This is a genomic window from Mycolicibacterium sp. HS_4_1 (assembly GCF_054515875.1).
This window is the reverse complement of sequence record NZ_CM137261.1, coordinates 2,857,072-2,972,414: the sequence shown is the minus strand read 5'-3', so window position 1 is coordinate 2,972,414 and position 115,343 is coordinate 2,857,072. Positions and strand designations below refer to the sequence as shown.

Sequence of the window (115,343 nt, the reverse complement as noted above, 5' to 3'; positions counted from 1 at the left end):
GGTGTGAATTTCAGGCCGCGGTTGCGACTGGCGTGTGGAGCAGTTCGAACTCTATCGGGGTGAGTTTGCCGAGGGTGCGCTGGCGTCGGCGTCGGTGGTAGGTCCGCTCGATCCACGACACGATCGCCAGGCGCAGTTCGGTGCGAGTGGTCCAGCGTTTCCGGTCGAGGACGTTGCGTTGCAGCAGGGCGAAGAACGACTCCATGGCGGCATTGTCACCGCATGCACCGACACGGCCCATTGATCCGTGTAATCCGTTGTGCGACAGTGCATGGACAAATTTCCGCGATCGGAATTGGCTGCCTCTGTCGGAGTGGACGATCGTCGCCACCGGTGATCGGAGTGCTACCGCATTGGTCAGGGCGGCCACCGCCAGTGAGGACTTCATCCGGGAGTCGATCGAGTAGCCGACGATCCGGTTGGAGTAGAGGTCTTTGATGGCGCAAAGGTCGAGCTTGCCTTCATCGGTCCGGTGTTCGGTGATGTCTGTCAGCCAGACGTGGTTGGGGCCGGCTGCGCTGAACTGGCGCTGCACGAGGTCGTCATGGACCGGCGGCCCGGATCGACGGTTCAGTCCACGTCTCTTGGCGAAGATCGACCAGATGCGCTCCTGGGAGCACAGTCGCGCGACACGGTTTTCGCCGGCAGTGATCCCGCGTCCGGGCAACTCGTCGGCGATGAATCGGTAGCCGAATGCGGGGTCGTCTGCGTGGATGTCGCGGGCGGTGTCGATCAGGTGCGCATCGTCCCAATCTCGCTGCGACACGGGTGCTTTGCGCCATTTGTAGAACCCTTGGGTTGAGAACCCGAGAACCCGGCAGGTCACCGTGACGGGCACACCGTCATCGGCAAGGTCGAGGACCAGCGGGTACATCATTTTGGGTTGGCGTCCCGGGACAGGTAGCCCACGGCGCGGCGCATCACCTCGGCTTCCTGCTCGAGGAGTTTGATGCGCTTGCGTGCTTCGCGCAGCTGCGCGGCAACGTCCTCCGCCGCTGGCGCAGGCCCGGGCTGGTCGACGCCGTCTTGGCGGTCGGCGATCTTGAGCCAGCGATGCAGGCAGGCCTCCGAGATGCCGAAGTCCTTCGCGATCTGGCGCAATGGCGCCTCGCCCTTGCGGGCCACGGCAATGACGTCAGCGCGGAACTCGGCAGGAAACGGTGTCGGCACGAGATTGATCCTTCCAGCAAGGACGAATCCTCACAGGTCAGGAGTCAACCAAACTGGGGGCAGTCCCTTCGTAGTGCAGTTGGCCGTGTCCGGCGCTCTCACCTGCTTCTGGATTCTGTCTTGCACTCTCAGATCGTTGTGGACAAGTGGCCTAGATTGGGTCCACGACTTGTTGAGAGTGCCGAGCTCAGCGCGCTCCCCGACTGTCAACTAGTCCTGGATCGGACACCCGCTTCGCCTTCCGCCGGAGTCGGTCCAGGAAGCGTCCGTGCCCAAACGTTCCTCGCGCTCGTGGCGTGGCTGTGCACTATGCAAACCGTGCAAGCGTCGTAGCGCCGGCCGCAGCCGCGCCGCCAACACCGCTCACTTGTCCGTTCTCATTTGATCTGACACAGGACCAGTGAGCTGAACTGCGGTGTATCAGATCGGATGAGAATTCCACTTGACCAGCTTTATCAGCCGATCTGATGCACGACCGAATTCGTCTGCGACGCTCGCCGCGACCGGGAGCAGCTCCGAGAATGGCTGTCACGAATGCGCCCCTTTCGCTAAATCGGCTTCGATGGTTATCATCGTTGTGTGACGATGAATAAGCGGGACACCTGCCTGGCCGGCAACACGTCCGACCTCGATGCCGCGGTGGCACTGTTCCACAGTCTCTCCGATGCGACGCGGTTGACGATCGTGCGCCGCCTGGCTGACGGGGAGGCGCGAGTTGTCGATCTGATCGGTGAGCTGGGGTTGGCGCAATCCACCGTCTCCGCGCACGTGGCGTGCCTGCGGGACTGTGGGCTGGTCACCGGCCGCCCAGAAGGCCGTCAGGTGTTCTATTCCTTGTCTCGCCCCGAGCTGCTGGACGTGCTCGCTGCGGCGGAAACGCTGCTGGCGGCCACCGGCAACGCGGTGGCGTTGTGTCCCACCTATGGAACCGGCGCCCGGGGTGCGGCGATCGACACCGAGGAGACGCGGCAATGAGCGATGCCTGTGGCTGCGGCAGCGACGAACCCCGCAGCGCCGAGGAGCAGGAGCGTGAACCCGAACGGCTCTGGCAGATCACAGAATTGCAGTTCGCCGCGCTCTCCGGGGTACTGCTGCTGGCGGCGTTGATCGCCAACCTGGTCGGCGCCGCCGACCCGGTGGTGCTCACGTTGGAGGCAGCGGCGCTGCTGGCCGGCGCCTATACCTTCGTGCCGTCCACCCTGGGGCGGCTGGCCAAGGGCAAGATCGGGGTCGGCACGCTGATGACCATCGCCGCCGTGGGCGCGGTGCTGCTCGGCGAGGTCGGTGAGGCCGCGATGCTGGCGTTCCTGTTCTCCATCAGCGAAGGCCTGGAGGAATACTCGCTGGCCCGCACCCGCCGCGGACTGCGCGCACTACTGTCGCTGGTGCCCGATGAGGCCACCGTTCGCCGCGACGGCACCGAAACAACCATCGCGCCAACAGAATTGCGCATCGGTGACCTCATGGTCGTCAAACCCGGAGAACGAGTCGCCACTGACGGCATCATCACCCGGGGCCGCACCGCCCTGGACCTCTCGGCCATCACCGGCGAATCAGTGCCCGTTGAAGCCGGCCCCGGTGATGAGGTGTTCGCCGGGTCGATCAACGGAGCCGGCGCCCTCGAAGTAGAAGTCAGCACCACCGCCGAGGACAATTCCCTGGCCCGCATCGTGCGCATCGTGGAAGCCGAGCAGTCCCGCAAGGGCGCCGCCCAACGTTTGGCTGACCGCATCGCCAAACCCCTGGTCCCCGCCGTGATGATCGCCGCCGCCCTGATCGCCGTCGCGGGGAGCCTGCTCGGTGACCCCGCCACCTGGATCGAACGCGCTCTGGTGGTGCTGGTCGCCGCCTCGCCCTGTGCTCTGGCGATTTCGGTACCGGTCACGGTCGTCGCCGCCATCGGCGCCGCCAGCAAGCTGGGCGCCCTGGTCAAAGGTGGCGCCGCGCTGGAAGCGCTGGGCAGGATCCGTGGGGTCGCCCTGGATAAGACCGGTACCCTCACCGCCAACCGGCCCACCGTCATCGAGGTGGCCACCACCCCCGACGTCACCCCCGAGCACGTCCTGGACCTCGCGGCCGCCGTAGAGGCCCGCAGTGAACACCCCCTGGCCGCGGCGATCCTGGCCGCCGCCGGCACCGTCACCCCCGCCGCCGACGTCGAGGCAGTCACCGGCGCCGGACTCACCGGCCACCGCGACGGGCACCGCATCCGGCTGGGCCGCCCCGGCTGGCTCGACCGAGGTCCGCTCACCGCCGAGGTCACCCGGATGCAGCAGGCCGGAGCCACCGCCGTCCTGGTCGAAGACAACGGACAGGTGATCGGTGCCATCGCCGTGCGTGACGAATTGCGGCCCGAGGCAACCGAAGTCATCACCCAGCTGCGCCGCGACGGCTACCAGGTGGCGATGCTCACCGGCGACAACCACGCCACCGCGGCCGCCCTGGCCCGCGAAGTCGGCATCGACACCGTGCACGCCGATCTGCGCCCCGAAGACAAAGCCCGACTGATCGAACAGCTCCGCACCCAGCGCCCCACCGCGATGGTCGGCGATGGCGTCAACGACGCCCCCGCACTGGCTACCGCCGACCTCGGCATCGCGATGGGCGCCATGGGCACCGACGTCGCCATCGAAACCGCCGACGTCGCACTCATGGGTGAAGACCTACGCCACCTGCCACAAACATTCACCCATGCCCGCCGCGCCCGACGGATCATGCTGCAAAACGTCGGCCTATCCCTCGGACTGATCATTGTGCTGATGCCGCTGGCTTTGTTCGGGGTGCTCGGGTTGGCCGCCGTCGTGCTCGTCCATGAACTCGCCGAAATCGTGGTCATCGCCAACGGTGTGCGCGCCGGCCGCACCACAGCACTGACCGCACTCACCGCACAGCGGTCAACCAACCTAGCCACCGCGACCGCAGTGGGTGCCCCGTCGTGACCACCGATGGCACACACCCATGATCCTGTCGTCGGTTCTGCCCGCGATCGGGCTGTTCATCGTCACCAACATCGACGACATCATCGTGCTTTCACTGTTCTTCGCCCGCGGCGCAGGACAACGCGGGACCACCTCCCGGATCACCGCCGGCCAATACCTGGGATTCGCTGGAATTCTCGGCGCCGCCGTCCTCGTGACCCTAGGTGCGGGCGCATTCCTGCCGCCCGACGTCATCCCGTTCTTCGGACTCATCCCCCTCGCCCTGGGACTGAAGGCGGCTTGGCAAGCCTGGCGCGGAAACGGTGACGATGATGGTGACGCGAAGGTTGCGGGCAAGACCGTCAGCGTCTGGGCGGTCGCTGGCGTGACCTTCGCCAACGGCGGCGACAACGTCGGCGTCTACGTCCCGGTCTTCCTCAGCGTCGGACACGCAGCCGTCGTGGCCTACTGCGTCGTCTTCCTTCTTCTCGTCGGGGTGCTGGTGGTCATCGCCAGATATGTTGCCACCCGCCGCCCGATCGCGGAGATCCTCGAACGATGGGAACACATCCTGTTCCCGATTGTTCTGATCGGACTGGGTATTGTCATCCTGATCGGCGGCCTAGCTTTCTAGCTCGTCTAGTATTTCCATCTACGTATGCCTCACGGTCGGCTGGCAATGGGTTTTCCTACGAATATGGTTGCAAGATAAAGACTTTTGCATCAGGTATGAACGATCATTGATTTATCGCGGGACTTCCGGATGATCTGCTGGTTGTTCAGCCAGCCGTCGAGGGCCGCGGTGGTCGCCGTCTCATCCTCGGCGCCGAACACTGCGTTCGCGGCTGCCAAGAGAGCTACGCGGGCGACACTGGGATCGCCGGTGCGGTTCAACAATGCTGGCCGCTGGTCAATGATGACTGCGGCCATCCGGACTGTTTCGACGTAGGTGGCGATGTGCAGGTTGACCGTTGAGATGCTGGCCCATCGCCCCCGTAATGCGATACCGGTGGCCGCGCTATCACCGAGACCGTCATCCCGTCGGAATCGGCGCTGCCGCAGCACTATACGTGATGCGTCGTTGATCGCTAGCTCAACGATGTCGGGGGCATTGCGCTTGGCCAGGGCATGATGTGCCCTGGCAGATCGGGCAACAGCTGGATGGTGTTTCAGTGACATCTGATCGTCCCATCGCTGGGCGGAGGGGCCAATCCAGCGGCCGTGGCGATGACAGACGGTGAGGTGGTCGGGCAACCAGCAATGGACCGGCTGGGGCACCCCTCGCCGTGCTGTGCAGTACCGGCAAATCGGGCGGGCACGTGCCCGCTGGCGGGTGAGATCACGTTCATCAGCGGTCAGGCCCCGCAGTCGGGCGCAGAGGACATGTCGTGGGTAGCCGCTGAGGCGGGCGAGGCGCTCAGGGTCGACGTAATGGCTCTCGCGTGCGGCGTAGTCGCGCAGGCTTTGGGGTGGGATTCTGTTGGCGTGGGCGAGTCGGGTGGTGAAGGAGTACACGGTCTCATCGCGAAATGCGGTGACTGACTGCGGAAGTGGTCGTGGTGGGAGTCGGGGCCAGTCGGTGATCACTGCTATCCGGCGCTGCGTTGGGCTGAGGCCTGAGCCGCGTAGTCGATGAGGACGCTGTCCAAGCCCTCGCGGTCGATGTGTTCGGTGTGGTCCAGCATTGCCCGGATGGCTGCCGAGCGGATGAGGTGGGCGAGGCTTCCGATCATTCCGCCGGTGCGCTGGTGCAGGTGTTTCGTCTGGCGCACGAGCGTGCCCGGCTCGTGTCGGTGCAGTCGCAGGGTTCCCTCCATCGCGGCGACCAGAGCCCGCCACTCCTGCCCATACGGGAAGGCCGCTGTGTTGATGACACCGCAGCGCCCGGCAAGCTGGCGGCCGCGAGTACCGGTAAACACTCCGGAGCGTTCGACGTCAATGCCGGCGTAGACGAAGGTCGCGGGCAGGTGTTCGGTGAAGTACTTGAGGTGATCGGAAAGTTCTTCTCCGGCACGGGTATCGAGATTGAGGTTATGGATCTCGTCGACGACCACTATGTCGGTACGCGCATCGATGAGCACTTGGCACACCGCGTCGGCGATATCGGTGACGTTCATCCGTCGTACCGGTGGAAGCCCGAGGAAGCGGGCGAATTCCATTGCGAGCTTGCGTGCTGAGCCCTTCGGTGGAGCGGTCACGTAGACGACAGGGATGCGGGTTTTGTCCGAGTAACGGGTGCGGATCCGAAGTTCGTGGAACCGGCCGAGTTGTTTGATGGCCGTGGTCTTTCCGGTGGCTGCGCCACCGGAGACGATCAGCCCTCGCCGGGCGCCGATCTCGCGTTGATTCAGCAAAGTGAGCAGCTGACCCTCGTTGGTGATCTTCTGGATCGCCGAGGTGGTCACCACGACGAGCTCGGAATGGTGGGCCACCCTGGCCTCGTTGTAGGCGATCCGATCAGCATCGTCGAGATCGGACCAGTCTTGGTCGGGCAGCAAGGTGAATTCAGGCCGGTCAGCGTCAATGAACCGTCGCCACCCTTCCAGGGTTGTCGTCGGCTGCCGGCGCTCCTCGAGTTGACTGATCGGACTCACCAATGCCACTGCTCGGCCTCCTTACGTGCGTCGAACACCGGCAACGGGATGACATCAGCAAGATCGTCATCGTCGGAGTTCGCTGGCCTGTCGGTGCTCACCTCAGACGGTTCCTGGTTCTGGTTGGTGCCCTCGACACTGGGGTGTGGCCAGGACGGCTCGGGGATGGATCGGGCCCTGGCGGCTGCGCGTCGAGCTGCTGGCGGGTCCTGCTGGGTGTCGGGGCCGCGTTCGGCACGGTCCAGCAGGGCGTCGGCCGCCGCCGCGATCTCGGCTTCGGTCACCGGATCTGCGCCCCTTTCGGCGACGATCGCTTGGGCCTGTTTCCACACGGTGTCCCCGAACGGCACTGCAGCGGTGCGCATGTGGGTCCAGGTCGCGGTGATCCAACCGTCGTCGTGGTGATTGCGAACCCAAATCTGAGAGACGTCATAGGGGTCGTAATGAACCTCCCACCGGCCGTTGCGGGAACGAACCCCAGAGTCGACTCGCCGGTACGGGTTCAATGCCCGGGCATCGTAGGTCCGGTGATTGACCCGGATACCCGCTGAGCCGATGGTGCGCCACGTCGCGGGCAACAACTCGATGTAAGCATCAGCGCTCAGAGGCACCGGGACGTAACCAGCGACTTCGACCAGGGCCGCGAACTTCTCGTTCGGCGTCAGCGCTTTGCCCGGGGTCACCGGGTCACGTAGTCCGTCGTGGGGACGGTTCTGCCACACCGCGACGAGCCACTCATCGAGCAACGCCTGCAGTTCCACCAGCGACCACACTGCGTCCTGGTCGGCGTTCTTGCCGCGACGTTCCACGCTGGAACCGACATACCCGGCGACATACTGGGCGAACAATGTACCCACCGACTGCAGGGTGCGTTCCACCTTCGGTTTGTCGGTGGGCTGATCCGGATGAGCGGGTTGCAGGTTGATGCCCAGTGAGCAGCACGCCTGCTCAAATGTCTTGGAGAGAAACGCTTTCCCGTGATCACAGACGATGGTCTCGGGAGCGATCACCGGGCGAGCCGCGGCATCGGCGAGCCGTTGATCGATATCGGTCAAACGCCGATGCGGCAACACCGAGCGTGACAACCGCAACGCATCGGACCAACCCGGGCGCATCGGCTCTGGGGTCAGCGCCTTGGCCAACAGCAGCGCGGCATCGACGGCCTTGGTGGTGGGCCGCAGAACTGCCGCCGGGATCGAGCGGGTGACGTTGTCGACCATGGCGGTCAGCTCCACCCGATCGACTACACCGTCGTCAAGGACCACCCGCACGTCCAGCGGGGTGGAGTCGATTTCCACCATTTCACCGGGACGGGCCGCGGTTACCGTGCCGAAGGGGCCGTCGGGTTGCTTGGCCAATGACCTGCGAGTACGGGCGGAACCGAAGGTGTGTTTGCCTTCCTCCAGGCGTTTGACGAGCCGGTAGAAGGTCGCCTGTGACGGGGCCTTCGGGGCGTCGTCGGGACCGTATTCGGCCAACAGCGCCTTCTCCAGCTTGCGCTGAAGTCTGCTCACCGTGCCGGTTGATAGCTCAGTTTCGTTGTCGATCAGACGCCGGACCACGGCAACGACACGCTCATCGACACGGCCCAACACTGGACGTTTGGCGAGATAGCGGCCGTCCACCAATCCCAGAAGACCTTTGGCCTCGTAGCGAGATCGCTGACGCTGCAGGGTGATCAACGCCAGATCGTGACCGGCTGCTCGAAGCTCCTCAAGCTTGGTCAGCTCCCTCTGGCGAAGGGATCGGACCGCCGGATCGAACTCTGGCCGGATTGGCTGCCCAGGCGGACTTTCGGGTCGGCGCCCGGTCAATACCTCAACGATGTGCTGCTCCCACCATCGTGCGCGATCAGCGACCTCCTCGGGGACACCTTCGAGCGCCTCAACAGACCACAGCACCGGTCGTGACCCCGCCAGAACCTCCAGAGTCGAATCGGCCAATACCATCGACAGGGGAACGGTTGTGCGTTCACCAACAGCGTCGACAAGCCGTACCGATCCTCCGGCCAGACTTGCGACCGTGAAAACCCGTGAACCTAGACGGATTTCATCGCCTTCACGGATCACACCGCCTCGAAGCGAACTCATAACGCTGCCGCGCTCACTGCCGTCCGATCGTCGAGGACCGTCCGGGACAGATCGACCACCAAGCGTCGATGCCAGAGCAGATGGAACAGCACAGGCAGCACCACCAGCGGGTCGCCCACCGCCGTCGCGCCCTCCAGAAGGGGCTGCTCGCGGGCGAAACAGCTCAACAGTTCTGCCGCCACGCCAGGTCGCAACGCTCTCGGATGCCGGTACCCAGACAGCCACCGCAGGTTCGCCGCCAGCACAGGGTCCAATACACCGACGCGCCGGTACTGCCAGCCGGCCGCAATGCACACGACCTCCGAGCGGGCGAACAACTCCGCATCAGACTCAGGAATCCGGTCATCGGGACGAACATCGACGATCACGACCGTGCCGTCGGATCTGCGAGCGTAGTAGTCGGGCACATGATGACGGCCATCGGGCCATCGCAGCCGAAAAGGTTGGGAGGCAACGCCAACGGTTTCAGGATTAGCATCCAATGCCATCAGCTGATCCCGCTCAACCCACGATTCATAACCGATGTGCCGGCGCGTCGTCGCGAACCACCACAGCCCAGGAAAATTCCGTTGCCCACGAAACGACGGAAACGACCGCACCGGCTCGCAATCGACATCGAACCGGATCCCATGAGCCAACTCCAATGGAAGACGGGAAGTCCCATCCACGTCGGCTACCTCAAACACCGCATCGCACCGGCCCGCGGCAACAGCATCACCGGCCAGCATCGACATGCCCAGAACGGTACCGGCTGTATCAGATCAAATGAGAAAGGCGCGCCGATGTGTCACATCAAATGAGAATGCTTCAGATCGGATGAGAACTGACATCACTCAATCGCAACGACCCCGCTCAACGGTCGGGAGTGCGCGGGCTACGAGTCACCAAATACGTCACAGTGACGATTTAGTGGAATGGGCCTGGGCGTATGGACGCGCCTGTACCGCAGCACTTTTCGTTGCATCATCCTCGCGTTGGCTGGCCGGCATCCCGTGGCTGGGGTTGGCCTCACTTGCGAGTTGACGGCGCGCGCGACTCGCATTGGATAGCTCACCGATGCCTGCCCGATCTTGCCCGATCCCCCAGGACGCTCGATGCGCAGCGCACTACTAATCGTCATGGTGACGAATCGGGCAAGTGAACCGCGTCCGCACCGCCGTACGGTAGCGCCGCTATCTGACCGCCCTAGCGCGCAGCCATTGCTGCTGGAGCCGAACGAAGTGGGCATCCACAACTGCTCCGTGGCCCGGCACCAGAAGCGCGTCCAGCCCGGCCGCCGCGAGCAGCACGTCCAGCGTCGCCGGCCACGCCGTGACGTCCGAATGCGCATCGACGGCTGGATCGCCGGATTCCTCGACCAGGTCTCCGCCGAAGACCACAGCGCGTCGACCGGGAACCACGACGATGAGGTCATGGTTGGTATGCCCAGGTCCGGGCCGACTACGGCGCACAGGCCGGACTACGGCATCACTTGTTGAACATTGGTCGGCCAGTGGCCAAAATTTGGTTGACTCGCGGAGAAATTCCTCTGCGAGCTCGTACGCTGGACCCCCGTGCGGACGGTCTTTTATGAGCGGATCGACGATTTGAGTGGTGGTATTGCTGTCGTTTGCGACCGTACTGCCACGATGATGCAGGTTGCCACCGAGGCCCTCCTCAACACCGACGTCGATGCCGCTGAACGTGTCATCGACCGCGGGCCCACAATCCTCGACCAGTGTGCCGCCCTGGAAGCAGACACGTTCGCCATCCTGGCCCGTCAACCGCCGCTCGGGCCCGATCTGCGCACAGCAATCGGCTGCCTCAAGAGCCTGGCCGATCTACGGCGCATGACGGCCCTGGCCGCCCATGTCGCTCGAATCAGTCACCGACGCCATCCTCTGAGCGCCGTGCCCGCCGACGTTGGCAGATACTTCGCCGAAATGGGATACATCGCATTTCGGATAGCTAATGATGCGAAGACCGCGGTGCTCGAACAGAATCCAGACAAAGCACCGCAGCTGTCCATCGCTGACGACGCGATGGACAGCATTCATCGGCAACTCTTCGCAGTCGTGATGGACCCAGACTGGCCTTACGGCATCACCACAGCGATCGACGTCACTCTGCTCAGCCGCTACTACGAACGATTCGCCGACCACGCAGTCGACATCGCGCACCGTGTCCCTTACCGGGCCCGTCAGGTTATCGGCCAAGGCTCTTGGACATCGGGGCCAGGCGCGAGGTACGAGTAACGCACGCTCTCGTGTGGTCAGCACGATGAGAAGTGTTGAGCCTCAATAACTTCATGGGCCAAGATCACCGATACCTAGGGGCAGTCGCTGTTCACATTTCGTCGAGCACAGGCAACACCAGTTCGGCCACCAACAGCTGTATAACCGCGGCGACCGGGACGGCGACCAGTGCGCCGACAACCCCCAACCACGCCGCCCCCAACAACACCGCGACAACGGTCACTCCTGCAGGGATCTGCACTGCCCGACCGATGATCTTGGGGGTCAGCAGATAGTCCTCGGCCAAGCGGAACACCACGTAGAACACGACGCTGGCCGCGCAGACCGGGATCGATACCGTCAGGGCGAGGGCCGCGACGAAGAACCCGCCGACGCTGGAACCGTAGGGAAACAGGTCCAGTATCGCCACGACGACACCGAGCAACACTGCGTAGGGAATGTCGAACGCCAGGCACCACACAAATGTCGCCACTCCTGCGATGAGCGAAGTCGCGACATTGCCAAGGAGATAGTCGCCCAACTTGGCCACCACCTCATCGCCGATCAGGATCGCGCGAGGGCGCCGCGAGTTGGGCAGGCACCGGTAAAAGCCAGCCCGGATGCGACGCATGTCGGCCAGAAAATACACCATCATCACCAAGACCACGGCCGCGTGGGACAGCGCGCCGAACACCTCGGTGCTGGTCTTGACGACTCCGGCAACGGTGAAACGCCCTGACCCGCTGATCATCTCGGTGACGCGCTGCTGAACGCGAAACCGCTCGCTGAACCTTCCGATCGCCGAGGAGTGGTCGTTGACCATTTGGATGTAGTGCGGTAGCTGCGCGCTGAACTGGTGCGCCTCGGCTACCAGTGCAGGTACCGCCGCCGCCACGACTCCGCCGACGATACCAACCACACAAGCCACCACAACAGTGACGGCCAGCCAGCGCGGTAACCTCCGGTTCACCAGCATGGATACGGCCGGATCGAGCCCGAGAGCGAAAAACATTGCTACGCCGATCAATAGCAGCACTGATGCCATTAAGGCCAGCGCCCGCACCGCGCCATAGGTCACCGCGACACCCGCAGACGCAGCTAACCCGACGAAGAACGGAGAGCTCCAATCGAACCGCTGCCCGCGCTGCCCCAGTCGATGGCCCGCAGAGCGCTGTTGTGAGGCCCGGAGTTCGGCGTGCGTGATTGGCCCTTCATCCTCACCGTGGGGTTGAGCTACCCGACGGTGATGACCTGTATCCGCGGCATGGCCGGCGGAATCTGCAGAGCCGGTCATGGCACGCTACATTCGCCTTGGCGCTCAAGCCGCCGACTGGCTCGTCAACCCTTGAAATTGGCGGTAGGTGCGGTTGATCTCGCTGCGCGCCCGCAGCGCCCACACGATCTGTGCGATGCCGATGACGACTAGCCAGGCACCGGTGACAATAGCCACCACCAAGATCGACGCAAACGGTGAGGCAAGCACGACCATGCCGGCAATCACGCTGATCACGCCAAGGAACACGTGCCAGCCGCGGTAGGGCAACTCCGAATAGCTCATCGCCACCGCTACCTCGGCAACCCCTTGGAAGATGAAGCCGATGCCTATCCAGATGGCTAGAAAGAGAATTGGGTAGCCCTGGTCGAGATGACGAAACGCCAACACTCCCAACACCAATGACAGTGCACCACTGATGAACCACAGCACGCGCACACTCGCCGACCGATGAAGGCTGAAGGCCACAACTATCTGCGCGATGCCCGCAGCCAGCAGGTAAACGCCGAACAGTATCGCGACGGCGTCGACGGTTGGTCCCGGCCACGCCAGCACTACAGCACCCGCGATTAGCGTGAGCCCGCCCCACACCAAGACCGACTTCCACAGATTGCCAAGCAGCCTCGGGGTTTGCACCGTAGTCACCATGCTTCTCTCTTTCCCGGATCCATCGTCAGACAACGCGAACTCTTCGCGCCACGAAACGCCGGCCGTAGGGTAAAACGTCCCAACCCCGTGGGTATGTTGGTCTGCAACTCGAGAAGCTCCCCAAGCTGCTCTGCATTCAGCCCGCGTCTGGGTGCCACGAGTGCAGCTGTCGCAGTAGTGCATTCTTTTTGTAATGATGCTCGGCCATTCGACGTAGGATGTTGTCAAGCACCGTTACGGCTGCATCGATGTGCGGGCCTTTGTTGAGCATGACGCACTCGGCCCGCTCACCCATTGCGGCATCACTGATTTCGGCGCGCGACGGCTGTCCACTCGTGGCGAGCTGTTCGAGCACTTGGGTCGCCCAGATCACCGGCAGATGGGCTGATTCGCACAGCCACAGGATTTCCTCCTGCAGTTCGGCCAGCCGTTCGTAGCCCACCTCGACAGCGAGGTCACCGCGCGCGATCATCACCCCGATCCGCGGCCGCCGCATCGCCGTCAAGAGTAGTTGTGGCAGGTACTCGAACGCACGGCCCGTCTCGATCTTGAGTACGACGCCAAGATGGTCGCCACCGAGTTTGGCCAGTTCCTCGTGGAGTTGCACGACATCGCGGGGATCTTTGACGAACGACATTTCGACGAGATCGGCGATCTGCACCACGGTCTCCAGGTCAGCGACGTCTTTGGCAGTTAACGCCAGCACAGGCAAATACGTGTCGGGCACGTTGATGCCTTTCGCCGCGCGCAGTTTTGAACCGCCAACTGCGGCGTGGTCAATGCGCACCTGTAGTACTCCGGGGTCCACCGATGTGATTTCCCCGCCGATTCGGCCATCGTCGAAATAGATCGTTTCGCCGACCCGAGCGTTGTCGAAAACGTCGGGCAACGTGCAACCGATCTGCGCCACGCTCTCGCTACCGATGTCCGCGGGTGTGCAGTCCCGCGTGACGTTCAGCAGGTCGCCGGGCCGCAGTAACAGGTTCTGCTCGCGTTCGGGCAGCAGTCCGAGCTCGGTTGGGTCGTCGGTGTTCTCCACACGCAGAACGGTGCCGGTAGCGAGATACGTCGTCTTGGAAGTGATTACCAGGAATCCGTCGACGTGCGACGACGCGCTTGTCAGCTGGAGGTGACGGGTCGCGCCGCGAGTGTCGTGCACTGTGATCACATCGCCCGCATGCCGACGGGCCAGCCACTGTGCGGGCACCGGCAGCGTCGCCATGTCGGCTTCTGGCGCTGCGGTGGGGTTTTCCGCCGCTGTCAACCAGGCTCGCGCCGGGGCGAGAACGCGGCCCAGCGCATCGCGACTGGGCCGAAGCTTGACACAACGCGGCCCTGGCTCGATCGGTCCGGTGCGCAGCTTCGGCCCGGCGAGATCCATCGCGATCAGGCAGCTCCGTCCGGAGAGCTGGCTCGCGTGCCGAACGTGACCGGCCATGGCACGCCAAGCGTCAGGGTCGTCGTGGGCACAGTTGATGCGAGCAAGATTCATGCCGCGTTCGATCAACCGGCGAATCAGATCTGGGTCCGTCGCGGCGGACGACGGCAAGGTGACCATGATGCGAGCCTCATGGTCGGCCGGTGCGGGTCCCAGCAGATCGACGGCGCGGTTGCGTAGCAGTTGCCTCCCCTGGTTGGCGTGCACGATTGCCGGTGCGGGTGGTTGCCACGAGTCTTCGAGCATCGCCAGTACCGCCGCTCGCACGAGTAGCAGTGTGGCCTGTACGTGTGGTTCGCTGCGTCCCAGAGAGGACAGTCCGAAGGCGGCCAGCCGACTTTGCAGCTCTCGTAGGTCACACTGCCGGATCGCCCAGTAGTGCACGAGATTTCGAGCGCTCAACCGGTAGTTGGCAGCGACGTTGGCGAGCCAGTGCTGCCACGCTGATTCAGCGGACTCAAGGCTGCCGAGCAGGTCGTCGAGTTGACCGAGTAAACGTACCAGTTCGCGATCAGTGGCAGGCGCGTCGCGCACGACGGCAGAGGTCTCATGAAATGACGACATCAGCGGGCTCCTGATTCGTTAACTCTTTGGCGGGTAAGTTGAAATGCCACAGCCGTGTGCGGCTGGTCCGTCCGTACCGGTACTCGGAAGATTCACCGAGGGAGCCGTGGACCATCGCCAGCACGGTCGTTGGAATCAACGGCTGGCTGCGATGCTCGCGCATCGCGGCTCTGGTACATCTTGTTCCGGACAATGTGTTCGACGAGGATGGGGACGAAGCTCTGGATTCGTGCCTCGTCGAACTGGACGGCGGCGTCCTCACACCAGCGCATGATCTCGGCCTTTCGCCGAGCATCGTGTCGCCCTTCATGGCGTGCCAGTTTGTCCGCGACGTCAACCACGGATCGTGCTGCGGCGGCTGCCGTGCCGGTCCCGGCGCGGCTTCGTTCCGGTACGGCGGCCAAGGCCTGTTGCGCATCCCGTTCACCGGTTTGCGGCGAGATGACGCGCAGCGTGAGGTGATGACCATCGTGCCCGACGAGAATGACGCTGGCCGGCTCGGCACTGTCAAAGGCCAGCAGTTCTATTGTCTGCCCGGCGATTTCGACTTCAGGTGGCGTGGGAGTCCAGCCGTTGCGGACATAGCCCACCATCACGACCTGGCCCAGCCGCCGCGACAGCGTGGCCAGCAGTGCGGGCAGCTCGGCGACCAAGTCCGTTGAGCAAGGCCACCAGGCACCGTCGATGTGTTCCGACGGAAGTCGGTTGGTGATTCGTAGACGGAGACCGGCAACGTCATCCACATTCAGTTGATCGGGACCCGATGTTGCGCGCTGAGCTTGCTGGCTTGTTTGCGACATGCCGAAAGGATGCGCGAGCCACGTCGAAGGCACTAAGGCCATTAGGCCCTGATGTTTAGAGGCCAAGGGACGGTGCCTGATTCACCTTGTGCCAGTAGTGAACCCGGGGGCGACGGACGGTAAACGCCAAGTATCCGAACGACGTCTACGCAATGTCATTGCCGCGCACCTCTCGACCCGATGATGACGGTTCGCATCTCGCCGAACACAGGCGAGGACAGCTTCCCCGCTTGGATATTGCACAGTTGCAACTGCACAGTCTAGACTGTGCATATGGGTCAGGTGAGCGAATCCGCATTGACGGCGGCGCGCGATGTGCGTGTGACATTCGGCCGACTGCGGAGGCGGCTGCGGCAATTCGCCGCCGCCGACGACCTGACGCCATCGCAGACCGCCGTGCTCTTGCGCCTGGCCAAGGACGGCGCGGCCTCGACCAGCCAGCTCGCGGGTGCGGAACGCGTCCGCCCGCAATCCATGGCGGCCACCGTGTCCAGCCTGGACCAACAGGGTCTCGTCGCTCGGGCCCCTGACCCCACCGACGGGCGCCGGCAGCTCATCACTCTCACCTCGCAGGGTCTCCACCGTGCGGAGATCGATCGCAAGGCCCGAGAGGGGTGGCTCGTGCGCGCTTTCGAAGACCGCTACACCGAGGCTGAGCGTCGCACTGTCATCGAGGCGCTGACGCTGCTCGATCGACTATTCGACGACGAAAGGAACTAGAGGACAATGAAACTGGGCATTCACTACATCGATTTCCTTCCCGGGGAAGCCAGCCAACTCCAGCCGACGTTAGCCGCAACTGCGACGGCCGCGGAGGACGCCGGCTTTGCGTTGCTCACACTGGCCGATCACTTCTTCCAAATGGAGAACATCGGCCGTGCCGAAGACCCATTCCTCGAGTGCTACACGACACTGGGCTATCTCGCCGGGATCACCAACCGAATCGAGCTCTCCACGATGGTGACCGGCGTGACCTACCGCCACCCCGGCGTGCTTGCCAAGACGATGACGACCCTGGACGTGCTGTCCCAGGGCCGGTCGATGTTCGGCCTTGGCGCAGCCTGGTACGACCGCGAACACCGCGGCCTCGGCATCCCCTACCCCAGGCTGTCCGAGCGATTCGAGATGCTGGAGGAGACGCTGCAGATCTGCCTGCAGATGTGGAGCGATGACGACGGCCCCTTCGAGGGCAAGCACTTCCAGCTGGACGAGACCCTGTGCTCTCCGCAACCGGTGCGGCGTCCGCCCATCATCATCGGCGGTTCCGGCGAGCGTAAGACACTTCGTCTCGTCGCGCAGTACGCCGACGTTTGGAACAGCACGGGATCACTGGAGGAGATGCCTCACAAACTCGAGGTGCTGCACCGCCACTGCGACGACGTTGGCCGCGACGCGTCCGAGATCCAGCTGACCGCGGGAGCATTCGACGATCCGCTCGCAGACGTCGATGAGTACCTCCGCACGCTCGATCAGTGGGCCGAACTTGGTTTCGACCTCATCATGACCGGGCCGTTGCCCGGCAACCCCGACCCTGCCGGCTGGGTGCGACGACTCGGCGACGAGGTGATCCCCCGCCTCGCAGGTTAGCGGCCTAGGCCGTCGGCCGTCACGGCATAGGAATCCGTGGCGGCGCCGGGATGGGCGGCGGTGACGGGATGGCCGGGGGCGACGGAATCGCCGGCGGGGCGGGAATCGCCGGCGGCGCTGGCATCATCGGGCCTCCCGGCTCGGTCGCGGGCATCTGCGGTGCGGGCGATTCGGTGACTGGCGCCGACGAGTACACCGTCGGCGCCGATGATGTTGGAACTGCTGTGGACGTGGATGTTTCGGTACTCGATGTCGTCGTCGTGACCGATGTCGTCGTCTTGTCGTTCGACGCCTTGTCGCCACAACCGGCCAGACTGGACACGGCCAGCGCCAGCGCGCCAACGCACACGGGCAGGCGACCTGCAAACAGTGGATTCGAGTTGGTACGCATGGTGAAATCACTTTCTTTCGGCAGTGTCGTGGCCGCAGATACCCGTTATCCAGCAAGCCCAAACTCATAGATTGGCGATCGTCATTCGACATGGTGCCCTAGCCGGTGACCGATACTTACCCGGGGCGGACAAACTGCATGCCGGAATCCACCTGTTGCCGCAGCGATGAGAGCGAGAAGGTTCGTGGACGGTCAGACCGACGCTATGTAGTTGCTGCCGTAGAAATCTCGCGGGATCTGCGAATCGATGGCCGGTAGATCGACGGCTGGCCGCACGCCGGTCACTCCGGCTGAAGCAGGCGTTTGCACGCACCGAATCCGTAGTTCAGGACCCGCACTTAGCTAGCGGCACCTCAAATAGCGCAGATCTGGAAAAATGCCAGTTCGCGTTAAATCCAAGCGAACGATAGATAGACTGCCGCTGAATTACACGATTGGGAGGGTCTGTATGGCGAAAAGCCGTTTGGTTTCGACGATCGTGGCTGCAGGCGTCGTCTTGGCAGGTGGCGCGGCAGCTACAGCTTGGGCAGGAGGTCCACCGGGTTTCGTAGAACCATCAGACAACGTGTCGGTGGCAGTCGGCACAGGCGAATTCGAAGGCGCGCTGGTTGGCTTCACCGCGACCGGCGGCACCAACGATCAGGCGTCGGCGGCAGTCATCGCAGCATGCACCGCGGCGGGCGGTGTTGAGTGCACCAGCGATGAGGTGACCAACGACCGCCTCTGCATCGTGTCTGTGGGCGATGGCGTGAGCCATGTCGTCAGTGGCGGCGCCGGTGCCACCGTCGAAGCCGCCCGGGACGACGCCTTCAACCGCGCCGCAGCCGCGGGCACACCCCTCGGGGCAGACGCCATCACCGTCGTATCGGCGTGCCCCTGATGAGCGCGCCCATGACCGAGGGAAATGGACCCATGCCAAAACGACGCGGAGCGGCATTACTGATGGTGAGTTTGGCTGTGGCGGCGGGCATTTCGGCGCCTGTCGCCAACGCTCGGCCGACGTGTCAAGACACCTCCACCAAAACCATCTGTTCGACGAATGGCAGCACGTCGATCAAAGCTCGGCCGGGCACGGTCGCGCCCCCCGCCAACCAGCCCATGATGCCGTGGTTCGGCATGCCGGGGCGGCGACGCTGACAGCCGACGACGCCCCCATCTGACGGCCTCGTCAGTGCGGCGCGCTTGCGGCGCTCCGCCCGCGAACCGCGAAAGAGGACGCCGCGATCACGATGCCCAGAATCGCCACGGGGATCGACCACGCCCGCCGGTTGGACAGTTCGGATTCGCACTGTGCCACGTAATCGGTATGCGGGACAATCTGATTGAGGATGGGGACGCCTGCCACGCTGGACGCGTTAGCCGAGCGCGCCTGGTCCAGATTCTGGAACAGTGCGTTACCGCAACCCACGTCCTTGCCGTCGCTGCTCGATGTCGAAACGGGTACCAGCAGCCCTATGACGCCGGCCAGCAGCAGAATTGCGCCGCCCAGCAAAATCATTCGTCGAACCGACATTTTTGCTCCTTCATCGCCGTTCCTCCAATGGTGCTGATGCACCAAATGCCAGTTGGCTCAAGATTTCTTCGAGGGGATGACGATCACGACGATCAGTGTCACGATCGAGAAGAACAGACCGAGAATGCCCCAGCCCAAAGAGCTTCGGCCCTTCATGCCGGCGATCACCGCGCAGACGATGGCGGCAATGACGCTGCCGATGGCGACAAAGATTCCTTTGATACCCCGCAGGATGAATCCAGCTGCCTCGGGCTGACTCTGCAAGGCGAACAGCGCTTCGTGAACCATTTCAATTCCTCACACTCAGTGACGCGTCGAGGGCATCAGCTAACTCCTGAGCTATTCCCTGCCCTGACTGTTTCCAAACGTCACCGTCGAGCTCACGTCCATTGGTTTGGTTCGAACGCGCTGAAGCGGCGAGATCAGCCCAAGCCCCGGCCTTTGATTTTGGCAATCTGCACCACCGCGCGCGCCGCTACTGTGTTGCCGGTACCCCCGGTGACCCGGGCGATGTCGGCAAGCGTGGTATCGACCGCCGAGATCACATCCGCAAGACCTGCCGGGTGTGCCGCGGTGACCGTCAATTCCACAGTCGACGTGCGGCGATCGGCAATGGCTTTTCCTTTGGCGGACTGGACATTCGATTCCCGCTCCAAGGCCTCGGCGGCCGCCGAGGCGACGCCGTCGAGGTTCACTGTGATGAATCCTGGGTCGGTAGTGCCGGGAACGCGCAGCACCGGTTTCTTCCGGACGGGAACGTGCGCGATAAGCCACAAGAGCCCGATCACCACCGAGACAGCTCCGGCCCCGGCCAACCCCCATGGCCACCACGTCGAGGTGGCGGCGTGCGCTACCGGTCCGGTACTGATGCGTTCTGGTGCCGTACGCACCAGATGGGTAGGCCACAGCACCGCCGCGGCACCGAGACAGGCCACCGCAAGTCCCGCGACCAGCGTCGCGGCACGATCCACGAAGTCAGTCGGGAGCAGGCTCATGCAGCCCCACTCGTACCGACATGCACGACGATTCGCGGCGTGGGAATCAGGATTTCGGTCGCGCTACCCACAGCAGCAGCGATCGCTCCCTTGGCCTCGACGTCGGACTCCATGCTCGTGAGGCCGACGTACATCGTGACCTTGCGTCGAGTTGCCGCCGAATTCAGCACCTCGACGCCAGGCACGCATGACGCCGCGTGCGATGCCAATCGAGCGACGTCGCGCGGGCGCATCCATACCGATCCCGCTGCATCGACGGCGACGACGGTCTTGCGTCGAGGACGCAGGGCGACGAATACCAGCCAGCCGCCAAGGACCAGTGCGGCGGCACCTGCCGGCATCATCCACCACTGGCTGCGCAGACCGTTGAGTGCCGAGACAGCCGTGCCGATCCAGGGCGTTCCCGCGACCCAGCCCAGTTCGACGCCGGCTTCACGCAGCGACACCACCCCGCCGCACACGACAACCAGGGCCAGCGCCACCGCGACGTATCGAGCGGTGGCAGTAGCGACTGGGGACCGGCCCGGTGTGGGTAGTGCAGAGCTGTCGGCGGTCATCATCGGGTCCTTTTCATGTCTGTGGTGACGGTGCTGAGTTGCTCGACGGTGACGTCGACGCGGTCGACGTGCAAGCCGGCCATGTCGGACAACGTCTGCGCGACATTGCGCTGAACCGCACGGGCGACGTCCACCGCCGGCGCAGGCCATGCCACGGTCACCTTGAGGTGGGCCGTGACCCGGTCAGCGGTGACTGTCAGCTGAGCTTGGGGCAGCGACCGGCCGGCGATCTTCGTGCGGCTTTCCGGGAACGGCAGTACGTCCGGTGTATCGAGCGCGGCACGGACGGCGAGCCGTTGTGCGACCTTCTCACGTACGGTCAGGGTGCCACGTGTCGCAGCGTCGTCCTCGGAATCGGACTGCGCTGCAACTGATTCGGTCACCTCTGATTCAGTCACGGTCGCGACCCCGCAATAACGCGGACAGGTCGAGTTCGCCATCGCGGTGAGCGCCGATCAGGTATCCCGCCGCGCCGAGCAGCAACGCGATGAGAAAGCCGCCGAGCCCGCCGGCCGCTGCAGCGATACCGAGTAGCAGACCGGCAACCAGACCCAGTGTCGATGAGGTCATGATGTAAACCTTCCGCGAAACGAAGTTGTAGTGGCACTTGGAAGTTCATGTACCACGGTGGGGCGGCGCGCCCCTCGTCGCGCCGCCGCACCGCGGATGTCTACTGCAGTCCTCGACCGGGCGTTGGTGTCACCGGCACGAGATCTTCGATCGTGACGTCGACGGGTAGGTCGGTCAGCTCGCCGACGGCCCGCTGAATAGCGGCTGCGGTGGGCCGCACCGGCACGCCGAGCACAAGACTCACGTGCACGTCGACCCGGTCCGCCCCGATCCGGATCCCAGAGACCCGCCGTCCCGGCAGGTAGGTCGCCACCTCGCCGAACATGCCGGCGTGCAATCCGACCACGCCCTCGACGGCACTCACCGCGGCCGCGATGCGATCGGCAGCGTCCTCGAGAACCCCTCCCCCCGGCGGGGCATCACTGGACACGCGCAGGCGCGGCGTCGGCATCGTCGCCGCTGTCACCGTCAAGGTGCACATCGTGGACGGTGATGTTGACCTCGGTGACCTCAAGACCCGTCATGCGTTCGACCGCGGCGATGACATTTCGCCGGATGCCGGCGGCCAGGTCGGCAATCGCGACGCCGTATTCAGCCACGATGTCGATGTCGACCGCTGCCTGCTTCTCCCCGATCTCGACCGAGACACCCTGGCTCTGGTTGACGCTGGCACCAGGGATCCGCTCCCGGATCGCCCCCACCACGCGCGACGCTCCGCCTCCCAGGTCGTACACGCCGCTGACCTCACGGGCCGCGATTCCGGCGATCTTGGACACGACCACGTCCGCGATGGTCGTCTTCCCCTGCGAGCTCACCAACGGTGACCCCTGGTACGGGCTGACTTCTTTGCCGGACGACTCCACATCGGCCTGTGCGCTGGTCATCACCGCTCCCCTTTCGACATCGATATATGGGTAGTCGTTACTCAAGACTCGAACCGAACGCCCCGATCGAGTGATACAGGACACATGGCAAATCTACTCAGCTGAAGATGCTCAGGCAGCCCAAGCGGCAGCCAATTCTGGTACGAAGGCCCTATATTTCAAGAGCGGTGAAGCGTAGCTGAGAGCGGAGTGTGGTGACAGCGCCAACCGGTGGCGACCTACGCGACGCTGACGACGAGGCCCTACGGGCATCGGCGGTAGTCGGCGATCGCGAAGCGTTCGACGTCATCGTGAACCGCTACGGACCGGTGCTCTACCGGTACGCACGGCGAATGCTCGCCTACGAAGCCGATGTCCCAGATGTCGTGCAGGACACCTTCGTTGCCGCATGGCAACAGATCGGTGCCTTTCGCGGAAGCTCGTCACTTCGGACGTGGTTGTTCGCCATCTGCTACCGAAAAATTGCCGATACACACCGGCTGAAACGTGCACGACCGGTTGAAGATTGGGTGCTCGAACCGCTGGCGGGACCCGACACGTCCGCGGACCCGTTCACCGCGGCGTCCAATGCGGCCTTCTTGGATGCCCTGGAGTTGGCACTCGGCGAATTGCCGGTGCGTCAGCGCGCAGTGTGGATGATGCGGGAGGTCGAGCAGATGACGTTCCCTGAAATTGGCGAGGTGCTGCACCTCAGTGCCGATGCGGTGCGCGGTCACCACCTTCGGGCTGTCAAGACCCTGCGTGTTCTGTTGAGGAGGTGGCAGTGACGGAGCCCGATCCATTCCTGCACCGCGCAGCCTCGTACCTGAGGACTGTGCCCGAGCCCGGCTGGGACGCCATCAGCAACAGAGTGCGTGCCGCGGTGCATGCAGCGTCCCGCGCCGGCTGGCCCATCCGGGCATCCCGGGACACCGGCGACGGAGTCGTGTACATCAGCGACCACGCCCTGCGCAGCCTGCTGGCCCGTGAGCTGCGCCGCGCATTTGTCTGCCAGCCGACACGTATCGCGTTCACGCTCGAAGGCGCGGTGTTGCGGGCCATCGACATCGACGTCACCGGAAGCTACGGAACCCAGCTGCGCGATCTCGGCGACGACATCCGGCGGTTGGTGCTCGACACGATCCGAACCATCCTCGACGACCTCGACCAGAACGGCGGAACCCCAGCCGGACCGATCGATGTCACCATCACCGACGTCGTCGAGGGCGACCCGCTGGGATAACAGCAGTTCGAATCCCCGCTCGGATCCGCTCAGGTCATCCCGCCGCGACCACGCCACGAGTGTCGGCGACACCAGCTCGCCGGGCTTCGCGGTCTGCCATCGCCAACACCCGCCGAAGGCGACCAGCTGCTGCGTTCTTCGTCAACGGTGGCGCGGCCAGACGCCCCAAATCGTCCAATGACAAGTCTGGGTGTTCGATGCGTAGACGTGCGATTTCAACGAAGTGCCGGGGTGCCTTGTCCCCGAGGATTTCCAAGGCGCGTTGCGCCCGAATCGCAGCCGCCATCGCCGACCGTTGCGCGCGACGCTGATTGGAGTCGACCAATGCGGCATCAGCGATGATCGGGTCGGCGCGATCGCGGTGGGACTGCCAGGCCGCTCGCGTTTGTTGGGCACCAATTCGATTCAACAACAACGCGATTGTGTCCGCGTCACGCACGGTGACGCGATCCGCGCCTCGTAGCTGTCGAGCCTTCACGTGCACACCCAGTCGGCGCGCGGCCCCGGTCAGCGCCAACGCGGCTTCCATACCCGGGCACTCGACCTCCAGCCCCCGCGCGCGACCAGCCAACGACAACGAGCCCCGCGCGAGAAACGCCCCACGCCACACCGCTTCGGCTTCTGCGGTACTACCGCCGACGATCTGCGCCGGCATACCCCGGACCGGCCGCCCCCACCGGTCGATCAGCCCGGTCCAGCGAGCCACGTCCTCGGCCTGGTGGGCAACCTGCACCAGGTAACGACCCCGCGAACCTATGCTCGGCAGCGCACGTACTTCTGCCGAGTACCCGCACAAGTCCTTGAGGTCCTTGCAGATGCGGGCGGCCACGGACTCTCGATCGACGTCCGCGTCGATCACAACGCGCCCACCGGCTACCCGCAGCCCGCCCGCGAATTGGAGAAGCGCGGTCACTTCGGCCTTGCGCGCACTGGGCAGATGCACGACGGTACTAGCGAGCTCGTCTTTCGCCCTCGGTGTCAACACTACAAATCCCCCACAACACATTGGTTCCGTACTCGCCGCGGTCTATCCACCACATCGGAAATCTCCGCTCAGCCGACACTGTGCGATTTGGCGCGCGAGGCGTTCGCCAGTGACACCCTCGGGATGGTGCAGCGCACGCCAGGTATCGAGCGTGTCGACCAGCGAATCGGGCACCGGAAGTCGTTCCCGTTCAACAACTGTCATCGAGATCTGGATCACCGAGTCGAACTCGCCGACAGCCAGGTTCACGTATGCGTTGTTGAGTTCCGCGACCGTCAGGTGAGCGCGGACGCACTCCACCAATTCCCATGCCATGTCGGACTCGCTGGTCAACGAGGTGATCCCTTCGGATGTCGGGCCGGTTCCGCATCGCGCTGGAGGTGCCACGGCACCGTGGCGACGAGCCGACGAAGGTAGTTCCGCTGGTCGAACGTGAGCCGCGGGATGAAGTTGGCCAACGCTGACGCCTCGGTGCCGTCGTCGGGCATAGTGCGGGGAAAGACCATCCACACCGATTCACCGCCGGTGACGCCGATCTCGGCAATGAACCCGCCACCTGCGAGCTGCTCGCCCAATGCCCACAATTGCCAGCCGTGCGCTTGGAGCGCTTTGGCCCACCAGTACGCCACCCGTACCTGGCGCGGCGGCTGACAGATCATACCTGGGATATGCGCGGAGTTGCGCTCCGCCGAGCGCGGCTGCTTCAACAGACGCGAGCCACCCAGCAGCGCCATCATATCCGCGGTCTCCGCCGTCCATCCGGCGGAGTCGTGCTGTGAGTAGTCCTGCCATCCAACCGAATTCACTCGCTGCTGCCGATCATGGTCTGCATAGCCAAACTCCTTCCAACTGCGCCGCACAGCGGCGTGTCCCAGCACTTGCGATCAACGGCAGACACCGGGCACTTTCACAGAAAACGGCGCAACCGACACCAACGTCGTGGCACCGCAGAGTTGGCACCATCGACGACCCACGGCCTGGCAACCGCCCATTCGAACCGGCGCGGCGCGCCATAACTCACCGGATGCCGCCGACCTGGTCGCCAACCATGGCGATTGCGCCAGCGATCAGCCCCGGCGCAAACCCCGAATAGCTACCACCGCGCGAGCAATCCTCACAGGCGCCGGGACTGCCATGCGAGCAACGCGGACATCGGCATGAGACACCGCGAAACCCGCGGCACAACACGAAACACTGCATCCCCCTTGAGAAGGCCTGCCCTAAGCCCCCCGGCTTACCTGGCACTCAACTGATGTCACGAGAATTCCACGAACCTACCGACGCGTCAACTCTTCGCAAACATTTGCTGACATTGCATTCGCAGAAATATGAGCTAACGTGCGTGCGACGGGTTGACACCCGCACACCATCCTGCGGCATCTAGCCCAGGTGCCGCACCCCCGGGCGGTCATCATCAGGTCGCTTCAGCGCCACAGCGGATCTGATATTCATTCGCACGCCGTAAGGCACTGCACCGCATCATGATTCAAGGGGGAATCACATGGTCAGCAAGAAACGTCGCCAACCTTCGTTGGACGCAGCCACTTTCGCCGAACGGCTCAACCGATTGTTTGCCACCATCTACCCACCCGGGCGCGGTCCGTACCGAAGCTTCGAGGTGACGGAGGCCCTGGCCCGCCGCGGATACCGACTGTCCGCCCCGTACCTCTCGCAGCTACGATCTGGCACCCGGACGTGTCCATCCCCGCGCACCGCGGACATGTTGGCCGAATTCTTCGGCGTGGGAGTTGACTACTTCGACCCCACCACCGGTTACGCCCGCGCCTTGGATGCAGAACTCGACTGGCTCCGGCTCACCCACGACGAGTCCGTCCGTGACCTCACTCATGCACTGATGACGTTGACGCCTGGCCTGCGCGACGACTTGCTCGGCCCCGCGGTGTGATGCGGCGGCGGCGATTGCCGCGAACCTCGTTCTGGGGCAGCGGATTTCCGTTCGGGGCTCAGCTCATCGTCTGGGTCGGCGACCGTCTGGCCTAAGGCTCCCGGCCGGCCGTGAGGCTGGGCAGTAGGACATCGTCGACCAAGATTCGCACCGTGTCATCGGTCGGTGGCCGATCCGAAACCAGTGCCCGGAACACGAGATACCCCGGCAGCAGATCGAAGATCTCCTCCTTGATGGCCGAGGAGTCGATCTCCCCGCGGTCCACCGCCTGGGCCAGCACGCCGTCGATCACCAACTTGCGCTGAAGAACGAACTTGTCCTGCATCACCGCTTGCAGGCCCGGGCTGTGCGACATCTCGTTCAGCACGGCACGCATGGTCCGCGTGTGTTCTCGAGCCTGTTCGCAGGTGGCCCGACCGATTTCCAGCAGGTCGCCCCGCAGCGACCCGGTGTGTGGCGGAACCGCGGAATTGCGGGTGCCCTCGATGAAGGCGGCGAGCACCAGATCCGCCTTCGACGGCCACCGCCGGTACACCGTCGCCTTGCTGGCCTTGGCCCTGGTCGCCACCGCTTCGACGCTCAGGCGGTCATAACCGTGCTCCTGCAGCAGTTCCAGCGTGATGGCCAACAATTCGGCTTCACGCTCACTCCGCGGGCAGCTGGAGCCGGCGCACATGTCATCGGACATCGCCACACCCCTTTCCGCCTCACTCACACCGAATGGAATACCAGAGTTACACCTCGACGTTGCACACCGTTACGGCATTGGGTGCAGGGTTTTGCGCATATGTCAACCCGGTTGCGATCACGCGTACGGTACCGTACCGTTCTGCGTCACGGGACGATTTGGCGACATTGCTTCGGCTGTTCGCCTGCGGGGGCGTCGAAAGGCTTTGGCTTGAGCAAGTTTTCGGTGGGTAAGTTGGCACGCCGGCAATGGATCGCCATCGTCGCGATCGTGGTGGTCGCCCTCGTCGGATTCAGTGTCGACCGGCTACGCGGCATCTTCGGCTCCGACAACGAGATCTCACGGCCCGGTTCCGAAGCCCTGGAGAACACCGGCTACAACCCGAAACGGGTGCTGTTCGAGGTGTTCGGTTCGCCGGGCTCCATGGCGACCATCAACTTTCTGGATATCAACGCACAGCCTCAGCGTGTCGAGAACGTCACTCTGCCCTGGTCTCAGGCCCTGACCACTGACGATCCGACGATGTATGCCGATCTGCGCGCACAGGGTGACGGCAGCACCATCGGCTGCCGCATCACCGTCAACGGCATCGTCAAGGACGAAAGGTCCACGAACCACGTGAACGGATACATCTCGTGCCTGGACAAGACCGCATGACCGGCCACCGCCTCGATCACGCCGTCGAGGGTTCCCTTCCGGCAAGGCTCATCCAGAAGCTGTCCCTGCCGATCCTGTTGATCTGGATCGCTATCGCCGCCGTCTCGAACACCATCTCGCCCCAGCTCGAGGTGGTCGGATGGGAACGCTCGGTCGGGCAGAACGCGCCCGATGCGCCGGGCATCCTCGCGATGCGGCACATCGGACAGGTCTTCCATGAATTCGATTCCGACAGCGCGGCAATGCTGGTGATCGAGGGCGATCAGCCCCTGGGTCCCGAAGCGCACAACTACTACGACGGCTTGGTGAAGAGGCTCCAGGCCGATACCGAGCATGTCGAGCACGTCCAAGACTTCTGGGGCGACCCACTGACAGCCGGCGGCTCGCAGAGCAAGGACGGCAAAGCCGCTCTGACGCAGCTATATCTGCGTGGTAATCAGGGCGAAGCCATGTCGAACATCTCAGTCGACGCCGTCCGTAAGATCGTCGCCGACGATCCGCCTCCGCCCGGCATCAGGGCATACATCACCGGCGCTTCGCCGCTGGTGACCGACAACTTCGAGGTCGGCAGCGCAGGCACCAACGAGGTCACCGGTATCACGTTCCTGGTCATCGGCATCATGCTGCTGTTCGTCTACCGGTCGCTGGTGACGATGGTGATCGTCCTGCTGACTGTCGCTATCGAACTCGCGGCCGCCCGCGGTGTCGTGGCGGTCCTGGCCCATGCCGGCGTCATCGGTCTGTCGACGTACGCGACCAACCTCTTGACCCTTCTCGCCATTGCAGCCGGCACCGACTATGCGATCTTCGTCGTCGGCCGCTACCAGGAAGCGCGCGGCAAGGGCATGGACCGGATCTCGGCCTATCACGACATGTGGCACGGCACCGTCCACGTCATGGTCGGATCAGGACTGACCATCGCCGGCGCCGTCGCGTGCATGCAGTTCACCCGGCTCCCTTACTTCCAGACGCTCGGTATCCCAGCCGCTCTCGGCGTCCTCGTGACGTTGGCGGCGGCCCTGACGCTGGGTCCGTCAGTGTTGTTGATTGCCACCCGGTTCGGACTCATGGAGCCCAAGGTCGCTCAACGGGCGCGCGGCTGGCGCCGAATCGGCACCGCCATCGTGCGCTGGCCCGGACCGATCCTCGTGGTGACCGGCGCGATCGCACTCATCGGTGTGTTCGCACTGCCCGGCTTCGAGGTGAGCTACGACAACCGCCCGTATATCCCCGCCAGCGCCCCGGGCGTCGTCGGCATGGAAGCCGCCGAGCGTCATTTCACCGAGGCGCGCATCAATCCTGAGTTGCTGATGATCGAAGCCGATCACGACATGCGGAATCCGGCGGACATGCTCATCCTCGAGCGCGCCGCCAAAGCCGTGCTGCACACGCCGGGAATCGCTCTGGTGCAATCGATTACACGTCCGCTGGGTACGCCGATCACGCACAGTTCCATCCCATTCCAGATCAGCGCGTCAAGTGCGAGCCAGATCATGAACCTGGGCTACCAGAAGGACCGGGCCAACGACCTGCTCAAGCAGGCCAATGAGATCGACAACACGATCAGCGTCCTCAAGCAGCAGCTCTCGCTGCAGAAGCAGAGCGCCGCGGCCACCCATGATCAGGTCCAGGCGTTCCACGACACCGTCGAAACCGTCAACGATCTGCGGAACAAGCTCGCTGATTTCGACGACCAGTTCCGTCCGTTGCGCAATTACTTCTATTGGGAACCGCACTGCTTCGACATCCCCATGTGCTCGGCGCTGCGATCGGTGTTCGACTCCTTGGACGGGATCGCCGATCTCTCCGACAAGTTCGGCACCATCACCGCCAGCCTCGACCGCTTGGATGCCCTGCAGCCGCAGTTGGTGGCGCTGATCCCGCCGCAGATCGCCATTCAGGAACGCAATCGCGAACTGACACTGTCGAATTACGCGACCACTGGTGGCACCAACTCCCAGAGCGACGAGGCACTGAAGAACGCCACCGCCATGGGCAAGGCGTTCGACGACGCCAAGAACGACGACACGTTCTATCTGCCACCCGAGGCTTTCGACAACGCCGACTTCAAACGCGGTCTCAAGCTGTTCCTGTCGCCCGACGGCAAGGCGGCGCGCATGATCGTGACGCATCAGGGCAATCCGGCGAACCCTGAGGCGATCCCCCACATCAACGCGATCAAGGAAGCGGTGTTCGACGCCCTCAAGGCGACGCCCATGTCGGACGCCAAGATCTACATCGCAGGAATCGGCTCCACCAACAAAGACATTCAAGAGGGCACCAAGTACGACCTGTTGCTCTCCGCACTCGCGGCAGTCGCGCTCATCCTGCTGATCATGGTAATCGTGACCCGCAGCATCGTGGCCGCGGCCGTCATCGTCGGTACCGTCGTGCTGTCGTTGGGCGCTTCGATCGGATTGTCGGTTCTGGTGTGGCAGTACATCTTCGGTATCCATCTGTACTGGGTCGTGGTGCCGCTGGCCATCATCCTGCTGCTGGCGGTGGGTGCCGACTACAACCTCCTGCTCGTGTCCCGGTTCAAGGAGGAGATGCACGCCGGCCTCAACACCGGCATCATCCGGTCGATGGGCGGCACCGGTAGCGTCGTCACCGCGGCGGGCCTGGTGTTCTCGGCGACCATGGCGGCGTTCATCTTCAGCCCCCTGATGATCCTCGGGCAGATCGGTACGACCATCGGCTTGGGTCTGCTGTTCGACACGTTGGTGGTGCGGTCGTTCATGACGCCATCGATCGCCGCGCTGCTGGGCAAGTGGTTCTGGTGGCCGCAGATCGTGCGCCAACGCCCGGTCCCCGCCGAATGGCCGACGCCGACTCCTTCTCGGGACAGCGACGAGGACGAACTCTCGTTCAGCCAGCGGTGACGGCGTGCTGACCCGCGCGCCGTCCGGAATACACACAGTCGGCCAGGGATAGCCCACTCACATAGGAGTTGGCGCAGATACCGACGGCAGTGCGTCCCGCGGCAAACAGGCCGTCGATCGCCTGTCCCGCCGGGGTTTTCACGGCGCCAGTGTCTTCATCGACGATGAGGCCACCGAGGGTGAACATCGGGCACGGATTGATCAGACTGTGCTTGACCGAGATCGCGATCAGCGAGTACGGCCCCCGCTCGATGGGATGGACGAACTCGGCGGGCTTGCCCAGCGGATCAGGGCGCCCCGCCGCTGCGGCCTCGTTGTGCTCGGTGACGGTCTGCCGCAGTCCCGTCGGGTCGATACCCGCTTTGGCGGCAACGGCTTCGAGGGTATCCGCCTCAACGCGATCGGTCCGCAGCATCGCCTCCATCTGCAGGCGCTGGAACCAAATCGCTTGCTGCGGAAGTTGTTCGCGTGCCTGCTCGAGCAAGGTGCGGTCGGCGAGAATCCAGCCGCGGCCGTTGTGGTGTTGCACCATCGCATTGCCAATGGCGGCGCCGTAACGGGTTTCGTCGATGAACCGGTGCCCATGTTCGTCGACGACGAGCCCGCCGAGCATCGCGCTGGGCGGGGTGATGAACCGCCAGGCTGAGACGTTGTCCAGCCGATCCACGGCCGCGCCAACCTCGATGCCCAGATTCATGCCGCTGCCGTCGTCTGCGCTGGTTCCGAGCTGGAGTCCCTCGCGATAGGCCGGAGCATGTTGCGCGATCAACTCCCGGTTGGCGATATAGCCGCCGGCGCACAGGATTACGCCCTTGCGGGCATGAATGTCGACCGTCTGGGCATACCGGCGCTCCAAGACAGCCAGGCGACGTTCCATCGCGGCGCGCAGCGGCGGGTAGTAAATGCCTGGTTTCACCGCCAGCGCCGCGTACGCCGCATAACGTCGCCGCACCCACGCCGGCGCATGTGCGAGCGTGCTGGTGCGCACTCCGACCACCCGCCCGGTGGCGTCGGTCAATAGCGAGTCGGCGCGAGTGTGGAACATCGTGCGTACACCTGCTCGGCTCGCCGACGCTGCCAGTGGCTGGAAGATCTTCTTGCCCGAGGCCCCCGGCCCCTTGGCGCGGTGACCGCGCTGCACCGGCGGGGTGAGCCCGCGGAAGTGGCCGGAGTTCTCGCTTCCCGAGTAGTACAGGTAGTACTTGTTGTTCGGGTAGGACGTCTTGTAGGGGCACACCGATGCCTCGAACGGCACGCCGTGTGCCGTGAGCCAGTCGATCATCGCGGGACTGCCGTCGACGAAGCGCCGCAACGTTTCTGGCCGCACCGCGTCGCCGATCTCGGCATGCAGGTAGGTGTACATGGCGTCAGCGGTGTCGTCGATACCGGCTTCGCGCTGCACCCACGTGCCACCGCCGGCGTAGACGATCCCGCCCGAGACCTGTGTGGCGCCGCCGCCGTTGAACCGGTCGATGGCGAGAACGTCCGCCCCCTGGGTGCGGGCCTCAAGTGCAGCGCATACACCCGCGGCTCCGTAGCCGACCACGATCACGTCCGCGATGACGTCGCTCATGGCGATCCTTCCGGTCGATAACTCGAACTTACAGTTTAGACTTTGAGTACAACATATCGGTTTGGATCTGGGTTACACGGTCCCCGGATTCGCTGGGCCCGCTGCTCGTACACTTCGACTCGTGGCTGAACAAACGGGACGTGCGGTGCCCGCGGCAGTGGCGAGCAAGCTCTATGCCGCAGCCGAACTGATCGCCACCAAGGGACTGGAAAACACGAAGATCGAAGAGATCGCGGCCGCATCCGGTGTCCCGAAAGCCACGCTGTACTACTACTTCACCGGCAAAGACGACATCCTCGGCTTTCTGCTGCGGGATTCGCTGGGCGACCTTGCCCGCGAAGTCGCCGAGGCTGCCGACTCCGCCGGCAGCGGCAAGGAGCGACTGGTTGCGGTCATCACCGCGCAGGTCGCGCACACGATGAACCGGCCAGGGACCAGCATGACTCTGGTTGGCGACCTGGGTCGAGCGATCAGACTCCCCGAACTCGCGTCGGCCGTCCAGGATGCGTTCTACGAACCCATCGCCCGCGTTTTGGCGGCCGGGGCCGCCGACGGAACCTTGAAGGATGTCGCGGATCCACGCAGCGATGCCATCAGCATTTTCGGCGCGATGATGATGACAGCGCTGCTGCACAACGCCGTCAGCTCGGGAAAGTCCGAGCGCGACGTGGCCCGTGAAGTCATCGACTTCGTCCTGAACGGCGTGGCGCCCGCGCGCTGAGTGTTCGACAGGATCTCGCCAAGGGAGGTTTGACAATGAAGTTCCGGCGCATCCTGTCCGGCGACCGGCTGCAGTATCAGAAGCTCGACGACACCGGCGACTGGGAGCCCACCGATGTCGCGCCGCTACCGTCGGCCTTCACCCCGGAATTCGAGGTGGCCCGCGCCCGGGACCACGCCGCGGCCGGCGGCGGATGTCTGCCGTTCCAGCCGCTGTCGTTCCGCGACTTCATGGCGTCCCGGCAACACGTGATCGATGCTTCTCGAGGATTGTTGACCCGGTTCCATCCGCGCGAAGCTGCCGTGACGCGTGCGGTGGAATCCCTTACCCACAAACCGTTTCCGAAGTTCGCACCGCACGCACTGTTCGACCGACAGCCGATCTACTACATGTCCAATCACCTCACCTTCGTGCCCAGCGGTACGCCGGTGCGGGCTCCGGCCTACACCAAGGCCCTCGACTACGAACTCGAACTCGGCTTCGTCCTGCGCACCGGGCTGCGCGACGCCAGCCCCGAAGAGGCCACGAACGCCATCGGAGCCTTCGTCGTGCTCAACGACTTCAGCGCCCGCGACGTGCAGCGCGCCGAGATGGCCACCGGCCTCGGCCCGCAGAAGTCGAAGCACTTCGCAAGTTCCATGTCGCAGGTCGCGGTGACCCCCGACGAAATACTCCCCAAGTTGGCAACGTTGACCGGATCAGTGAGCATCAACGGCCGCGTGGTCAGCCGGGTTGATACCAGCGATCAACGCTGGACCATCGGCGAGATGCTCGCACACGCGTCAAAATCCGAAACTTTGCTTCCCGGTGAGCTTTTCGCGACCGAGACTCTGGCCGGTGGCAGTGGTATGGAAACCGGCAATTGGCTGAACGACGGTGATGCCCTCACGCTCGAACTGGACGGGATCGGGACCATCGAACATGCGATAACGCAGCATCGCTGAACGTGTCGCCGCTACCTGATTGCCTTCGTGTGGAGGGTCTCACGTGCAGTCGGCAGTCGCGACCGGGACCGATCCACGAAGACCGGGGCGCCGACGTCATCAGACAGCGGCCCAGGTGCCTGCGGCGAACTGTCCGAGAGTGCGGCCCGCAGAACCTGCACGAACTGCGCGGGTTGATCATTCTGCAGGTAGTGGTTGGCTCGCGGCAACACCCAGAATTCGTTGTCGCCCGGCTTGGTCGACAAGTAGTTGTTCCACACATGTGACGCGACCCGCAACGGCGAGACCTCATCGCAAAGCCCCCACACCACAATCGTTTTGACGGTCATCGCCGCGACTGCCTCGAGCCATTCCTGTTCGTGCTCGGCGCGCTCCACCAGATACTGGATCGTGTCGTGGATGACGGCCAGGCCATCGTTTGCGGCGAAGGTGTCGGCCAGCGCCACGATGGTCGGATCGTCGAGTGCGCGACGCGGCGTGAACGTGGTTTGCCCAAGCCCGGCGGCGAGGAGTTGGGGCGTGATGGCACCGACGGTCGCCGCCGCTGTCTGGGGATCGAGCACGAGCCGCTGGAATTCGGTCAGATTCGACAAGGGCAGGAAGATATTTCCGTTACTGAGAACAAGGTTGGACACGTCGAACGACGTCTCGCCGGTGCTGCATCGATGCGCGAAAGCAAGCGCGACGCTGTCGCCGCGGTCGTGGGCAACCACATCGCCTGTGTGGGCATCGAGGACTTCGGTGAGGTAGTACCCGAGCAGTTCGCTGTCGCGGCGCAAGGTATAGCTCACGCCCTGGGGCTTGTCGGAGAATCCGAAGCCCGGAAGATCCAGTACGCAGACCCGAAAGCCTGCGCTGAGCTCCCCCACCACGTCCTGCCAGTCGATGCTGCTGGTGGGAAACCCATGAACCAGCAGCAGGAGCGGAGCCCTGGGGTCGCCGAATTCTGCATGAAAGATGTTGAGCCGAAGGCTATCCGGCTCCGATGAGATCCACTCGAAGTGACTGCCTGCCGCCAGCCATTCGCGGGCGCGCCGCTCCATGATCAGCCTAGTTCCCGGTCCAAGCGCTGGCGATCTGCTTGCCGATGTCGACAACTTTCGCCTGCTGCGCTTCGGGTGCTTCGATCCGCCGGCCGACCTGTTTGGCGATGACGCGCTTGATCTCTGAGTCGACGTCCGCGACGATGCGCAAAAGTTCGCCCCGCAGCGTCTGCGACGTCACGTTGACAGTGATGTCCTTACGCTCCGGCTTGGGGATATCGATGATCAGCAGCAGCGGCTCCGCCGCCCGAGCGGTGGCAACCAACGCGATCTCCCCCGCCACCATGAATCTCGAGCGGTCCACGCGCAGGTCGATCAGGAGATCGATGTCCAGCGGTATGCGAACGTCGAACGAGATCATGTCGCCGGCCCTGCGCGTCACGTGAGGCTGCTCGATACTGACGCGCGCGGTAACCCGAGCAATTCCCGCCGGGCCGGCCGGAAAGGGTCCGAGTTCGAAGGTATCGCCCGCCATGCTGCCGAAGCCGTCGGCTACACGGTCAGCGGTGACGGCAACCTCGAAGAACTTTCGGCCGAATTCCTCGTACGTCGCGAAATCGTGCGTCGACATCAGACCACAATCAGTCGACGGTATGGACGATCAAGATGTCGATCTTGGCCTTTCGGGCCACGTCAGCAGGTACCGAGCCCAGCAGTCGTCCTGCTGTTGAGTCGAGGCCGACGTCGCCGACGACGATCAGCTCCGCCTCGACTTCCGTCGACAGTCTGACCAACGCCTCGACAGGTGCGGCGATCACCGAACGTTCCTCGATGTCTGTGGCACCTGCCCCACGGGCGAGTTCGCCTGCCTCATGGAGGATTTCGTACACATGTGCATCGCCGTGCACCCGGTAGCCCTCGCGCCCCAGGGCATCCTCGGCGCGCCGGTCACTCGCTTTTTCGGGTGCAGCCGCCCGTGCCCAACCGCCCTTCTCGACTTCGTGAATATGCGCGGTTGCGATGACCAGTTTCGCGCCGTGCTGCGCCGCAAACGCGGCGGCCTGCTCCACCGCTTTCATCGACGAGTCTGAACCGTCAGTACCCACGAGGACCGTTTGATAGCTGCCCATGCTGTCTCCTAACGGGAGGGAAGTCGTCACGACACTAGCGCGAACAGAGTGGTTGACGTGGGCTTTCGAGGCGCATCGGGCTGCCCGTCGGCGGCGACTCCCCCAATCGGGGGACAGTGATTTCATCCCCGCGTCAGCCGGTCACCGGACAGACTCGCGGCCGGCCGAGCGAGACGCTGTAAGCAACTCAGCACCGCGCCACAGCTCACGCTTCCCGGAAGGACCTCGCCATGACTGCCATCCCGGGCGCCGAAAGGTCCACTGCCAAACGGCGCGCGATCATCCGTACGGTTCTCGAAGTAGGGTCCCCGCTGCTCGCCTTCTATGGACTTCGCGCCACCGGGCATTCGGAGTACTTCGCGCTCTTGGCCGCCACGATCGTCGCCGGCCTCCCGGTGGCATATGGTCTGGCCAAAGCCCGTCAGCTCGACCCGTATTCCGGATACCTCATGTTGATGTTCGGGCTGACGCTGGCGGTCGCGTTGGTGACCACCAACCCACAGCTGGTGCTGGCCGGGCAGACGCTCGTCGGCGGCGTTGCGGCTGCGGTGTTCCTCGCGAGCTGCGGCATCGGCAAGCCCATGACACTGTTCGTCGCGGCGCGGTTCATGCCCGGGACCACCGAAAGCACACTCACCGCAGCGTTGCACGCATTGCACATCCGGTTGAGTGCGGTCGTCGGCGTCGGCCTGGTCGTTCAGGTAGTCGTCCTGCTGGCGATCATCTTCACGTTCCCCTTCGACGTCGCGAACGGCTTGGTCAACGTCGTCGGTTCTGTGATCGTCCTCGCGATCGCCGCAGTGGTCGCATTCATGGTCCGCCGCTTCAAGCAGGTGCCCGCAGTGGTAACCCCGCGGCTCGGTAGCCGGCATCGATGACGGTCATATTCTCAACCGCGTCCAGCGGCGACGTCTTTACCGGTTCTACCGCCCAACACCGCATCGGCGAATGCGTCCAGTTGATAGCTGTACGACGCGCGACGCGGAAACCGTTCGACGCGTTTGCCGTTCGCGGTACGGACCGCGAGGCGATGGAACAACTGCGGCAGCACGGGATTGAGTACCCGTAGCTCTCCGCCACATGCTGCAGCGCACCCGGCCGGTATGCCCTGCGGGGTAACGCAATTCGGCGGTGATCGCCCTGTCGACCCGATCATCCCTCGACCACGCGCACTGGACGAGCGATTCCGGCAGTGCCGGAGCCGTGGGTCACGGCGGTGGTGGGATGTCGTTTTCAGTGGGCGGGTGTTGTTCGCCGGATGCGGTTGCTTCCTCTGCCCGACGGCCGGCTTCGCGTGCGGCTTGGAGGGCTTCGTGTCGTCGGGCGCAGGCTTCTTGGGCCGCCGCTAACTGCTGGAGGTCGGCTTCGTTGAGGGCGCGTTCGTAGGCGATCTGCTGCGCCAGGTCTTGGGCGCGGGTGCGGCGCCGCATCGGCATCATGACACCGCGCCCCGGCGCCGGTGGGGTGCCCAGATCAGTGCCGTCCGGCGGCGGCGGATCCGGTAGCGGGGTGTCGGTGACCTTGTCGGGGAACAGGATTCGACTCGTGGGCACGCTGGTATACGTGTGGCCAGTAGGTGCAGTCCACACAATCGTCCCGTCAGCGAGTTGACGGTCACGCCAGCCCTCGGGCCCGCCGTAGAAGGTCTTGAGTAAGTGGTGTTTGCGGCATTTCGGGCTCAAGTTGCCCGGATGGGTCGGCCCGCCCGGCCACGGCACCGTGTGGTCGAGGTCGCAGGCGGTGGCCGGCTGATCGCAGCCCGGGAACATGCACGTCATCGCCCGCATCCGCACGAACTCATCAATCGCGGCCGAGGGCCGGTAGCGGTTTACCCCACCCAATCCGGTGGCTGAGGCGACGGTGCGGACCTTGGCGCCGCGGGCCACCAGATCGGCCAACACGGCCGGCGGCACCACACCGCCGCCGACCACATAGCCGACCGGCGTGCGCACCCGAGCGGGGACCCGCACAGGCGCCGGCTCAGCCGCGGGATCAGGACTGTGGGCGAGCGTGGCGGCTGGCACTGGCGCGGGCGACGCGTCGAGCGCTGCCCCGTTCACCAGCTCGGGTGCGCGCTCGGATTCGGGCGTGAAGACCGGCTCAGGCACGGGCGGGGTCAGGGGTGCAGCCGGGTCCCCGCTGAGCAACCGATCAGCCACCGGCGCCGGCAGCGCATCGGTCAGCACATGAATCACCACCGCCGTCGCCCGCACATCAGGCCCGACCGCCGGACACTCGGGGGTGCCACACTGGCACGCCAACCGGTCCCCACGGGCGGCGAGCACCCCGACCGCATCCGCGCGGCGCTGCGCGAACGTGCGCGGATCGTTGTCACACACCTGCCGAGCGAGGGCAGTCAAGGCCCGATCGAACAACTCCGCGTCCGTGGCCAGCAGCGCACCCCAGATCGACGCCACCCCGGTCTCATCATCAGGCTTGCCGACCCCAACCCCACGCGAGCGGGCCGCCGGCCGCACCTTGAGCACCGCGACCGGATCGAACTTGTGCACCCAACCGTCGATCTTCTCCTCAATCTTCTTGCGGGACAACCCCACCCACTCACACAACGCCCCCGCCAGCGCAGCATCGATCACCGCCAACGTGTTGGGATCCTCCACCAGCCGGGTACGCCAACAGATCATGCCGACCGTGCGCGCCGACACCCCACCATCGGCGAACACCGCCGCCACCCGACGCAGACGATCGCGCAATGCGACCGCGGTAGCCATCTGCCCCGACGCCTCCCGAGACCCGATCCCCAACGCAGCCCCCACCTCAGCGACCGCGGCATCCCACCCATCACACGCCCACCACTGCCGATCACCCTGACCATCAACCCGCAGCGCCACCAGATCAGCAATGGCCGTGAACTTCCCAGACTCGGCCATAGCCGATACCCGCGCGAAGTGGACCATCGAGTCGACCACGGATACATCATGGACCAGCGCACCGCCGGCCCCGATCCCCACGCATTCGAACATATGTGCTAGTTTACGGGTGGATCTGCCGCACCGCAACAGAATTCGACCAGGTTTGCGGGGAAGTCACAGACCGAGCCAGCACTTGCCCGTGTGGCCAAGTCCGTTTTCGGTTCGGCGTGCACAATCGGTGCGTGACCCGCCGCCCCCTCAAGCCCTGGCACTTCGTCCTCCTCTTCGGCGTCGTGAGCCTGCTCGCCGACATGGTGTACGAAGGTGCCCGGAGCATCATCGGTCCCTACCTGGCGACTCTCGGAGCTTCGGCTGCTGTCGTCGGATTGGTTGCCGGCGCAGGAGAATTCATCGGCTATGGGATGCGCGTCGTGTCCGGCTATGCGATTGCACGAACGCAGCACTACTGGGCGTGGACCATCACCGGTTATGCCCTCACCGTGCTGAGTGTGCCGCTGATCGGTGTCACGGGATCTCTCGTACCGGCACTGCTGCTGTATGGCACGGAGCGGCTGGGCAAGGCTGTGCGCTCACCCGCGAAAGACACGTTGCTGTCGCATGCGTCGATGAGCACCGGCCGCGGCAGCGCTTTCGGCGTCCACCAAGCCCTCGACCAAACCGGCGCGATCGCCGGCCCGCTGCTGCTGGCGGCGGTACTGAGCGCCCATGCCGGTGACTACCGGCTGGCGTTCGGGGTGCTCATCGTCCCCGGCATCCTGGTGCTGGCCCTGCTCGGTTGGCTCCGCTTCCGCGTCCCGGACCCTCGTGACTACGAACAGGTGCACGTCGACATCACGGCGCCTGACGGGGCGTCCGACGAACCCCAGCCCGCCGACGCCAAGCCACGGCTTCCGGCCCAGTTCTGGCAGTACGTGCTCGCGATCGGACTGTTGTCCTGCGGTGTCGCGTCGTTCCCATTGCTGGCGTTCCATGCCCAGCGCACCGGGCTGCTCACCGACGCTCAGGTACCCATCCTGTTCGCGGTGGCCATGGCCGTCGACGGCGCCGCGGGACTCGTGATGGGCCGCGTCTACGACCAGCGAGGAGCGGTCACGCTGCTCGCGGTTCCGATCGCCGCCGCCCTTTCCGCGATCGCCTTCACTGGCGACCGCACCCTGGTCTGGATCGGCGTCGCTGTTTGGGGTGTGGTCAACGGGGTGCTCGACTCCACCGTCAAATCGGTCATCACCGAGCTCGTGCCGGCAAACATAAGGGCCATCGCTTTCGGCTGGCTGGCCCTGCTGCGCGGCGTCGCACTGCTCGTGGCGGGCGGACTGCTCGGCGCGGTCTACGACATCTCCCCCGGCTACACCATGGCGCTGATCGTGGTGGCGAACATCGCCGCGCTCGCCGGGCTGGTGCCGGTGTTGCGGCGCATGCAGCCGGCCACCTGATAGCCACCCGCTGAACTGGTGTTCCAGCGGCGAAAATCCGAGTGGACGCCTGCTGGAACACCGTCTCGGCGCACGATCCCGGGTGGCTGTCAACCCCTACGCGCCTTGCCAGCGGGAGCGACCTGCAGAGCCGGAAATGACGCTCGCTAACATGAATGCGCTGCTCAGCGCGATCGGCCAAGCGACCCGTAGGACAGATGACTTGAATACACCAGAACTTGCCAGTTGGAACACCCAGGAAGCCCTGGCGGAGGCGATGATTCCGATCGTCGGCACCCTGCACCGCACGCGTGGCGTCACCGTCTTGCTGCACAGCCGGTCGCTGGTGAACAAGTCGGTCATCAGCATCCTGCGGACGCACCGCTTCGCCCGGCAGATCGCCGGCGAAGAGCTGTCGGTGGTCGAGACCTTCCCGTTCCTGGAGGCTCTGGCGAATCTTGATCTGGGCCCCGCCAAGATCGACCTCGGCCTGCTCGTGCACGCCTACCGCGCCGATGAGCGCGGCCTCTCGGTCCCGGACTTCGTCGCCGACGCCCTCTCCGCGGTCACCGGTGCCAACAAGGCCGAACCGCAGGGCCCGCGCGATGTGGTGCTCTACGGTTTCGGCCGGATCGGCCGTCTCGTCGCACGGCTGCTCGTCGAGAAGGCCGGCGGTGGCAACGGACTGAACCTGAGGGCCGTCGTTGTCCGCAGCGGTGGCGCCGACGACCTCAAGAAGCGGGCTTCGCTGCTGCGCCGCGACTCGGTGCACGGGCACTTCAACGGCACCATAAAGGTCGACAAGGAGAACAACCTCCTCATCGCCAATGGCAACGTCATCAAGTTCATCTACGCCAATGACCCGTCCGAGGTCGATTACACCCAGTACGGCATCAACGACGCCATCCTGATCGACAACACCGGCAAGTGGCGCGACCGCGCCGGCCTCGAGCAGCACCTGCGTCCGGGCATCTCGAAGGTCGTCCTGACCGCACCGGGCAAGGGCGACGTGCCCAACATCGTGCACGGCGTCAACCACCTCGGGCAGGACGTCAACCAGCAGATCTTCTCGTGTGCGTCGTGCACCACCAACGCGATCGTGCCGCCGCTCAAGGCGATGGACGAGAAGTTCGGCATCATCCGCGGCCACGTCGAGACCGTCCACTCGTTCACCAACGACCAGAACCTCCTGGACAACTACCACAAGGCCGACCGTCGCGGCCGTTCGGCGCCGCTGAACCTGACGATCACCGAGACCGGTGCGGCCTCGGCCGTCGCCAAGGCGCTGCCGGAGCTCAAGGCCAAGATCACGGGTAACTCGATCCGCGTTCCCACCCCCGATGTCTCGATCGCCATCCTGAGCCTGCAGCTCAAGAAGGAGACGACGAAGGAGGAGGTGCTCACGCACCTGCGCGAGACGTCGTTGTCGGGTCCGCTGAGCCGCAACCTCGACTACACGGCCGCGACCGACGCCGTGTCGAGCGACTTCATCGGTTCGCGTGCGGCATCGATCATCGACGCGAACGCCGCGATCGTCGACGGCGACCAGGCGATCCTGTACTGCTGGTACGACAACGAGTTCGGCTACTCCTGTCAGGTGGTCCGCGTGGTGCAGTTCCTGTCGGGCATCGAGTACCCGACGTACCCGCGCAGCTGATCTCGCCTTCCACCGAAACGGCATTCCCGCAGTCGAGTTCTCGAACTTGTTCTGCGGGAATGCCGTTTCGGCGCTAGAGGGGTAGCCCGTAGTGGGCCGCGATACCGCCCAGCAACAACGTCATTCGATGCTGGAATGCCTGTTCGCCGAACGGGTCGTCACCGGACTTCGCGATGGCACGCAGCGTCGGGTACTCCGATGGCGGGCACTGCGCGGTGAGCGCGAGAATCCGCGCCAGCCACGGTTGCCCGCTCTCGGAGTAGAGGTATTCGCGATGCGCCTCCGTAACACTGCCGACCGCCATGGCGCTCACAGCGGCCCACACCGCAAGCGCGTCGCCCGGTGACAAGCCTTGGGCCGCAAGTGCTTCGACCGCATCGGCGGTGTACTCCATCTCGACGTCATGCCCAACCGCTCCGCTGACGAACTTCTCCACGAGCGCGGGTTCTGAGGCGAGCACCGTCCGGATGTAGGAGGCGTAGTCGCGTAGCCAGGTGGCCCAGTGGCCGCCGGTATACCGCGGCGGCGGCGAGCTGGTCAGAGCACTCGCCGTGGCCAGACGCAGCAGGTCATCCTGGTTCTTCACGTGATGGTAGAGGCCGGGCAAACTGACACCGAGATGTTCGGCGACGCGGCGCATTGTGGCGTTCTCTGTGCCGATATCCAAAACCGCTGCAGCGATGGCGTTTTGGTCGATGCGCGGCGGCCTCCCTCGGCGGGGTGCTGCGTCGTTCACGCTCATCGGGTTCTCCTGGCGACCGCTTTCACATTCGGGGTTGACGATAACCGAGGCGACTTTTAATAATCAATATGAAAAACTCGCTGTGGCCGGGAGCTCCTCGACTGCCGCTGACCCACCACAGAAACGACACGATGAGCCGAGTCAACCGTCAGATCCTGCTGCGGCGCCGCCCCAATGGGCTGGTCTCCCCCGACGACACCGAGATGGTCACGGTGCCCACCCGGGTCCCCGCCGACGGCGAGGCCCTGTGCTGACTCCCTTTGATGACTACCCGATCCATTCCTCTGCCGATCCGGTGGGCGTCCCGGCCAGTGGCGACCTCAACCACTACGACCGTTACTGGTTCAACGGCCACCAGCGTGACGGCGATTTCTACTTCGGCGCAGCCATGGGGCACTACCCCGTTCGCGGGATCATCGATGCCGCCTTCAGCGTCGTAAAAGATGGTGTCGAACATTCGGTCTTCGCTTCGGGGGCAATGCCTCTCGACCGGTCGGCCACCGTCGGGCCGTTCCGCATCGAAGTCATCGAACCGCTGCGCACCATCCGGTACGTCGTCGAACCCAACGAGCACGGCATTTCCTGCGACCTGACCTTCCAGGCCACGACGGCGGCCGTCGAGGAGCCGCGTCAACAGCGGCGCACCGCCGAAGGCATCGTGTTGACCGACCACACCAGGCTCACCCAGTGGGGGTCGTGGGAGGGGACCATCACCGTCGACGGCGAAGACGTGACGGTCAAGGCCGGCTACGTGCCGGGCACACGGGATCGCTCATGGGGTGTCCGACCGGTCGGCGAGCAAGTTGCCGTACTACGTCAACCCATGCCCTTCCAGGTCTTCTGGCTCTGGGCTCCATTGCATTTCGGGGACCGATTCACCCACTACGCCTTCCATGAGCACGAGGACGGGCGCCGCTGGCTGGAGACTGCCGCGGTCCTGGACCCACTGCCTGCAGGTGCGTCGCCGTGCAGTCGGGTCGGCGTGCGTGAGTGCTACGACGTCGGCTACGAACTCGACTGGGAGCCCGGCCGGCGCGAGATCCGGCGCGCCCATCTATGGTTCACCGACCCCATCGAGGGTCAAACCCATATCGAGCTGGAGAAGCTTTACACGTTCCGGATGCGCGGCATCGGCTACTGGCACCCCCACTGGGGACACGGTTCCAACCATGGGCAATACGAGATCGGCCGGGAATCGATCAGTTTGGACGATTTCGACCCCACCGACTTCACGTCCCTGCACCTGCAGAACGTCGTCAAGGCAACCATGGGTGAGCGCAGCGGGATCGGTGTCGTCGAACAGATCGCCATCGGTCCGCATACGCCGTCAGGACTCACCGGTTTCCTGGACGGGTACCAAGCCGGCAGGGCTACCGGCTGATGGAATGCACCAGGTCGATCGCGGCACCGAGGGTATTGAACCGTTCCTCGAGTGTGTCTCCGGCGGGATAGACGCGCACGGTGTCGACGCCGGCGTCACACCACACCTGCAGGCGGTCGCGCACCATGTCCGCGGTACCGATCAAGGTGGTGGCGAGGATCATCTCGTCGGTGATGAGCGCCGCCGCACCCTCGCGGTCGCCGGCCTGCCAGCGTTCACTGACCGCCACCGCGACCTCCGCCCAGCCCTGCCTGCTATACGCCTGGTTGTAGAAATTGGTTGAGGCTGAACCCATTCCACCGAGGCTGAACGCCAACTCGCCTTTCCGGGCGTCGATCAGTGTCTTCAGGTGCTCCTCGTCGCGGGCGAAGGACACCTCGGCGCCCTGGCAGATATCCAGATCGGTGCGGGTGCGGCCGGAGCGATCGAGTCCGTCATCGAGATGCGCGAAGTAGGCGTCCTCGGCGCCTTCCGGGACAAAGCTGGTGCCGAGCCAGCCGTCGGCGACTTCGCCGGTGAGACGCAGCATCGCGGGCGTGAGACTGGCTATGTACAGCGGGATTTCGTGCTCTGCCCGCATGGATAGCCGCATCGGCTTCGCGTCGCCGCCCGGCAGCGGAATCTGGAACTGCTTGCCGCTGTGCGAGATCCGATCACCAGCAGCCGCTTGGCGGATGACGTCGATGGTCTCGCGCATCCGGCCCAGAGGCTTGGCAAACGGTACGCCGTGCAGTCCCTCGATAACCTGGGGACCTGATGCGCCCAGGCCCAGCAGGAAGCGTCCTTCCGACAGGTTGGACAGCGTGATCGCGGCTTGTGCGATGGCTACCGGAGTGCGCGTACCCAGCTGAATGATGCCCGAACCCAACAACATCCGCTCTGTGCACGAGGCATAGAAGCCCAGCGCAGACGGTGCGTCGGACCCCCACGCTTCGGCGACCCAGCAGATGTCGAGGCCCAGCTTCTCGGCCTCTGCGACGAAAATCCTTTGGTACTTCCAGTTTCCGAGGCTGTCCGCCTCGACCGTTGTCGCCGCGCGCATCAGCTTTCTGCCCGCTGCTTGATGTGGGCAAGGGCGGCCTGCATGCCGGCTTCGAATTCGCGGAGTCGGTTGAAGACGATCTTCTGCTCCTTGTCGGGCATCCGGGCGATCGCCAGAGACAAGCCGGATGGCGCAGGGCCCATCTGAGCCCATTGCGCGAGCCGCGTTCCCGTACCCTCGGGGCTCACGCTCAGCCGCCAGGTTGCGGTCGGGTTCTCGGCATCACCGATGGCCCAGGCCATCACCTGTCGCGGCTCGTACTCGATGATCACGGACTCCGTCGACCACTCACCCAGGGCCGGGTGACTGTTGTAGCCGACGAACCGGGCACCGAAACGAGGTGTGTCGCAGTCTTCGAGCCACTCGACTCGCTGCAGCTCCGGACTACACTCGGGCATCACCGTGATGTCGGAGGCCAGTTCCCATACCCGCTCGACGGGCGCGTCGATCCACGTCGAGACCTCGACGGTAGGCGCGTCGGCATACACCGCACCGGTCCACTCCATGACTCAATTTCCCTTCGGTGTTGGTGCGCCGGCGGCGAAAAGCGTTCGCGCTGCCAGCAGCAACTTCAGTTCGGCGTTGACGTCGTCGAGAGGCTGCGGGCTCGACGTGGCCCGGCACATGGTGATCGCACCCTCGATGGCGCCGAGCGACATGGTCGCGAGCCGGCGGGCCGCTGCGGTGTCGAGACCATCTGCCGTCAGGCAGTCGGTGATCAGCCCGTGCCAAGTGCGGAAAATCTGATTGGCGTGCCGCGCCAGCTCCGAGTCCGGCGCGGCGCTGACGGCAATGGACACCACCGGGCAGCCGACTCCGAACTTGTGCTTCCGCAGCAGCTTTCGCCAGAACGTGGTGAGTTCATCGACAACGGCGGCCGGTCCACGGTCCGCGGCATCAGCGATGAGCCGCGAGATGGCATCACCGCTGAGCTGTGCGGCTTCGTCGATGATCTGGGCACGCCCACCCGGAAAGTGGTGATAAATCGAACCTCGAGGTGCCCCGCTCCGGCTCAGCACATCCTCGAGCGTGACACCGTCCACACCGCGCTCACGCAGCAACTCGACAGCCGCGAGCACCATCGACTGGCGGGTGTCGGGCGGCATGGGCAACTCCTGGTGCGATCAATGGCTTCGAATTATGATCTCTCTCATACTGAGCGGTCAAGGACGCAACGAAACCGCAGCGCGTCTGGCACCGATAACACCAGATATCCCCCTTCGCTATGGGAGCACTCATAGCGAAGGGGGATCCAAGAAAACCGAGCTACAGGGCGCCGTCGAGATATGCGGCACGACAGGCACGACGGGCCAGTTTGCCGCTGGTGGTGCGCGGGATGCCGCCGGCCGGCAGCAGCTTCACATCACCGACGGTCACGGCGTGCCGCTCAGACACCAGTTCTTCCACCGCCTCGATGGCCGGCTGCGGATCACTGTGGGCTGTGCCCGAGGCGCGTTCGGCGACGATCACCAGCTGCTCGCCATGCTCGCCTGGCACGGTGAAGGCCACCACGTATCCGCGGCGCACCAGGGGTGACGCGTCAGCGGCGGTGGCTTCGAAGTCCTGCGGATAATGTTTACGTCCATCGATGGTGATCAGGTCGGCCAACCGTCCCGTCACATAGAGCTCGCCATCGAGGTAGAAACCCAGATCGCCTGTGCGCAGCCATGATCCGTCGATCTCGGCGCCGTCAGTGTGACTGCGCTGCGGCTGGGCCGCTCGCAGCTGAGCGCGGAAAACCTCGCGAGTCTCCTCTGGCATGCCCCAGTACCCTCGGCCGATGTTGTTGCCCTGCAACCAGATCTCACCGACGTGTCCGTCCGGCAGCTCGGCGCCGGTAGCCGGGTCTACCAGCACCGCCCAGAGGCTGCGTGCGGTCTGACCGCACGACACCTGCGCGACCGCACCCGGCGCCCCCTCGGCCACGGACACCGCATTTCCGGACGCCAACTGGTCGCGGTCGAAGTACCGCACCGTCGCCTCCGCGGCAGGTGCGATGTTCGATACGAAAAGCGTTGCCTCGGCGATGCCATAGGACGGCTTGAACGCCGTCTTCGGCAAGCCGTGCGGTTCGAATGCCGCGTTGAATGTGTTGATGGCGTCGATGCTCACGGGCTCGGAGCCGATGATCAATACGACGTTCGTCAGGTCGATGTTGTCATCCGGACCCGGCGTCCCCCGTTGCGCGGCCCACTCGTAGGCGAAATTCGGTGCGGCAGTCACGACCCGCCCGACCTTCGAGCCGTCGGACAATGCCTTGATCCACCGCAGCGGCCGTCGGATGAATGCCGTGGGAGACAACAGCGTCGAGTGACCGCCGTATACCGTGGGAAAGCCGATCATCGACAGACCCATGTCGTGATACAGCGGCAGCCAGCTGACGCCATGCGTGTTGCGGTCCAGCATGTCGATGGACAGGATCATCTGAATCAGGTTGGTACCCACCGCCTTATGCGTGATCTCGACACCGACGGGCGGTCGGGTGGCACCTGAGGTGTACTGCAAGTGCGAGATGTCGTCGATGTCCAAGTCCACAGGAGCGAACGCGGCACCCTCGCCGTCGGGGATCTCATCCACGGCGACGACGGTAGGGCTGCCCAGCTCGGGGTGTACGGACAGGAACGCGGTGACTGCGGGCAGCGCCGACGTCGTCGTCAGGATCGCGGTCGGTCCAGCGTCACGCAACGCGATATTCAAACGTTCAGCGTGCCCGGGTAATTCGGGCGCGAAGAGCGGCACCGCGATGGCCCCGGCCTTGATCGCCGCGAAGAATCCGGCGACGTAGTCGAGTCCCTGTGGGGCGAGGATGGCAACGCGATCACCGCGCTCACTGATGGCCTGGACCCTGGCGGCGATGGCCCGCAGGCGCACACCGAGCTCGGCCCAGGTCAACTCGATGGTTCGCAGGTCCGCAGCCGAATAGTCCAGGTAGCGGTACGCGACGGTGTCCGGGACATGCGCGATGTTGCGGTCGATCAGGGAGATCAAGGTCGCGCCGGGCGGCAGCGTCACCCTCCCCGATTCGTCGAAGCACTCCTCGATCTGGATCAGGCCGTTGCTCGGAGTCATGAGTCCAGATTAAGCACGAACTCGGGGCCAATGGCTGTGGCCCTGGTTACTTGACGCCGCGCACCAGACGGCCCGGACGGGCGCCGGTGTCAACGCCGTGGCGACGGGTGACGGTGCCGCTGACGATGGTCGCGTCGTATCCACTTGCGCCTTGCACCAAGCGTTTTCCGCCGGCCGGCAGATCATGCACCATCTTCGGTGCGTGCAGGGTCAGCGCGTCGAGATCGATGACGTTGAGGTCGGCCTTCTTGCCCACACTGACCACGCCACGGTCGGACATGCCGTAGAGCTGGGCAGTGTCGTGCGACTGCTTCCGGATGACGTACTCGAGCGGCAGCCTCTCGCCGCGGTGCCGGTCCCGGGCCCAGTGGGTGAGCAGGAACGTCGGGTACGAAGCGTCGCAGATCATGCTGCAATGCGCACCACCGTCAGACAGCCCGAGCACTCCCGCCGGGTGGGTGAGCATTTCCCGGATGGCGTCATGGTTGCCGTCGGAGTAGTTGAACATCGGGTACATGAGCATGGCCCCGGCGTTCGCTTCCAGCATGAGGTCGTACATCGCAGCCAAGGGATCCACGCCGCGCCGCTGCGCGATCGCGGCGACGGTACGTTCCACCGTCGGCTCGTAGTCCGGTGGTTCGCCGATGTGGTACAGGCGATTTGCCGCATTCTGCGCCAGCATGAACATGCCGTCGAACAGCTTCGTCGGGTCGATCGGCAGATCGTCCTCCGCCAGGATCGCGGCCCGCACGGCGGGTTCGGCCAGCTTCTCCGCGAGTTCGTCGCCCGTGCATTCGGCAGCCAGTCGGCGGTAGGTCGGCCGGTGCGTGAACGCGTGGTGGCCGGGGAAGCCCAGCAGCATGCCGAACGGCCGGGCCGCCACCTGTGGGAACAACCGGCTGCCGGCCTGGTGCGCCGCGGCGGACAGGTCGAGTTGTTCGCGCCAGAGGTTCGAATCTGCGTCGACTTGGATGAGGGCGAAGCTCAGCGCGCAGTCGATCTCCTCACCGAGCCGGCGCATCCAGTCGAGTTCCTTGCGAGGCGCGATGATGTCCTCGCCCGCGGCACCCTGCGGCGCCAGCTCGAAGACCGCCGCCCCGCCGGCCGCGGTGGCCCGGCCCAGGGCAAACAACTCGTCCTCGGCGGCGAAGGTGCCCGGCACCGGCTCGCCGTCCATGGCGCGGTGCGCCAGCGTGCGTGACGACGAAAAGCCCAGGGCCCCAGCCTCGATCGCCTCCTGCACCAGTTTCGCCATCGCCTTGATGTCGTCGGCGGTGGCAGGATCGTTTCGCGCCCCGCGCTCCCCCATGGCGTACGCGCGAACCGCGCCGTGGGCGATCTGGGTGCCCATGTCGACAGCCAGCTCGCGCTGCCCGATGACGTCGAGATACTCGCCGAAACTCTCCCAGCCCCAGGTGATGCCCTCGGTCAGTGCGGTGCCGGGGATGTCCTCGACACCTTCCATGAGCGCGATCAGCCATTCCTCCTGGCCGGGCCGGACCGGTGCGAAGCCGACGCCGCAGTTGCCCGCGACCACCGTCGTCACACCGTGGTTGCTCGACGGTTCCAGCACGCTGTCCCAGCTGACCTGACCGTCGTAGTGGGTGTGGATGTCCACGAACCCCGGAGCGACGATCTTGCCGCCGGCATCCATGGTCTCGGCCGAATCACCGGCCAGCACAGGATCATTGGGTCCGCGCCGATGGACCTCGACGATCTTGCCGTCCTTGATCGCGACATCGGCGGTGAACCGGTCGGCACCGGTGCCGTCGACGACGGTGCCACCGGTGATCTTCAGATCGAACACATCTGCTCCCTCATTGCTGCCCGCGACCGCTCGTCTGCGGCAGTACTGTAACAGTGTTACACGGTGATCGGACGCGGATCTGGCAACTGGTTGCGACCGGAGTGTGATTAGGTGTGTTCGGCAAACCGGAAGGAGCTGGCCATGGCTGAGGTAACCCAGCGTGGTTCCGACGGCACGTCGAAAAATGTTGACGCTCAACTGATCCTGGATACCGCCGCGGCACTGCTGGAACGTGACGGAGTCGCCGGATTCTCCATGCGCAGCCTGTCCGAGCATCTCGGCGTCGCCGTCACGTCCATCTACTGGCATGTCGGAGGCCGCGACAAGCTCTTCGACCGCCTGATCGACAGGTTGATCGACGTGATGTCCAGCCTGCCCGCGACCGGCGATACGCCGAAGGATCGGATCGCCGCGCTGGCCCGCGCACAACGCATCGCGCTGATCGAGCGCCAGCACCTGATGGCGATCGCCCACGAGCGCGACCGCACGCCGTCGCTGTTCCAGTCGGTGCAACAGACCCTCGCCGGCGAGCTGGCCGCACTGCGCATCACCGGCACGCAGGCGGCGCTGGCCTTGCGGTCTATCGAGGTGCATGTGATTTCGTCTGCGCTGATGCAGTTTTCGGCGATCCGCAGCGGTGAACACGAGGAAGAAGACCCGTCGTTATGGGGCGACGACTGGCCGGACCAGGAATTGGTCGACGCCTTGCGGTCGCCCACCGACTACGACGCTGTGTTCGAGTACGGACTCGCGGCGCTGCTCGCCTCCCTCGTGCAGACGTCACTGGGTGGCGAACCGGCGGTTTCTTAGCTTGGGAGTCGCCTGCTGCCGCAGGACCCGGGCGCGCTCGGAATGGAATGCCGGTCAGACCGGCTGGACCTCGGCTTCGGCTTTCGGCGCCGCACGCAGGACGCACCGCGCATAGCCGATCCAGGACACCACGCAGGCCACGAACCCGATCACGATCATCGGTGTCACAGCCTGACCGAGAACCACTGCAACAGAATCACTTCCGGCCAGCCGCCGGTCGACGACCCCACCCGTCATCAATGGCAGCAGGCCGACCACGAAGCAGGCGATGGCCGCAGCCAGCGCGGTGCCGAACATGGCCCGTACCGCGGCGACGATCATGGTGCCGGCCGCAAGCACGATCAGCACGGCGAAAGGCAGCGGCCGCAGTTCGGCGCCGAGGTTCCCGCTGATGTCCCAGATTCCCCAGCCGCTCATCGAGCCGTGGCCATGGTCGTTGTGCGCTGTGTACCAGGGCAGCACGACCGCGACCACGATCATCGCGAAGGCAATGGCCCCGATCGCCCAGCGCGTCAGTACGTTCTCGATGCTCGACTCCTCATACCCCGCCGAATGTGGGCTGCATCAGCGTCAACATGGCCATGGCCAAACTGATGAGCAGACACAGACTCAACACGATCATCGCACCCACCAGGAGCCAGCGGCCCATTCGGCGGCGGATGCGCGCAAATTTTGCACTGCGACGTTCCTCGACGTATCCAACGGCGACCATCGCGAACGCGACATCGATGTGTTCGTCGCCGACAGTGGCCGCGCCCGCCGCGATCTCCTGCAGGCGCCCAGGCTCGATCTGCACTCCGGCGACGGCGAAACGCCGACTGAGTCGACGTGCCTGCCCCCGCGTGAGCGGATGGTCGCACACGTGCACGTGGTGTCGCGGGCCTGCCACTTGCGTCGTTCCCTCGATTCGGGTGCCTTGCCCGAGCCCGAAAATGCGGAAGGCGCCCAAGAGTGAAGTTACTCCGACGGGCGCCTTCGCACACAGCGACAGCAGGATTTCTAGAGACCCATGTCCTTGGCGATGATCATCTTCATGACCTCGCTGGTACCGCCGTAGATGCGGCCTACCCGGTTGTCGGCGTACAGCCGGGCGATGGGGTACTCGTTGATATAGCCGTAGCCGCCGTGCAGCTGCAGGCAGCGGTCGATGACGCGGGCCGCCGCATCGGTGCAGAACAGCTTCGCCTTGGCGGCGTCAGCCGCGGACAGCTCGTCCAGGTCGTGGGCTTCCATGGCGCGGTCGACGACGGCTTCCATCGCGTCGACATCGGCCTGGCAGGCAGCGAGCTCGAACTTGGTGTTCTGGAACGAGGAAACCGGCTTGCCGAACACGGTCCGGTCCTTGGTGTACTGCACGGCGAACCGCACGGCAGCCTTGGCCTGCGCGTAGGCGCTGACGGCGATGCCGAGCCGCTCGCGGGGCAGGTTCTGGCCGAGGTAGTTGAAGCCCTGGTCGGCCTCACCGAGGATGTCCTCGACCGGGACCTTGACGTCGGTGAAGTTCAGCTCGGCGGTATCCGAGCAGCGCAGACCCAGCTTGTCGAGCTTGCGGCCCACCGAGTAGCCCTCGAGCTTGGTGTCGACCACCAGCAGCGAGATGCCGTAGCGACGGTCGTCTTCCTTGGGGGCCGAGGTACGGGCACAGACGATCACGCGGTCGGCGTGCACGCCACCGGTGATGAAGGTCTTGGAACCGTTCAGCACGTAGTGCGTGCCGTCTTCGGAAAGCTTTGCGGTGGTGCGCATTCCGGCCAGGTCGGAACCGGTGCCTGGCTCGGTCATGGCGATGGCGAACATGATCTCGCCGCTGAGCATGCCGGGGAACCAGCGCTTCTTCTGCTCTTCGTTGCCGATGTCGCGGATGTAGGGCAGGCACAGGCCGACGTGCACGCTAGAGCCTCCGAAGGACACCGCGGCGCGGGCCAGCTCCTCGGTGAGGATGGCCTGGAACTTGTAGGAGGTCAGTCCCTCGCCGCCGTACTCGGTCGGGATCTCCGCGCCGAAGATGCCGAGTTCGCCGAGCTTGTAGTAGAACTCGCGCGGCACCAGGCCCTTCTCGAACCACTCGTCGTACACCGGGCTGACCTCGGATTCCACGAACGCCCGGATCATCTTCCGGTAGTCCTCGTGCTCCTCGGTGTAGACCTCGCGCTTCACAGATATCTCCTCAAGCTCGGCGAACAGTGTTAGCTTATTGCCGTCCACCATAAGCTAACGGTGTTCGCTAATTCAAGGGAGACGCAGATGGGTAGGCCCCGGGTACCGCTGCTGAGCCAGGATCGCATCCGCGACACGGCGCTGGACCTGATCGACCGCGACGGCCTCGCCGAACTGTCGATGCGCAAGCTGGCTGCCGAACTCGGGGTACAGGCGTCGTCGCTCTACAAGCACTACCCGACCAAAGACGACGTGCTCGACGCCGTCGCAAGTCGAGTGGCGGGAGAAATCGATACGTCGGGCTTCGACCGCGGCGACGACTGGCAGGACGCGCTGGCGGCGTGGGCGCGATCGCACCGCGCGGCGCTGGCGGCGCACCCGAATCTCGTGCCCTACCTCGCCACCGGGCCGGGACGGCGAGACGTGAGTCTGCGGATAGCCGATGCCGTGCACGGCGGTCTGGTCGGTGCCGGTTGGCCACCCCGTGAAGCGACTCTCATCGGCGCTGCCACCCGGTCACTGGTGCTCGGATCGACCGTCGGCTCGTTCTCCCGTGGATTCACCGACGACGTGCAGGTCTACCGCGACCGCTATCCACACATGGGCCAGGCGCACCTGCTGCGCGGCAAGGCCGACCAGATCGACGCCGCCGGTTTCGAACTGGCGCTGACGTCCTTCATCGACGGATTGGCGCTGCGGTTCACTGCCCTCCCGTGACGAATCACTTGTCCTGCGGCTTGGTTCCCCCGCTGAACGGATTCAGCCTCGACACCCCCGGGATGCTCGACAGCAGCCGGAACACCTCGTTGCCGGTATTCACCAATGCCTCGAGTTGCGGCAGCAGGGCATCGAGAGTCCGGAACATGGGATCGGCCATAGCCATGACTCGCTCGGTGCGGTCGATGGTCGCGTTGAGCCGTTCGGTGGCCACCGCCAGATTCTCGATGAGATCGGGGACCTGGGCGGCCAGCTGCACGGAGGCGGGAGGGATGCGCATCGCGCCGCTGGCCACCGCCTGCGTCATCTCGACAGCGGACTGGGCTGCGTCGACCGCGGACTGCGCTGCGGCCTTCAGGTCGCTGGGCTTCGGAATCATTTGACCGGCCATACAGTTAACTGTGCCGCACCCGGGCCCGCCTGTCCCGTGATCGACACGGCTACACGTCGGTAACGCTGCTCACCACCTCAAGACGGCAGGACCAGGATCTTGACGTGCGCATCGGGATCTCGGAGCGCCGTGAACGCATCGGCGATGCCGTCGAGCCCGCTACGTCCGGTGATCAGTGCCTCAGCGGCGCTGCTCACGGTGGTCCCCCGGTTCTCGGTCCTAACCGGACAGGATGCGCACGCTCAGCAGACGCAGGCGTGACGAAAATGCACGCATGCCGCGGCGTGTTGCGCGCAAACACGCACGCTCGCGGGAATCATGATCGACACCGGCCCCGCCTGGGTGATCTGCGCCATGATCTTGATCCACCGCGGCGCCGAGATCGACCGCGGCATTGACCGAGCGCACCGAGACGGCATCTACGCCCTGCTCGGCGAACAGCTTCTCGGCCGTCTTCACAAACTTGGCGCGGGTGGCATTGCCCTGGCGGTTCTGCGATGTGCCCGACACGGTCAGAAGCATGTCACAGCGGTGCGCCGCTGCCACTGAACGTGTTTCGTGTTTCGAGGATCAGCAGCGCCACATGCAACGAGGTCGCGGACTCGCCGTCGGCGAGATCGACGCGCAGAATCTGCTCGACACGGTTCAGCTTCGCGTAGAGGGACGGCCGGCTCAGGTGCAGCCGCGATGCCAATGCCGACTTGTTGCCACCGAGTTCGAGGTAGCCGCGCAGCACGTCCAGCAACCCGTCGCCACTCTCCATGTCATGCAGGATCAACGCCCGAAGCTCCCCTTCGGCGAACCGCTGGACCCGAGGATCGGTCCGCAACATCGACAGCAGCCCGCGCAGCCGAATGTCGGCGACCCGAAAGCAGACCCGCTGCGAGGCAGGCAGCGACAACGCAGCCTCGGCGACATGGGCCGCTTCGGTGATGCGGTGGATGGCGTCGATCAATCCGGGCGCCGGTGTGCCGACGCCCAGCACCAGGCCGTGCGCATCGACCGCGCGCTCGGCATCACGGCGCAGCGCTCGTCCCAGCGGCTCCAGCGCACCGCCCGGACGCGTGTTCAGCGACAGCACCATGGCGATCTCACCCGGCCCGCGCAACGAGAACAAGCCGGTGTGCCCCAACGCTTTCACCGCTCGGGTGACGACGTCGAGCAGCCGGGCGCCGCGTCGCTGCTCCGAGACCGGGTCGGCGTCTGAACCAGACGCCGAGGCCCATCCCGAGACTCGCAGCGTCGCAGGCAGGTACTGCGACGCCGGCCGCAGACCCAACGCGAATGCCCGGGCGGTCGCCTCATCCTCGAACCGGATGCGTTCGCGTGCAACGTCTTCCAATAGTCCGGCCTGCGCCTGATGTTCGATGTCGGTGCGGCCGCGCTCGGCCATCCGGTGCAGCACCAGTGCCTGCGACGCCCGCTCCAGCACCATCGTGAACTTGGCCGCCACATCACCGGAGGGGCTCAGCGCGATGAGCCGGCCCCAGGCATCGTCGCCACGACCGACCTCGCTGATCACCCAGCCGTCCGTCCGCTCGGCTCCGGTCTCGTGGCGGCGGGACCGACGTTGCCAGTCCCGCAACACATCTGATGTGGCATGCCCCGCGGCCGCCACGGCGACGGCCTGATGTGCGAGGTCCTCGAGCACGACGGGCACACCGAGCAGATTCGCCGCCGCTTCGGTGATACCGGCGGGCGTGGCCCGCCGCACACTCAGGTCGGTGAACACCTCGTGCGTCTGACGAGCGAAGTCCACCTCCTGGTACTGGTCGGCGACGATCACCCGGTGCACCTGTTCGGTCACCTCGACGAACTTGATCACCCGATGCACCGCGACCAGGGCCAGTCCCAGCTCCTCGGCGATGGCGCCGACATTGGCGGGCAGCGGCACGGCGCCGGCACCCAGTTCGACGATGACGCCCACGGCCTGCGCCGCGGCGACCGACCGCAAATACTCGACCGGCGCTGCCCGTAGCGCGGCCCCGGTCGTCAGCACCAGCTCGCCACCCTGCAGGACGTCCGACAGGTCCGGCACGTCACTGACGTGGACCCAGCGGATCGAGCGCTCGAAACCGTGCGCGCAGAGGATCTCCGGCTCGCCCTGCTGGATCACCGGGAGGGCGACGATCTCGGCGACTGTCGGCACTTACAAAGTGTAAATCTCCTGGTGCATCTTGATACAGATTGACAGCCATTTCAGGGTCCCCACCGGGGCAAGCTGAGTTCACATCCCGCCCCGACAGGAAGGCCGACCTCGACGATGACCGCCTCGCAGACCATCTCGCACTGGATCAACAACGACATCTTCACCGGATCCTCGGGACAGTCGGCGCCGGTCACCAACCCGGCCACCGGCGAGGTCACCGGCCAGGTCGCACTGGCCGGCGTCGAGGACGCCCAGGCCGTGATCAATGCCGCCGTCGCCGCGTTCCCCGCCTGGCGCGACACCTCGATCACCAAGCGCGTACAGACCCTGTTCGCGTTCCGCGAGCTGCTCAACGCGCGCCGCGCCGAGCTGGCCGCCATCATCACCGCCGAGCACGGCAAGGTGCTCTCCGACGCCATGGGAGAGGTCGCCCGTGGCATCGAGGTCGTCGAATTCGCCTGCGGCATTCCGCATCTGCTCAAGGGCGGCTACTCGGAGAACGCCTCCACCAACGTCGACGTCTACAACATCCGTCAGGCCCTCGGGCCCGTCGCGATCATCTCGCCGTTCAACTTCCCGGCCATGGTCCCGATGTGGTTCTTCCCGATTGCGATCGCCGCCGGCAACACCGTCGTGGTCAAGCCCTCGGAGAAGGACCCGTCCGCGTCGCTGTGGATGGCCGAACTGTGGAAGGACGCCGGCTTGCCCGACGGCGTCTTCAACGTCTTGCAGGGTGACAAGACCGCCGTCGACGAGCTGCTGACCAACCCCGCCATCAAGGCCGTCTCGTTCGTCGGCTCCACCCCGATCGCGCAGTACGTCTACCGGACCGCCACCGCCTCCGGCAAGCGCGTCCAGGCCTTGGGCGGCGCCAAGAACCACGCGGTGATCCTGCCCGACGCCGACCTCGACCTGGCCGCCGACAACATGATCAACGCGGGCTTCGGCTCGGCCGGCGAGCGCTGCATGGCGGTCTCGGCATGCGTGGCCGTCGGCCCTATCGCCGACGACCTGGTCGCCAAGATCGTCGAGCGAGCCCGCATGCTCAAGACCGGTGACGGCACCAAAGAGTCCGACATGGGACCGCTGATCACCAAGGTGCACCGCGACAAGGTGGCGGCCTACATCGACGCCGGTGAGGCCGAGGGCGCCAAGGTCGTGCTCGACGGTCGAGGCGTGGTCGCCGACGGCGGCCAGAACGGCTTCTGGCTCGGCCCGACACTGCTGGACAACGTCACCCCCGAGATGAGCGTCTACACCGACGAAATCTTCGGTCCCGTAATGTCGATCGTCCGCGTCGACACCTATGACGAGGCGCTCGAGCTGATCAACAACAACCCGTACGGCAACGGCACCGCGATCTTCACCAACGACGGTGGCGCCGCCCGCCGGTTCCAGAACGAGGTCGAGGTCGGCATGGTCGGCATCAACGTGCCGGTCCCGGTTCCCATGGCGTTCTACAGCTTCGGCGGCTGGAAGGCCTCGCTGTTCGGCGACAGCCACGCCTACGGCCCGGAGGGCGTGCAGTTCTTCACCCGCGCCAAGGCCGTCACGCAGCGCTGGCTGGACCCCAGCCACGGCGGCATCAACCTGGGCTTCCCGGAAAACAACTGATCGCCAAACCAGACAGAGGACCCGAACATGACCCTCGCCGCAGACCAGCTCCTGCCCGCCGGCCACACCATCGATTCGATGCGCGCCGAGGCCGAACGCGCCTACCTGCTGGACCGCGCCCACGTCTTCCACTCCTGGTCTGCCCAGGGCGCGATCCACCCCATGACCGTCACCGCGGCCCAAGGCAGCTACTTCTGGGACGGCGACGGCAACCGGCTGCTGGACTTCTCGTCCCAGCTGGTCAACACCAACATCGGCCACCAGCACCCGAAAGTCGTTGCGGCGATCCAGGAACAGGCCGCCAAGCTGTGCACCGTCGCACCGCAGCACGCCAATGCCGCACGTTCGGAAGCCGCCCGGCTCATCGCCGAACTCACCCCCGGCGACCTGAACAAGATCTTCTTCACCAACGGGGGCGCCGACGCCGTCGAGCACGCCGTGCGCATGGCACGGCTGCACACCGGCAAGCACAAGGTGCTGGCCCGCTACCGCGCCTACCACGGCGGCACCGACCTGGCGATCAACCTGACCGGCGACCCGCGGCGCTTCGCCAACGATCGCGGCGCGGCCGGCGTCGTGCATTTCAACGGACCGTTCCTGTACCGCTCGGTGTTCCACGCCGAGAACGAGGAGCAGGAATCCGCACGCGCCCTCGACGAACTGCAGCGCGTCATCGAACTCGAGGGCGCGTCGACCGTCGCGGCCATCATCCTCGAGTCCATCCCGGGCACCGCCGGCATCATGGTGCCGCCACCCGGCTATATGGCCGGCGTCCGCGCACTGTGCGACAAGTACGGCATCGTGATGATCGCCGACGAGGTCATGTCCGGCTTCGGCCGATCCGGAAAGTGGTTCGCCATCAACCACTTCGACGTCGTGCCGGACCTCCTGACGTTCGCCAAGGGCGTCAACTCCGGTTACGTGCCACTGGGTGGCGTCGCGATCAGTGATGCCATCGCCCAGACCTTCGCCGAACGCGCCTACCCCGGCGGCCTCACCTACTCCGGACACCCGCTGGCCACAGCGGCCGCGGTCGCGACGATCAACGCCATGCGAGACGAAGGCATGGTCGAGAACGCGGCCCGCCTCGGCACCGAGATCATCGGACCGGCGCTGCGTGACTTCGCACAACGGCACCCCAGCGTCGGTGAGGTCCGTGGCGCGGGCGTGTTCTGGGCCATCGAGCTGGTCAAGGACCAGACCACGCGAGAACCGTTGGCACCCTACGGCGGCACCAGCGACGCGATGAACGCGGTCGTCGCATTCTGCAAGCAGAACGGCCTGATGCCGTTCACCAACTTCAACCGCGTCCACGTGGTGCCGCCGTGCAACGCCAGTGCGGACGAGGTCCGGTCCGGACTGGCGATTCTGGACCGCGCGCTCGACGTGGCGGACCAGTACGCGCAGTAACGGTCATTGCGCCGCACCGGCCGACATCAGCGGTACTGTCGGCCGGTGCGGATAGCCCTGTTCGCGACCTGCCTGGCCGATGCCATGTTCCCGGCTGCCGCCATCGCCACGGTGCGGCTCCTGGAACGGCTCGGCCACCAGGTCGAGTTTCCCGCTGGCCAGACCTGCTGCGGTCAGATGCACGTCAACACCGGCTACCAACGCGAGGCCGTGCCGCTCGTGCGCAACCATGTCAACGCGTTCACCGGCTTCGATGCCATCGTCGCGCCGTCGGGATCGTGTGTCGCCTCGGTGCGCCACCAGCATGCGATGGTGGCGCGGCGCGCCGGTGACGGTCAGCTGGCAGCCGAGGCCGAAGCCCTTGCGGCACACACCTTCGAGCTCTCCGAATTCCTGGTCGACGTACTCGGCGTCGTCGATGTCGGCGCCTACTATCCACACCGCGTCACCTACCACCCGACGTGCCACTCACTACGGATGCTGGGTGTCGGTGACAAACCGCTGCGCCTCCTGCGCAAGGTCCGCGGCCTGACCCTGATCGAGCTGCCCCAGGCCGAGTCCTGCTGTGGCTTCGGCGGCACTTTCGCCGTGAAGAACGCCGACGTCTCCACGGCGATGCTGGCGGACAAGATGTCGAATATCGCCGCTACCGGAGCCGACGTATGTACCGCGGGTGACTCGTCCTGCTTGATGCACATCGGCGGTGGTCTGAGCCGGGTCGGCAGTGGCGTCCGCACCGTGCATCTGGCCGAGATCCTGGCGGCCACCCCATGACCGCGGTATTCCTCGGCCAGCCCGGGAAGGGCAATCTGCGCGGCGACCAGAGCTTCCCGAAGGCCGCCCGGAGCGCGGTGGCCGATGCCCAACTACGCCGCAATATCGGTCACGCTACCGGCACCATCCGCACGAAACGTCTTGCCGCCGTGGCAGAATGCGCCGACTGGGAGCAGCTGCGAGCGGCCGGCAGTGCGCTCAAACAAGATGTCCTGGCGCGGCTGCCGGAACTACTGGAACAACTCGAAGCCAATGTGCAAGCGCGCGGCGGCCAGGTCCACTGGGCGCGTGACGCGCTCGAGGCCAATCGCATTGTCGCCGAGCTCATCCGGGCCACCGGAAGCAGCGAGGTGGTCAAGGTGAAGTCCATGGCCACCCAGGAGATCGGGCTCAACGAGTACCTGGAAGACCAGGGCATCACCGCGATCGAAACCGACCTGGCCGAGCTGATCGTCCAACTCGGACATGACAAACCGAGCCACATCCTGGTCCCGGCGATCCACCGCAACCGGGCGGAGATCCGGGCGATCTTCGAGCGCGAGATGCCCGGCGCCGGCGAACTCACCGACGAACCGCGGGTACTGGCCATGGCCGCTCGCGCCCATCTACGGCGAAAGTTCCTGTCCGCCAGGGTGGCTGTCAGCGGCGCGAACTTCGGTGTCGCCGAAACCGGGACGCTGGCCGTCGTCGAATCCGAGGGCAACGGGCGCATGTGCCTGACCCTGCCCGAAACCCTGATCACCGTCATGGGCATCGAGAAGGTGATCCCACGGTTCACCGACCTCGACGTCTTCATGCAACTGCTACCCCGGTCCTCGACAGCGGAGCGGATGAACCCCTACACGTCAATGTGGACGGGCGTGCATCCCGGCGACGGCCCACAGCAGTTCCATCTGGTGCTGCTCGACAACGGCCGGACACGCGTGCTCGCCGATGAGGTGGGACGCGCTGCGCTGCACTGCATTCGGTGCAGCGCCTGCCTGAACGTATGTCCCGTCTACGAGCGCACGGGCGGGCACGCCTACGGCTCGGTCTATCCGGGGCCCATCGGTGCGATCCTGAGCCCGCAGCTGACGGGGACCACCGGCCACAATGACCCGAACGCGAGCCTGCCGTACGCGTCGTCGTTGTGCGGGGCCTGTTTCGAGGCCTGCCCCGTACTCATCGACATCCCGTCGATCCTGGTGCATCTGCGTGCGGTGCAAGTCGACTCGGAGCGAGGTGGACTGCCGAGCGGACAAGATCTGGCGATGAAAGCCGCCGGCTGGGCGATGGGGTCCGCACCGCGGTTCGGATTGGCGGAGAAGGCCCTTGGCGCCGGTCGACTGGTCGCCGGGAAAGACCACCGCATCAGAAAGTTGCCCTGGCCGGCGTCGAAATGGACGGCCAGTCGTGATATTCCGGAACCACCGGCAGAGACGTTCCGCCAGTGGTGGGCGCGCAACCGGGGCGGCGACCGATGAGTGACGCGCGGGCGGTGGTGCTGCAGCGCATCCGTGCCGCCCTGGGGGCCGATGCGTCGATCCCGGTCCCGGTGCCGCGCGACTACGACCGGCAGCCATCGACCGGCAACGGCGACGTCGAGCGGTTCGCCGAGACGGTCGCCGACTACCGGGCGCAGGTGCACCGCGCCGGCCCTGGCGAGGTGGGAACGATCGTGGCGGCCCTCGTCGGCTCCGGCACCGCCGTCATCCCTGCAGACCTGCCGCGCGACTGGATCGTCGGTGTGCCGACCCTTGTCGACGAGCCACCGGTCGGCCTCGATGTGCTGGACAGTGTTGATGCGGTAGTGACCGGCTGTGCGCTCGGGATCGCGGCGACCGGCACCATCGTGCTGGACGCCGGTGCGGCGCAGGGCCGTCGCGCGCTGACGCTGGTGCCCGACCATCACATCTGCGTCATCCGGGCCGACCAGATCGTCGACACGGTGCCGCAGGCCTTTTCGGCGCTCGACCCGTCGCGCCCACTGACTTTCATCTCCGGGCCGAGTGCGACGAGCGACATCGAGCTGCGGCGCGTCGAGGGCGTGCACGGTCCGCGCATTCTCGACGTGGTGATCGTCGGAGCCGGCCGGTAAGAATGGATCTTCGTGACTGACATTGCACCGTTTCAGATCGCTGTGCCGGACGAGGTCCTCGACGATCTCCGCCGCCGTCTGAGCAATACCCGCTGGCCCGAGGCCGAGTGCGTCGACGGTCAGAGCCAGGGCCTCCCACTCGCCTACACGCGATCGCTGGCCGACTACTGGGCGGACGGCTATGACTGGCGGGCCCACGAAGCGCAGCTCAATCGGTTCGACCAGTACGTCACCGAAATCGACGGGCTCGATATCCATTTCATCCACCAGCGGTCACCGCACCCGGACGCCCTGCCGTTGATCATCACGCACGGCTGGCCGGGGTCGATCGCCGAATTCCAGAAGATCATCGAACCGCTGACCGACCCCACCGCGCACGGCGGACGCGCCGAGGACGCCTTCCACGTCGTGTGCCCGTCGCTGCCCGGGTTCGGATTTTCGGGCAAGCCGACCGCAACCGGCTGGGGTGTCGAGCGCATCGCGCGGGCGTGGGAAGAGCTGATGGTGCGACTCGGGTACACCCGTTACGGCGCTCAGGGCGGCGACTGGGGCGCCGCGGTGACGACGCAGATCGGACGAAACGTCGGGCACTGCATCGCGATTCACACCAACATGCCGATGGGCCGGCCCGCGAAGGGCGCCACCGAATTCACCGCGGAAGAGCAGACCGCACTCGCGGCGCTCAAGCACTACCAGGACCAGGACTCGGGCTACGCCAAGCAGCAGTCGACGCGCCCGCAGACCATCGGGTACGGCCTGGTCGATTCCCCGGTGGCGCAACTGGCCTGGATCGTCGAGAAGTTCTGGTCCTGGACCGATCACGACGGAAATGTCGAGGAGGCGCTGAGCCGCGACGAGATGCTCGATGACGTGATGATCTATTGGGCCACCGCAACCGGCGCGTCGTTAGCCCGGATCTACTGGGAGAGCTTCCGCGTCTTCGGCGGCGGGGAAAAGGTCGAATTACCCACGGGTGTCGCGTCGTTCCCGAAAGAGATCGGACGTCCACCGCGGTCGTGGTGCGAAGCCGGCTACAACATCACCCACTGGACCAAGATGCCACGCGGCGGTCACTTCGCGGCGTTCGAGCAGCCCGAGTTGTTCGTCAACGACGTGCGGGCGTTCTTCGCGACAGTGCGCTGAGTCACGCTGCGCGGACCCGCCGGTAGCCGCCGTAGACGACCAGGGCGACAACAAAGTTCACGAAGTACGCGATGTCGGCGCCGCGCCATGCCACGGCGATGGGGCCTTGCAGCAGCGTGGTGTTCATGAACGGGATCGCCGCGCCGTAGGCCACGACGAATGCGACCAGCGCGGCAACGGCATCCCGTCGCGGCGTCGTCTCGGCTGCGGGATCCACGGTCTGCCGGCCGCGACTGCGGCGCCGCCAGTCGACGATCACGATGGCGGCGAATGCCGGAATCCAATAGCTGATCAAGAGCAACACATTGGTGAATCGGGTTGCGGTGTCACCGGTGTGGAGCCACAGGATCAGCCCGAACGCCAGCGCTGTCACCACCAGTGACGAGGCCGGGCGCCGCACTCGGACGCCCAGCGTCTGCAGGGCGAGGGACCCACTGTAGTCGTTCATCACACCCGAACCGACCGAGGCCAGCGCAATGATGGCCAACGCGACAGCCCCGAGCAGTCCCCCGCCCATGACCGATCGCACGCCCTCCGCGGTCTGGTCGGTGATCAAGCCGCCCGCGGCGATCCCGATGGTCTCGACGAAGACGTACGCTGCGGCCAGTCCGGCGAAGCTGAACGCGAACACCTTTCGCGGCGCGGACTCCGCCGGCAGGTAACGGCTGAAGTCGGCGGCATAGCTGGCCCAGGACACGGCCAGGCTCAGCGCGATGGTCACCGCCAGTACGAACGCTCCGGCGAGGTCCGCACCAGTGGCGCTGGCCGGAGCCACAACCTGATGTCCGCCAACAAGTTTCACGGCGAATACCACGAACGTCGCAAACAGCACCACGGTGAGTACGGCCTGCAGCCGATGAATCAGCTCATAGCCGATGAAGCCGACCGCCCCCTGGACGCCCAACACGATCAGTACCGCAACCCAGAAGGGGATGCCGAGCAGCACAGCGAGCGCTTCGCCCCCGAACAGACCGACCAAGGCGTCCCACGCCACCGACGAGAGCCATTGCAATACCGCCGGAACCGCTATCAAGCCACCGAACGCCATACGCGCACCGGGCAATTGCGCGGCACCGGTGCGCGGACCCAGCGTCGACAGGTAGCCGACCACCAGAGATCCGAGCACCGTACCGACGATCATGGCCAGCATCGAGAGCCAGAAACCTAAGCCGAGTCCACCGATCAGCGCGCCGGTGAAGACACACGACATATTGATCTGCGGCGCGAACCACACGGTGAACAGCCGACCTGGCGTGCCATATCGGCGGTCGGTCGGCACCGGTGCGATGCCATGCGTCTCTACAGACAGGTCGCCGGCGCGGCTGGGGGTACGGCCGGTAAAGGGAGAGGCGTTGAGCGCGGTGGCCGGTGGCGTCATACCCCTATTCGATCACGAGGGCCGGTTCCCGACGGCCAGTCTCAGATGCGGGTCGGACGCCGGCACGCGCCGCGCCGATACCGGCCAGCACGACGAGGGCGATACCGGCGACGGCGGGTAGGCCCGGCACCTGATGCAGGATGAGGAGCCCCAGCACCATCGCGAACGCCGGTTCCAGGCTCATCAGCGTGCCGAACGCCGCAGCGGTGAGGCGCCGCAGGGCCAGCATTTCCAACGTGAAAGGGATCGCCGGCAACAGGATGGCCAAGCCCAGCCCGGCCAGCAGCAGGTGCGGCGTGAGGTGTCCCAAGACCGATGGACCGGCCACCATGGTGACGACCAGCCCGGCAACCGGCATGGACACCGCGAGACCGGTGATGCCGGTGACCTCGTCACCCACGCGTTGGGTCAGCAGGACGTATGCGGCGAGACACGCGGCGGAGGCCAGCGCCGCCAGCACCCCCATGGGGTCGACAGCGGCCGCCCACGGCTCGGTCAGGAGCACGACGCCGGTCCCGGCCATCGACGGGAACAGCAACCGTCCCCGCCCACGCCCCTTGGTCACCGCTATGGCAAGAGGGCCAAGGTATTCCAGGGCGCTGGCAGTGCCGAGCGGAATCCGGGACACCGCCACCATGAACAGCAGGGTAAACCCGGCGGTGGTGATTCCCAGCATGACGCACGACAGGAACGCCGACCGGGTGAACGACGCCGGCCGTGGCCGGACGAACAGCAGCATCAACACACCGGCCCAGGCCAGACGCAGCCAGGCCACACCTGCGGGTCCGAGACCGTCCATCAGCTTCACCGCGAGGGCGGCCCCCAGTTGCACCGACATCATCGACGCGACGGTCATGAGTGCGCCGTTACGGGCCGCTGCGGTGGTCATGCGCTGTATTGAACGGGAGCTCCAACGTTCATGTCCACGTGATAATCGTGGACATATCGTTCGCTATTCATCAACGGATCCGGCGCCAGACCGGACCGATCAGAACGTCGGAACAGACCTGGGGATTGCTCGTCGACCACATCGGGTCAGCCGGCTTCGGCGGCGCCCACGACGGCGGCGCCGTCACTGTCGGCCCCGGAGGCGGCGCCATGGTGGCCGCGGCCGTACCGGAGTATCGACCCCACGGATTGCTCGGTCGGTTGTTGGTTACCGCAGGGGCGCCATCGCTGAACCCTCTGCAGCAGTTCACAATCGGCGCACTAGAGCTCCCGCCTGATCCGGTCGGGGAATCGGCTGTGGCCGAAATCGATCTGCGCGGCCGAATTGCTGACAGCGGTCGTCAGGCCGGTACCGAACGGCCCTGCGCTGTCGTACAACGTGGTGGTGCCGACGGCGATGCCGTGGGCTGCCCAGTGCGAATCCGCCTCGGCGCCGACCCAGGTGTCCTGCGGCAACCGGGACAACGCCACGGTGAGGTCACCGTTGATGTACCCGACGCCGGCGGTGCCCAGATTGGTCACCAGGCTGGTGCCCTCGGCCGCCATGGCAGCCCGGACGAAGGGCGTGTTGGTCTGTCCCTCGATGACGTCGATGGACCGGTTCAGGTAACGCTTGCGGCTGGTGTTCTGGTGATCGGCGATGGCCCGCGTCCAGCCCACGGCATCACTGTTCATGTACGGCGGCAGGCCGTCATCGATCACCGCGGGCGGATCGAAATCTGTTGCGCGGAACCACTCCTCACCCGGCGGCCGCTCGGCGAGCCGGTACTGCACCAGAGTGGCCCGAGCCACGGTGACACCGTCCTGCACCACATCGCACTCGGAATTGCGCACCCGTCGCCCGTCCCGGACCAAGGTCACCGCGGTCGTCGTCGGCACCCCGCGGGCGGCGCGGAACAGGTCGACCGTCAGTCGCGCCGGGAGAAAGTCGGGCAGTCCGAACGCGGCCTCCAGCGCGTGCGCAGCCAATCCCACCACTGCCGGGCCGTTGAGATGGTCTTCACCCCACAGGCTCTGGGCGAATTGGGTCGGCTGCACCCGGTCGTCGTCGATCGGGATGAAGTGGGCAGGACGTGCGGTCATTTTCGGATCGTCGCACATCGGCTAAATATTCATAACTTCGGGCCGGAAGACCCAAAACCGTGCAGATTCCCTGGACAATAGTCAGATGGACACCCGCCGACTGCGCCTACTGCTGGCCTTGTCGCGCCTGGGGTCGATGCGAGCCGTCGCCGAGAACCTCGATCTGACGACGTCGACGGTGTCGCAACAGATCGCCGCACTGGCCAAGGAAACCGGCACTCAATTGATCGAACCGGAAGGACGCCGAGTCAGGCTCACCCCGGCCGGGCAGCGACTGGCCGACCATGCGGTGACCATTCTGGCCGCCGTCGACGCGGCCTGCCTGGACCTCGATTCGGGCGCCGAGCCCGTCGGCACTCTGCGGATCGGCGGGTTCGCCACCGGCATCCGCGTTTCGCTGTTGCCGATCCTGGCGGACCTGACTCACGAGCACCCCGGAATCGACGTTGCCATAAGTGAATACGAGCCCATCGAAGCGTTCGCACTACTTACCGACGATGACCTGGATCTGGCCCTGACCTACGACTACAACCTGGCCCCGGCCTCCCCCAGCCCGCTGCTGGAAGGCTTTGCGCTGTGGTCGATTCCGTGGGGCCTGGGTCTGCGGGCCGACGAAGCGAACGGACCCGCCGAGCTGTCCGACTACGCGGACCGGACCTGGATCGTCAACTCGCGCAACACCGCCGACGAAGACGCCGTGCGTACATTGGGCGCGCTGAGCGGGTTCACCCCGCGGATCGCTCATCAGATCGACAGTCTGGAACTCGTCGAGGATCTGATCGTCGCCGGGTACGGCGTCGGCTTGCTGCCACTGGAGCGGCCTACCAGCGCCGGCATCAAGGTCGTCCCGTTGGCCGGGCCGACGGTGATCCACACGGCCTATGCCGTCACCCGCAAGGGGCGCACGAACTGGCCGCCGTTGCGCGCGGTGCTCGACCGGCTACGACCGGGCGACGGGCCGGTGCCGCTACCGACATGGCCTCGCCCAGAGGCTGTCTGAACGCAATGAGAACCGAGATCTGGGAGGCGACGGGCGTGAAACTGATCAGGGCGGCGCTGGTCGCGACGCTGTTGGCCGGCCCGGTGCTGCCCACCGCGCACGCCGAATGCACCGGCGCCTGCGATGCGCAACAACGCATCGCGACGGCAGATACCTATCTGGCGACCCGGCCGGGCACCGTCGGCTATGTCCTTCGGGACCGGAAAACCGGTGCGGTGTACCGCAATTCGCACGCCGGCGACATGGTCTGGACGGCCTCGACGATCAAGCTCGGCATGGTGGTCGACCTCTTCGCGCGGCAGAGCGCGGGCTTGTTGCGACTCACCGACAACGACATCGCCCTCATGGGCAAGATGCTGCACACCTCGGACAACGATGCCGCGGACACGCTGTGGACCCGGTACGGCGGGCCCGACCACACCATCTTCAACAACGACTTCCCGCATTTCGGCATGACGCGGGTGCAACCACAGCGCGGCTTCGGAGACATGTTCCCCTACTGGGGTTTTCAGAAGTCGACCACCGACGACCTGGACCAGATGGTCAACTACATGCTGACCCGGCTGCGGCCCAACGAGACCGCCTGGATCGTGGGCGCCATGCAGAACGTCGACCCGATTCAGCAGTGGGGTGTCTGGGGCGCCGGTCCCAACATGGCGCCCGGCAACAAGGACGGCTGGTCCGACGAACAGGGCGGTTGGGTCACCAACACCGTCGGATTCGCCGGTCCCGGACAGCGTTTCACGCTGGCTGTCATGAACGCGCTGAACGGCGCCGGTGGCAATGCCGACGGCCAGGCCACCACTACGCGGCTAAGCCAGATATTACTGGCCGATCGGCAGTAAATTGGCGCCATGACCTACGGCGAGTACCCCACCTCCGGCGCTTACGGCGCACCCGCACCGGTGCATCCCGGCGATCTGCTGCCCCGCTTCTTCGCGCGATTCATCGATGGGCTGATCGTCGGGGTGCTGGCGTTCTTCGGCGCCTTCTCGATCGGCTCGATGTCCGACGTCATGGTCACCGGCCTGTTCTCGGGGCTCGGCACGTTCCTCTACTTCGTGTTGTTCGAGGTGGCGGCAGGCGCTACGCCGGGCAAGATGCTGCTCGGCTTGAGCGTGCGTGGGCCCAACGGCATGCCGAAGCCTGATTTCAAGCAGTCGGCCATCCGCAACTCGTTCACCCTGCTCCCGATCATCCCCTGGGTCGGCGGACTGCTCGCGTTCATCGCCTACATCTTCATCGCCGTCACCATCAACGCCAGCCCATGCAAACAGGGCCGGCACGACGAACTCGCCGGCGGCACCCAGGTGGTCAAGAAGTAGGCGACACCGCTCAGCCGTGCACCAGCGAAAAACCCTCCCAGGCCTGACGCTGCTCGGCACGGGGATCGAGTTCCACCCGGGACTTGCGGTCGAACACCAGGACAGCGCGGCCGTCGGCGTCGTACCGCGGCCATCCCTCGCCGGGGACACCCGCGCGGGCGAAGGCCCGCCACCGGTTCTGGACGTCATTGCTGATCCGCAGCGCCGACTTACGGTCCATGGCGGCCGTGAGCAGCGCGCCCAGCGGCGTCCGGTAGACGTCGAAGACCGCCAGCAGTTCGGTGGCGTGCGTAGCGCCCAGACCCGTCCAGTGCAGCGCCGGCGGGGCGTAGTCGTACCGGTAGGCATAGGTGGGCGCGTGGCGCATGTGTGCGCCGGCGATCTCCCACGATGCCGTGCCGAACGCGAAGTCACCGCCGAGCTTGATGCAGGCATCCGCTGACTGCGGGTAGCCCGGATAGGCGCCGGTGATCCGGGTGCGCTGTTCGGCCGGGACATGCGCCAGGATTCGTTCGATCATGGCTTCGTTTGTGGGCAGCAGCTGCATGAACTTGGTGAACAGGCGGCCCTCGTCAGCGTTACTGCCGACGATCAGCGGCACCTTGTGCGCCCGGCCCTCGCGCATCGCGATCATCGGATCCTCGGGCAGGAACTCGGTGCCGCACGCGGGGCCGGCCGGGAAAGCACCCGGCAAGTCGGTCACCGCGCCGTGGATGACCCGGTCCAGCGCTGCCAACAGTTCAGCCGGTTTGGCCGACATCAGTGCCGCGGCACTGTCACGCTTGCCGGCCCCCAGTTGTTCGGCGAAATGCTCGGCGAACCGGGCGGCGGCGCCGGGCGAACGCACCATGCCGCTGGCCGGGCTCTCCGCGATCGCCTGGTGGAAAAGGCCTTTCGCCTGTGGCACCGCCAACAGCGTGGCCACGGCGTGGGCCCCGGCGCTCTCGCCGAAAATGGTCACGTTGCCCGGATCCCCGCCGAACACCGCGATGTTGGCCCGCACCCACTTCAGCGCTGCTACCAGATCGCGCAGGAAGAGGTTGTCGTCGAAAGGGTGCTCCGCGGTGGCCAGCGTGGACACATCGAAGCAGCCGAGTGCGCCGAGCCGGTAGTTGACGGAGACGAAGATGCAGCCGCGACGTGCCAGCGCGGCACCGTCGTATATCGGGGTCGCGGAACTGCCCATGATGTACCCGCCGCCGTGGATGAAGAACATGACCGGCAGCGGCTCGCCGCTGTGATTCTCGGGCGTCACCACGTTGAGGGTCAGGCAGTCCTCGCCCATCGGCTGGTACTTGCCCACACTCAGCATGGTGTATTTGCGCTCCTGCGGAGCGCAGTAGGTGAATCCATGGCAGTGGCGCACACCGCGCCAGGGCTGCACAGGTTGCGGAGCCCGGTAGCGCCACGGACCCACCGGGGGCCGCGCGTAGGGCACGGACCGCCACCGGTGCACACCGTCGCGGGTGAAGCCCTCGATGGTTCCGCTGTCGATGGTCACGCGGACGGTACGTTCGTGCATAAATGGACACTATCGAAAATCTGTAATCATCGGGGCGCCTGAACCGCGTGTTGCGGGACCTCCGGTTACCCTGGCGGGCATGCGATTTCCGGTGGTCCTGGCGGCATGTGCCCTGGTTGCGGGTTGTTCCGCCACGTCGGAGGAGCACCGACAGCCCGGCGTGGCGATCTCGGAGCCGTCGTTGTCGGCCGCCGCCCCGCCGAGTCGTCTCCCGACGCCGGCCCCGAAAGCGGTCCCCACCACGCCACCGCCCGCGGGCGCTCCCGTCGCCGATGTCATCGCGTGGGTGGAGGCCGGCACTCCGGCCGACCCGGGCGGCTTCCATTCGGCCACCCGGGACGGGACCGCCACCAACCTCGGCACCGACATCGCGTTCACCACTTCGTCGGGCGCCAACTGCATGACCGACAAGGCATTCAGCGGCGCCCTCGCCTGCCTGATTCATCTGACCTCCCCACCACCGCAACCGGCCGACACCTACGGCCACTGGGTCGGCGGCTGGGTCGACTTCGAGGGACCGACCGCTGAAGTCGGTTCGATTCACGGCGATCCGGGCCGCTTCAACACCGGCACCGGACCCAAGCTGAAAGACGGCCAGAGCCTGCGGTTCGGCGACTATCAGTGCCGCGCCGACGCCACCGGGCCGGTCTGCGTGAACTACGCGCGCCGCACCGCGGTCCGATTCAGCAACGCCGGTATCCAGACCTTCGGGTGCCTGACGCCGGTGCTCCCCGCGCCCGATGGCTTCGGCTTGAAGTTCGCCTGCACCACCGCGTGAGCGGTAAGTGAAATACGGTCGCGGGCGAACCGGGCACCGTCCGCGGTACTCCGGTGCGAAAACCACTGGGTACTAAACGTTTTGGACAAAACGTTCAGCCCGGATGGTGGCGTATGGTCGGACCCATGGGAGTAGCTGTCACGTCGCTGACGCCTGTGGAACGGACCGCCCTGCTCACGGTGTACGCCAGGGCCCTGGACAACCGCAAGACGCCCTCGATCCTCCGCGACACCTGGGCGGATTCGGTGGTGGCGGCGATCGACTATGACTTTGCCGCACTTGGAGTTCAGACCAGCGTGGTCTGCCAGACCGCGCTGCGTGCCAAGATGCTCGACGACCGCGTGCGTGCATTCACCGCATCGAATCCCGATGCGGTCGTGGTCGACCTGGGCGGTGGCCTCGACAGCGGCTTCTATCGGGTGGCCCCGCCGCCGACGGTCGATTGGTACTCCGTGGACCTGGCCGGCATCTCTGCGCTGCGTGAGCAGCTGTTGCCGGCAAATCCGCACTCGCACACGGTGGTGGCATCGGTGGCCGAACCGGACTGGGCCGCAGGGATTCCCGCAGACCGTCCCACCATGCTCGTGGCAGATGGGCTGTTCGCGTTCCTGACCGAGCCCGTCATCGCCGGCGTGTTCCGCAGCGTCACCGAACACTTCCACCGCGGCGAGCTGGCGTTCAACGACTACGGACAGTTCGGACCGATCAGCCTGGCCGCATTCAAATACCTGCCGCAGAAGATGTTCAAAGACGTTGGCAGCCAACTGGGTTATGCGGGTTTCAAAGACGCACGGCATCCCTCGAGCTGGAATCCTCGAATGCAACTCATCGAAGAAGCCAGCCTGGCCCACCAGCCCGAGGTCGACCTGTTTCCCCAAGTTCTACGGATCGCCACCCGGCTGACGGGACGCACCCGTGCCGGCGCGCGGAAGGCCCGAATCCTGCGTTACCGCTTCTGAACTCGAACTACCCGCCGAGACAGCCCGGACCCAGCAGCGCCTTCAAGTCACCCATCAACGCCGACGACGGTGTCACCCGCAAGGTCTGGTCCAGCTCCAGCGTGGTGATGCGGTCGCCGCTGATCAGCCGCAGATGTACCTGCGAGGTGCCCGGATGGTGCGACAGCACCTGTTTGAGTGCGCTGACCTTCTCCGGGGTGCACTGCCGGGTCGGCAGGCTTACCGCGAGCGGCCGATCCGCCTGGGCATTCGAAAAGTCCGGCACCACAAGGTCACTGGCGAAGATCGACACCCGCTCGTCTTCGACCCGGGCCTTGCCGCTCACCAGCACGATGGCGTCGTCCATGATGTCGGCACCGAACACGGCGTAGGTCTTCGGGAAGAAGTTTACCGTGACCGAACCGTTGAGATCCTCCAATTGCGCTGAGGCCCAGGGCAATCCCTGTTTGTTGACCCGTCGCACCACACCCGCCAGAATGCCGCCGATGCGGACCTGGGAGTCGTTGGCGACAGCGCCCTCGAGGATGGCCGTAATCTGGGTGTCCACCTGCGCATTGAGCAGGTGCGCGACACCGTTGAGCGGATGGCCGGAAACGTACAGGCCCAGCATCTCGCGCTCCAGGGCGAGTTTGTGCTTGTCGTCCCACTCGTCCTCGGGCACCTTGATGGTGAAGGCCGCATCTCCGGCATCGCCGGCATCACCTCCGCCGAACAGATCGAACTGACCCATGGCCTCGGCCTTCTTGGTGCCGAGCACCGAGTCGACCGCGTCGGCGTGCACCAGGAACAGGCCCTTGCGGGCATGGCCCAGGGAGTCGAAAGCGCCTGCCTTGACCAGAGATTCGGTGACCCGCTTGTTGCAGGCCGTGATGTCGATCTTGCTGAGGTAGTCGGAGAAATCGGTGTACTTCCCCTTCTCGGTGCGGCCCGCGATGATGGACTGCACCACGTTGGCACCGACGTTGCGCACACCGCCCAAGCCGTAGCGGATGTCTTTGCCGACCGAGGCGAAGTTGTGCACCGACTCGTTGACATCCGGCGGCAGCACCGTAATTCCCAGGCGGCGGCAATCCGCCAGGTACACCGCGGCCTTGTCCTTGTCGTCACCGACCGACGTCAGCAGACCGGCCATGTACTCGGCCGGATAGTTGGCCTTGAGATAGGCGGTCCAGAACGACACCAGGCCGTACCCGGCAGCGTGCGACTTGTTGAACGCGTAGCCGGCGAACGGCAGCACCGTGTCCCACAACGCGGTGATGGCCGCCTGTGAGAAGCCGTTCTTCTTCATGCCGTCGGCGAATCCGCCGTAGGCCTCGTCGAGGATTTCCTTCTTCTTCTTACCCATCGCGCGGCGCAGCAGGTCTGCTTGACCGAGCGAGTAGCCGGCCACCTTCTGCGCGATGTGCATGATCTGTTCTTGGTAAACGATCAAACCGTAAGTCTCAGAAAGGATGTCACGCAGCGGCTCTTCGAGCTCCGGGTGGATGGGCCTGATCTCCTGGAGCCCGTTCTTTCGCTTCGCGTAGTCGGTGTGCGCATCCACACCCATCGGGCCCGGCCGGTACAGCGCCAGAACCGCCACGATGTCCTCAAAGCCGGTCGGCCGCATCAGTTTCAGCAGATCACGCATCGCGGACCCGTCGAGCTGGAACACCCCGAGCGTGTCGCCGCGCGCCAGCAGTTCATAGGTTTTCGGGTCATCGAGACCCAGGTGATCGAGATCGAGATCGATGCCACGGTTGGCCTTGATGTTCTCCAGCGCGTCACCGATGACGGTGAGGTTGCGCAGGCCCAGGAAGTCCATCTTCAACAGGCCGATGGCCTCACACGACGGGTAGTCCCAGCCGGTGATGATGGCGCCGTCCTGGGCGCGCTTCCACATCGGGATCGCATCGATCAGTGGCTCGGAGCTCATGATCACCGCGCAGGCGTGCACACCCGCGTTGCGGACCAGACCCTCGAGGCCCCGTGCGGTCTCGTAGATGGTGCGCACGTCGGGGTCCGTGTCGATCAGCGCACGGACCTCGGCGGCTTCCTTGTACCGCTCATGGTTGGGATCGGTGATGCCCGCCACCGAGATGTCCTTGGCCATGATCGGCGGCGGCAGCGCCTTGGTGATCCGGTCGGCGATGGCGAAGCCCGGCTGCCCGTAGTGGACGCGCGCCGAATCTTTCAGCGCCGCTTTGGTTTTGATGGTACCGAAGGTGATGACCTGGGCGACGCGATCGCTCCCCCACTTCTCGCTGGCGTACCGCACCATCTCGCCGCGCCGGCGGTCGTCGAAGTCGATATCGATATCGGGCATCGACACGCGCTCGGGATTGAGGAAGCGCTCGAACAGCAGACCGTGCGGGATGGGGTCGATATTGGTGATGCCCATCGCCCATGCGACCAGCGAACCTGCTGCCGAACCTCGGCCCGGGCCGACCCAGATACCGACTTCGCGAGCGTGGCTGATGAGGTCACCGACGACAAGAAAGTACGCCGGGAAGCCCATCTGCACGATGACGCTGATCTCATAATCTGCACGGTCGAGGTACTCCTGAGGCGGGCCAGCCGGGAAGCGCCGGTCCAGGCCACGCAGCACCTCCTTACGCAGCCAAGTGGCCTGCGTCTCTCCTTCGGGTACCGGGAAGACCGGCATCCGGTCGTGGAACTTCCAGACGTCGGCATAAGACTCGACGCGCTCGGCGATCAGCAGCGTCGAGTCGCAGGCACCGGGCACCTGCTCGTCCCACATGGCCCGCATGTCGGCCGCGGACTTGAGGTAGTAGCCGTCACCGTCGAACTTGAACCGCGTGGGGTCGGACAGCGTCTTACCGGTCTGGATACACAGCAGCGCCTCGTGGTTGTGCGACGCCTCCCGGGTGACGTAGTGGCAGTCGTTGGTCGCCAACGGCCGGATGCCCAGCTTCTTGCCGATGTCCAGCAGGCCCTCACGAACCCGGCGCTCGATCTCGATGCCGTGGTCCATCAACTCCAGGAAGAAATTCTCCTTCCCGAAGATCTCCTGCCATTTCGCGGCAGCCTCGATGGCCTCTTGTTCGTGACCGAGCCGCAACCGGGTCTGCACCTCACCCGACGGGCAGCCGGTGGTGGCGATGATGCCCGCGGAATGCTCGGCGATGATCTCCGCATCCATGCGCGACCACTTACCGAGCTGACCCTCGAAGGAAGCCAGCGACGACAGCTTGAACAGGTTGCGCAGGCCGGTCGCGTTCTCCGCGAGCATGGTCATGTGGGTGTATGAACCACTACCCGAGACGTCGTCGCCCTTCTGGCTGGGATCACCCCACGTGATGCGCTTCGTGTTGAAGCGGGACGCCGGCGCGATGTACGCCTCGATGCCGATGATCGGCTTGATGCCCTCTTTGGTGGCGATGTTGTAGAACTCGCTGGCGCCGAACATGTTTCCGTGGTCGGTCATGCCGATGGCCGGCATGCCCAGCCGCAGCGCCTCGGTGATCATGGGCTTGACCTTCGCGGCACCGTCCAGCATCGAGTACTCGGTGTGATTGTGGAGGTGCACGAACTGGCTCATAGGGCTGCCAGTCTAAGACGGGCCACCGACACGGTTCGGCGTGTCGGGTGCTGTGTCGCCGGAAGGACTACGACGACGCCGCGGCACCCACGGGCACGCGGCCCTCGGTCGCCTCAACCTCCGTTGCCATGGGACCCACCAGCAACCCCATGTGCAACACGTGTTGCAGTTGCTTAGTTACCGCCTCGACGCGGTCCCGATCGTCCATGAGCCCGGCGTAGAACCCGAGTCCCCACACCACGGTGTAGAGCAGATCGGCCACAGGGGCCACAGCTGTATCGGCAGGCAGTTCGCCGCGCGCCACCGCGTCCCGCACCGCCCCGTCCATGAATTTGCGGACGGCAGCCTTCGCGTCGCGCCGCGGGGCCGGAAGGCGGTCGGCCTCGAGGTAGGAACTGATCAACAGCGCCACGCTCTCCGGTTCGTGGACACCGGCACTGCGCAATTCGGTGATGAGCACCGAAATCTGCCCCGGAAGTGTCGATTCCGCGCCCGCCCGGGTGATGCAGAGATCGATCGTGGTCGCGATCTCATTGAGCAGGCAGTGGTAGATGTCCTCGCGCGTCTGGAAGTGGTAATGCAGCGTGGGACGGCTCAACTCGGCGATTTCGGCAATGGCCTGAATGGTGGTGGCGTGGTAGCCACGGAGCGCGATCACTTCCCGCGCGGCACCCAGGATGCGCGCCCGGGTCTGAGCCGAATCAGTGCCCGCGGGCCGGCCCCTCCGGCGCGTTGCCTTCACTGGCAGAACATCGAGTTGCACCATGCCACGTCCTCGCACAGGAAAGGGATATTAACGAATTCAGCAAACTCTATGACATAGCTGATACCTGGTCAACCGCAACGGCGACGGCACTCAGCCAACTCGCTGTGCGTCGCTCTCCGGATCGGACGAATCAGTTCGGTACCGGCACAGACGGCGTCCCGCCCGCGAGTTGCTCGACGGCGCGTTCTGCAGCACCGACGGGCCTCGCAATTCATTTGCCCGAAAATCTGTCGCGAATGCAGAGATCCGGCAACCGATTGCGGTCTCGAGGTGCCGGGCAAACGGCGCCACATGGTGATGTTGTCCACATCGAGGCGCGCACTATTCGAATTGAATGCGCTGTGGGTCTCTGCAAGAGTATGAGTTCGTGATCGAGCTCATTAACGTCGCCAAGACTTTTGGCGGGTCCGTTCCCGCGCTCCGCGACGTGAGCTTTTCCGTTCCCACCGGCTCAGTGTTGGGGTTGCTGGGGCACAATGGCGCCGGGAAGACCACAACGGTCAAAATCCTGTCGACATTGCTCAAACCGACTTCTGGACAAGCGATTGTCGCCGGCTACGACGTGGCTCGCGAACCCGCGAAGGTGCGCCAGAGTATCGGTGTCACCGGGCAGGATGCGGCACTCGATCCCCGGCTGACCGGTCGAGAGAACTTGGTGCTGTTCGGCCGGCTGCGCGGCCTGCGGCGCGGTCAAGCCCGCAGCCGAGCAGACGAATTGATTTCGCAATTCGATATGGGCCACGCCGCCGACCGACAGGTCAGCAGTTATTCCGGCGGTATGCGCCGTCGCATTGATATCGCGGTATCCCTTGTTGTGCAGCCGAAGGTGCTTTTCCTTGATGAGCCGACCACCGGCCTGGACCCGCGCAGTCGTCGCGATGTCTGGAATCTGGTGTCCTCGATGAAGGCCCAGGGCATCACCGTGCTGCTGACGACCCAGTACCTGGAGGAAGCTGACCTCCTCAGCGATTCCATCGTCATCCTCAACGCCGGGCAGATCGTCGCCAGCGGCACCGCCGATGAACTCAAACGTCAGACCGGTACCAGCTACTGCGAGATGACGCCGCTGCATCCGGACGACCTGCCACGCATCGCAACGGCACTCTCGGACTTCGACGGCGTCGAGGTCGACAGCGACGCGACCACGGTATCCGTGCCCGCCCCCAAGGGTGTGGCAACGCTGACCGAGGTGTTCCGCCGCATGGACGACATCGGTGTCGAGCTCATCGACATCTCGCTGCGTCGTCCCTCCCTCGACGAGGTGTTCCTGCACCTCACCAGCCCGGTCGCCTCGAAGTGAACGCACTCGCTCTCCTGACGGCTCGCACCCTGCAGCGAGGTCGACTGGATCTGGCCTTCGCCGTCCTGGTGCCGGTCTCGGCATTGATCGGCCTGACGTTCTTGCTGCGCGGCGTCATCTCCACCGGCCACATGAGCTACGAGCAGTACGTCCTGCCCGCAGTGGTCGTACAGGCGATGTTGTTCGGCGCCCTCACCACCACCGATCGCGCTGCCTGGGAAAAAGCCAGCGGGCTGGGCTCACGGATGCGGACGCTGCCCATCTCGCCGTACGCGCCGCTCATGGCGCGGATGGCCTACTGCCTGATCCGCGGCGTGTTGGCGCTGGCGGCATCGATTCTGGCTGCCTATCTGTTCGGTTTTCGCCTGACCTGCGGATTCGGCTACACCGCGGCGTTCGTCGTGATGGCGCTGACGCTGACGTTGGCGTTGTCCCTCGGCGCGGACGCCACCGGCAGCAAAGCCGGACGCACCGAGGTCGCCAGCCAGCTGCTGATGATCCCGCAGTTGCTCCTGGTCATGTTGTCGACCGGACTGGCGCCCCTCGAGGCATTCCCCTCATGGCTGCATTCCTTCGTTCGATACCAGCCGATCTCCCAGATCACCGAGACCATGCGTGGCTTCACCAGCGGCGATGTGGCGATGAGCAATCTGGGTACCAGCCTCGCGTGGTGCATCGGGCTGCTGCTCGTTTTCGGCACGTTCGCCGTTCGACTTCAGGGGCGAGAATCGTGAATTCGACCACCCAGCACCAACATTCGCTACTCACCGAAAGCTGGATCTTCGCGGGCCGGCTGTTCAAACAGTGGCGTCGATACCCGATGGTGCCGATGCAGGCGCTACTCTTTCCGGCCTTGCTGCTGGTGGTCTACGGGCTGTTGGTCGGCAAATCGATGGTTCGGTTGACCGGCAACAGCGGCATGGACGTGCTGATCCCGGTGTGCACACTCGCGGGCGCGATGTCAGGTGCCATTGGCGCCGGCCTGGCGGTGCCGTACGACCGCGACAGTGGCCTGCTGACCAGACTGTGGATCATGCCTGTGCACCGGACGGCCCCGCTGACCGGCGCGCTGTTGGCCGAGGCGCTACGCACCTTCGCGGCTTCGGCATTCGTCGTGGCAACGGGCTACGCGATGGGTTTCCGATTCGAAGGCGGCTGGATCGATCTACTGGTCTACCTGATGGTTCCGGTCATCATCGTCGTCGTTTTTGCGACCATCGTGATCACGCTGGCCCTGCGACCACAGGGCCGGATCATCCTCACCTGGACCCAGTCGTTCTGCATGGGGCTGGCCTTCGCCACGCTCATCCCGGCCGACAAAGTGCCGGCGTTGCTGCGTCCGCTCGCGGAATACCAGCCGATCGCCCCGGCTGTGGCGGCCATGCGCGGGCTGTCGACGGGCGGTGAGGTGTGGTGGCCGATGCTGCTGACGGTGCTGTGGGCCGCTGCCATCGGTGCGGCGTTCGTGCCGGTGATGTTGCGCGGATACCGCGCGTCAGTCGAGGGCGGCAAAGTCGACGGCTGAGCCGTCGAATCAGATGGTGACGGTCAGCTAGCGACGGCTGGGTCGTCAGACACCGGCCGCTCGACGGGCGCAGGAGCCTCGGGAACTGAAAAATGGACCGGCATGTCGAACTCTGACTGCTTCCAGCGAGCGGCGAAGTAGCCGTACTGAAACGCGATACCGACCACCGCGGTCGCCGCCAATTCGGATGGCGGCCGCCGCAATTCGGTGCGCAGCGTCGTCCAGGCAGCAACCGGAGAGATTCGCGGCGCGGGGCCCGTACCTCCGCCCAAGCCGTCGTTGCGGTGCGCCCAGCGCAGGTACGCATTGCTGTTCCCATAGCGTTTCCACTGGCTGGCCAGGTCCCGAATGGAGGTTCGCGGCTCCCACTCCATCAGCACGCGGGTGTCGGTGGCAATCGTGCCGTGCGACTGTTCCTGGATACGCCAACAGATATCGAGGTCCCCACCGCCGCGCATCGCCCGGAAGCCACCCACCTTCTCGAAGGCGTCCCGGTCGATACCCAGATTGCAGGTTGGGTAGTAGTCGGGCCGGGGCGGCACGATCCCGACGGTCGCCTTCATCGCCCCACCCCCGCGAGGCAGCATGAAGGGCTGCATCCTGGCTGCCATCCGGGCGGCCAGGGTCGGACCCCAGACGGTACGAACGTTGGTGCAGGACAACGCAACTCCCGGTCGCCGCTGAAGTTCGCGATGCGCGTCGAGCAGACCCGGCAAAGGCCGACAACGGCCGTCGATGAACAGCAGCGTGTCGGCGGTCGATCTGCTGGCGGCGACCTGGCGGGCGTAGTACGGACCCTTGCTGTCGGTCAGCGTCACGACGTTGGCGCCCGAGAAACGCGCCACGCTAGCGGTGTCGTCACTGGACGCGTCGTCGACCACAGTGACCCGATCACCATCGGCGAGCTGTGCCATCAGTGGCCGCAGGAGCTTCGGCAGATGGCCGGCCATGTCGCGGACCGGAACGATCACCTCGATTGTCTGCTTCGCCATGCTTCATGCCCCCTGAATAGCGTTCAATCCGCCGCGGCCCAACGTAAACACCTGCCAGCCGGCGCCAATCCAAAACTCACGGTCCATCGCGTTGCGGGTGTCGAGGAGACGAGGCTCTCTGACGACAGACCGGAACGCGACGGGATCGAGGTTGCAGTACTCGTCCCATTCTGTGGCCAGCACGATCAGATCCGCATTTCGGCACGCGTCCTCGGCACTGTCGAAGTAGCCGAGCGTCGGAAACCGTCCCTTGGCGTTTTCGATCGCCTTCGGGTCATGGACGCGTACGTCGGCACCCTTCAAATGCATGGCGGCAGCGACGTTCAGCGCGGGCGAATCGCGGACATCGTCACTGTTCGGCTTGAAGGCGGCGCCCAGTACGGCGATGCTCTTACCCAGGAAGTCACCGCCGACGATGGCACTCGCCACGGCAACCGCCTTCTCCCGCCGGCGAATGTTGATCTTGTCGACTTCGTGCAGGAATCTGAGCGCGTCCGACGCACCGAGCTCGCCGGCTCTGGCGCTGAAGGCGCGGATGTCTTTTGGCAGGCATCCGCCGCCGAAACCCAAGCCCGCGTTGAGGAAACGGGCACCGATCCGGTCGTCGTACCCCAGTGCGCGGCTGAGCATCACCACGTCGGCGTCGACGACCTCGCACACCTCGGCCATCGCGTTGATGAACGAAATCTTGGTTGCCAGAAAGGCGTTCGCGGCGACCTTCACCAGTTCAGACGTGGGAAGGTCCGCGGTCAAGTGTGGCGTGCCGGCGTCGAGCAGCGAGCCGTAGACCTCTTGCAGTGTCTTTTCCGCAGTCTCGGAAGTGACACCGAATACCAGCCGATCCGGCCGGAGGGTGTCTTCAATTGCCTTGCCCTCGCGGAGGAATTCGGGATTCCACGCGATTTCGAGACGGTGCGGCGACGGCGTCGCAGCCAGCTCCGCGGCGAGGCGCTGGGCCGTACCCACCGGCACAGTCGACTTTCCGATGATCAGTCCATCGCAGTCCGCATTGGCGGCTACCGCCCGGAACGCACTGTCGACATACTCGATATTGGCCGCATCTGAGCCCGCCTGCTGGGGCGTCCCGACACAGACGAAGTGCACCGCAGCGCCGGACACCGCCTCTTCCACGGAGTGGGTGAACCGGAGCCGGCCGGTCTCCAGCACGGTCGCGAGTAGAGCATCGAAACCCGGTTCATAAAACGGCGAAGTTCCGGCCGAGAGCGTCGCGATCTTCGCCGCATCGGTGTCGTACGCGACGACCTCGTGGCCCAGTTTGGCCATGCAGGCGGCGTGAACGGCACCCAGATAGCCCGTTCCAATCACGCTCAATCTCATCTAGCTGAACTCCACGTTCTTGCAGTTCGCGCCACCCCGGGGGGAGGCAATCCGTCGATCATGTCCGAGCAAACCCCACACCGCTTTGCGACGCCCCGTAGCACGGGAAGATTTACAGGAAACGTCCACACCATGAACGATCTTTCCTTGCTACTTGATGCCTGCTTGCTGTGGACAAGCTGGACAGTCGTCTCTTGGTACATCACACGACGTAGCTGTGGCTACCCTTAGTGACCGCCGACACGTAGCCCGGCACCGGGTCAGCGAACCTCATCCAAGAGATCCGCACACGGGACGGTAGGTAACTAATGCAAGTCCAGACCTAAACATGCGACAGGCATCGGCGCACACAGCTCGGGATTCCCCACACCAGTATTCGACCACGGTTGACTGCGAAAAATCTACACTCGCGTTAGGGTGCCAAATGCCGCATCAAAACAATTCCGGCGCCAGCTCCGCATTCACAGCACAGAGCCCCAGCCTGGGATTACGCCGATCGACACGCCTATGAAGAGGTCTGGGAGGGCCATGCGCAACGCCGGTATTAATCCGAGGACTCCAGTCGACTGGGTTTTGACCTGGACTGAATTCTTCCTCCTGAGCCCGCGGCTGCGACTAATTAATCGCAAATCGGCAGATCCGGTAATCGGTGACGGCGACGCAAATGTCTCATTGACCAGCTACGGCAAACGAATTTCGTCGGTTTGGCAAACAATCGAGACCATTGGGCTGGGTACCGTCAAGCCGCACCGCCTGATCCTGTGGCTTGATGACGACGCCGTGGTCACCGACCCACCAGCACCTCTGCGGCGGTTGCTGGCGCGCGGGCTGGAGATCAGGCACTGCCGGGATTACGGCCCGCACAAGAAGTACTTTCCGTATGTCAACGAGATACTGCACGACGAACCCGAACGCGTCCTCGTCACCGCAGACGACGACGTCTACTACCCGGCCAACTGGCTGGCCGAGCTCCTCGAGGCCCACCGGCCTGGCGAGGTGACGGCGTTCCGCGCCCGCACCCGGTCGGCAGCGCCCTACCGCGCCTGGCCACTGTGCACCACGACCGAGGCGTCCGAGACCGTCTTTGCGACCGGCGTGTCCGGCGTCGCCTATCCCCCCGAACTCCTCTGCACGCTCCGAGACCGCGGCGACGAGTTCACCGCGGTGTGTCCCATGGCCGACGATTACTGGCTGCACTACGCCGCCGTAGCGACCGGAACGCCGATCCGTCAGGTCCGCGATGTCGCCGCCTACTGGTGGCCCAGAGTCACCGTGTCGGGCGGGGGGCTCTGGGACGGTCGCGGGACCGCCAACGACGCCATCTCCGAACAGACTCGACGGGCGTGGCTGTCCGACAACAGCCGCCCCGCCACCGCCGACAACTGACGCATCCTGATGCGATTCGAATTGCGAGAAGAAACAGAAGCCATGGATAAAGGCGTGCGGTCATTGGATGATCGGGTTCATCGATTTCAGAATGCGCTGCGAAAGCTGCTGAAGCCTTCGGAATTCGATAGCTCGCGCAACTATTGGGAAGAGCGTTATCGGCGTGGCGGAAATTCGGGTGCCGGGTCGTACAACCGGCTCGCGGAGTTCAAAGCCGATGTTCTCAACGACTTTGTCGCAAACAACGATATTGAGAGTGTCATCGAGTTCGGGTCGGGCGATGGGGCGCAATTAGCCCTGGCACGGTACCCCTCCTACGTTGGCGTCGACGTCTCCCGAACTGTCATCGAAGCAACGCGCCACAAATTCAGTGCCGACCGTTCGATGTCATTTCTTCACACCAGTGAAGTAACCGATGCGGACAAAGCCGACCTCGCATTGTCTCTTGATGTGATCTACCACTTGGTGGAAGACGACGTATTCGACGCATACATGCACCGCCTGTTCGATGCCGGTATCAAGTTCGTCATCGTTTACGCGAGCAATGAAGACAAGGCCTGGTCATCACCGCACGTCCGACACCGAGAGTTCACCCGGTGGGTCGAGGCCAACCGCGCCGATTTCGTCCTTACCGAGCGAATCCCGAACGCCTATCCGTACTCGAAGAAGGACCCGGACAACACCAGCTTCGCCGACTTCCACATCTTCAGACGGACACACTGACCCGTGCGCCCGACCGGTTGCGCAACACCGCGTCGCCGGTGAAGACGACAAGGGCGAGCCAGATCAGCACGAAGCCGGCCCACCGCCCGCCCGGCATGGGCTCGTGACCGACGAAGACACCCCACGCCATCTGCAACGCCGGGGTCAGGTACTGCAACAGACCCATGGTGACCAGCGGGAGCCGTTGCGCCGCACCGGCAAACATCAACAACGGCAGCGCCGTCACCGGGCCGCACAACATCATCAGGACGGTATGGCCTGGCCCCAGGGATGGGACTGTCGCCTGCCCGGCGACGGTGAGAACGACGAGATAGGCCAGCGCGAACGGGGCGGCCACCCCGGCTTCGACGCCGACACTGACCCGCGGGTCGGCGCGAACCACCTTCTTCACCGCGCCGTACACACCGAAAGATATCGCCACGCCGAGACCGATCACCGGGATCTCACCGCCCTGCACCGCCAGCACGATCACCGCGGCCACGGCGATGGCCAGCGCCGCCGCCTGCGCGCGCCCCAACCGCTCACCGAACAGCGCGACGCCCAGCGCCACGCTCACCAGCGGGTTGATGAAATAGCCCAGCGCAGCGTCGACCACGTGGCCGTTGCTGACGGCGTAGATGTAGATGCCCCAGTTGAGCGAGATCAGGGCCGAGGCGCACACCAGCAGTCCCCAGGTGCGGCCCGACAGCCGGCGCAGGTCACCCAGGCGGCGGCCGACGGCCAGCACCACGAACATCAGCAAGACGGTCCACACAATGCGATGGGCCAACACCTCGAACGCACTCGCCGGCTTGAGCAGCGGGAAGAACGCGGGAAACAGACCCCACGATCCGTAGGCGCCGAGCCCGAGGAGCAATCCCCGGTTCTGATTCGAAGTGGCCGTCGCGGTAATGGTCACTGACGATGCAACACGTCCAGGGCGTGCTGCAATTCCGGCGGGTACTCGCTGGTGATCTCGATCCACCGGCCGTCAGCCGGGTGCGCGAAGCCCAGCGAACGCGCATGCAGCCACTGCCGCTGGAGCCCAAGCTTTTTCGCCAGCGTCGGATCCGCCCCGTAGGTCAGGTCCCCGCAACACGGGTGGTGTAGTGCCGAGAAGTGCACCCGAATCTGATGGGTGCGGCCGGTCTCGAGGTGCACATCGAGCAGGCTTGCCGCGACGAACGCCTCGACGGTGTCGTAGTGCGTGACACTGTGCCGGCCGCCCTCGGTGACCGCGAACTTCCAGTCATTGCCCCGGGCCCGGCCGATCGGCGCGTCGATGGTGCCGCTGGACGGATCCGGGTGGCCCTGCACCAGCGCGTGGTACCGCTTGTCCACGGTGCGGTGCTTGAACGCCCGCTTGAGCACGGTGTACGCCCGCTCGGACAGCGCCACCACCATGACACCGGACGTGCCGGCATCCAGACGGTGCACGATGCCCTGTCGCTCGTGGATACCCGAGGTGCTGATCCGGAAGCCCGCCGCGGCCAGCCCGCCGAGGACCGTGGGGCCGGTCCAGCCCAACGAAGCGTGCGCCGCCACCCCGGCCGGCTTGTCCACCGCCACGATGTCATCGTCGGCGTAGAGGATCGCCATGCCCTCGATCTCCTGCGGCGTGTTCTCCACCGGGGCCGGCGCCTCCGGCAGCCGGACCTCCAGCCAGGAGCCCGCCACCAGTTTGTCCGACTTCGCCGCCGGTGCACCGTCGATATCGACGCCGCCGTCTTCGGCGATCGTCGCGACCGCGGTGCGCGACAAGCCCAGCAGCCGAGACAGGCCCGCGTCCACCCGCATTCCGGCCAATCCTTCGGGGACCGGCATCGAACGGCTGCTCATCGGCCGGTTTCAGCTTCGTCGACGGCCGCAGTGGCCGGCTCCGACCCTGCCTCGGCATCCGGCTCCGGCGGGCGCTTGCCCTCGGTGTCGAAATCGAAGCCGAACACGGACAGCCCGACCAACAGCACTGCCCCGCACACCACCGCGGAATCGGCAACGTTGAACACCGGCCACCAGCCGACGGAAAGAAAATCCACCACGTGCCCGCGCAACGGCCCTGGGGAGCGGAAGAACCGGTCCATCAGATTGCCCACCGCGCCGCCGAGGATCATCCCCAGGCCGAGCGCCCACCACCACGAGACCAGGCGCCGCCCCATCCAGATGATGCCCACCACCACGCCGGTGGCGATCAACGTCAGCACCCAGGTGTAACCGGTGGCCATCGAAAAGGCCGCACCAGAGTTGCGGACCAGTGTCCAGGTGATGGTGTCGCCGACGATCTCGACCGGCTGACCGGGCACCAGCAGCTTCACCGCCAGCACCTTGGTCACCACATCAAGGCCCAGCACCACCGCCGCCACCACCAGCAGTAGCCACAGCCGCCGCGGGGCGGCCTGGGTCCGAGGCTGCGTGGTCGCCCCAGGTCCGGTGGTCGCGGTCGCCTGCGGCTCCGCCAGCTCGGTCGCCTCCGGCTCCGTGGATTCATCAGTCACGCCCCCATCATCCCAAAGACGTCGTGAGGAACAATTCCGCCTATGACTCGCGTCGTCGTGATCGCCACCGGAGGCACCATCGCCACCAGCATCGACCAAGATGGAATAGCTCGGCCGACGCGCAGCGCCACCGACCTGGTGGGCAGCCTCGGAACCGGCGTCCAGGTCGACACCGTGGACCTCATGTCCGTCGACAGCTCCGAGCTGACCCCGACCGACTGGGACCGGATCGGGGCTGCGGTACTGGCGGCCGGAGATGCCGATGGAATCGTCATCACCCACGGCACCGACACCATGGAAGAGACCGCACTGTGGCTCGACATCACGTATGCCGGCGCGGTGCCAGTGGTGCTGACCGGCGCCATGCGCAGCAGCGACGCACCCGACGCCGACGGTCCGGCCAACCTGCGGGACGCGATCACCGTCGCCGCCAGTCCGGCCGCGCGTGATCTCGGGGTGCTGGTCAGCATGGCCGGCCGGGTGTGGCAACCACTGGGCATGACGAAAGCCGGCCACGGTCTGGTCGGCACCGCCGTCGGGTCGATCAGGGACGGTTCGTTCGTTCCCGACGCCGTCAAACGACGACCACTGCTGGGTGCACTGAAGGCGACGGCGGCGCCGCGCGTCGACATCGTCACGGCCTATGCCGGTAGCGATGCACTGGCCATGGACGCGTTTGCCGCCGCCGGCGCCGGCGGCATCGTGCTCGAATCACTCGGCTCGGGCAACGCGGGGTCCAAGGTGCTCACCGGCGTGCAGCGACTGTGCGCCGACGGTATCGCCGTAGCGATAGCGACGCGGGTACCTGGCACGCGCGTCACGTCGGGCTACGGCCCGGGCCGGGCATTGCTGGATGCCGGCGCCGTGTCGGCCGGCGGGCTGCGGGCCGCTCAGGCCCGGGTGCTGCTGATGGCGGCGCTGGCCTCCGGGACACCCGCTGCCGAGCTGTTCGCTGAGTGGGCTTAGCCGAACCGTCCCCGTGGGTGGACAACGTGCGGCTTCGAAGCACACCCAATTTGCGAGCCAGTGATAATTTCCCCTCGCCAAACTTCCGGGGAAAGGCACCGAGCTGACGGCGACGACCAGCCACCGCAAACAACTGAAACGCCTCGACATCCAGGGCCTGCGCGCCGTCGCAGTGGCTCTGGTCGTGCTGTTCCACGCCGATGTTCCCGGCGTCGGCGGCGGCTACGTCGGCGTCGACGTGTTCTTCGTGATCTCTGGCTTCCTCATCAGCAGCCACTTGTTGGGTGAGCTGCGGGACCGTGGGCACATCCGGTACGGCGCGTTCTACGCGCGGCGGGTGCGGCGACTGCTGCCGGCCGCGTTGACCGTCATCGTCGCGACGGTGGCCGCCGCCGCATGCTGGGTGTCTCCGCTGCAGTTCGGCCACGTCGTCAAGGATGCCGTCGCCGCCACGTTCTACGTCCCCAACGTGGTGTTCGCCTACCGTGCGACCGACTATCTCGCCGACAAGACGCCGTCGCTTTTCATGCACTACTGGTCCCTCGGCGTGGAGGAGCAGTTCTACCTGCTGTGGCCGGTACTGCTCGTGTGGCTGTTCGGGCTGTGCAAGCAGCGGACCCGCAGGGTTGCGGCCATCGCCGGCATCGTCGCGGTGTCGTTCGCACTGTGCGTGTGGTTGACCGGCTTCTCACAGCCGAACGCGTTCTTCATCCTGTTCCCGCGGATGTGGGAATTCGGGCTGGGCACTCTGGTCGCATTCGCACTGCTGAACCGCGAACGGGTTTTCGGCGACCGGGTCGGCGCAATCGCCGGCTGGACGGGACTCGCGGCCATCGTGGGCAGCGGCATGCTGTTCTCCACAGCCACGGATTACCCCGGATACGCGGTGGCGATACCCGTGGCCGGCACCGCACTGCTCATCGCAGCCGGGCCCGTCCGCCGCGGCCCCGGTGCGCTACTGAGCCTGCGCCCGTGCGCCTGGATCGGCGACATCTCGTACTCGCTGTACCTCGTGCACTGGCCAGTGCTGGTCCTTCCCGTCGCGGCAACCGGCTACCAGCAGACGTCACCGATGTGGCTTCGAGTTGCGATCGTCGCGGCATGTGTTTCCCTGGCGTGGCTGCTCTACACCTATGTCGAACAGCCTGGTCAGCGCCTGGAATGGCTGAACTCCGCACGCCCGCGCCGCACGCTCACCGCGACGGTGGGCGCCATGGTTGCCGTCAGCGCGGTGGTCCTCGCAGTTGCGGTCGCACACCATCCGGCGCTGGATGCGGGCCGGACCGCCGCGCAGGCAGCGCTCAGCCTCAAGCCCGCCGGGACCCCGTACGTGCCCAACAATCTCCACCCCCGGCTGTCCGCCGCCGAGAGCGCCCAGCCCGTCATCTATGCCAATCACTGCCACCGCGACGAATGGTCGACCGATCCGGTCGGCTGCGTGAGCGGGACCAATCCGTCGGCGCCGGTGGTCGTCCTGTTCGGCGATTCCCATGCCGCACAGTGGTATCCGGCACTGTCCAAGTTGGCCGAACAGGGCTTGATCCGGCTGGACAACCGCACCAAGAGTCACTGCCCGTCGGCAGAGATTCATGCCGCGCACTACTCGCGCTGCGACCGGTGGCGCGAAGCCGTACTGGCCAGCCTCGCCGTGTCCAAGCCCGCGCTGATCGTTCTCGGGGGTTGGGGAACCAGCTACGTGCGCGACGACGCAGACCCGACAGCGCACTGGCGAAAAGCTCTGGCAGACACACTCGAACGACTCCCCTCGCCATCGCGTGTTGCGGTCCTCGCCGACACCCCGGCCACCGGTGTCCCGCCGTCCTACTGCCTGAGTCTCTTCCTCACCGACACCCAGCGGTGTGCGCTGCCGCGGACAACAGCGTTGGATGACCGGGTCCGCCGGGCCGAGCAGGAGCTGGCCGCCGCCGGTGCGTTCACGTATCTGGATTACGACGACTATCTGTGCAACGACAGCATCTGTCCGGGCATCCTCGGTGACACCCTCGTCTACCGCGACGGACACCACATGACGACGGACATCAGCGTTGAACTGGCTCCCCTCATCGCCGCGGATCTGATGCCGCTGCTCAGCACAAGCGGCAAACCAGCCGGGAAGGGCCAGCCAGGCCGGACAGAGATGGCTGCCGCCGGCCCCGGTGCGCCCGGCGGTATGCCACCGCACCGCGGCTAATCCACGCTGTCGTCCGTCGGCAACTGCGCCAGGTATTCCTGCCAGTCGAGGCTGTCGATCGGGTCGGCACGGGTGATCTGCGGATCGTCAGCCGAGACGGTGCGGGCCACGCCGGGCCCGCTGGCCCGGGTTTCGAAGCGCACCGTCATGACACCGTGCCCGGCTCCCTGCACCCAACCGTGCCCGTGATCCGGATGCTGGACGTCGTCCCCGACGCGCCACGGGGATTCGGTCGGCGGAGCACTCACCGGGCCCGTCTGACCGGCGGACGTCGCGACATCAGAGCCGTCCATCATCTCGAGTTCCGGGAACAACGATTCCTGCCGCGCATCGGTCAGACCCGAAAACCCGACGCCCACAAGGCGAATCGGACCGATCTCGATGGGGTCGAGCAGCAGCCGGCGGGCCGTCGCCGTCAGCGTCGACGGATCGGTGGTGGCGTACGGCAGCGTGGCCGACCGGGTCAGCGTGCTCATGTCGGACTTCTTCAGTTTGACCGTCACGGTGCGGGCACCGCGGCCATCGCGCTGCAGCCGCCGGTAAGCGTGCTCGGCGATGGGAACGATGCTCGCGCGCAACTGATCCAGGGTGGTCAGGTCGACCTGGAACGTGGACTCGGCGCTGATCTGTTTGGCCTCGGCGCGCTCGACCACCGGCCGGTCATCGATGCCACGAGCCAGCCGGTGCAGCGCCGGGCCGACGGTGCCGCCGAGGACATCGGCAGCCTCGGCATCGGTGAGCGCCGCCAGCGCGCCTATGGTCTCGATACCCAGCCGGTGCAGTTTCTCCTCGGCGACGGGCCCGATCCCCCACAGACGGCGCACCGGCAACCCTTCCAGGAGCGGTCCCTGCTCGTCACCGCTGATGATCCGGACCCCGTCAGGTTTGGCCAGCCCCGACGCGATCTTGGCGACCTGCTTGCCCGAGCCCGCACCGACCGAGGCCACCAGGCCGGTCTCGGCGCGCACCGCGGCCCGTAGGTCTTCGCAGAACTGCCGAGCCCTGTCAAGGTCAGCGCCGACAAGTTCGGCGGGCTCGCCGAACGCCTCGTCGAACGACAGCTGCTCGAGCACCGGTACCAGGGCGCGCACCGCATCCAACGCGCGGCGACTGGCCACCGAGTACACCGCACCGCGCGGCGGCAACACCACAGCAGTGGCGCCGACCAACCGGCGCGCCTGGTGCATCGGCATCGCCGAACGGGCGCCGAACCTGCGGGCCTGATAACTCGCGCCCGCCACCACCCCACGGCCACCGAGGCCCCCGACCAGCACCGGACGGTCCCGCAGCGTAGGCCGGGTCAGCTGCTCGACGGACGCGAAAAAGGCGTCCATATCGAGATGTATGACCCAGCGATCCACAGGCCAGATAGTAGGCCCGGACAGGTGGCTACCCTTCTGGGTATGAACGACGTGCCGATCCGCGACGAGTCGATCCGGCTGGGCCAATTCCTCAAACTGGCCGCGCTGATCGACAGCGGTGCCGACGCCAAGGCGGTCATCGCCGAGGGCCTGGTGGCCGTCAACGATGAGGTCGAAACACGGCGCGGCCGACAGCTGAAAGCAGGCGACATCGTGGTGTACGACGGAAACGCTGCACGAGTAGTCAGCTTCGCCCTGTAGGGTCCCGGGCCGTGTGGGCCACCGTTTTGATGTTCGCCGTCATGGCGATGTGGGATCCCGTCCGCCTCGGCGTGGCGGTGTTCGTGGTGATGCGCAATCGCCCCATCCCGTCTCTCTTGGTGTTCTGCATCGGCGGTATCGCCTCGAGCCTGGCAATCGGCCTCACTGCCGTCTACCTGCTGCACGGCACCACCAAACGGCTCGTCGCGGACATGAACTCGTCGACTCATTCCATCGATCCGGCGGACGCCAAGATCGCGATCGGCGCACTGGTGCTGCTGGTGGCGCTGGCGCTGCTGTTTCGGGCCGCCACCAGAACACCTGTCGCCGTGCGGGCATCAGAGTCGGCAGCCGATAGCGCTGACCCCGAGCCGCCGCCTGCTGAACCGGAATCGCCGTCCATCACGGCGCGGTTGACAGCGTGGGCACGGCGGCTGATGCACAGCCAGTCCCTGTGGATGGCGTTCCTGGCCGGCCTCTGGGCCGGCCCTGGGCCGCACGTCGAACTCGTGGGCGCACTGGGGGTCATCCTCGCCTCGGGAAACTGCAAATCCGTGCAGGTCGCCGCGGTGGTCACCTACGCCGTGGTGTCGTTCGCATTCGCCGAGATCCCGTTGATCTGCTACCTGATCGCACCCGCGAAGACGGCACAGTACCTCGATCGGGTGCCGAACTGGCTGCGAGCGCGGCGCATCTGGGTGATGGCTATCGCGCTGAGCTTGCTGGGCGTGTATCTCCTGGCCTCGGGCACCCTGTCATAACCTTTACCCGGCATGAATTTTTCGCAAGATGAAGCTGAATCGCCCGTGAGCGGAAAAGCCCGACGCGCCGTTCGGGTGCACAGCCGATATATTCGCCCGGTGAACGCAGGACCCGTCTCAGCGCTGCGTCCCGACGTATCCCGTTGGCAGACACTCGCTCCGGTCATCCTCGCCGTCAGCGCAACCCTCCGGATCGCGTCGACGATGGGCTACTACCTGGTCAAGGGTGACGCCTTCTTCGATCTTCGGGTTTACGTTCTGGGCGGCGCCGCGATATCGCACCCAGGTGCGTTGTACGACTTCTTCTACGTCGACCCCACCAAAGGTGAACACCTACCGTTCACCTATCCCCCATTCGCGGCAATGGTGTTCGCGCCCTTGCATCTTGCGCCGTTCGGGGTGATCGCCTTCGCCTGGCAGGTCGCCTTGATCGCGGCCGTCTACGGAACGGTCAGACTCAGCCAGAAGTTCATCGGCGGTGGCAGCCAGCGCACAGCGATGCTGTGGACCGCCGGCGCGATCTGGATGGAGGCGCCCGGCAGCAGCATTCAATCGGGGCAGATCGGCATCTTCCTGATGCTCGCCGTCCTGTACGCCGCCTATGACTCACGATGGTGGCTGTCCGGTCTGCTGATCGGGGTCGGCGCCGGCATCAAGCTGACGCCCGCGATCACCGGTTTCTACTTTGTCGGCGTCCGGCGCTGGGGCACAGCGCTGTTCTCGGGCGCGGTGTTCTTCGGGACCGTCGGACTGGCGTATCTGTTCTTGCCCGAGGAGACGAAGCGCTACTTCCCGCACCAGATGGCCGAGGCCGGCAAGTCGCTGCCCGTGGGCTCGGCGTGGAACCAGTCCTGGCAGGGCGGGTTGTCCCGGATCGCGGGTCACGACGTCGGTATGTCGCCCTTGGTCATCGGCGCGATAGTGGTCACCGCGGTGCTCACAGTGCTGGCGTTCCGAGCGCTCGGCGGCGAGCGCGACCGACTCGGGTCGCTGCTGGTGGTGCAACTGTTCGGGTTGCTGGCCGAACCGGTGTCCTGGACGCATCACTGGGTCTGGGTGCTGCCGCTGATGATCTGGCTGATCTACGGTCCGTGGCGGGACCAGCCCGGCGCCCGGATATTCGGCTGGGGCTGGGTGACCCTGATGGTGCTCAGCGTGCCGAGCCTGCTGTCGTTCGCGCAGCCGAACATCTGGCAGATCAGTCGTCCTTGGTATCTCGCCTGGGGCGAGATGGTGTACATCGTCGCGGCCCTGGCGACCATGGTCTGGATCATCAGGACAGGACGTCGCGGTGAAATCACCGATCGGGACTGAGCGACTGCGCCGGCTGGCTCCGGCGCTGTTGATGCTGAGCGCGGTCGTTCTCCTGGCGCTCAACATTCCCAGCCAGCCCAACCTGGTGGACTTCCATGTCTACGTGCTCGGCGGCGCCGCGCTGGAGCACCCCGGCACGTTGTACACGTTCGCCTACTCGGATCAGTCCCCCACCCAGCCGCTGCCGTTCGTCTATCCGCCTTTCGCGGCAATCCTCTTCTACCCGTTGCATTTTCTGCCCTTCGCAGCCGTCGGGCTGCTGTGGCAGATCGCGATGATCGCCGCGATGTACGCCATCGTCCGGCTCACCCAACTGATGCTGGGCAGTGGTGACGCGCGCGAGGCAATGCTCTGGACCGCCGTGCTGATCTGGCTCGAGCCGGCACGGGTCAGCGTCAACCTCGGGCAGGTCGGCATCTTCCTGACGCTGGCGGGCTTGTACGCGGCCTACAGCAGACGGTGGTGGGTTTCCGGCTTGCTGGTCGGCTTGGCCGCCGGGGTGAAGCTGACACCGGCCATCACCGGGCTGTACTTCGTCGGGCTACGACGCTGGGCCGCCGCGGTGTTCTCCGCGATCGTATTCTTCGCGACGGTCGCGCTGTCGTGGCTGATCGTGGGCGACCAGGTGCGGCACTACTTCACCGAGGTGATGGGCGATACCAGCATCAACCCGATCGGCATCGCCCTGAATCAGTCGTGGCGAGGCGGCATCTCGCGGATCGTGGGCCACGACGCCGGGGAAGGCGCCCTGGTGCTCGTCGCGATCCTCGGGACCGCAGTGCTGGCCGGGCTGGCCTGGTGGGTGATGGGCAACCGGTCAGGTGCGCGCGATCGGCTCGGCTCGCTCCTGGTCGTCCAGCTCTTCGGCCTTCTGGTGTCACCGATCTCCTGGGTGCACCACTGGGTGTGGGTCGCGCCGCTGATCATGTGGCTGTTGCGCGGACCGTGGCGGGACGAACGCGGCGCGCGGGTCGTCGGCTGGGGCTGGATCGCCCTGACGGTCGTCAGCGTTCCCAGCATCTTGGCCATGGCCGAACCAAGCCTCTGGCAGATCAGCCGGCCGTGGTACCTGGCCTGGGCCGGGCTGGCCTACATCGCCGCAGCGATGGCCACACTCGCGTGGATGGTGGTCACCGGCAGGCGACTGCGCTCGGGCAGTCAGGTGCCTGCCGGCGACCAGCCGGTCGCCGAAAAACGTTGGTGAAGCTCACGCTTTCGCGATGACAGCCCGCACCCCGTCGCCGACATCGGCGCCGTCGGCCAGGTCCGTGACGGCCACGACGGTGAAGTCGGTGGCCAGGATCTCGCCCGCGATCAGGCCGGCATGGGTCCTCGCCCACGCCTGCTTGTCGGCCGGCACCGCGAACGTCACGGCGATCCGGTCGGACACGTCCAGCCCGGTGGCCTTGCGCAGGTCCTGCAGTTCGCGGATGCGGTCCTTGGCCCAGCCCTCGGCCTCCAACTCGGGAGTGACTGTGGCATCGAGCACCACCAGGCCCGCACCTTCGGGCAGCGCCGCGGTGAACTCAGGTTCTGCGGCAACGAGTTTCGAGCTGTACTCCGCCGGGAGCAGGACAGCGGGCCCCGCGGTCAGCGTGCCGTCGGCGTTGACCACGCCTTCCCCGGCCTTGACGGCCTTGATCGCGGCCTGCACGTCCTTGCCGATGCGCGGACCCGCCACCCGTGCGTTGACGGTCAACTCGAACTTGCCGTAGGCGTCGATGTCATCGGTGAGCTCGACCGCCTTGACGTTGAGCTCATCGGCGATGAGGTCGACAAACGGCTGCAACGCTTCCGGATTATCGACTGCCACGGTCAGTTTCGGCAACGGCAGGCGCACCCGCAGCTTCTTGGCCTTACGCAGCGACGAGCCCGCCGAGCAGACTTCGCGCACCCGGTCCATGGCGGCGACCAGCTCCGGGTCGGCAGGGACGACGCCGGCTTCGGGCCAATCGGTGAGGTGGACCGAGCGCTCCTCGGTCAGGCCACGCCAGATCACCTCGGTCGCCAGTGGCAGCAGCGGCGCAGCCAGGCGGCAGGTCACCTCAAGCACGGTGTGCAGGGTGTCGATGGCGTCGGCGTCCTCTTCCCAGAACCGCGAACGCGACCGTCGCACATACCAATTGGTGAGCGCCTCGGCGAACTGACGCAACTGCTCGCACGCACCCGAGATATCGCAGACGTCGAGGGACTCGGTCAGCGTGTCGCGCAGGTCGGCGAGCTTGGCCAGGATGTAGCGGTCGAGCACGTGCGGTGAGTCCGTGCGCCAGGTGCCCTTCTTCGGCGCGTAGAGCGCCAGGAAGGAGTACGCGTTCCACACCGGCAGCAGCACCTGCCGGACGCCGTCGCGGATGCCCTGCTCGGTGACGATCAGGTTACCGCCGCGCAGGATCGGCGAGGCCATCAGGAACCAGCGCATGGCGTCGGAGCCGTCGCGGTCGAACACCTCGGACACGTCCGGGTAGTTGCGCAGCGACTTGCTCATCTTCTGGCCGTCGTTGCCGAGGACGATGCCATGGGCCACACAGGTTTTGAAGGCCGGACGGTCGAACAACGCGGTCGCCAGCACGTGCATGGTGTAGAACCAGCCACGGGTCTGGCCGATGTACTCGACGATGAAATCGCCCGGAAAATGGGCTTCTTCGCTCGCCGAACCGTCGAACCAGTCCTGATTCTCGAACGGATAGTGCACCTGCGCGTAGGGCATCGAGCCCGAGTCGAACCAGACGTCGAACACGTCCTCGATGCGGCGCATCGTCGACTTCCCGGTCGGGTCGTCGGGATTGGGCCGAGTCAGCTCGTCGATGTAAGGCCGGTGCAGATTGTCCGGCCGGACGCCGAAATCGCGCTCCAGTTCGTCGAGGCTGCCGTAGACGTCGATCCGCGGGTAGGCCGGGTCATCGGACTTCCACACTGGAATCGGGCTACCCCAGTAGCGGTTTCGCGAGATCGACCAGTCGCGCGCATTGGACAGCCACTTGCCGAACTGGCCGTCCTTCACGTGCTCGGGGTACCAGGTGATCTGCTGGTTGAGCTCGACCATCCGGTCGCGGAATTCGGTGACCTTGACGAACCACGATGACACCGCGCGGTAGATCAGCGGATTGCGGCACCGCCAGCAGTGCGGGTAGGAGTGCTCGTAGGTCTCGTGCCGCAGCAGCGCCGGCGCGTTGACCGCCGCCGGGCCGGTGCCGTTCTTCAGATCCTTGATGATCTGCGAATTGGCCTCGAAGACCTGCTGTCCCTGGTAGTCGGGCACAGTCGAGTCGAAGCGGCCCGTGGAGTCCACCGGCGTGACCGCGACGATGCCCGCGGCGTCACAGGTGGCCTTGTCGTCCTCGCCATAGGCCGGGGCCATGTGGACGATGCCGGTGCCGTCCTCGGTGGTGACGAAATCGCCCTGCAGAACCTGAAACGCGTTCTGCGCCTGGTCGCTGTCGACGAAGAATGCGAACGGCGGCAGGTAGTGCGTGCCCAACAGTTCGGCGCCGAGATAGCTGCCGACGACGACCGGCTCCTCGCCGAATTCGCGCACATAGGCGGCCAGCCGGGCCTCAGCCAGGACGTAGTTCTGCTCGTCGGGGCCCACCACCTGCACGTAGGTGACCTCGGGATTGACCGCGACGGCCTGGTTGGACGGCAACGTCCACGGCGTGGTGGTCCAGACCAGCAGACGGGCACCGGCGACGGGTCCGTCGGTCGCGACGAAGCCCACGGTCAGGGCCGGGTCCTGCCGGCTCTGGTAGACGTCGTCGTCCATCCGTAGCTCGTGGTTGGACAGCGGGGTCTCGTCGTTCCAGCAGTACGGCAGCACCCGGTTTCCCTCGTAGGCCAGGCCCTTGTCCCACAGCTGCTTGAACGCCCAGATCACCGACTCCATGAACGTCAGGTCCAGGGTCTTGTAGTCGTTGTCGAAATCGACCCAGCGCGCCTGGCGGGTGACGTAGGACTGCCACTCGTTCGAGTACTTCATGACCGACGCACGGCAGGCGTCGTTGAACGCGCCGATGCCCATGGCCTCGATCTGGGCCTTGTCCGAGATGCCGAGCTGGCGCTGCACCTCGAGCTCGGCGGGCAGGCCGTGGGTGTCCCAGCCGAACCGGCGCTCGACCTTGTAGCCGCGCATGGTGCGGTACCGGGGAACGATGTCCTTGACGTAGCCGGTCAGCAGGTGGCCGTAGTGCGGCAGACCGTTCGCGAACGGCGGACCGTCGTAGAAGACGTATTCGGGGGCGCCGTCGCGGCGGGCGATGCTGGCGCGGAAGGTATCGTCGCGGGCCCAGAACTCCAGAACCTCGGTCTCGAGGTCGGGGAAGTTCGGTGTGCCGCTGGCGGTCTTGGGGTACGCGCTCACGTCAGGGGTCTCCAGTGCCGTCAGCACCAAACAGGTGCTCAGTTCCAGGCACGGGGACGACGATCTCGCGTCTGGACGCGAGCGCCGCGGTACCACCCCGCTTGCGCACGACCGGCCCCGGAGGCCCGGCACGTGCGCCGCTCAACTGACGGCGATAACGGGCCTACCCGTTCGGTTCTACTGGGCTGCGGCAGTCGGGGCCGCCGCGGCCGTTCTTCCGAATGCTCCCCGGTGATGGCCGGATCGATACGTGTGCTGCGATTCTAACGGGCGCGGGTCACCACGGATTACTCGGAGACCGGCATGGCCTCGGAGGCGAGCTCGATCACGGCGTAGGCGAACTGCTCGGCGAGTTCTTCCACGGTGTAGGGCTCGAATTGATGCCGGGCGTACCACCAGTCCACGTGCAGCACGTCGTCGGCTTGGAATGCCCGCACCTCGAGGGTGTGCACCGGGCCCGGGTGGTCGCCGTCGATCGCGGACATGCCGTAGCTGAACAAGACGTCGGCAACGTCGGTCGGGTTTGCGGTGGCGGCGGCCAGCGCACTGCGCACCGCCTGCACCATCTCGGTGGCGTCCACGTCGGACGCCGAGACACAGTCGACTTCCAGCCGGCGCAGCACCGCCAGCCCGCCGCCCGAGCGTTCCTTGGCTGCGGCCACGTCGACCGCGGCCCGCCCGGATCCGATGACGCGCTCGATGGCGCGGCCGAGCGCACCGATCAGCAACACCTCGGCGTCGACTCCCAGGTATTCGGCACCGCCCTCGAGCTCGGCGGCGATCACCGGCGACAGCGGGGCTTCGAGCCGTCGCATGTCGACTGCAGCACCGGCGGTGTCGACGCCGCCGAACTCATAGTCGGCGACATGGATCGTCGCCGCAGCAGCAGAAGGGAGAACGGGGTCGATCTCACCGGCGTACGCAAGAGTCATGTGATGCACACTACAACACGATTCCCAAATGTGGGACATAGCTCCCGAAAGTGTGACGCCCATGTCAATTACGGCTTATATGTCGCGGAACTAGTTGCTAGCAACCAAAGGGGGGAAGGGTCTATCGTTGCAGGGTGCCCCGAACAGACCAGAACGGCAGACAGCTCAAAGCACTGCTCGACTACATCTTCGACGGCGACGTCGAGGCGAGGGAGATCTACGGTGCGCTCGGCACGTCGAGCAGCACGTACTACCGGCGGATCAAAGAGGCCGACTACCCCAACGCGGAGGAGCTGCGGCTGGTGGCCGACCACTTCCGGTTGAGCTACCCCGATCTGCAAGTCCGGTTCGGCTTGATGAGCCACGACGAAGTCATCAACTACATCCAGTCGGCACCGCTCGCGGTTGCCACGGCGGCGCCCGCGGTGCCCAAGCGCGCCACAAAGTTGTCGGAAATGACGCGACGTGCTGATGCACCGCCGCTCTGACCAGTAGAGTCTGAGCGGCACCAGCGCTGACAAGAGCTTTCAGAAGGCTTCCACCATGGCTCTCACATTTCTCATCACGATCACTCTCGCCTGCATGGCGTGGAGTCTGTGGATCCGTCGTGTCACCTGGTCCTGCCGCTGGGAAGTGGCGGCGACTCTCAACATCGCACTCCAGGCCGCGGCCGTCGCCCTGATGTCCCCCATGGCCGCCGACACCCTCGGCCGGGCCATCCACTCATTGACCGGTGTCTGGAACCTGCCGGCCTATCTGGGCCATGACTGCTACATCGTGGCCGCCTCGGCCATCGTCTACAACGCCATCGGCCGCCTGGCCGACGACGCCGCCATGCAGAAGATGTTCACGCAGTACATCGAGCGGCCCGCCACCCTGTGCATCCCGGTGCTGTTAGCGCTGTTCTCCATGAGCGTCGCCGGCCGCGAATACTCCCCCGACCTGTTCACCATGCCGACCGACGGCTGGTTGACCGCGTACTGGATCGTGCTCTGCGGCACCCTGACCTACCTGCTGGTGTTCAGTGGCCGAGCCCTGCTGGTCCTGCGCAAGAACGCGGACTCGCGGCGCATCGCCAACATCTACCTGTTCGCCACCGGCAGCGGCATCATGGCCTGCGCCACCCGCATTCTGACCTCGCTGGTTCCGGAGCTGCAGCCCCTCGAAGACGGCAACTTTGTATGGGTGTTCTCCTGCATGTGTGGCGGCGTCTTCGCCCTTGCCTCCGCGCACTCGTGGCTGATCAAGACCAGGTGGTTCTCGAGGGCAGCCCGCTGAGCCTCCGCCACCGACCGTCGGCGACCCGTCAGCAAAAAGCCTGATACGTCAAAATCAGCGGTAATGCCCTACGCTGCTATCCGGCACCCGGTGTCAGTTTGACGGTAGTCAACCGTCACCGACGACACCCGGGCCCTTCACCCCCCGCCCGAACATCCCGAGGAGGAAGTGTCCGTGATCGAGTCGTCTCTGCCGGCCGTCCTGCGCGAACGCGCCAGCCTGCAACCCAACGACCTGGCCTTCACGTTCATGGACTACGACACCGACCCCGATGGTGTGGCCAAGACCCTGACGTGGGCTCAGCTGTACCAGCAGAGCGTCGCCGTCGCCCACGAATTGCGCCAGCACGGTGAGATCGGTGACCGCGTGGTGATCGTGGCGCCGCAGTGCCTCGAATACGTCGTCGGATTCCTCGGCGCGCTCGAGGCCGGCATGATCGCGGTCCCGCTGACCCAACCGATCATGGGCCACCACGACGAGCGCGTCATCTCCGTCATGAAGGACGCGCAGCCCGTCGTCGCTCTCACCACCGCGGCCAGCAAGGACGCCGTCGCGCAGTACGCCACCCCGAACGACGACGGCCGCAGCCCCGTCGTGCTCGCCGTCGACGAGTTGGACCTGGAGACCCGCCGTAAGCCGTTCTCCCGCCGCGAGGTTCGCCCAGAGACCGCCTACCTGCAATACACGTCGGGCTCGACCCGCACTGCCGCCGGCGTGATGGTGTCGCACCGCAACGTCTCGGCCAACTACGAGCAGATGATCGCCGTCTTCTTCTCGGAGTGGGGCAAGGTGGCGCCGCCGGGGAGCACCGTGGTGACCTGGCTGCCGCTGTACCACGACATGGGCCTGCTGCTCGGTGTGTGCACGCCCATCCTCGGCGGTTGGCACACCGTGATGACGAGCCCCATCTCGTTCCTGGTCAAGCCCGCCCGCTGGATCCAGCTCATGGGCAGCCACAAGAACGTCATCACCGCCGCGCCGAACTTCGCCTTCGACCTGGCGGCCGCCCGGACCACCGACGAGGACATGGCCGGTAAGGACCTGAGCACCGTCCTGACGGTGTTCAGCGGCGCCGAGCGGGTGCAGCCCACCACCATCAAGCGCTACATCCAGCGCTTCGCCAAGTTCGGTCTGCCGGGCAAGGCCATCCGGCCCAGCTACGGCCTGGCCGAGGCCACCCTCTACGTGGCTTCTCGTGAGTCCGGTGAGCCGCCGACGGTCGTCGAATTCGATACCGAGAAGCTGGCCGACGGCATCGTCGAGCGCGTCGAGTCGGGCAGCCCGCTGGTGAGCTACGGCTTCTCGCCCTCTCCCCTGGTCCGCATCGTCGACCCGGAGACCCGCCGAGAGGCGGCCGAAGGCACCGTCGGCGAGATCTGGACGCACGGTGAGAACGTGTGTGCCGGGTACTGGAACAAAGTCGAAGAGACCGCCAAGACTTTCGGTGGCGTGCTCGTGGATGCCCCTGAGGGCACCCCGTCGGACACCTGGCTGCGCACCGGCGATCTCGGCTTCATCTCCGAGGGCTCGCTGTTCATCATCGGCCGGATCAAGGACCTGCTGATCATCCGCGGACGCAACCTGTACCCCGACGACATCGAGGCCACCGTCAGCGCGGTCTCGGGCGGTCGTACCGCGGCCGTCGGCTTCGAGGAGGACGGAGTCGAGCAGTTCGCCGTCGTCATCGAGATGAAGAAGCGCGGCGAGACCGAGGACGAGGTCCGCGAGAACCTGGCACAGGTCAAGCACGACATCACCTCCGCCATCTCGCAGGTGCACGGTGTGAACGCCGCCGACCTGGTGCTGGTCGGCCGGGGCTCGATCCCCATCACCACGAGCGGCAAGATCCGCCGGCAGGCCTGCACGGAGCTGTACCGGAAGGGTGAGCTGGCGCGACTCGACGCCTGACGCCTTTCAGAACGACCAGGGCCGCAACGTCTATGACGTTGCGGCCCTGGTCGTTTCGTATACCTCCGGGGCGCGGGCCGTCAGCCGGCTCAGCCGAAGAAGCCGCGGTGCTGGACTGCCCCGGCGGCCTCGAAGGCCGTCGTCATCTGGCAGGCCTCACACGTCGCCGCATAGCCACACTCCGGGCAGGGTTCGACCTCGTCGGACTCCCGGCGGGCCTGACGCTCCGCCTGCAACCGCTCGGTGGCGGCGAGGGCCGCGGCCGCCGCGGCCTCTTCGCGCCTACGGCGCGGCGACTTGGACGGCCACCAGTTCGCGTCGCCGAGCAAAGCCGCGGTCGCCGGCACCGTCACCGTACGGACGATGAAGGTGTCCAGCAGCAGACCGATACCGATGATGAAGCCGAGCTGCACGGCGCCCAGGATGCTACTGACCGTCATGGCGAGCATCGATGCCGCGAAGATCAGACCGGCAGAGGTGATCACACCGCCGGTCGCGGAGACCGTTTTGACGATCGCCGAGCGCACGCCCCACTTCGCTTCGTCACGTATTCGCGATATCAGCAGGAGGTTGTAGTCGGCACCGACCGCCACCAACACCAGGAACGCGATACCGGGCACGCTCCAGGAGATGTCGTATCCCAATATGAACTGGAAGAACACCACGCCGATACCCAGCGCCGAGCCATACGACAGCACCACCGACAGCACCAGATAGAGCGGCGCCACGATGGACCGCAGCAGCTGCACAAGGATCAGGAACACCACGATCAGCGTGACGATCACGATGTACTGGATGTCACTGTTGTAGTAGTCGCGGATGTCGCGGTTCACCGCAGACAGACCGACCATCGACACCTTGGCGTCGGACAGCGACGTGTTGGGCAGTGCCGTCTGGGCAGCCTTGACGATCGCGTTGGTCTGGTCCATGGCTTCTGTGCCGAACGGGTTCAGTGCGGTCTGCACCAGATAGCGCACCGTGTGCCCGTCCGGGGACACGAACAGCGTCGCGGCCTTCTCGAACTCGTTCCGGCTCAGAATCTCGGGCGGCACGTAGAAACCGGCCATCTGCGGGGTGTTGGCGTCACGGCGCATACCGAGCAGGAACGACGAAGCCTGGTTCAGGCCGCCGCCCATCCCCCGGACCTGGTCGACCAACAGCTTCACACCGTCGGCGAGCTGCTTGCTCGAGTCGGCAAGCAGGTTGACGCCGTCGACCGCCTGTTGCAGACGCTTCTCGAGGTCCGCGGTGTCGTACAGCCGCAGCTGCTTCAGCAGGGCCGTGATGCTCTCGATGTTGGTGCCCATGCCGCGGACCTTGTCGTCCATGCCCGGGTCGCTCTTGTACTGCTGCAGCATGTGGCCGAGGTTGATGACCTTCTGGACCGTCTCGGGATCGTTGCCGTCGTTGACGTTCTGGAGACCGATTTTCAGATCGTTGCACGCCGGGTAGTAGTTGCAGAACGGCGTCGCGTTCAGCGTCTCGAGGGCTTTTCCGGACCACTTGTAGACGTCGCCGACCCGGACCAGCTGACCACCGACCGCATCGCCCAGCGAGGTCATCTGGGACACCATCTTGGCCGACTTGTCCAGATCGTCCAGCGTCTTCGAACCGCCGTACTGCTTCTGCAGCGCCGCCATCTGGGTCAGCATGGACCGCACCGGGCCGATGCCCCCGAGCACCTGCGTGCGGATCTGGTTCAGCGCGTCGGCGAGCTGGTACTCGCCGTCGACCAGCTTCTGCAGCATGGCGTCATTACTGTTGATGAGGTTCGAGGCGTCCTTGAGCTTGCTGCCGACCTCACCGGCCTGATACGTGGCCTTCGCCTGCTCCAGCACGTCGCCCGTAGGCCGGGTGATGCCACGGACCGCGTCGATGTGCGGCAACTGTGCGATGCGCTGTGCCATCTGCTCCATGTCGGCCAGCGACTTCGGGGCGCGAAGGTCGCGCGGCGACTGGATCAGCACGAACTGCTGCATGGTGGAGCTGACCGGGAAATGCTTGTTCAGTGCCTCGTATGCGACGTTGCTCGCCGCGCTGGGGTCCAGGTCCTTACGGTTGTCATAGTTGTAGCGGACCAGCGTCGCACAGCCGGCGAGCGCAAGCAGCACGGCGAGGCTGGTGGCCAGATGTGTCACCGGGCGGCGCACGATGTTGACGCCCGAACGGCGCCAGAACTTGCCGGTCATGTCCTTGCGCGGCTTGATCCAGCCACGCCGTCCGACGAGGACGATCAGGGCCGGCAGCATCGTGACCGACGCGAAGAAACCGACCAGCACGGTCACCGCCAGCGCCGGGCCGATGGTGGCGAACACCCCGAGGGTGGCGAACGACAGCGCCAGGAAGGTGATCGCGACGGTGCCGGCCGAGCCGGCGATGACTTCGCCGATCGAGGTCAGGGCAGAGACCAGCGCCTGATCACTGGCAACTCCCTGTCTGATGAACTCCTGATATCGGCTGAACAGGAATATGGCGTAGTCGGTCCCGGCACCCATCATCATGCCGGTCATCAGCACCAGCGTCTGCGGTCCGACCGCGAGCCCCATCAGGCCCAGACCGGCCACCAGCTGCTGCGCGACCACCAGCGAGACGCCGATGGTGACCAGCGGCAGCAACATCGCCACCAGGCTCCGGTAGACGATGATCAGGATCGAGAAGACAAGGACGGCAGTGGCCGTCTCGATCATGTGCTGATCGCGGGCACCGATTTCGTTGATGTCCTGAAACGTGGCCGATGCGCCCACGATGTTCAGCGTCAGGTCACTGCCCTTGACCACCTCTTGGATGGTCTGCTGAGCATTGCTGAAGGCCAGCTGGCCGGGGCCGGTACCCATACTGCCGACCAGGCTGACCGGCAGCTGCATCGCCTTGCCGTCCTTGCTGACCATCACCTGGCGCAGCTCGGGAATGTGGATGAAGTCCTGCGTCGACCTGACGTTGGTCTTGTCGGCGTTCAGCTTGTCGACGAGACGGCGGTAGACCTCTTCGTCGTCCTTGCTGATGCCATGCTCGTTCGTCAGCAGGATGACCGCGACGTTGCCGGCGTCGGCTTCGCGGAACGCGTTCTTCATCGTGTTGCTGGCAACCAGCGTCGGCGCGTCGTCCGGCAGGAACGGTGGCGGGCGCCGGCCAGCGACGTCGATCAACGTCGGAAGCGCGAGAAACAGGATGGCCGCCAGCCCGACCCAGGCGGCCAGGACCGCGACGGGACGCCGCACCACGTACTTGCCGAGTGCGGCGAAACCCGCATGTGCCAAAGCACCGCTTGGCCTGGCACGTTTCAGCATCCCCGACAGGCTACACGCCGCAAACGGATCAGATGCACCGACCGGCGCGGCACTATCGGCGCTGTCAAAGAGCCGCATACCCGGCGCCATGCTGTAATCGGGTGTGCCAGTGATGAAGTCACCCAACCCCCTGCGCCCCCCTCGGCGCCGGACGTCCTTGTTGCCATCGGTGCCCCAGCAATGCGGACAACAGCGGCAGACCGATATGTGTGATGCCCTGTGAAGTTTGCTATCGCCATCCATGGCACGCGCGGAGACATCGAACCCAGCGGTGCTGTGGCCAGAGAACTGCTGCGTCGCGGCCACGACGTCCGCATGGCCGTGCCGCCGAATCTGGTGTCATTCGTCGCTTCGGCGGGACTTCCGATGCCCGCCAGCTACGGCGTGGATTCTCAGCAGCAACTGGATGCGGACATCTTTCGCGACCATCTGAGCATCAAGAACCCGGTGAGCGTGGTCCGCGAACTCAGGGACTACATGACGCAGGGCTGGCAGGACATGAATGCCACCCTCACCGACGTCGCCTCCGGCGCGGATCTACTCCTTGCCGGGACCACATATCAAGAGGTGGCCGCCAACGTCGCCGAGCATTTCGACATCCCGCTGGCCGCCCTGCACTACTTCCCGTTCCGCCCGAACAGCCAGGTGCTGCCGGTGCCGCTGCCGCTGCCGCTGATCCGCCGCGGCTTCGCGGTCGGAGAATGGTTCCACTGGCGCATGCTGAAGGAAGCCGAGGACATCCAGCGGCGCACCCTTGGCCTGCCGCCGGCGACGGTGCGGGCGGTCCGCCGCATCGAAGACCGTGGCGCCCTGGAGATCCAGGCCTACGACGAGGTGCTGTTCCCGGGGCTGGCGGCCGAATATGGCGACGCCAAGCCCCTGGTGGGATCCATGTCGATGGAACTGCAGACCGACACCGATGCCGACGTGATGGACTGGATCGCGGCCGGCAAGCCACCCATCTACTTCGGCTTCGGCAGCATGCCGGTGGAGTCCCCCGCCGCCGCGGTGGCGATGATCGACACCGTGTGCGCCGAACTCGGCGAGCGGGCCCTGATCAGCTCAGGGGTCTGGGACCTGCCGGACACGGCGCTGGGCGATCACGTGAAGCTGGTGGGCGCGGTCAACCATGCCGCGGTGTTTCCGCTGTGCCGGGCGCTGGTCCACCACGGCGGCGCCGGCACCACTGCAGCAGGGCTGCGTGCCGGCGTGCCGACGGTCGTGCTGTGGGTCAGCGCCGACCAGCCGGTCTGGGCCGGGCAGATCAAGAAGCTGGGGCTCGGGGCGTCACGCCGCTTTTCGAAGACCACGCCGGCATCACTGAAAGCCGCGCTGCGCACGGCGCTGCAGCCGGAATGCGCGGATCGGGTCCGTGTCGCCGCGGCGCGCATGACGAAACCGGCGGACAGCGTGGCGCGCACCGCGGATCTGTTGGAGAAGGCCGCCCAGGCCCGCTGAGGGCCTGGGCGGAAACGCCCGGTAGGCGCTAGTAGATGGTCAACGGCGTGAGATCGAACTCGTCGAGCGTCTGCTGGACGAGTTCGCGCAGCATGGCACGGCTGTTCTCGGCCCCCACCTGGTAGCCGACGATGCCGAGGTTCACCCGCCCGTTGTACCGGCCGGACGCGACCACCAGCAGGCCGCCCGGCCGCTCGATATCGGACCTCTTGACCTTCTGCTCGACACCCCAGCAGTTCAGGAAGGTCGCCTGGTTGACGCCGTCGGGCCGGCACATCAGGTCGGGCAGCTCTGCGAAGTTGGAGCATGTCACCGGCATGTCACCAAGCACGAGGTCGGCCGTCTTGTTCACCGCGCGCAACGGAATGAACGGCGTCAGCGGCAGCAGGATGAACGACTCGTCGGGCTGATCCTTGGCCGTGCTGAGCGAGGTCCGTAGCGACGCCCGCAAGTCCGTCAGGTCCTTGGCGACGTGGGTCGGGTCGACCGTGAGGTTGGCGAACGCCATGGCGTTGGCGCGGGTGTCGTCCATCGAGGTCCGGTCGTTGACCGCGACCATGAGCGAAATGTTGTTGTCGTGCTTGCGGTGTCGTTCCATGCGGACACCCAGCCGGGACGCGAACGCCGCGGCCAGCGAGTAGGTGTTGCCACCGAGGGCTTCGCATTTCGCATCCCACTGCTCGACGTCGATGTGGGTGCCCGCGAACGGCATCAGTACATACTCATCGCCGGCGCCGGCAGTCACCGCAGGCCGGGTGTCCCCGGAAGTGCGAATCTCGTGACGTCTGCGGTGGAGCATCTTCGCGGCGGCCACCACGGTCCGGCGGACCTCGGGGAAATCACGCCGGGCCTGACGCAGATCGGCGCGGATGCCCTGCCAACGGGTCCGGGAGCCCGGCTGCGCATATCCCAGATCGCGGCCCTGGCCGAGCACAGACTCCATGATGGCGGCCACCGCCCCGGTGCCGTCGATCAGGCAGTGCGACAGCGCCAGCGCGACAGCTGTCGAACCGTCGCTGAACGACTGGACACCCAGGTGCCAGCCCGGACCGTGTTCCGGATCGATCGGGAGCTGCGACCGCTCTTCGAGCCAATCGGTCAATTCCGAACGCGGACGCGGGGTTTCGGCGATGTCGAGGGGCCGCTCGAGGGGCGGAGCGGCAACCCACCGGGCCCGGCCGAACGGCAACGGCGAGCGCTCGATGCGGCGGGCCGCGAGGCTGCGTCCGAAGTTCGCATGGAACCGGCGCAGTCCGTCGAGATCAACGGGCCCTTCGTAGAACCACATGGCCAGCATGACCTGGACCCGGCCACTGGCCCGGTACGACAGAAACGTCGCCTCGTCCATGTAGTCCAGACGGTCCTGCGAACGGTCCAGCTCCTGGGGCAGCTTGGCGAACCGGCGACGACCGGACCGTTTTGACCGGGTATCAGTGGACAAGATAGACCTGGCCCTTCACTTTTCGATTGTCTGAAGCGGGATTACTCGTAGACGGCGGAAAGGCCGAACTCGGCCAGCGTCTCTTCCACGTACGCGCGCAGCGTGGCCTTGGTGTTATCGGCACCCGGCTGGTAACCGATCACCGCCATCGACACCCGTCCGATCATCTGCATGGAGATGACCGTCAAAATGCCCTTGCGGTGTTCCAGCACCCCGCGGGGAACCTGGCCGTCCACACCGCGCGCCATGACGTATTCGGCCGGGGTCCCGTCGACGCGAGCCAGGTCGTCCGGTAGCACCCCGAGGTTCGAGCAGAACACCGGCAGCTCACCGAAGCCGACCGCGATGTCAGCGGCCTGCGTGACGGCGCGTTTGGGGATGAACGGCGTGAGCGGCAGCAGCTCCAACTTCTCGTCGGGCTCCTCGCGCATCTTCCGCAGGGCTTCCTTGATGATCGCCCGGGTCTCCGTCAGATCCTCGGTGACGCCCTTCGGATTCACCCGGGCATCACCGATCAGCACCGCGTTGGCCCGGGTGTCCTCCAGCGTGCGGTCGTTGATCGGCACGACCAGCGGCACCACACCTTCTGCCTCGCTGAACCGCCCCATCCGCTCGGACAACCGGGCGGCGAAACCGGCGATCAACGCATAGCTGTTTCCGCCGAGTGCTTTCGCCCGGGCGTCGAATTCAGCAGCGTCGATGAACGCAAAGATTGCCGGCACCACCAGGTTTTCCTTGGCGCTGGCCGAATCCAGGTGGGCCGCCGGCGACTTTCCGGAGCGGCGCAGCTCGCTGCGTTTCCGATAAGCCTGCTTCGCCGCCGACTTCATCGAACGGCCGAGTTCGGGCAGATCGCGGAAGGTCTGGCGCAGGTCGGCGCGCACAGCACCCCATCGAGACCGCGAACGTGGCTGCGGCAGACCGAGATCGCGCCGCTGGCCCGTCACCGACTCGAACACCGTCAGCATGGCGCCGCCGCCGTCGGCGATGCAGTGCGAACCGACCAGGCTGACCACCGTGGCACCGTCGTCGAGCGGTTGCACACCCATGTGCCACGTCGGCCCGAACTCCGGGTCGACCGGGATCTGTGCGTGCTCGTCCAGAAAGTCGCCGAGTTCCGACCGGGGGCGCACGGTCTCGTACATCCGGATCGGCGCCGGTGGCCCGAGCGCCGACACCCAGCGGTGCCGGCCGAACGGCAGGACCGACGGTTCGATCTGGCGCCCGCCGAGACCGTGGCCGAAGTTGTAGTGGAACCGGCGCAAACCGTCCATGTCCACCGGGTGTTCGTAGACCCAGCCGAACTGCATGACCGCAGCCTGGCCGGTGGCCCGCAGGCCCAGGAACATCGCCTGGTCGACATAGTCGAGCACGCGGCTCTGGTCGTCGCCGCCAACAGCGCGCCAGCGGCGCAACAAAGGCACACGCGACGGGCGCGTGGAGGTCGTCACAGGTCAGCCCTTCACAGCTCGAATCAGTTCGCTGCGGCAACCGTTGTGGCGCAAGGCATCCGAACGGCCGGCACCCGAACCACCGTCGGCGACGCGCAGGTACACGGCACGCATCGCGTGCAGATACTTGTCCACCGATTCGCGGGCGATCGGATTGTCCGGGTAGGCGATGGTGACCGACGTTTCCTTCTCGGAACGGTTCACCCAGATGCCGATCTGGTACGCCGAGCGAGCATCGCTGTACACCCGGCCGTTGAGCCGCTCCCACTCGTTCATGATCGCCGGCGACAGCGGTGGCAGGTTGGTGTCCAGGTACGACACCATCGGCACGCCCGGGTCCGCCTTGCGGATCGACGCCACCTTGCCCTCGGCGAGTTCCAGCACCCTCTCGAACGGGACATGCGCCAGGTCCATGCCGGCGTCGAACGCCTTCTGCATGGCGCGGGCCGTGTCACCGAACGAATCCGGCGATACCGGGACGCTGATCGGCACGACGCCGGTGAACCAGCCCGTGGTCATGAACTCGGCCGGAGTGCGGCGCGTAGTGGTCGGGGTGATGATGTTGTAGACCGGCCGGCCGGTGAGCTCATGCTCGGCCAGTGCTGCGCAAGCGATCACGCCGCCGATCACGCGGGCGCCCGCCGACAGGCAGGCCGACTCGAACCGCTCCGACTGGTGCTTGTCCATCAACCGGACGGTGAGCATCTCGCCGCCGCACGGCACCGTCGGGTCACCGAGGGGCAGCGGGAAGCACGGCAGCGTGCCGTCGTTGGCCTCGGCGAACTTGATCCAGTCCTGGACCTCCGGGGACTCCAGCGTCAGCGACGCGGTGAACTCCGCCTGCTTGACGCAGTAGTCGTCGTAGCTGCCGGCGTCGGCCAGCGGAATGGGCGGAGCGCCACTGACCAGTGCCGCGTACATGAGGTGGATCTCGACCAGCACCAGCCCCATCAACAGCGCATCGGTGTGCACATGGTCGATGCTGAAGTAGAAGGTGAAGTGGTCGTCGCGCTGGATGATGCCGAAGTGGAAGCAGTCCCACTGCAGCGGGTCGGGCGTCGCGAGCACGTGGTCACGCCACTGCTGCGCGTTCATCTCGCCGTGCTCGGTGGGCACCAGCTTGATGTCCCGCGGGCTCTTCGCCGTGCGGCGCACCACCGAGTCGTCGTCGAGCAGCTCGAACCAGCTGTGGAACGTGTCATGCCGGCGCACGTACGCGTTGATGACGTGCGTCATCGCCCGGACGTCGCACTTGCCCGGCATGTCCCACGCGGCGATGTTCAACCGCGCCATGTCGGTGCCGTTGCGCTCGTGCGAACGGAACGCGCGGATGTGCTGGCTCTGCTGGTAGCTCACCGGCACCGAACTGACCGGCGCATTGCGCAGCTTGGCGAGCGACGCAGAGGAAGGGTTCCAGGAAGTCAGAACACCCGAGGAACCCATCCAGTCATGGATGGTCCTAATCGCAACCATGTTCACTCTCCTGTGCTTCGGTGAATTCAGCGCGCGGCTTCTGTGACGCCCTACTCTGACCCGTCATGTCGAAATCGCCGTCGAAATCGCCTCCCCCAGGCGTTCTGCCAGTGCTCGAACATTCGTGATGTCCGACGAACCGATCCGGACTCCCGTCTCGGCCTCGATACGGGTCCGCAGTTCGAGCGCCCCGAGCGAATCGAGGCCGTACTCGGCCAACGGACGATCGGGATCGACAGATCGCCTAAGTATCATAGACATAGCGTCGGTGATCAGGCGCCTCAGACGAGCGGGCCGCTCCTCCTCCGACAGGGCGTGGAACTCCGCGAGGAACTCGCTGGTGCCCGCACCTCCCCGACCGATGTTGGCGAACGACTCGGCAAACTTGCTGGTCTGGGCGAAAGCCACCAGCCAGTCCGCTCCGGCCACCGGCGCGTAGCCGGCGTAGGCGCGGTCGTGGCGGATGATCGCGTCGAATGCGTACGCGCCGTCCTCCGGATCGATCGCCATGGCCTCGTCGGCGGCCATGCCCTGCCCGGCTCCGATCTTCGCCCAGGCGCCCCAGGCGATGGCCGTGGCCGGCAGGCCCTGGGCCCGGCGCCACTGCGTGAACGCATCCAGCCAGCTGTTTGCCGCGGCGTAGGCGCCCTGTCCGGGTGAGCCCACCATGGCGGCGGCCGACGAGAACGAGCAGAACCAGTCCAGCCCGGCCCCGGCCGTCGCCTCGTGCAGGTGCCACGCGCCGGATACCTTCGGAGCCCAGTCGCGCTCGATCAGCTCGTCGGTGATGTTCGGCAACGTCGCGTCCTCGACCACCGCCGCGCCGTGCAGCACGCCGCGCAGCGGCTTGCCGGTCGACTCGGCGGCCGCGACCAGACGGGCCGCGGTGTCGGCGGCGGCGATGTCACCGAGGACCACCTCGACCTCGGCGCCCTTGCTCCGGACCACCTCGATGGCCTGCTGGGTCTGGGCGCTCGGCTCCGAACGCGCGTTGAGCACGATGCGTCCGCAGCCGCCGGCCGCGAGCTTCTCGGCCAGGAACAGGCCCAGACCGCTCAGACCACCGGTGACGATGTACGAACCGTCGGGCCGGTACACCGGGGCATGCTCCGGCGACAGCACCGCCTCGAACTCCCCCGTGTGCGGGATGTCGAGCACGAGCTTGCCGGTGTGGCCGGCCGCGCCCATCACACGGATGGCGGTGGCGGCGTCGCTCAGCGGATAGTGCGTGGTGTCCGGCACCGGCAGCACACCGTCGGCGATCTGCCCGAAGATCGTCTCCAGCATGCCGCGGGTGACGTCGGGGTTGGTCAGCGTCAGCAGGGCCAGGTCGAGCGCGTAGAACGACAGGTTCCGGCGGAACGGGAACAGGCCCATCCGGGTATCGCCGTAGATGTCGCGCTTGCCGATCTCGACGAACCGGCCGCCGAACGTCAGCAGCTCGACACCGGCCTTCTGTGCCGCGCCGGGCAGCGAGTTCAGCACGACGTCAACGCCGTAGCCGTCGGTGTCGCGGCGAATCTCCTCCGCGAAGGCCGTGCTGCGGGAATCGTAGACGTGCTGAATTCCCCAGCTGCGCAGCAGGTTTCGACGATCGTCGCTACCCGCGGTGGCGTAGATTTCGGCACCAGCGGCCCGCGCGATGGCGATGGCGGCCTGCCCCACGCCACCGGTGGCCGAGTGGATCAGCACCTTGTCGCCGGCCTGGATGCGGGCCAGGTTGTGCAGGCCGTACCAGGCGGTGGCGTGCGCACTGGGCACCGCTGCCGCACTGCCCTCGGGCAGGTCGTCCGGAATCTTCACGGCCAGGTTGGCATCGCAGGTGACGAACGTCTTCCAGGCACCGGTCAGCGAGATGCCCGCCACCCGGTCACCGATCTGGTGATCCGTGACGCCCGGGCCAACCGCGGTGACGACACCGGCGAAGTCCGCACCCGGCTGCGGGAGCCGGCCCTCGAAGCTCGGGTACCGGCCGTACGCGACCAGCACATCGGCGAAGTTCAGGTTGGACGCCGCGACCGACACCTCGATCTGGCCCGGTCCCGGAGCGACCCGCTCGTACGCGGCCAGTTCCGCCGACGACAGATCGCCGGGGGTCCGGATCTGCAGCTGCACACCGTCGGTCTCCGGTCGCACGACGCAGGTGCGGCGTTCCTCGGGCTGCAACTGGCTCAGGTTCAGGCGCGCGGTGAACCACTCGCCCGAGCGCCATGCCGTCTCGTCCTCTTCCGAGCCGGACAACAGTTCCGCCGCGACGTGCGCCACGTCGGCCTGCACGTCCAGATCGATCTGGGTCGGCCGCATCGCCGGGTACTCCATGCCGATGGCTCGCATGAAGCCGCGGATACCGCCCTGCTCGAGGTTGGCCACATCCGCGGGCAGCACGGTGCGGGCACCCCGGGTGAGCACGTACAGCCGCGCGGGCTGACCCGGCACGTCCGGCAGTCCGCGCACGATGTGCACCAACTGCTCGACCTGCGTCATACCGCGCTGCGCGGTGGCCGCCGACGCAGACGCCGCCGAGTCCTCGGGCACACCCGTGACGACGACGACGCCCTTGAAGGGCTTGGCGGTCAAGGTGGCCTGCAGCGACTCGAGGTTCGACGCATGGTCGGCGTCGGCCGGCCACGCCATGGTGGAGACGTCGGCCTCGTCGGACTGCAGGACCTCGGAGAGCTTCTCGGTGAGGCTGTCGGCGTCTGCTGCGGCCGAGATCAGCAGCCAGCGGCCCGGATCCACGACGTCGGCTACCGGAGCATCTTGGCTGCGCCATTCGATGTTCAGCAGGCGCTCGTTCAGCAACCGTTCGCGCTGACCGTCCTCGGACACACCGGTGCCCAGGCGCAAGCCGGTCACCGCCAGCAGCACCGCACCATTCTCGTCGAGTACGTCGATGTCGGCCTCGACGGCTGTCGGGGACAGGCTGACGAGCTTGACGTAGCAGTAGTGCGCGTTGCGCGTCGATTCGTAGGCCCGCAGCTTGCCGACACCCAGCGGCAGCATCAGCGCGCCGGTGGTGTCACCGTGCAGATCGGGATGCGCGGCCACCGCCTGGAAGCAGGCGTCGAGCAACGCCGGATGCACCGTGTACGCACTCTGCTGCGACCGGATGGCCCCGGGCAGCGTGACCGCCGCGAGGACCGTGGTGCCCACGGTCGTGTGCGCCGCGGTCAGGCCCGAGAACGCCGGCCCATACTGGATGCCGCGATCGGCGAACCAGGCCCTCAGGTCGCCACCGTCGACATCCTGCGTGTGGGCGGCGACCAGCTTGGCCAGGTTGTAGGCGGGGCGGGCGGCGTCATCGTCGACGGCGTGCAGCGTCGCGGCGGCCCGGCGCACCTGCTCGCCGTCCTGGTAGGTCTCGACGAGGAAGTCGATGTCGCCCGACGGAACCGCGGTCGCGACCGCCGACACGGCGGTCTCCTCTTCGAGCAGCAGCATCGCCTCGAAGGTCACGTTGCGCACCTCGGAGGCCTCGCCCAGCACCTCGCGAGCCGCACCGAGTGCCATCTCGCAGTACGCCGCACCAGGCAGTGCCGCCACGTTGTGCACCTGGTGGTCACCCAGCCACGGCTGCATATCGGTGCCCACGTCGGACTGCCAGACGTGGCGCTCGGGCTCCTCCGGGAGGCGGACGTGCGCGCCGAGCAGCGGGTGCACGGCCAGCGAGGCCCCGCCGGGCGCCTGCTCGTGCGGGTCGCGCGTGAGGATGAGGTGGTTACGGGTCCACGTCGGCAGCGGCACGTCGATGAGCACGCCATCGGGGTACATCGCCGAGAAGTCGATTGCCGCACCGGCATTGTGCAGGTCGGCGACGACCTCACGCAGGCCGTTCGGCACCTCTTGTTCGCGACGCATCGCCGCCAGGGCCGCGATGCCGATGTCCTGATGCGCGGCGTTCTGGTTGACCGCGTGCACCAGCAGCGGGTGCGGGGCCAGCTCGATGAAGACCCGGAAGCCGTCGTCGAGCGCGGCCTGCACCGCGGCGCCGAACCGCACCGTGTGGCGCAGGTTGTCGACCCAGTAGTCGGCGTCGTAGTCGGCGGGATCGCGCGGGTCGTACTGCGTGGCCGAGTAGTACGGCACCGTCGGCTCGTCGGGCTCGAGGTCCTCGAGCGCGTCGGCGAGCTCGTCCAGGATCGGGTCGACCTGCGGGGTGTGCGACGCCACGTCGACGGCCACCTCGCGCGCCATGACGCCGCGCTCGTCCCACTCCTTGACCAGCGTGCGGATGGCCTCCTTGTCACCACCGACGACGGTCGACTGCGGCGAGGCGACGACCGCCAGCACGACGTCGCTGACGCCGCGGGCGCCGAGCTCGGAGAGGACTTGCTGGGCGGGCAGCTCCACCGATGCCATGGCGCCCGAGCCGGACACCTTGAGCATCAGGTTGGAGCGGCGGCAGATGACCTTCACGCCGTCGGCCAGCGACAGTGCGCCGGAGACGACTGCCGCCGCGGATTCGCCCATGGAGTGGCCGACGACCGCGCCGGGCTGCACACCGTAGGACCGCAGGGTCGCGGCAAGCGCCACCTGGATGGCGAACACCGCGGGCTGGATGCGGTCGATGCCGGTCACCGTCTCACCGGCGGTGATGGCTTCGGTGATCGAGAAGCCGGACTCCGCTTCGATCAGCGGTTCGATCTCGGCGATGGCGGCCGCGAATGCGGGCTCGGCGGCCAGCAGGCCGGCGCCCATGGCTGCCCACTGAGAGCCCTGGCCCGAGAACACCC

General features: G+C 65.6%; 104 protein-coding genes and 4 pseudogenes (1 of these 108 running past the window's edge). 47 read left to right on the top strand and 61 right to left on the bottom strand.

Going from position 1 to position 115,343, the window contains the following annotated elements:
- Window positions 1-10 precede the first annotated feature (10 nt).
- Window positions 11-1,170, bottom strand: a protein-coding gene (locus ACX12F_RS14185) for an IS3 family transposase (RefSeq protein ID WP_459370142.1) whose coding sequence is annotated in 2 segments (ribosomal slippage) — window positions 11-879 and window positions 879-1,170 — 1,161 coding nt in all. Because the reading frame shifts where the segments join, the coding sequence is not laid out codon by codon here.
- Window positions 1,171-1,749: 579 nt separating this feature from the next.
- On the opposite strand from ACX12F_RS14185, the gene ACX12F_RS14180 reads away from it, so the two are divergent.
- The 3 genes from ACX12F_RS14180 to ACX12F_RS14170 are packed head-to-tail and all read left to right on the top strand — an operon-like array spanning window position 1,750 to window position 4,722.
- Window positions 1,750-2,145, top strand: a complete 396-nt coding sequence (locus ACX12F_RS14180; RefSeq protein WP_063840634.1) for an ArsR/SmtB family transcription factor — start codon at window positions 1,750-1,752, stop codon at window positions 2,143-2,145.
- Window positions 2,142-4,109, top strand: a complete 1,968-nt coding sequence (locus ACX12F_RS14175) for a heavy metal translocating P-type ATPase (protein WP_011891568.1) — start codon at window positions 2,142-2,144, stop codon at window positions 4,107-4,109. The genes ACX12F_RS14180 and ACX12F_RS14175 overlap by 4 nt, the downstream gene beginning before the upstream one ends.
- A gap of 19 nt (window positions 4,110-4,128) precedes the next feature.
- Entirely contained in the window at window positions 4,129-4,722 is a 594-nt protein-coding gene (locus ACX12F_RS14170) for a cadmium resistance transporter (RefSeq protein WP_011894055.1), read from the top strand.
- 89 nt (window positions 4,723-4,811) lie between these two features.
- Here the strand turns inward: ACX12F_RS14170 and ACX12F_RS14165 are convergent, their stop codons facing one another.
- The 6 genes and pseudogenes from ACX12F_RS14165 to ACX12F_RS14140 all read right to left on the bottom strand — a co-directional run.
- A complete protein-coding gene (locus ACX12F_RS14165) occupies window positions 4,812-5,342 on the bottom strand; it encodes a hypothetical protein (protein ID WP_236723064.1) in 531 nt (176 codons plus the stop codon).
- Between the two features lie 24 nt (window positions 5,343-5,366).
- A pseudogene (locus tag ACX12F_RS14160) lies at window positions 5,367-5,603 on the bottom strand (TniQ family protein); the annotation flags it as partial.
- Window positions 5,604-5,677: 74 nt separating this feature from the next.
- Window positions 5,678-6,691: a TniB family NTP-binding protein gene (locus ACX12F_RS14155; protein WP_011891572.1), complete on the bottom strand. Its 1,014-nt coding sequence runs from the start codon at window positions 6,689-6,691 to the stop codon at window positions 5,678-5,680.
- The gene (locus tag ACX12F_RS14150) at window positions 6,679-8,631 is read right to left on the bottom strand and encodes a TnsB C-terminal domain-containing protein (protein ID WP_036372924.1); all 1,953 of its coding nucleotides are present in this window, start codon (window positions 8,629-8,631) and stop codon (window positions 6,679-6,681) included. Before ACX12F_RS14150 ends, ACX12F_RS14155 begins: the two co-directional genes overlap by 13 nt.
- Before the next feature lie 137 nt (window positions 8,632-8,768).
- Window positions 8,769-9,500 (bottom strand): TnsA-like heteromeric transposase endonuclease subunit, encoded by a 732-nt coding sequence (locus ACX12F_RS14145; RefSeq protein ID WP_235718637.1) that lies wholly within the window; start codon window positions 9,498-9,500, stop codon window positions 8,769-8,771.
- A gap of 444 nt (window positions 9,501-9,944) precedes the next feature.
- Window positions 9,945-10,229, bottom strand: a pseudogene (locus ACX12F_RS14140) (MBL fold metallo-hydrolase); the annotation flags it as partial.
- Between the two features lie 174 nt (window positions 10,230-10,403).
- On the opposite strand from ACX12F_RS14140, the gene ACX12F_RS14135 reads away from it, so the two are divergent.
- Complete coding sequence (locus ACX12F_RS14135) at window positions 10,404-11,006, top strand: phosphate signaling complex PhoU family protein (protein WP_459370141.1); 603 nt, start codon at window positions 10,404-10,406, stop codon at window positions 11,004-11,006.
- Between the two features lie 91 nt (window positions 11,007-11,097).
- Here the strand turns inward: ACX12F_RS14135 and ACX12F_RS14130 are convergent, their stop codons facing one another.
- The 4 genes from ACX12F_RS14130 to ACX12F_RS14115 form a co-directional block, all read right to left on the bottom strand.
- The gene (locus tag ACX12F_RS14130) at window positions 11,098-12,063 is read right to left on the bottom strand and encodes an AI-2E family transporter (RefSeq protein ID WP_459370140.1); all 966 of its coding nucleotides are present in this window, start codon (window positions 12,061-12,063) and stop codon (window positions 11,098-11,100) included.
- Window positions 12,064-12,303: 240 nt separating this feature from the next.
- Window positions 12,304-12,906 carry an HdeD family acid-resistance protein gene (locus ACX12F_RS14125; protein WP_459370139.1) on the bottom strand — a complete coding sequence of 201 codons (603 nt, stop codon included), beginning with the start codon at window positions 12,904-12,906 and terminating at the stop codon, window positions 12,304-12,306.
- Window positions 12,907-13,042: 136 nt separating this feature from the next.
- Complete coding sequence (locus ACX12F_RS14120; protein ID WP_459370138.1) at window positions 13,043-14,908, bottom strand: pyruvate kinase; 1,866 nt, start codon at window positions 14,906-14,908, stop codon at window positions 13,043-13,045.
- A gap of 92 nt (window positions 14,909-15,000) precedes the next feature.
- Complete coding sequence (locus ACX12F_RS14115; protein ID WP_459370349.1) at window positions 15,001-15,651, bottom strand: DUF5994 family protein; 651 nt, start codon at window positions 15,649-15,651, stop codon at window positions 15,001-15,003.
- A 330-nt stretch (window positions 15,652-15,981) separates the two neighbouring features.
- Here ACX12F_RS14115 and ACX12F_RS14110 point away from each other — a divergent pair, with 330 nt between their 5' ends.
- Window positions 15,982-16,428, top strand: coding sequence for a MarR family winged helix-turn-helix transcriptional regulator (locus tag ACX12F_RS14110; protein WP_459370137.1), 447 nt, complete (start codon window positions 15,982-15,984; stop codon window positions 16,426-16,428).
- A gap of 6 nt (window positions 16,429-16,434) precedes the next feature.
- On the top strand, window positions 16,435-17,295 hold the full coding sequence (locus tag ACX12F_RS14105; RefSeq protein ID WP_459370136.1) for an LLM class F420-dependent oxidoreductase: 861 nt from the start codon (window positions 16,435-16,437) through the stop codon (window positions 17,293-17,295).
- Here ACX12F_RS14105 and ACX12F_RS14100 read toward each other — a convergent pair.
- Complete coding sequence (locus ACX12F_RS14100) at window positions 17,292-17,600, bottom strand: hypothetical protein (RefSeq protein ID WP_459370135.1); 309 nt, start codon at window positions 17,598-17,600, stop codon at window positions 17,292-17,294. The genes ACX12F_RS14105 and ACX12F_RS14100 overlap by 4 nt on opposite strands.
- A 651-nt stretch (window positions 17,601-18,251) precedes the next feature.
- On the opposite strand from ACX12F_RS14100, the gene ACX12F_RS14095 reads away from it, so the two are divergent.
- Window positions 18,252-18,566, top strand: coding sequence for a hypothetical protein (locus ACX12F_RS14095; protein WP_459370134.1), 315 nt, complete (start codon window positions 18,252-18,254; stop codon window positions 18,564-18,566).
- A gap of 288 nt (window positions 18,567-18,854) precedes the next feature.
- On the opposite strand, the gene ACX12F_RS14090 is transcribed toward ACX12F_RS14095, so the two are convergent.
- From ACX12F_RS14090 to ACX12F_RS14055, 8 genes are all read right to left on the bottom strand, one after another.
- The gene (locus ACX12F_RS14090) at window positions 18,855-19,199 is read right to left on the bottom strand and encodes an aminopeptidase (RefSeq protein ID WP_459370133.1); all 345 of its coding nucleotides are present in this window, start codon (window positions 19,197-19,199) and stop codon (window positions 18,855-18,857) included.
- A gap of 57 nt (window positions 19,200-19,256) precedes the next feature.
- Entirely contained in the window at window positions 19,257-19,487 is a 231-nt protein-coding gene (locus tag ACX12F_RS14085) for a deoxyribodipyrimidine photolyase (RefSeq protein ID WP_459370132.1), read from the bottom strand.
- A 134-nt stretch (window positions 19,488-19,621) separates the two neighbouring features.
- Entirely contained in the window at window positions 19,622-20,194 is a 573-nt protein-coding gene (locus ACX12F_RS14080; protein ID WP_459370131.1) for an Asp23/Gls24 family envelope stress response protein, read from the bottom strand.
- Complete coding sequence (locus tag ACX12F_RS14075) at window positions 20,191-20,751, bottom strand: DUF6286 domain-containing protein (RefSeq protein ID WP_459370130.1); 561 nt, start codon at window positions 20,749-20,751, stop codon at window positions 20,191-20,193. The genes ACX12F_RS14080 and ACX12F_RS14075 overlap by 4 nt, the downstream gene beginning before the upstream one ends.
- The gene (locus tag ACX12F_RS14070; RefSeq protein ID WP_459370129.1) at window positions 20,751-21,149 is read right to left on the bottom strand and encodes an Asp23/Gls24 family envelope stress response protein; all 399 of its coding nucleotides are present in this window, start codon (window positions 21,147-21,149) and stop codon (window positions 20,751-20,753) included. The genes ACX12F_RS14075 and ACX12F_RS14070 overlap by 1 nt, the downstream gene beginning before the upstream one ends.
- Window positions 21,142-21,321, bottom strand: a complete 180-nt coding sequence (locus ACX12F_RS14065; RefSeq protein WP_459370128.1) for a hypothetical protein — start codon at window positions 21,319-21,321, stop codon at window positions 21,142-21,144. The genes ACX12F_RS14070 and ACX12F_RS14065 overlap by 8 nt, the downstream gene beginning before the upstream one ends.
- 100 nt (window positions 21,322-21,421) lie before the next feature.
- Window positions 21,422-21,772 carry an Asp23/Gls24 family envelope stress response protein gene (locus ACX12F_RS14060; protein WP_459370127.1) on the bottom strand — a complete coding sequence of 117 codons (351 nt, stop codon included), beginning with the start codon at window positions 21,770-21,772 and terminating at the stop codon, window positions 21,422-21,424.
- The gene (locus ACX12F_RS14055; RefSeq protein ID WP_459370126.1) at window positions 21,741-22,205 is read right to left on the bottom strand and encodes an Asp23/Gls24 family envelope stress response protein; all 465 of its coding nucleotides are present in this window, start codon (window positions 22,203-22,205) and stop codon (window positions 21,741-21,743) included. Before ACX12F_RS14055 ends, ACX12F_RS14060 begins: the two co-directional genes overlap by 32 nt.
- A gap of 194 nt (window positions 22,206-22,399) precedes the next feature.
- On the opposite strand from ACX12F_RS14055, the gene ACX12F_RS14050 reads away from it, so the two are divergent.
- Together ACX12F_RS14050 and ACX12F_RS14045 are read left to right on the top strand one after the other, a co-directional pair.
- Window positions 22,400-22,972: an RNA polymerase sigma factor gene (locus ACX12F_RS14050; protein ID WP_138230694.1), complete on the top strand. Its 573-nt coding sequence runs from the start codon at window positions 22,400-22,402 to the stop codon at window positions 22,970-22,972.
- Window positions 22,969-23,427 carry a hypothetical protein gene (locus ACX12F_RS14045; protein WP_459370125.1) on the top strand — a complete coding sequence of 153 codons (459 nt, stop codon included), beginning with the start codon at window positions 22,969-22,971 and terminating at the stop codon, window positions 23,425-23,427. Before ACX12F_RS14050 ends, ACX12F_RS14045 begins: the two co-directional genes overlap by 4 nt.
- 34 nt (window positions 23,428-23,461) lie before the next feature.
- On the opposite strand, the gene whiA is transcribed toward ACX12F_RS14045, so the two are convergent.
- From whiA to ACX12F_RS14030, 3 genes are read right to left on the bottom strand one after another with little or no spacing between them, the layout of a single operon-like run.
- Complete coding sequence (whiA, locus tag ACX12F_RS14040) at window positions 23,462-24,409, bottom strand: DNA-binding protein WhiA (protein WP_459370348.1); 948 nt, start codon at window positions 24,407-24,409, stop codon at window positions 23,462-23,464.
- A gap of 45 nt (window positions 24,410-24,454) precedes the next feature.
- Window positions 24,455-24,745 carry a hypothetical protein gene (locus tag ACX12F_RS14035; protein WP_459370124.1) on the bottom strand — a complete coding sequence of 97 codons (291 nt, stop codon included), beginning with the start codon at window positions 24,743-24,745 and terminating at the stop codon, window positions 24,455-24,457.
- Window positions 24,742-25,218, bottom strand: coding sequence for a hypothetical protein (locus ACX12F_RS14030; protein WP_459370123.1), 477 nt, complete (start codon window positions 25,216-25,218; stop codon window positions 24,742-24,744). Before ACX12F_RS14030 ends, ACX12F_RS14035 begins: the two co-directional genes overlap by 4 nt.
- A gap of 695 nt (window positions 25,219-25,913) precedes the next feature.
- Here ACX12F_RS14030 and ACX12F_RS14025 point away from each other — a divergent pair.
- Window positions 25,914-26,318, top strand: a complete 405-nt coding sequence (locus tag ACX12F_RS14025; RefSeq protein ID WP_459370122.1) for a helix-turn-helix domain-containing protein — start codon at window positions 25,914-25,916, stop codon at window positions 26,316-26,318.
- A gap of 91 nt (window positions 26,319-26,409) precedes the next feature.
- Here the strand turns inward: ACX12F_RS14025 and ACX12F_RS14020 are convergent, their stop codons facing one another.
- Window positions 26,410-27,006 (bottom strand): TetR/AcrR family transcriptional regulator, encoded by a 597-nt coding sequence (locus ACX12F_RS14020; RefSeq protein WP_459370121.1) that lies wholly within the window; start codon window positions 27,004-27,006, stop codon window positions 26,410-26,412.
- Window positions 27,007-27,216: 210 nt separating this feature from the next.
- Between ACX12F_RS14020 and ACX12F_RS14015 the strand changes: the two genes are divergently transcribed.
- Window positions 27,217-27,663 carry an MmpS family transport accessory protein gene (locus ACX12F_RS14015; protein ID WP_459370120.1) on the top strand — a complete coding sequence of 149 codons (447 nt, stop codon included), beginning with the start codon at window positions 27,217-27,219 and terminating at the stop codon, window positions 27,661-27,663.
- The gene (locus tag ACX12F_RS14010) at window positions 27,660-30,545 is read left to right on the top strand and encodes an MMPL/RND family transporter (RefSeq protein WP_459370119.1); all 2,886 of its coding nucleotides are present in this window, start codon (window positions 27,660-27,662) and stop codon (window positions 30,543-30,545) included. Before ACX12F_RS14015 ends, ACX12F_RS14010 begins: the two co-directional genes overlap by 4 nt.
- Here ACX12F_RS14010 and ACX12F_RS14005 read toward each other — a convergent pair.
- Window positions 30,532-32,118, bottom strand: a complete 1,587-nt coding sequence (locus ACX12F_RS14005; protein ID WP_459370118.1) for an FAD-binding protein — start codon at window positions 32,116-32,118, stop codon at window positions 30,532-30,534. The genes ACX12F_RS14010 and ACX12F_RS14005 overlap by 14 nt on opposite strands.
- Window positions 32,119-32,239: 121 nt before the next feature.
- On the opposite strand from ACX12F_RS14005, the gene ACX12F_RS14000 reads away from it, so the two are divergent.
- Both ACX12F_RS14000 and ACX12F_RS13995 read left to right on the top strand, forming a co-directional pair.
- The gene (locus ACX12F_RS14000; protein ID WP_459370117.1) at window positions 32,240-32,839 is read left to right on the top strand and encodes a TetR/AcrR family transcriptional regulator; all 600 of its coding nucleotides are present in this window, start codon (window positions 32,240-32,242) and stop codon (window positions 32,837-32,839) included.
- Window positions 32,840-32,874: 35 nt separating this feature from the next.
- Window positions 32,875-33,783 carry a fumarylacetoacetate hydrolase family protein gene (locus ACX12F_RS13995; RefSeq protein WP_459370116.1) on the top strand — a complete coding sequence of 303 codons (909 nt, stop codon included), beginning with the start codon at window positions 32,875-32,877 and terminating at the stop codon, window positions 33,781-33,783.
- A gap of 11 nt (window positions 33,784-33,794) precedes the next feature.
- Here the strand turns inward: ACX12F_RS13995 and ACX12F_RS13990 are convergent, their stop codons facing one another.
- From ACX12F_RS13990 to ACX12F_RS13980, 3 genes are read right to left on the bottom strand one after another with little or no spacing between them, the layout of a single operon-like run.
- Window positions 33,795-34,826, bottom strand: coding sequence for an alpha/beta fold hydrolase (locus tag ACX12F_RS13990; protein ID WP_459370115.1), 1,032 nt, complete (start codon window positions 34,824-34,826; stop codon window positions 33,795-33,797).
- A 7-nt stretch (window positions 34,827-34,833) separates the two neighbouring features.
- The gene (locus tag ACX12F_RS13985; RefSeq protein WP_459370114.1) at window positions 34,834-35,397 is read right to left on the bottom strand and encodes a hypothetical protein; all 564 of its coding nucleotides are present in this window, start codon (window positions 35,395-35,397) and stop codon (window positions 34,834-34,836) included.
- A 10-nt stretch (window positions 35,398-35,407) separates the two neighbouring features.
- Window positions 35,408-35,896, bottom strand: a complete 489-nt coding sequence (locus tag ACX12F_RS13980) for a universal stress protein (RefSeq protein WP_459370113.1) — start codon at window positions 35,894-35,896, stop codon at window positions 35,408-35,410.
- 230 nt (window positions 35,897-36,126) lie between these two features.
- On the opposite strand from ACX12F_RS13980, the gene ACX12F_RS13975 reads away from it, so the two are divergent.
- Complete coding sequence (locus ACX12F_RS13975) at window positions 36,127-36,774, top strand: VC0807 family protein (RefSeq protein ID WP_459370112.1); 648 nt, start codon at window positions 36,127-36,129, stop codon at window positions 36,772-36,774.
- Here ACX12F_RS13975 and ACX12F_RS13970 read toward each other — a convergent pair.
- Window positions 36,722-37,086, bottom strand: a pseudogene (locus ACX12F_RS13970) (Gfo/Idh/MocA family protein); the annotation flags it as partial. The gene ACX12F_RS13975 and the pseudogene ACX12F_RS13970 overlap by 53 nt on opposite strands.
- Window positions 37,087-37,104: 18 nt before the next feature.
- Window positions 37,105-38,877, bottom strand: coding sequence for an HNH endonuclease signature motif containing protein (locus ACX12F_RS13965; protein WP_459370111.1), 1,773 nt, complete (start codon window positions 38,875-38,877; stop codon window positions 37,105-37,107).
- A 131-nt stretch (window positions 38,878-39,008) separates the two neighbouring features.
- Between ACX12F_RS13965 and ACX12F_RS13960 the strand changes: the two genes are divergently transcribed.
- Window positions 39,009-40,220 carry an MFS transporter gene (locus ACX12F_RS13960; protein WP_459370110.1) on the top strand — a complete coding sequence of 404 codons (1,212 nt, stop codon included), beginning with the start codon at window positions 39,009-39,011 and terminating at the stop codon, window positions 40,218-40,220.
- A gap of 202 nt (window positions 40,221-40,422) precedes the next feature.
- Window positions 40,423-41,856 carry a glyceraldehyde-3-phosphate dehydrogenase gene (locus tag ACX12F_RS13955; RefSeq protein ID WP_459370109.1) on the top strand — a complete coding sequence of 478 codons (1,434 nt, stop codon included), beginning with the start codon at window positions 40,423-40,425 and terminating at the stop codon, window positions 41,854-41,856.
- Between the two features lie 73 nt (window positions 41,857-41,929).
- Here the strand turns inward: ACX12F_RS13955 and ACX12F_RS13950 are convergent, their stop codons facing one another.
- Window positions 41,930-42,598: a TetR family transcriptional regulator gene (locus tag ACX12F_RS13950; RefSeq protein WP_459370108.1), complete on the bottom strand. Its 669-nt coding sequence runs from the start codon at window positions 42,596-42,598 to the stop codon at window positions 41,930-41,932.
- Between the two features lie 131 nt (window positions 42,599-42,729).
- Between ACX12F_RS13950 and ACX12F_RS13945 the strand changes: the two are divergent.
- Both ACX12F_RS13945 and ACX12F_RS13940 read left to right on the top strand, forming a co-directional pair.
- A pseudogene (locus ACX12F_RS13945) lies at window positions 42,730-42,846 on the top strand (NADP-dependent oxidoreductase); the annotation flags it as partial.
- A complete protein-coding gene (locus tag ACX12F_RS13940) occupies window positions 42,846-43,979 on the top strand; it encodes an Rv3169 family protein (protein ID WP_459370107.1) in 1,134 nt (377 codons plus the stop codon). The pseudogene ACX12F_RS13945 and the gene ACX12F_RS13940, both read left to right, overlap by 1 nt.
- On the opposite strand, the gene ACX12F_RS13935 is transcribed toward ACX12F_RS13940, so the two are convergent.
- The 5 genes from ACX12F_RS13935 to ACX12F_RS13915 form a co-directional block, all read right to left on the bottom strand.
- Window positions 43,969-45,021, bottom strand: a complete 1,053-nt coding sequence (locus ACX12F_RS13935; protein ID WP_459370106.1) for an LLM class flavin-dependent oxidoreductase — start codon at window positions 45,019-45,021, stop codon at window positions 43,969-43,971. The genes ACX12F_RS13940 and ACX12F_RS13935 overlap by 11 nt on opposite strands.
- Window positions 45,021-45,527 carry an SRPBCC family protein gene (locus ACX12F_RS13930; protein ID WP_459370105.1) on the bottom strand — a complete coding sequence of 169 codons (507 nt, stop codon included), beginning with the start codon at window positions 45,525-45,527 and terminating at the stop codon, window positions 45,021-45,023. The genes ACX12F_RS13935 and ACX12F_RS13930 overlap by 1 nt, the downstream gene beginning before the upstream one ends.
- 3 nt (window positions 45,528-45,530) lie before the next feature.
- On the bottom strand, window positions 45,531-46,127 hold the full coding sequence (locus ACX12F_RS13925; protein ID WP_459370104.1) for a TetR/AcrR family transcriptional regulator: 597 nt from the start codon (window positions 46,125-46,127) through the stop codon (window positions 45,531-45,533).
- A gap of 160 nt (window positions 46,128-46,287) precedes the next feature.
- Window positions 46,288-48,090: a fatty acyl-AMP ligase gene (locus tag ACX12F_RS13920; protein WP_459370103.1), complete on the bottom strand. Its 1,803-nt coding sequence runs from the start codon at window positions 48,088-48,090 to the stop codon at window positions 46,288-46,290.
- A gap of 46 nt (window positions 48,091-48,136) precedes the next feature.
- Window positions 48,137-49,897 (bottom strand): N-acyl-D-amino-acid deacylase family protein, encoded by a 1,761-nt coding sequence (locus tag ACX12F_RS13915; RefSeq protein ID WP_459370102.1) that lies wholly within the window; start codon window positions 49,895-49,897, stop codon window positions 48,137-48,139.
- Window positions 49,898-50,038: 141 nt separating this feature from the next.
- Between ACX12F_RS13915 and ACX12F_RS13910 the strand changes: the two genes are divergently transcribed.
- The gene (locus ACX12F_RS13910; RefSeq protein ID WP_459370101.1) at window positions 50,039-50,707 is read left to right on the top strand and encodes a TetR/AcrR family transcriptional regulator; all 669 of its coding nucleotides are present in this window, start codon (window positions 50,039-50,041) and stop codon (window positions 50,705-50,707) included.
- 54 nt (window positions 50,708-50,761) lie between these two features.
- Here the strand turns inward: ACX12F_RS13910 and ACX12F_RS13905 are convergent, their stop codons facing one another.
- From ACX12F_RS13905 to ACX12F_RS13895, 3 genes are all read right to left on the bottom strand, one after another.
- On the bottom strand, window positions 50,762-51,187 hold the full coding sequence (locus tag ACX12F_RS13905; RefSeq protein WP_459370100.1) for a hypothetical protein: 426 nt from the start codon (window positions 51,185-51,187) through the stop codon (window positions 50,762-50,764).
- A 58-nt stretch (window positions 51,188-51,245) separates the two neighbouring features.
- The gene (locus ACX12F_RS13900) at window positions 51,246-51,596 is read right to left on the bottom strand and encodes a hypothetical protein (RefSeq protein WP_459370099.1); all 351 of its coding nucleotides are present in this window, start codon (window positions 51,594-51,596) and stop codon (window positions 51,246-51,248) included.
- Between the two features lie 110 nt (window positions 51,597-51,706).
- Complete coding sequence (locus tag ACX12F_RS13895) at window positions 51,707-52,864, bottom strand: acyl-CoA dehydrogenase family protein (protein WP_459370347.1); 1,158 nt, start codon at window positions 52,862-52,864, stop codon at window positions 51,707-51,709.
- 87 nt (window positions 52,865-52,951) lie between these two features.
- Between ACX12F_RS13895 and ACX12F_RS13890 the strand changes: the two genes are divergently transcribed.
- A complete protein-coding gene (locus ACX12F_RS13890; RefSeq protein WP_459370098.1) occupies window positions 52,952-53,581 on the top strand; it encodes a TetR/AcrR family transcriptional regulator in 630 nt (209 codons plus the stop codon).
- Window positions 53,582-53,585: 4 nt separating this feature from the next.
- On the opposite strand, the gene ACX12F_RS13885 is transcribed toward ACX12F_RS13890, so the two are convergent.
- The 3 genes from ACX12F_RS13885 to ACX12F_RS13875 form a co-directional block, all read right to left on the bottom strand.
- Complete coding sequence (locus ACX12F_RS13885; protein WP_459370097.1) at window positions 53,586-53,972, bottom strand: hypothetical protein; 387 nt, start codon at window positions 53,970-53,972, stop codon at window positions 53,586-53,588.
- Between the two features lie 219 nt (window positions 53,973-54,191).
- A complete protein-coding gene (locus ACX12F_RS13880) occupies window positions 54,192-54,494 on the bottom strand; it encodes a hypothetical protein (protein ID WP_459370096.1) in 303 nt (100 codons plus the stop codon).
- 1 nt (window position 54,495) lies between these two features.
- Window positions 54,496-56,121, bottom strand: coding sequence for a PucR family transcriptional regulator (locus tag ACX12F_RS13875; protein WP_459370095.1), 1,626 nt, complete (start codon window positions 56,119-56,121; stop codon window positions 54,496-54,498).
- A 114-nt stretch (window positions 56,122-56,235) separates the two neighbouring features.
- Between ACX12F_RS13875 and ACX12F_RS13870 the strand changes: the two genes are divergently transcribed.
- From ACX12F_RS13870 to ACX12F_RS13845, 6 genes are read left to right on the top strand one after another with little or no spacing between them, the layout of a single operon-like run.
- Window positions 56,236-57,735: a CoA-acylating methylmalonate-semialdehyde dehydrogenase gene (locus ACX12F_RS13870; RefSeq protein ID WP_459370094.1), complete on the top strand. Its 1,500-nt coding sequence runs from the start codon at window positions 56,236-56,238 to the stop codon at window positions 57,733-57,735.
- A gap of 27 nt (window positions 57,736-57,762) precedes the next feature.
- A complete protein-coding gene (locus tag ACX12F_RS13865; RefSeq protein ID WP_459370093.1) occupies window positions 57,763-59,145 on the top strand; it encodes an aspartate aminotransferase family protein in 1,383 nt (460 codons plus the stop codon).
- A 45-nt stretch (window positions 59,146-59,190) separates the two neighbouring features.
- Window positions 59,191-59,919: a (Fe-S)-binding protein gene (locus ACX12F_RS13860; RefSeq protein ID WP_459370092.1), complete on the top strand. Its 729-nt coding sequence runs from the start codon at window positions 59,191-59,193 to the stop codon at window positions 59,917-59,919.
- A complete protein-coding gene (locus ACX12F_RS13855; RefSeq protein ID WP_459370091.1) occupies window positions 59,916-61,382 on the top strand; it encodes a LutB/LldF family L-lactate oxidation iron-sulfur protein in 1,467 nt (488 codons plus the stop codon). The genes ACX12F_RS13860 and ACX12F_RS13855 overlap by 4 nt, the downstream gene beginning before the upstream one ends.
- Window positions 61,379-61,996 carry a LutC/YkgG family protein gene (locus tag ACX12F_RS13850; protein WP_459370090.1) on the top strand — a complete coding sequence of 206 codons (618 nt, stop codon included), beginning with the start codon at window positions 61,379-61,381 and terminating at the stop codon, window positions 61,994-61,996. Before ACX12F_RS13855 ends, ACX12F_RS13850 begins: the two co-directional genes overlap by 4 nt.
- 21 nt (window positions 61,997-62,017) lie before the next feature.
- Window positions 62,018-63,139 (top strand): epoxide hydrolase family protein, encoded by a 1,122-nt coding sequence (locus ACX12F_RS13845; RefSeq protein WP_459370346.1) that lies wholly within the window; start codon window positions 62,018-62,020, stop codon window positions 63,137-63,139.
- Between the two features lies 1 nt (window position 63,140).
- On the opposite strand, the gene ACX12F_RS13840 is transcribed toward ACX12F_RS13845, so the two are convergent.
- From ACX12F_RS13840 to ACX12F_RS13830, 3 genes are all read right to left on the bottom strand, one after another.
- Entirely contained in the window at window positions 63,141-64,517 is a 1,377-nt protein-coding gene (locus ACX12F_RS13840) for a purine-cytosine permease family protein (protein ID WP_459370089.1), read from the bottom strand.
- Between the two features lie 4 nt (window positions 64,518-64,521).
- Complete coding sequence (locus tag ACX12F_RS13835; RefSeq protein WP_459370088.1) at window positions 64,522-65,406, bottom strand: EamA family transporter; 885 nt, start codon at window positions 65,404-65,406, stop codon at window positions 64,522-64,524.
- A gap of 320 nt (window positions 65,407-65,726) precedes the next feature.
- The gene (locus tag ACX12F_RS13830) at window positions 65,727-66,548 is read right to left on the bottom strand and encodes an acyl-CoA thioesterase domain-containing protein (protein ID WP_459370087.1); all 822 of its coding nucleotides are present in this window, start codon (window positions 66,546-66,548) and stop codon (window positions 65,727-65,729) included.
- A gap of 85 nt (window positions 66,549-66,633) precedes the next feature.
- Between ACX12F_RS13830 and ACX12F_RS13825 the strand changes: the two genes are divergently transcribed.
- Genes ACX12F_RS13825 through ACX12F_RS13815 form a run of 3 tightly spaced genes read left to right on the top strand, consistent with a single transcriptional unit; the run spans window position 66,634 to window position 68,873 of the window.
- Window positions 66,634-67,548 carry a LysR family transcriptional regulator gene (locus tag ACX12F_RS13825; protein WP_459370086.1) on the top strand — a complete coding sequence of 305 codons (915 nt, stop codon included), beginning with the start codon at window positions 66,634-66,636 and terminating at the stop codon, window positions 67,546-67,548.
- Between the two features lie 5 nt (window positions 67,549-67,553).
- A complete protein-coding gene (locus ACX12F_RS13820; protein ID WP_459370085.1) occupies window positions 67,554-68,393 on the top strand; it encodes a serine hydrolase in 840 nt (279 codons plus the stop codon).
- Window positions 68,394-68,402: 9 nt separating this feature from the next.
- Window positions 68,403-68,873, top strand: a complete 471-nt coding sequence (locus ACX12F_RS13815) for an RDD family protein (protein WP_459370084.1) — start codon at window positions 68,403-68,405, stop codon at window positions 68,871-68,873.
- Between the two features lie 10 nt (window positions 68,874-68,883).
- Here the strand turns inward: ACX12F_RS13815 and ACX12F_RS13810 are convergent, their stop codons facing one another.
- Window positions 68,884-70,395 carry a carboxylesterase/lipase family protein gene (locus ACX12F_RS13810; protein ID WP_459370083.1) on the bottom strand — a complete coding sequence of 504 codons (1,512 nt, stop codon included), beginning with the start codon at window positions 70,393-70,395 and terminating at the stop codon, window positions 68,884-68,886.
- A 79-nt stretch (window positions 70,396-70,474) separates the two neighbouring features.
- Here ACX12F_RS13810 and ACX12F_RS13805 point away from each other — a divergent pair, with 79 nt between their 5' ends.
- The gene (locus ACX12F_RS13805; RefSeq protein WP_459370082.1) at window positions 70,475-71,173 is read left to right on the top strand and encodes a hypothetical protein; all 699 of its coding nucleotides are present in this window, start codon (window positions 70,475-70,477) and stop codon (window positions 71,171-71,173) included.
- Between the two features lie 125 nt (window positions 71,174-71,298).
- A complete protein-coding gene (locus ACX12F_RS13800; RefSeq protein WP_459370081.1) occupies window positions 71,299-72,132 on the top strand; it encodes a class I SAM-dependent methyltransferase in 834 nt (277 codons plus the stop codon).
- A 7-nt stretch (window positions 72,133-72,139) separates the two neighbouring features.
- Here the strand turns inward: ACX12F_RS13800 and dnaE are convergent, their stop codons facing one another.
- Window positions 72,140-75,673 carry a DNA polymerase III subunit alpha gene (dnaE, locus tag ACX12F_RS13795; RefSeq protein WP_459370080.1) on the bottom strand — a complete coding sequence of 1,178 codons (3,534 nt, stop codon included), beginning with the start codon at window positions 75,671-75,673 and terminating at the stop codon, window positions 72,140-72,142.
- Between the two features lie 67 nt (window positions 75,674-75,740).
- A complete protein-coding gene (locus ACX12F_RS13790) occupies window positions 75,741-76,439 on the bottom strand; it encodes a TetR/AcrR family transcriptional regulator (protein WP_459370079.1) in 699 nt (232 codons plus the stop codon).
- A 367-nt stretch (window positions 76,440-76,806) separates the two neighbouring features.
- On the opposite strand from ACX12F_RS13790, the gene ACX12F_RS13785 reads away from it, so the two are divergent.
- From ACX12F_RS13785 to ACX12F_RS13775, 3 genes are read left to right on the top strand one after another with little or no spacing between them, the layout of a single operon-like run.
- Complete coding sequence (locus tag ACX12F_RS13785) at window positions 76,807-77,739, top strand: efflux ABC transporter ATPase subunit, DrrA-related (protein WP_459370078.1); 933 nt, start codon at window positions 76,807-76,809, stop codon at window positions 77,737-77,739.
- Window positions 77,736-78,473: an ABC transporter permease gene (locus ACX12F_RS13780; RefSeq protein ID WP_459370077.1), complete on the top strand. Its 738-nt coding sequence runs from the start codon at window positions 77,736-77,738 to the stop codon at window positions 78,471-78,473. The genes ACX12F_RS13785 and ACX12F_RS13780 overlap by 4 nt, the downstream gene beginning before the upstream one ends.
- Window positions 78,470-79,264: an ABC-2 transporter permease gene (locus tag ACX12F_RS13775; protein WP_459370076.1), complete on the top strand. Its 795-nt coding sequence runs from the start codon at window positions 78,470-78,472 to the stop codon at window positions 79,262-79,264. Before ACX12F_RS13780 ends, ACX12F_RS13775 begins: the two co-directional genes overlap by 4 nt.
- 23 nt (window positions 79,265-79,287) lie before the next feature.
- Here the strand turns inward: ACX12F_RS13775 and ACX12F_RS13770 are convergent, their stop codons facing one another.
- A complete protein-coding gene (locus tag ACX12F_RS13770) occupies window positions 79,288-80,256 on the bottom strand; it encodes a glycosyltransferase family 2 protein (RefSeq protein ID WP_459370075.1) in 969 nt (322 codons plus the stop codon).
- A gap of 3 nt (window positions 80,257-80,259) precedes the next feature.
- Window positions 80,260-81,594 (bottom strand): UDP-glucose dehydrogenase family protein, encoded by a 1,335-nt coding sequence (locus ACX12F_RS13765; protein ID WP_459370074.1) that lies wholly within the window; start codon window positions 81,592-81,594, stop codon window positions 80,260-80,262.
- Window positions 81,595-82,266: 672 nt separating this feature from the next.
- Here ACX12F_RS13765 and ACX12F_RS13760 point away from each other — a divergent pair.
- Both ACX12F_RS13760 and ACX12F_RS13755 read left to right on the top strand, forming a co-directional pair.
- Window positions 82,267-82,980: a hypothetical protein gene (locus tag ACX12F_RS13760; RefSeq protein WP_459370073.1), complete on the top strand. Its 714-nt coding sequence runs from the start codon at window positions 82,267-82,269 to the stop codon at window positions 82,978-82,980.
- 9 nt (window positions 82,981-82,989) lie between these two features.
- Window positions 82,990-83,703, top strand: a complete 714-nt coding sequence (locus ACX12F_RS13755; protein ID WP_459370072.1) for a methyltransferase domain-containing protein — start codon at window positions 82,990-82,992, stop codon at window positions 83,701-83,703.
- On the opposite strand, the gene rarD is transcribed toward ACX12F_RS13755, so the two are convergent.
- The 3 genes from rarD to lspA are packed head-to-tail and all read right to left on the bottom strand — an operon-like array spanning window position 83,687 to window position 86,174.
- Entirely contained in the window at window positions 83,687-84,601 is a 915-nt protein-coding gene (gene rarD, locus ACX12F_RS13750) for an EamA family transporter RarD (protein WP_459370071.1), read from the bottom strand. The two genes, ACX12F_RS13755 and rarD, sit on opposite strands and share 17 nt — an antisense overlap.
- On the bottom strand, window positions 84,598-85,521 hold the full coding sequence (locus ACX12F_RS13745; RefSeq protein WP_459370070.1) for an RluA family pseudouridine synthase: 924 nt from the start codon (window positions 85,519-85,521) through the stop codon (window positions 84,598-84,600). Before ACX12F_RS13745 ends, rarD begins: the two co-directional genes overlap by 4 nt.
- Window positions 85,518-86,174, bottom strand: a complete 657-nt coding sequence (lspA, locus tag ACX12F_RS13740; RefSeq protein ID WP_459370069.1) for a signal peptidase II — start codon at window positions 86,172-86,174, stop codon at window positions 85,518-85,520. The genes ACX12F_RS13745 and lspA overlap by 4 nt, the downstream gene beginning before the upstream one ends.
- Window positions 86,175-86,216: 42 nt before the next feature.
- Between lspA and ACX12F_RS13735 the strand changes: the two genes are divergently transcribed.
- Both ACX12F_RS13735 and ACX12F_RS13730 read left to right on the top strand, forming a co-directional pair.
- Window positions 86,217-87,140: an asparaginase gene (locus ACX12F_RS13735; protein ID WP_459370068.1), complete on the top strand. Its 924-nt coding sequence runs from the start codon at window positions 86,217-86,219 to the stop codon at window positions 87,138-87,140.
- Window positions 87,141-87,312: 172 nt separating this feature from the next.
- On the top strand, window positions 87,313-89,331 hold the full coding sequence (locus ACX12F_RS13730) for an acyltransferase family protein (protein ID WP_459370067.1): 2,019 nt from the start codon (window positions 87,313-87,315) through the stop codon (window positions 89,329-89,331).
- Here ACX12F_RS13730 and ACX12F_RS13725 read toward each other — a convergent pair.
- Window positions 89,328-90,665 (bottom strand): DNA polymerase IV, encoded by a 1,338-nt coding sequence (locus ACX12F_RS13725; protein WP_459370345.1) that lies wholly within the window; start codon window positions 90,663-90,665, stop codon window positions 89,328-89,330. The genes ACX12F_RS13730 and ACX12F_RS13725 overlap by 4 nt on opposite strands.
- A 69-nt stretch (window positions 90,666-90,734) precedes the next feature.
- Between ACX12F_RS13725 and ACX12F_RS13720 the strand changes: the two genes are divergently transcribed.
- From ACX12F_RS13720 to ACX12F_RS13705, 4 genes are read left to right on the top strand one after another with little or no spacing between them, the layout of a single operon-like run.
- Window positions 90,735-90,953, top strand: coding sequence for an RNA-binding S4 domain-containing protein (locus tag ACX12F_RS13720; protein WP_459370066.1), 219 nt, complete (start codon window positions 90,735-90,737; stop codon window positions 90,951-90,953).
- 11 nt (window positions 90,954-90,964) lie between these two features.
- Window positions 90,965-91,714, top strand: coding sequence for a GAP family protein (locus ACX12F_RS13715; protein WP_459370065.1), 750 nt, complete (start codon window positions 90,965-90,967; stop codon window positions 91,712-91,714).
- Window positions 91,715-91,726: 12 nt separating this feature from the next.
- Window positions 91,727-93,028, top strand: a complete 1,302-nt coding sequence (locus tag ACX12F_RS13710; protein WP_459370064.1) for a mannosyltransferase — start codon at window positions 91,727-91,729, stop codon at window positions 93,026-93,028.
- Window positions 93,029-93,059: 31 nt separating this feature from the next.
- Window positions 93,060-94,232 (top strand): mannosyltransferase, encoded by a 1,173-nt coding sequence (locus ACX12F_RS13705; protein WP_459370344.1) that lies wholly within the window; start codon window positions 93,060-93,062, stop codon window positions 94,230-94,232.
- 3 nt (window positions 94,233-94,235) lie between these two features.
- On the opposite strand, the gene ileS is transcribed toward ACX12F_RS13705, so the two are convergent.
- Both ileS and ACX12F_RS13695 read right to left on the bottom strand, forming a co-directional pair.
- The gene (ileS, locus tag ACX12F_RS13700; protein ID WP_459370343.1) at window positions 94,236-97,382 is read right to left on the bottom strand and encodes an isoleucine--tRNA ligase; all 3,147 of its coding nucleotides are present in this window, start codon (window positions 97,380-97,382) and stop codon (window positions 94,236-94,238) included.
- A 287-nt stretch (window positions 97,383-97,669) separates the two neighbouring features.
- Window positions 97,670-98,314, bottom strand: coding sequence for a hypothetical protein (locus ACX12F_RS13695; RefSeq protein ID WP_459370063.1), 645 nt, complete (start codon window positions 98,312-98,314; stop codon window positions 97,670-97,672).
- 134 nt (window positions 98,315-98,448) lie between these two features.
- Between ACX12F_RS13695 and ACX12F_RS13690 the strand changes: the two genes are divergently transcribed.
- From ACX12F_RS13690 to ACX12F_RS13680, 3 genes are all read left to right on the top strand, one after another.
- Window positions 98,449-98,802 carry a hypothetical protein gene (locus ACX12F_RS13690; RefSeq protein ID WP_020100525.1) on the top strand — a complete coding sequence of 118 codons (354 nt, stop codon included), beginning with the start codon at window positions 98,449-98,451 and terminating at the stop codon, window positions 98,800-98,802.
- Between the two features lie 55 nt (window positions 98,803-98,857).
- Window positions 98,858-99,592, top strand: a complete 735-nt coding sequence (locus tag ACX12F_RS13685) for a hypothetical protein (protein WP_459370062.1) — start codon at window positions 98,858-98,860, stop codon at window positions 99,590-99,592.
- A 168-nt stretch (window positions 99,593-99,760) separates the two neighbouring features.
- Window positions 99,761-101,500, top strand: a complete 1,740-nt coding sequence (locus ACX12F_RS13680) for an AMP-binding protein (protein WP_459370061.1) — start codon at window positions 99,761-99,763, stop codon at window positions 101,498-101,500.
- An 89-nt stretch (window positions 101,501-101,589) separates the two neighbouring features.
- On the opposite strand, the gene ACX12F_RS13675 is transcribed toward ACX12F_RS13680, so the two are convergent.
- Window positions 101,590-104,787 (bottom strand): MMPL/RND family transporter, encoded by a 3,198-nt coding sequence (locus ACX12F_RS13675; RefSeq protein WP_459370060.1) that lies wholly within the window; start codon window positions 104,785-104,787, stop codon window positions 101,590-101,592.
- A gap of 219 nt (window positions 104,788-105,006) precedes the next feature.
- Here ACX12F_RS13675 and ACX12F_RS13670 point away from each other — a divergent pair, with 219 nt between their 5' ends.
- Window positions 105,007-106,245, top strand: coding sequence for a glycosyltransferase (locus tag ACX12F_RS13670; protein ID WP_459370059.1), 1,239 nt, complete (start codon window positions 105,007-105,009; stop codon window positions 106,243-106,245).
- A gap of 28 nt (window positions 106,246-106,273) precedes the next feature.
- Here the strand turns inward: ACX12F_RS13670 and ACX12F_RS13665 are convergent, their stop codons facing one another.
- From ACX12F_RS13665 to pks2, 4 genes are all read right to left on the bottom strand, one after another.
- Window positions 106,274-107,686, bottom strand: coding sequence for a condensation domain-containing protein (locus tag ACX12F_RS13665; protein WP_459370058.1), 1,413 nt, complete (start codon window positions 107,684-107,686; stop codon window positions 106,274-106,276).
- 41 nt (window positions 107,687-107,727) lie between these two features.
- Complete coding sequence (locus tag ACX12F_RS13660; protein ID WP_459370057.1) at window positions 107,728-109,137, bottom strand: hypothetical protein; 1,410 nt, start codon at window positions 109,135-109,137, stop codon at window positions 107,728-107,730.
- 3 nt (window positions 109,138-109,140) lie between these two features.
- The gene (locus ACX12F_RS13655; RefSeq protein ID WP_459370056.1) at window positions 109,141-110,610 is read right to left on the bottom strand and encodes a condensation domain-containing protein; all 1,470 of its coding nucleotides are present in this window, start codon (window positions 110,608-110,610) and stop codon (window positions 109,141-109,143) included.
- A 63-nt stretch (window positions 110,611-110,673) separates the two neighbouring features.
- Window positions 110,674-115,343, bottom strand: partial view of a sulfolipid-1 biosynthesis phthioceranic/hydroxyphthioceranic acid synthase gene (gene pks2 / locus ACX12F_RS13650; protein WP_459370342.1) — the 3' portion only. The gene runs 1,576 nt beyond the window's last position; 4,670 of the gene's 6,246 nt are visible here — the last part of the coding sequence; its start codon lies beyond the right edge, outside the window; the stop codon is at window positions 110,674-110,676.

What these genes read in the sequence shown, in the direction of transcription:
- ACX12F_RS13850 (WP_459370090.1), top strand. Translation starts at nt 61,379, where the DNA reads ATGAGTGACGCGCGGGCGGTGGTGCTGCAGCGCATCCGTGCCGCCCTG.
- ACX12F_RS13675 (WP_459370060.1), bottom strand. Translation starts at nt 104,787, where the DNA reads ATGCTGAAACGTGCCAGGCCAAGCGGTGCTTTGGCACATGCGGGTTTC.
- ACX12F_RS13975 (WP_459370112.1), top strand. Translation starts at nt 36,127, where the DNA reads ATGACTGCCATCCCGGGCGCCGAAAGGTCCACTGCCAAACGGCGCGCG.
- ACX12F_RS14150 (WP_036372924.1), bottom strand. Translation starts at nt 8,631, where the DNA reads ATGGTATTGGCCGATTCGACTCTGGAGGTTCTGGCGGGGTCACGACCG.
- ACX12F_RS13950 (WP_459370108.1), bottom strand. Translation starts at nt 42,598, where the DNA reads ATGAGCGTGAACGACGCAGCACCCCGCCGAGGGAGGCCGCCGCGCATC.
- ACX12F_RS13885 (WP_459370097.1), bottom strand. Translation starts at nt 53,972, where the DNA reads ATGGCCGGTCAAATGATTCCGAAGCCCAGCGACCTGAAGGCCGCAGCG.
- ACX12F_RS13755 (WP_459370072.1), top strand. Translation starts at nt 82,990, where the DNA reads ATGCGATTCGAATTGCGAGAAGAAACAGAAGCCATGGATAAAGGCGTG.
- ACX12F_RS14135 (WP_459370141.1), top strand. Translation starts at nt 10,404, where the DNA reads ATGCAGGTTGCCACCGAGGCCCTCCTCAACACCGACGTCGATGCCGCT.
- ACX12F_RS13920 (WP_459370103.1), bottom strand. Translation starts at nt 48,090, where the DNA reads ATGACTCCGAGCAACGGCCTGATCCAGATCGAGGAGTGCTTCGACGAA.
- ACX12F_RS13935 (WP_459370106.1), bottom strand. Translation starts at nt 45,021, where the DNA reads ATGCGCGCGGCGACAACGGTCGAGGCGGACAGCCTCGGAAACTGGAAG.
- ACX12F_RS14065 (WP_459370128.1), bottom strand. Translation starts at nt 21,321, where the DNA reads ATGACCTCATCGACACTGGGTCTGGTTGCCGGTCTGCTACTCGGTATC.
- ACX12F_RS14060 (WP_459370127.1), bottom strand. Translation starts at nt 21,772, where the DNA reads ATGCCGACGCCGCGCCTGCGCGTGTCCAGTGATGCCCCGCCGGGGGGA.
- ACX12F_RS14025 (WP_459370122.1), top strand. Translation starts at nt 25,914, where the DNA reads ATGGTCAGCAAGAAACGTCGCCAACCTTCGTTGGACGCAGCCACTTTC.
- ACX12F_RS13840 (WP_459370089.1), bottom strand. Translation starts at nt 64,517, where the DNA reads ATGACGCCACCGGCCACCGCGCTCAACGCCTCTCCCTTTACCGGCCGT.
- ACX12F_RS13865 (WP_459370093.1), top strand. Translation starts at nt 57,763, where the DNA reads ATGACCCTCGCCGCAGACCAGCTCCTGCCCGCCGGCCACACCATCGAT.
- ACX12F_RS13990 (WP_459370115.1), bottom strand. Translation starts at nt 34,826, where the DNA reads ATGGAGCGGCGCGCCCGCGAATGGCTGGCGGCAGGCAGTCACTTCGAG.
- ACX12F_RS13705 (WP_459370344.1), top strand. Translation starts at nt 93,060, where the DNA reads ATGCTGAGCGCGGTCGTTCTCCTGGCGCTCAACATTCCCAGCCAGCCC.
- ACX12F_RS14110 (WP_459370137.1), top strand. Translation starts at nt 15,982, where the DNA reads ATGGGTCAGGTGAGCGAATCCGCATTGACGGCGGCGCGCGATGTGCGT.
- ACX12F_RS13800 (WP_459370081.1), top strand. Translation starts at nt 71,299, where the DNA reads ATGGGAGTAGCTGTCACGTCGCTGACGCCTGTGGAACGGACCGCCCTG.
- ACX12F_RS14170 (WP_011894055.1), top strand. Translation starts at nt 4,129, where the DNA reads ATGATCCTGTCGTCGGTTCTGCCCGCGATCGGGCTGTTCATCGTCACC.
- ACX12F_RS13930 (WP_459370105.1), bottom strand. Translation starts at nt 45,527, where the DNA reads ATGGAGTGGACCGGTGCGGTGTATGCCGACGCGCCTACCGTCGAGGTC.
- ACX12F_RS14105 (WP_459370136.1), top strand. Translation starts at nt 16,435, where the DNA reads ATGAAACTGGGCATTCACTACATCGATTTCCTTCCCGGGGAAGCCAGC.
- ACX12F_RS13835 (WP_459370088.1), bottom strand. Translation starts at nt 65,406, where the DNA reads ATGACCACCGCAGCGGCCCGTAACGGCGCACTCATGACCGTCGCGTCG.
- ACX12F_RS13830 (WP_459370087.1), bottom strand. Translation starts at nt 66,548, where the DNA reads ATGACCGCACGTCCTGCCCACTTCATCCCGATCGACGACGACCGGGTG.
- ACX12F_RS13790 (WP_459370079.1), bottom strand. Translation starts at nt 76,439, where the DNA reads ATGGTGCAACTCGATGTTCTGCCAGTGAAGGCAACGCGCCGGAGGGGC.
- ACX12F_RS14145 (WP_235718637.1), bottom strand. Translation starts at nt 9,500, where the DNA reads ATGCTGGCCGGTGATGCTGTTGCCGCGGGCCGGTGCGATGCGGTGTTT.
- ACX12F_RS13855 (WP_459370091.1), top strand. Translation starts at nt 59,916, where the DNA reads ATGACCGCGGTATTCCTCGGCCAGCCCGGGAAGGGCAATCTGCGCGGC.
- ACX12F_RS13655 (WP_459370056.1), bottom strand. Translation starts at nt 110,610, where the DNA reads ATGGTTGCGATTAGGACCATCCATGACTGGATGGGTTCCTCGGGTGTT.
- ACX12F_RS13710 (WP_459370064.1), top strand. Translation starts at nt 91,727, where the DNA reads ATGAATTTTTCGCAAGATGAAGCTGAATCGCCCGTGAGCGGAAAAGCC.
- ACX12F_RS13925 (WP_459370104.1), bottom strand. Translation starts at nt 46,127, where the DNA reads ATGCCGCCCGACACCCGCCAGTCGATGGTGCTCGCGGCTGTCGAGTTG.
- ACX12F_RS13810 (WP_459370083.1), bottom strand. Translation starts at nt 70,395, where the DNA reads ATGCACGAACGTACCGTCCGCGTGACCATCGACAGCGGAACCATCGAG.
- ACX12F_RS13825 (WP_459370086.1), top strand. Translation starts at nt 66,634, where the DNA reads ATGGACACCCGCCGACTGCGCCTACTGCTGGCCTTGTCGCGCCTGGGG.
- ACX12F_RS14120 (WP_459370138.1), bottom strand. Translation starts at nt 14,908, where the DNA reads ATGTCGTCATTTCATGAGACCTCTGCCGTCGTGCGCGACGCGCCTGCC.
- ACX12F_RS13765 (WP_459370074.1), bottom strand. Translation starts at nt 81,594, where the DNA reads ATGAGATTGAGCGTGATTGGAACGGGCTATCTGGGTGCCGTTCACGCC.
- ACX12F_RS14005 (WP_459370118.1), bottom strand. Translation starts at nt 32,118, where the DNA reads ATGAGCGACGTCATCGCGGACGTGATCGTGGTCGGCTACGGAGCCGCG.
- ACX12F_RS13695 (WP_459370063.1), bottom strand. Translation starts at nt 98,314, where the DNA reads ATGACTCTTGCGTACGCCGGTGAGATCGACCCCGTTCTCCCTTCTGCT.
- ACX12F_RS13910 (WP_459370101.1), top strand. Translation starts at nt 50,039, where the DNA reads ATGGCTGAGGTAACCCAGCGTGGTTCCGACGGCACGTCGAAAAATGTT.
- ACX12F_RS13725 (WP_459370345.1), bottom strand. Translation starts at nt 90,665, where the DNA reads ATGGACGCCTTTTTCGCGTCCGTCGAGCAGCTGACCCGGCCTACGCTG.
- ACX12F_RS13720 (WP_459370066.1), top strand. Translation starts at nt 90,735, where the DNA reads ATGAACGACGTGCCGATCCGCGACGAGTCGATCCGGCTGGGCCAATTC.
- ACX12F_RS14020 (WP_459370121.1), bottom strand. Translation starts at nt 27,006, where the DNA reads ATGTCCGATGACATGTGCGCCGGCTCCAGCTGCCCGCGGAGTGAGCGT.
- ACX12F_RS14075 (WP_459370130.1), bottom strand. Translation starts at nt 20,751, where the DNA reads ATGACCGCCGACAGCTCTGCACTACCCACACCGGGCCGGTCCCCAGTC.
- ACX12F_RS13745 (WP_459370070.1), bottom strand. Translation starts at nt 85,521, where the DNA reads ATGAGCAGCCGTTCGATGCCGGTCCCCGAAGGATTGGCCGGAATGCGG.
- ACX12F_RS13880 (WP_459370096.1), bottom strand. Translation starts at nt 54,494, where the DNA reads ATGCTTCTGACCGTGTCGGGCACATCGCAGAACCGCCAGGGCAATGCC.
- ACX12F_RS13870 (WP_459370094.1), top strand. Translation starts at nt 56,236, where the DNA reads ATGACCGCCTCGCAGACCATCTCGCACTGGATCAACAACGACATCTTC.
- ACX12F_RS14080 (WP_459370131.1), bottom strand. Translation starts at nt 20,194, where the DNA reads ATGAGCCTGCTCCCGACTGACTTCGTGGATCGTGCCGCGACGCTGGTC.
- ACX12F_RS13985 (WP_459370114.1), bottom strand. Translation starts at nt 35,397, where the DNA reads ATGTCGACGCACGATTTCGCGACGTACGAGGAATTCGGCCGAAAGTTC.
- ACX12F_RS14175 (WP_011891568.1), top strand. Translation starts at nt 2,142, where the DNA reads ATGAGCGATGCCTGTGGCTGCGGCAGCGACGAACCCCGCAGCGCCGAG.
- ACX12F_RS13820 (WP_459370085.1), top strand. Translation starts at nt 67,554, where the DNA reads ATGAGAACCGAGATCTGGGAGGCGACGGGCGTGAAACTGATCAGGGCG.
- ACX12F_RS13815 (WP_459370084.1), top strand. Translation starts at nt 68,403, where the DNA reads ATGACCTACGGCGAGTACCCCACCTCCGGCGCTTACGGCGCACCCGCA.
- ACX12F_RS13770 (WP_459370075.1), bottom strand. Translation starts at nt 80,256, where the DNA reads ATGGCGAAGCAGACAATCGAGGTGATCGTTCCGGTCCGCGACATGGCC.
- ACX12F_RS14090 (WP_459370133.1), bottom strand. Translation starts at nt 19,199, where the DNA reads ATGTCGGTTCGACGAATGATTTTGCTGGGCGGCGCAATTCTGCTGCTG.
- ACX12F_RS13735 (WP_459370068.1), top strand. Translation starts at nt 86,217, where the DNA reads ATGACTCGCGTCGTCGTGATCGCCACCGGAGGCACCATCGCCACCAGC.
- ACX12F_RS13685 (WP_459370062.1), top strand. Translation starts at nt 98,858, where the DNA reads ATGGCTCTCACATTTCTCATCACGATCACTCTCGCCTGCATGGCGTGG.
- ACX12F_RS14125 (WP_459370139.1), bottom strand. Translation starts at nt 12,906, where the DNA reads ATGGTGACTACGGTGCAAACCCCGAGGCTGCTTGGCAATCTGTGGAAG.
- ACX12F_RS13980 (WP_459370113.1), bottom strand. Translation starts at nt 35,896, where the DNA reads ATGGGCAGCTATCAAACGGTCCTCGTGGGTACTGACGGTTCAGACTCG.
- ACX12F_RS14085 (WP_459370132.1), bottom strand. Translation starts at nt 19,487, where the DNA reads ATGGTTCACGAAGCGCTGTTCGCCTTGCAGAGTCAGCCCGAGGCAGCT.
- ACX12F_RS13805 (WP_459370082.1), top strand. Translation starts at nt 70,475, where the DNA reads ATGCGATTTCCGGTGGTCCTGGCGGCATGTGCCCTGGTTGCGGGTTGT.
- ACX12F_RS13965 (WP_459370111.1), bottom strand. Translation starts at nt 38,877, where the DNA reads ATGTTCGAATGCGTGGGGATCGGGGCCGGCGGTGCGCTGGTCCATGAT.
- ACX12F_RS13890 (WP_459370098.1), top strand. Translation starts at nt 52,952, where the DNA reads ATGGGTAGGCCCCGGGTACCGCTGCTGAGCCAGGATCGCATCCGCGAC.
- ACX12F_RS14055 (WP_459370126.1), bottom strand. Translation starts at nt 22,205, where the DNA reads ATGACCAGCGCACAGGCCGATGTGGAGTCGTCCGGCAAAGAAGTCAGC.
- ACX12F_RS13905 (WP_459370100.1), bottom strand. Translation starts at nt 51,187, where the DNA reads ATGATCGTGGTCGCGGTCGTGCTGCCCTGGTACACAGCGCACAACGAC.
- ACX12F_RS13995 (WP_459370116.1), top strand. Translation starts at nt 32,875, where the DNA reads ATGAAGTTCCGGCGCATCCTGTCCGGCGACCGGCTGCAGTATCAGAAG.
- dnaE (WP_459370080.1), bottom strand. Translation starts at nt 75,673, where the DNA reads ATGAGCCAGTTCGTGCACCTCCACAATCACACCGAGTACTCGATGCTG.
- ACX12F_RS14010 (WP_459370119.1), top strand. Translation starts at nt 27,660, where the DNA reads ATGACCGGCCACCGCCTCGATCACGCCGTCGAGGGTTCCCTTCCGGCA.